The sequence below is a fragment of the Pseudomonas sp. PDM24 genome, from assembly GCF_019218905.1.
Classification (GTDB): Bacteria; Pseudomonadota; Gammaproteobacteria; order Pseudomonadales; family Pseudomonadaceae; genus Aquipseudomonas.
On the sequence record NZ_JAHUWR010000006.1, the window covers coordinates 113,754 to 226,996 of the forward strand.

The 113,243-nt window shown below is 58.5% G+C and carries 110 protein-coding genes, 2 tRNA genes, 3 pseudogenes and 1 riboswitch (1 of these 116 only partly in view); of the genes and pseudogenes, 50 read left to right on the forward strand and 65 right to left on the reverse strand.

Annotated elements, in window-relative coordinates:
* Window positions 1-64: 64 nt before the first annotated feature.
* From KW837_RS20020 to KW837_RS20040, 5 genes are all read right to left on the reverse strand, one after another.
* Complete coding sequence (locus KW837_RS20020) at window positions 65-358, reverse strand: YcgL domain-containing protein (RefSeq protein WP_007898694.1); 294 nt, start codon at window positions 356-358, stop codon at window positions 65-67.
* Window positions 355-1,488, reverse strand: a complete 1,134-nt coding sequence (rnd, locus tag KW837_RS20025) for a ribonuclease D (protein ID WP_123499040.1) — start codon at window positions 1,486-1,488, stop codon at window positions 355-357. The genes KW837_RS20020 and rnd overlap by 4 nt, the downstream gene beginning before the upstream one ends.
* 123 nt (window positions 1,489-1,611) lie before the next feature.
* Window positions 1,612-2,274, reverse strand: coding sequence for a class I SAM-dependent methyltransferase (locus KW837_RS20030; RefSeq protein ID WP_218398155.1), 663 nt, complete (start codon window positions 2,272-2,274; stop codon window positions 1,612-1,614).
* Window positions 2,275-2,347: 73 nt separating this feature from the next.
* Complete coding sequence (locus KW837_RS20035) at window positions 2,348-3,997, reverse strand: phosphoethanolamine transferase (RefSeq protein ID WP_218398157.1); 1,650 nt, start codon at window positions 3,995-3,997, stop codon at window positions 2,348-2,350.
* 326 nt (window positions 3,998-4,323) lie between these two features.
* The gene (locus tag KW837_RS20040; protein ID WP_218398159.1) at window positions 4,324-5,706 is read right to left on the reverse strand and encodes a glutamine synthetase family protein; all 1,383 of its coding nucleotides are present in this window, start codon (window positions 5,704-5,706) and stop codon (window positions 4,324-4,326) included.
* Window positions 5,707-6,183: 477 nt separating this feature from the next.
* Here KW837_RS20040 and KW837_RS20045 point away from each other — a divergent pair, with 477 nt between their 5' ends.
* The gene (locus KW837_RS20045) at window positions 6,184-7,371 is read left to right on the forward strand and encodes a cyanate transporter (RefSeq protein WP_218398161.1); all 1,188 of its coding nucleotides are present in this window, start codon (window positions 6,184-6,186) and stop codon (window positions 7,369-7,371) included.
* An 86-nt stretch (window positions 7,372-7,457) separates the two neighbouring features.
* Window positions 7,458-8,369, forward strand: a complete 912-nt coding sequence (locus KW837_RS20050) for a DMT family transporter (protein WP_218398164.1) — start codon at window positions 7,458-7,460, stop codon at window positions 8,367-8,369.
* Here KW837_RS20050 and KW837_RS20055 read toward each other — a convergent pair.
* From KW837_RS20055 to KW837_RS20080, 6 genes are read right to left on the reverse strand one after another with little or no spacing between them, the layout of a single operon-like run.
* Window positions 8,359-9,792: an amidase gene (locus KW837_RS20055; RefSeq protein ID WP_218398166.1), complete on the reverse strand. Its 1,434-nt coding sequence runs from the start codon at window positions 9,790-9,792 to the stop codon at window positions 8,359-8,361. The genes KW837_RS20050 and KW837_RS20055 overlap by 11 nt on opposite strands.
* A gap of 2 nt (window positions 9,793-9,794) precedes the next feature.
* Window positions 9,795-11,135, reverse strand: a complete 1,341-nt coding sequence (locus tag KW837_RS20060; protein ID WP_218398168.1) for an aspartate aminotransferase family protein — start codon at window positions 11,133-11,135, stop codon at window positions 9,795-9,797.
* On the reverse strand, window positions 11,113-12,240 hold the full coding sequence (locus KW837_RS20065) for an aminotransferase class III-fold pyridoxal phosphate-dependent enzyme (protein ID WP_218398170.1): 1,128 nt from the start codon (window positions 12,238-12,240) through the stop codon (window positions 11,113-11,115). Before KW837_RS20065 ends, KW837_RS20060 begins: the two co-directional genes overlap by 23 nt.
* Window positions 12,241-12,249: 9 nt before the next feature.
* Window positions 12,250-13,131, reverse strand: a complete 882-nt coding sequence (locus KW837_RS20070; RefSeq protein ID WP_218398172.1) for a TauD/TfdA family dioxygenase — start codon at window positions 13,129-13,131, stop codon at window positions 12,250-12,252.
* Window positions 13,106-14,674 (reverse strand): AMP-binding protein, encoded by a 1,569-nt coding sequence (locus KW837_RS20075; protein WP_218398173.1) that lies wholly within the window; start codon window positions 14,672-14,674, stop codon window positions 13,106-13,108. Before KW837_RS20075 ends, KW837_RS20070 begins: the two co-directional genes overlap by 26 nt.
* Complete coding sequence (locus tag KW837_RS20080) at window positions 14,671-15,288, reverse strand: thermostable hemolysin (RefSeq protein ID WP_123499065.1); 618 nt, start codon at window positions 15,286-15,288, stop codon at window positions 14,671-14,673. Before KW837_RS20080 ends, KW837_RS20075 begins: the two co-directional genes overlap by 4 nt.
* 174 nt (window positions 15,289-15,462) lie before the next feature.
* Here KW837_RS20080 and KW837_RS20085 point away from each other — a divergent pair, with 174 nt between their 5' ends.
* Both KW837_RS20085 and KW837_RS20090 read left to right on the forward strand, forming a co-directional pair.
* The gene (locus KW837_RS20085) at window positions 15,463-16,398 is read left to right on the forward strand and encodes a LysR family transcriptional regulator (RefSeq protein ID WP_218398175.1); all 936 of its coding nucleotides are present in this window, start codon (window positions 15,463-15,465) and stop codon (window positions 16,396-16,398) included.
* A gap of 291 nt (window positions 16,399-16,689) precedes the next feature.
* On the forward strand, window positions 16,690-17,646 hold the full coding sequence (locus KW837_RS20090) for a LysR family transcriptional regulator (RefSeq protein WP_218398572.1): 957 nt from the start codon (window positions 16,690-16,692) through the stop codon (window positions 17,644-17,646).
* On the opposite strand, the gene KW837_RS20095 is transcribed toward KW837_RS20090, so the two are convergent.
* From KW837_RS20095 to dapA, 8 genes are all read right to left on the reverse strand, one after another.
* A complete protein-coding gene (locus KW837_RS20095) occupies window positions 17,619-17,984 on the reverse strand; it encodes a 5-carboxymethyl-2-hydroxymuconate Delta-isomerase (RefSeq protein ID WP_218398177.1) in 366 nt (121 codons plus the stop codon). The genes KW837_RS20090 and KW837_RS20095 overlap by 28 nt on opposite strands.
* A gap of 57 nt (window positions 17,985-18,041) precedes the next feature.
* Entirely contained in the window at window positions 18,042-18,968 is a 927-nt protein-coding gene (locus KW837_RS20100) for a LysR family transcriptional regulator (protein ID WP_218398179.1), read from the reverse strand.
* Window positions 18,969-19,131: 163 nt separating this feature from the next.
* Window positions 19,132-19,323, reverse strand: a complete 192-nt coding sequence (locus tag KW837_RS20105) for a DUF1508 domain-containing protein (RefSeq protein WP_008074435.1) — start codon at window positions 19,321-19,323, stop codon at window positions 19,132-19,134.
* 334 nt (window positions 19,324-19,657) lie between these two features.
* Window positions 19,658-19,747, reverse strand: a tRNA-Ser gene (locus KW837_RS20110).
* A gap of 83 nt (window positions 19,748-19,830) precedes the next feature.
* Window positions 19,831-20,544: a phosphoribosylaminoimidazolesuccinocarboxamide synthase gene (gene purC, locus KW837_RS20115; protein WP_007898671.1), complete on the reverse strand. Its 714-nt coding sequence runs from the start codon at window positions 20,542-20,544 to the stop codon at window positions 19,831-19,833.
* Between the two features lie 28 nt (window positions 20,545-20,572).
* On the reverse strand, window positions 20,573-21,331 hold the full coding sequence (locus KW837_RS20120; protein ID WP_007898669.1) for an MBL fold metallo-hydrolase: 759 nt from the start codon (window positions 21,329-21,331) through the stop codon (window positions 20,573-20,575).
* Between the two features lie 4 nt (window positions 21,332-21,335).
* Window positions 21,336-22,451 carry an outer membrane protein assembly factor BamC gene (bamC, locus tag KW837_RS20125; protein ID WP_218398181.1) on the reverse strand — a complete coding sequence of 372 codons (1,116 nt, stop codon included), beginning with the start codon at window positions 22,449-22,451 and terminating at the stop codon, window positions 21,336-21,338.
* Between the two features lie 17 nt (window positions 22,452-22,468).
* On the reverse strand, window positions 22,469-23,347 hold the full coding sequence (gene dapA, locus KW837_RS20130; protein WP_030132650.1) for a 4-hydroxy-tetrahydrodipicolinate synthase: 879 nt from the start codon (window positions 23,345-23,347) through the stop codon (window positions 22,469-22,471).
* Between the two features lie 326 nt (window positions 23,348-23,673).
* Here dapA and KW837_RS20135 point away from each other — a divergent pair, with 326 nt between their 5' ends.
* Together KW837_RS20135 and KW837_RS20140 are read left to right on the forward strand one after the other, a co-directional pair.
* The gene (locus KW837_RS20135; RefSeq protein WP_007898662.1) at window positions 23,674-24,234 is read left to right on the forward strand and encodes a glycine cleavage system protein R; all 561 of its coding nucleotides are present in this window, start codon (window positions 23,674-23,676) and stop codon (window positions 24,232-24,234) included.
* A 10-nt stretch (window positions 24,235-24,244) separates the two neighbouring features.
* Window positions 24,245-24,718: a peroxiredoxin gene (locus KW837_RS20140; protein WP_218398183.1), complete on the forward strand. Its 474-nt coding sequence runs from the start codon at window positions 24,245-24,247 to the stop codon at window positions 24,716-24,718.
* A 143-nt stretch (window positions 24,719-24,861) separates the two neighbouring features.
* Here the strand turns inward: KW837_RS20140 and KW837_RS20145 are convergent, their stop codons facing one another.
* Both KW837_RS20145 and KW837_RS20150 read right to left on the reverse strand, forming a co-directional pair.
* Window positions 24,862-25,932 (reverse strand): AI-2E family transporter, encoded by a 1,071-nt coding sequence (locus KW837_RS20145; RefSeq protein WP_218398185.1) that lies wholly within the window; start codon window positions 25,930-25,932, stop codon window positions 24,862-24,864.
* Window positions 25,933-25,963: 31 nt separating this feature from the next.
* Entirely contained in the window at window positions 25,964-26,203 is a 240-nt protein-coding gene (locus tag KW837_RS20150) for a sulfurtransferase TusA family protein (protein WP_007898654.1), read from the reverse strand.
* Window positions 26,204-26,300: 97 nt separating this feature from the next.
* Between KW837_RS20150 and KW837_RS20155 the strand changes: the two genes are divergently transcribed.
* A complete protein-coding gene (locus KW837_RS20155; protein ID WP_218398187.1) occupies window positions 26,301-27,734 on the forward strand; it encodes a M48 family metalloprotease in 1,434 nt (477 codons plus the stop codon).
* Window positions 27,735-27,811: 77 nt separating this feature from the next.
* On the opposite strand, the gene KW837_RS20160 is transcribed toward KW837_RS20155, so the two are convergent.
* Window positions 27,812-29,242, reverse strand: a complete 1,431-nt coding sequence (locus tag KW837_RS20160; RefSeq protein ID WP_218398189.1) for a DegQ family serine endoprotease — start codon at window positions 29,240-29,242, stop codon at window positions 27,812-27,814.
* Between the two features lie 34 nt (window positions 29,243-29,276).
* On the opposite strand from KW837_RS20160, the gene KW837_RS20165 reads away from it, so the two are divergent.
* Window positions 29,277-29,483, forward strand: a complete 207-nt coding sequence (locus KW837_RS20165) for a hypothetical protein (protein WP_123499080.1) — start codon at window positions 29,277-29,279, stop codon at window positions 29,481-29,483.
* Window positions 29,484-29,489: 6 nt separating this feature from the next.
* Here the strand turns inward: KW837_RS20165 and KW837_RS20170 are convergent, their stop codons facing one another.
* From KW837_RS20170 to rpoE, 3 genes are read right to left on the reverse strand one after another with little or no spacing between them, the layout of a single operon-like run.
* On the reverse strand, window positions 29,490-30,452 hold the full coding sequence (locus KW837_RS20170; RefSeq protein ID WP_123499083.1) for a MucB/RseB C-terminal domain-containing protein: 963 nt from the start codon (window positions 30,450-30,452) through the stop codon (window positions 29,490-29,492).
* An 8-nt stretch (window positions 30,453-30,460) separates the two neighbouring features.
* On the reverse strand, window positions 30,461-31,048 hold the full coding sequence (locus KW837_RS20175) for a sigma-E factor negative regulatory protein (protein ID WP_007898648.1): 588 nt from the start codon (window positions 31,046-31,048) through the stop codon (window positions 30,461-30,463).
* 30 nt (window positions 31,049-31,078) lie between these two features.
* Window positions 31,079-31,660, reverse strand: coding sequence for an RNA polymerase sigma factor RpoE (rpoE, locus tag KW837_RS20180; protein ID WP_003172477.1), 582 nt, complete (start codon window positions 31,658-31,660; stop codon window positions 31,079-31,081).
* A 557-nt stretch (window positions 31,661-32,217) separates the two neighbouring features.
* On the opposite strand from rpoE, the gene nadB reads away from it, so the two are divergent.
* Window positions 32,218-33,834: an L-aspartate oxidase gene (gene nadB, locus KW837_RS20185; RefSeq protein WP_008074472.1), complete on the forward strand. Its 1,617-nt coding sequence runs from the start codon at window positions 32,218-32,220 to the stop codon at window positions 33,832-33,834.
* Here nadB and KW837_RS20190 read toward each other — a convergent pair.
* Together KW837_RS20190 and KW837_RS20195 are read right to left on the reverse strand one after the other, a co-directional pair.
* Complete coding sequence (locus KW837_RS20190; RefSeq protein ID WP_192344359.1) at window positions 33,803-34,255, reverse strand: protein YgfX; 453 nt, start codon at window positions 34,253-34,255, stop codon at window positions 33,803-33,805. The genes nadB and KW837_RS20190 overlap by 32 nt on opposite strands.
* Window positions 34,239-34,493, reverse strand: a complete 255-nt coding sequence (locus KW837_RS20195; RefSeq protein ID WP_007898624.1) for a succinate dehydrogenase assembly factor 2 — start codon at window positions 34,491-34,493, stop codon at window positions 34,239-34,241. Before KW837_RS20195 ends, KW837_RS20190 begins: the two co-directional genes overlap by 17 nt.
* Window positions 34,494-34,641: 148 nt before the next feature.
* Here KW837_RS20195 and KW837_RS20200 point away from each other — a divergent pair, with 148 nt between their 5' ends.
* Both KW837_RS20200 and KW837_RS20205 read left to right on the forward strand, forming a co-directional pair.
* Window positions 34,642-35,583 (forward strand): folate-binding protein YgfZ, encoded by a 942-nt coding sequence (locus KW837_RS20200; protein WP_218398191.1) that lies wholly within the window; start codon window positions 34,642-34,644, stop codon window positions 35,581-35,583.
* Between the two features lie 35 nt (window positions 35,584-35,618).
* Window positions 35,619-36,440 carry an HDOD domain-containing protein gene (locus KW837_RS20205; protein WP_218398193.1) on the forward strand — a complete coding sequence of 274 codons (822 nt, stop codon included), beginning with the start codon at window positions 35,619-35,621 and terminating at the stop codon, window positions 36,438-36,440.
* Between the two features lie 90 nt (window positions 36,441-36,530).
* Here KW837_RS20205 and KW837_RS20210 read toward each other — a convergent pair whose 3' ends face one another.
* Both KW837_RS20210 and KW837_RS20215 read right to left on the reverse strand, forming a co-directional pair.
* Window positions 36,531-37,919 carry a sensor histidine kinase gene (locus KW837_RS20210; protein ID WP_218398195.1) on the reverse strand — a complete coding sequence of 463 codons (1,389 nt, stop codon included), beginning with the start codon at window positions 37,917-37,919 and terminating at the stop codon, window positions 36,531-36,533.
* Entirely contained in the window at window positions 37,912-38,583 is a 672-nt protein-coding gene (locus tag KW837_RS20215; protein WP_007898613.1) for a response regulator, read from the reverse strand. Before KW837_RS20215 ends, KW837_RS20210 begins: the two co-directional genes overlap by 8 nt.
* 234 nt (window positions 38,584-38,817) lie before the next feature.
* Here KW837_RS20215 and KW837_RS20220 point away from each other — a divergent pair, with 234 nt between their 5' ends.
* Genes KW837_RS20220 through KW837_RS20240 form a run of 5 tightly spaced genes read left to right on the forward strand, consistent with a single transcriptional unit; the run spans window position 38,818 to window position 44,193 of the window.
* Complete coding sequence (locus tag KW837_RS20220; RefSeq protein WP_218398197.1) at window positions 38,818-40,110, forward strand: OprD family porin; 1,293 nt, start codon at window positions 38,818-38,820, stop codon at window positions 40,108-40,110.
* A gap of 39 nt (window positions 40,111-40,149) precedes the next feature.
* Window positions 40,150-41,127: a tripartite tricarboxylate transporter substrate binding protein gene (locus KW837_RS20225; protein WP_218398200.1), complete on the forward strand. Its 978-nt coding sequence runs from the start codon at window positions 40,150-40,152 to the stop codon at window positions 41,125-41,127.
* Between the two features lie 58 nt (window positions 41,128-41,185).
* Entirely contained in the window at window positions 41,186-41,644 is a 459-nt protein-coding gene (locus tag KW837_RS20230) for a tripartite tricarboxylate transporter TctB family protein (protein ID WP_123499096.1), read from the forward strand.
* A gap of 1 nt (window position 41,645) precedes the next feature.
* Window positions 41,646-43,160: a tripartite tricarboxylate transporter permease gene (locus tag KW837_RS20235; protein ID WP_192344354.1), complete on the forward strand. Its 1,515-nt coding sequence runs from the start codon at window positions 41,646-41,648 to the stop codon at window positions 43,158-43,160.
* Complete coding sequence (locus KW837_RS20240) at window positions 43,153-44,193, forward strand: AbrB family transcriptional regulator (protein ID WP_218398202.1); 1,041 nt, start codon at window positions 43,153-43,155, stop codon at window positions 44,191-44,193. The genes KW837_RS20235 and KW837_RS20240 overlap by 8 nt, the downstream gene beginning before the upstream one ends.
* A gap of 115 nt (window positions 44,194-44,308) precedes the next feature.
* Here the strand turns inward: KW837_RS20240 and ung are convergent, their stop codons facing one another.
* Window positions 44,309-45,001 carry a uracil-DNA glycosylase gene (gene ung, locus KW837_RS20245; RefSeq protein WP_008074486.1) on the reverse strand — a complete coding sequence of 231 codons (693 nt, stop codon included), beginning with the start codon at window positions 44,999-45,001 and terminating at the stop codon, window positions 44,309-44,311.
* Between the two features lie 132 nt (window positions 45,002-45,133).
* On the opposite strand from ung, the gene KW837_RS20250 reads away from it, so the two are divergent.
* Window positions 45,134-46,246, forward strand: coding sequence for an enoyl-CoA hydratase/isomerase family protein (locus KW837_RS20250; RefSeq protein ID WP_218398205.1), 1,113 nt, complete (start codon window positions 45,134-45,136; stop codon window positions 46,244-46,246).
* Window positions 46,247-46,299: 53 nt separating this feature from the next.
* On the opposite strand, the gene KW837_RS28850 is transcribed toward KW837_RS20250, so the two are convergent.
* Window positions 46,300-46,752: a hypothetical protein gene (locus tag KW837_RS28850; RefSeq protein WP_225603452.1), complete on the reverse strand. Its 453-nt coding sequence runs from the start codon at window positions 46,750-46,752 to the stop codon at window positions 46,300-46,302.
* A gap of 214 nt (window positions 46,753-46,966) precedes the next feature.
* Window positions 46,967-47,206 carry a hypothetical protein gene (locus KW837_RS20260; RefSeq protein ID WP_218398207.1) on the reverse strand — a complete coding sequence of 80 codons (240 nt, stop codon included), beginning with the start codon at window positions 47,204-47,206 and terminating at the stop codon, window positions 46,967-46,969.
* Window positions 47,207-47,489: 283 nt separating this feature from the next.
* Window positions 47,490-47,590: riboswitch (guanidine-I (ykkC/yxkD leader) on the forward strand.
* A gap of 62 nt (window positions 47,591-47,652) precedes the next feature.
* Between KW837_RS20260 and KW837_RS20265 the strand changes: the two genes are divergently transcribed.
* From KW837_RS20265 to KW837_RS20325, 13 genes and pseudogenes are all read left to right on the forward strand, one after another.
* Window positions 47,653-48,720, forward strand: a complete 1,068-nt coding sequence (locus tag KW837_RS20265) for a putative urea ABC transporter substrate-binding protein (protein ID WP_218398211.1) — start codon at window positions 47,653-47,655, stop codon at window positions 48,718-48,720.
* 17 nt (window positions 48,721-48,737) lie between these two features.
* Window positions 48,738-49,553 (forward strand): ABC transporter permease, encoded by an 816-nt coding sequence (locus KW837_RS20270; protein WP_218398213.1) that lies wholly within the window; start codon window positions 48,738-48,740, stop codon window positions 49,551-49,553.
* On the forward strand, window positions 49,550-50,338 hold the full coding sequence (locus tag KW837_RS20275) for an ABC transporter ATP-binding protein (protein WP_218398215.1): 789 nt from the start codon (window positions 49,550-49,552) through the stop codon (window positions 50,336-50,338). The genes KW837_RS20270 and KW837_RS20275 overlap by 4 nt, the downstream gene beginning before the upstream one ends.
* Before the next feature lie 12 nt (window positions 50,339-50,350).
* Window positions 50,351-51,076 carry an urea amidolyase associated protein UAAP1 gene (locus tag KW837_RS20280; protein ID WP_218398219.1) on the forward strand — a complete coding sequence of 242 codons (726 nt, stop codon included), beginning with the start codon at window positions 50,351-50,353 and terminating at the stop codon, window positions 51,074-51,076.
* A gap of 11 nt (window positions 51,077-51,087) precedes the next feature.
* Window positions 51,088-51,741, forward strand: a complete 654-nt coding sequence (locus tag KW837_RS20285) for an urea amidolyase associated protein UAAP2 (RefSeq protein WP_218398222.1) — start codon at window positions 51,088-51,090, stop codon at window positions 51,739-51,741.
* Between the two features lie 307 nt (window positions 51,742-52,048).
* Window positions 52,049-55,690 carry an urea carboxylase gene (gene uca, locus KW837_RS20290; protein ID WP_218398224.1) on the forward strand — a complete coding sequence of 1,214 codons (3,642 nt, stop codon included), beginning with the start codon at window positions 52,049-52,051 and terminating at the stop codon, window positions 55,688-55,690.
* 15 nt (window positions 55,691-55,705) lie between these two features.
* Window positions 55,706-57,484 (forward strand): allophanate hydrolase, encoded by a 1,779-nt coding sequence (gene atzF / locus KW837_RS20295; protein WP_218398226.1) that lies wholly within the window; start codon window positions 55,706-55,708, stop codon window positions 57,482-57,484.
* 93 nt (window positions 57,485-57,577) lie between these two features.
* Complete coding sequence (locus KW837_RS20300; RefSeq protein ID WP_218398228.1) at window positions 57,578-57,796, forward strand: cysteine-rich CWC family protein; 219 nt, start codon at window positions 57,578-57,580, stop codon at window positions 57,794-57,796.
* A 45-nt stretch (window positions 57,797-57,841) separates the two neighbouring features.
* Window positions 57,842-58,534, forward strand: a complete 693-nt coding sequence (locus KW837_RS20305; RefSeq protein ID WP_218398230.1) for a pseudouridine synthase — start codon at window positions 57,842-57,844, stop codon at window positions 58,532-58,534.
* Between the two features lie 315 nt (window positions 58,535-58,849).
* A complete protein-coding gene (locus KW837_RS20310) occupies window positions 58,850-59,734 on the forward strand; it encodes an alpha/beta fold hydrolase (protein WP_218398232.1) in 885 nt (294 codons plus the stop codon).
* 180 nt (window positions 59,735-59,914) lie between these two features.
* A tRNA-Gly gene (locus KW837_RS20315) sits at window positions 59,915-59,988 on the forward strand.
* Between the two features lie 145 nt (window positions 59,989-60,133).
* Window positions 60,134-60,361: pseudogene (locus tag KW837_RS20320) on the forward strand (Arm DNA-binding domain-containing protein); the annotation flags it as partial.
* 109 nt (window positions 60,362-60,470) lie between these two features.
* Window positions 60,471-60,838: pseudogene (locus KW837_RS20325) on the forward strand (transposase); the annotation flags it as partial.
* 151 nt (window positions 60,839-60,989) lie between these two features.
* Here KW837_RS20325 and KW837_RS20330 read toward each other — a convergent pair.
* On the reverse strand, window positions 60,990-62,222 hold the full coding sequence (locus tag KW837_RS20330) for a multidrug effflux MFS transporter (protein ID WP_218398233.1): 1,233 nt from the start codon (window positions 62,220-62,222) through the stop codon (window positions 60,990-60,992).
* A 711-nt stretch (window positions 62,223-62,933) separates the two neighbouring features.
* The gene (locus KW837_RS20335) at window positions 62,934-63,353 is read right to left on the reverse strand and encodes a DUF1330 domain-containing protein (RefSeq protein ID WP_192344340.1); all 420 of its coding nucleotides are present in this window, start codon (window positions 63,351-63,353) and stop codon (window positions 62,934-62,936) included.
* 106 nt (window positions 63,354-63,459) lie between these two features.
* Here KW837_RS20335 and KW837_RS20340 point away from each other — a divergent pair, with 106 nt between their 5' ends.
* Entirely contained in the window at window positions 63,460-64,335 is an 876-nt protein-coding gene (locus KW837_RS20340) for a LysR family transcriptional regulator (protein ID WP_192344339.1), read from the forward strand.
* Window positions 64,336-64,752: 417 nt separating this feature from the next.
* Complete coding sequence (locus KW837_RS20345) at window positions 64,753-65,313, forward strand: magnesium transporter (RefSeq protein ID WP_192344338.1); 561 nt, start codon at window positions 64,753-64,755, stop codon at window positions 65,311-65,313.
* A 30-nt stretch (window positions 65,314-65,343) separates the two neighbouring features.
* Here KW837_RS20345 and KW837_RS20350 read toward each other — a convergent pair whose 3' ends face one another.
* The 5 genes from KW837_RS20350 to KW837_RS20370 are packed head-to-tail and all read right to left on the reverse strand — an operon-like array spanning window position 65,344 to window position 70,373.
* Window positions 65,344-65,661: a cytochrome C oxidase subunit IV family protein gene (locus KW837_RS20350; RefSeq protein ID WP_123499130.1), complete on the reverse strand. Its 318-nt coding sequence runs from the start codon at window positions 65,659-65,661 to the stop codon at window positions 65,344-65,346.
* A 13-nt stretch (window positions 65,662-65,674) separates the two neighbouring features.
* The gene (locus KW837_RS20355; RefSeq protein WP_192344337.1) at window positions 65,675-66,388 is read right to left on the reverse strand and encodes a heme-copper oxidase subunit III family protein; all 714 of its coding nucleotides are present in this window, start codon (window positions 66,386-66,388) and stop codon (window positions 65,675-65,677) included.
* 6 nt (window positions 66,389-66,394) lie between these two features.
* Window positions 66,395-67,084 (reverse strand): cytochrome c oxidase subunit 3, encoded by a 690-nt coding sequence (locus KW837_RS20360; RefSeq protein ID WP_192344336.1) that lies wholly within the window; start codon window positions 67,082-67,084, stop codon window positions 66,395-66,397.
* Window positions 67,081-68,856: a cytochrome c oxidase subunit I gene (gene ctaD / locus KW837_RS20365; protein WP_218398574.1), complete on the reverse strand. Its 1,776-nt coding sequence runs from the start codon at window positions 68,854-68,856 to the stop codon at window positions 67,081-67,083. Before ctaD ends, KW837_RS20360 begins: the two co-directional genes overlap by 4 nt.
* A 50-nt stretch (window positions 68,857-68,906) precedes the next feature.
* The gene (locus KW837_RS20370) at window positions 68,907-70,373 is read right to left on the reverse strand and encodes a cytochrome c oxidase subunit II (protein WP_218398235.1); all 1,467 of its coding nucleotides are present in this window, start codon (window positions 70,371-70,373) and stop codon (window positions 68,907-68,909) included.
* A gap of 386 nt (window positions 70,374-70,759) precedes the next feature.
* Between KW837_RS20370 and KW837_RS20375 the strand changes: the two genes are divergently transcribed.
* The 3 genes and pseudogenes from KW837_RS20375 (at window position 70,760) to KW837_RS20385 (ending at window position 72,078) form a co-directional block, all read left to right on the forward strand.
* Window positions 70,760-71,095: a hypothetical protein gene (locus KW837_RS20375; protein WP_192344334.1), complete on the forward strand. Its 336-nt coding sequence runs from the start codon at window positions 70,760-70,762 to the stop codon at window positions 71,093-71,095.
* A gap of 372 nt (window positions 71,096-71,467) precedes the next feature.
* A pseudogene (locus KW837_RS20380) lies at window positions 71,468-71,646 on the forward strand (type II toxin-antitoxin system HicA family toxin).
* 24 nt (window positions 71,647-71,670) lie between these two features.
* Entirely contained in the window at window positions 71,671-72,078 is a 408-nt protein-coding gene (locus tag KW837_RS20385; protein WP_008074516.1) for a type II toxin-antitoxin system HicB family antitoxin, read from the forward strand.
* 56 nt (window positions 72,079-72,134) lie between these two features.
* Here the strand turns inward: KW837_RS20385 and tam are convergent, their stop codons facing one another.
* On the reverse strand, window positions 72,135-72,905 hold the full coding sequence (gene tam, locus KW837_RS20390; protein WP_218398237.1) for a trans-aconitate 2-methyltransferase: 771 nt from the start codon (window positions 72,903-72,905) through the stop codon (window positions 72,135-72,137).
* A gap of 386 nt (window positions 72,906-73,291) precedes the next feature.
* On the opposite strand from tam, the gene KW837_RS20395 reads away from it, so the two are divergent.
* The 3 genes from KW837_RS20395 (at window position 73,292) to KW837_RS20405 (ending at window position 75,374) form a co-directional block, all read left to right on the forward strand.
* Window positions 73,292-73,795: an inclusion body family protein gene (locus KW837_RS20395; protein ID WP_218398239.1), complete on the forward strand. Its 504-nt coding sequence runs from the start codon at window positions 73,292-73,294 to the stop codon at window positions 73,793-73,795.
* 124 nt (window positions 73,796-73,919) lie between these two features.
* Window positions 73,920-74,456 (forward strand): AidA/PixA family protein, encoded by a 537-nt coding sequence (locus KW837_RS20400; protein WP_218398576.1) that lies wholly within the window; start codon window positions 73,920-73,922, stop codon window positions 74,454-74,456.
* A gap of 519 nt (window positions 74,457-74,975) precedes the next feature.
* Complete coding sequence (locus KW837_RS20405; RefSeq protein WP_218398241.1) at window positions 74,976-75,374, forward strand: low affinity iron permease family protein; 399 nt, start codon at window positions 74,976-74,978, stop codon at window positions 75,372-75,374.
* Window positions 75,375-75,430: 56 nt separating this feature from the next.
* On the opposite strand, the gene KW837_RS20410 is transcribed toward KW837_RS20405, so the two are convergent.
* From KW837_RS20410 to yiaY, 6 genes are all read right to left on the reverse strand, one after another.
* Window positions 75,431-75,934, reverse strand: coding sequence for a DUF4142 domain-containing protein (locus KW837_RS20410; RefSeq protein ID WP_123499151.1), 504 nt, complete (start codon window positions 75,932-75,934; stop codon window positions 75,431-75,433).
* Between the two features lie 73 nt (window positions 75,935-76,007).
* Window positions 76,008-76,163 (reverse strand): KGG domain-containing protein, encoded by a 156-nt coding sequence (locus KW837_RS29140; RefSeq protein ID WP_008014777.1) that lies wholly within the window; start codon window positions 76,161-76,163, stop codon window positions 76,008-76,010.
* A gap of 116 nt (window positions 76,164-76,279) precedes the next feature.
* Complete coding sequence (locus KW837_RS20420) at window positions 76,280-77,629, reverse strand: diguanylate cyclase domain-containing protein (RefSeq protein ID WP_218398243.1); 1,350 nt, start codon at window positions 77,627-77,629, stop codon at window positions 76,280-76,282.
* A 103-nt stretch (window positions 77,630-77,732) separates the two neighbouring features.
* Window positions 77,733-78,371, reverse strand: a complete 639-nt coding sequence (locus KW837_RS20425; RefSeq protein ID WP_123499156.1) for a LysE family translocator — start codon at window positions 78,369-78,371, stop codon at window positions 77,733-77,735.
* A 64-nt stretch (window positions 78,372-78,435) separates the two neighbouring features.
* Complete coding sequence (fos, locus tag KW837_RS20430) at window positions 78,436-78,852, reverse strand: fosfomycin resistance glutathione transferase (RefSeq protein ID WP_192344329.1); 417 nt, start codon at window positions 78,850-78,852, stop codon at window positions 78,436-78,438.
* Window positions 78,853-79,211: 359 nt separating this feature from the next.
* A complete protein-coding gene (yiaY, locus tag KW837_RS20435) occupies window positions 79,212-80,360 on the reverse strand; it encodes an L-threonine dehydrogenase (protein ID WP_192344328.1) in 1,149 nt (382 codons plus the stop codon).
* A 156-nt stretch (window positions 80,361-80,516) separates the two neighbouring features.
* Here yiaY and KW837_RS20440 point away from each other — a divergent pair, with 156 nt between their 5' ends.
* On the forward strand, window positions 80,517-81,536 hold the full coding sequence (locus tag KW837_RS20440) for a DUF4917 family protein (protein WP_218398245.1): 1,020 nt from the start codon (window positions 80,517-80,519) through the stop codon (window positions 81,534-81,536).
* A gap of 194 nt (window positions 81,537-81,730) precedes the next feature.
* Here KW837_RS20440 and KW837_RS20445 read toward each other — a convergent pair whose 3' ends face one another.
* From KW837_RS20445 to KW837_RS20455, 3 genes are all read right to left on the reverse strand, one after another.
* Window positions 81,731-82,075 carry a YegP family protein gene (locus KW837_RS20445; protein ID WP_218398247.1) on the reverse strand — a complete coding sequence of 115 codons (345 nt, stop codon included), beginning with the start codon at window positions 82,073-82,075 and terminating at the stop codon, window positions 81,731-81,733.
* Window positions 82,076-82,275: 200 nt separating this feature from the next.
* Window positions 82,276-82,581: a ribbon-helix-helix domain-containing protein gene (locus KW837_RS20450; RefSeq protein ID WP_007903755.1), complete on the reverse strand. Its 306-nt coding sequence runs from the start codon at window positions 82,579-82,581 to the stop codon at window positions 82,276-82,278.
* A 14-nt stretch (window positions 82,582-82,595) separates the two neighbouring features.
* Entirely contained in the window at window positions 82,596-83,177 is a 582-nt protein-coding gene (locus KW837_RS20455) for a DJ-1/PfpI family protein (RefSeq protein WP_218398248.1), read from the reverse strand.
* Between the two features lie 305 nt (window positions 83,178-83,482).
* Here KW837_RS20455 and KW837_RS20460 point away from each other — a divergent pair, with 305 nt between their 5' ends.
* Window positions 83,483-84,373: a DMT family transporter gene (locus tag KW837_RS20460; protein ID WP_123499372.1), complete on the forward strand. Its 891-nt coding sequence runs from the start codon at window positions 83,483-83,485 to the stop codon at window positions 84,371-84,373.
* A 118-nt stretch (window positions 84,374-84,491) separates the two neighbouring features.
* On the opposite strand, the gene KW837_RS20465 is transcribed toward KW837_RS20460, so the two are convergent.
* The 4 genes from KW837_RS20465 to KW837_RS20480 all read right to left on the reverse strand — a co-directional run bounded on the left by KW837_RS20465 (window position 84,492) and on the right by KW837_RS20480 (window position 88,037).
* Entirely contained in the window at window positions 84,492-85,706 is a 1,215-nt protein-coding gene (locus KW837_RS20465) for an SAM-dependent methyltransferase (protein WP_218398250.1), read from the reverse strand.
* A 262-nt stretch (window positions 85,707-85,968) separates the two neighbouring features.
* Entirely contained in the window at window positions 85,969-86,586 is a 618-nt protein-coding gene (locus tag KW837_RS20470; protein WP_218398252.1) for a TPM domain-containing protein, read from the reverse strand.
* Between the two features lie 46 nt (window positions 86,587-86,632).
* A complete protein-coding gene (locus KW837_RS20475) occupies window positions 86,633-87,382 on the reverse strand; it encodes a YgcG family protein (RefSeq protein ID WP_218398254.1) in 750 nt (249 codons plus the stop codon).
* A gap of 43 nt (window positions 87,383-87,425) precedes the next feature.
* Window positions 87,426-88,037, reverse strand: coding sequence for a LemA family protein (locus KW837_RS20480; protein WP_218398256.1), 612 nt, complete (start codon window positions 88,035-88,037; stop codon window positions 87,426-87,428).
* Window positions 88,038-88,269: 232 nt separating this feature from the next.
* On the opposite strand from KW837_RS20480, the gene bglX reads away from it, so the two are divergent.
* Entirely contained in the window at window positions 88,270-90,561 is a 2,292-nt protein-coding gene (bglX, locus tag KW837_RS20485) for a beta-glucosidase BglX (RefSeq protein WP_218398258.1), read from the forward strand.
* Window positions 90,562-90,703: 142 nt separating this feature from the next.
* Here bglX and KW837_RS20490 read toward each other — a convergent pair whose 3' ends face one another.
* From KW837_RS20490 to KW837_RS20510, 5 genes are all read right to left on the reverse strand, one after another.
* Complete coding sequence (locus KW837_RS20490; protein WP_218398260.1) at window positions 90,704-91,861, reverse strand: phosphatidylserine/phosphatidylglycerophosphate/cardiolipin synthase family protein; 1,158 nt, start codon at window positions 91,859-91,861, stop codon at window positions 90,704-90,706.
* Between the two features lies 1 nt (window position 91,862).
* On the reverse strand, window positions 91,863-92,453 hold the full coding sequence (locus KW837_RS20495) for a YceI family protein (RefSeq protein ID WP_008074532.1): 591 nt from the start codon (window positions 92,451-92,453) through the stop codon (window positions 91,863-91,865).
* Window positions 92,454-92,686: 233 nt separating this feature from the next.
* Window positions 92,687-93,016, reverse strand: coding sequence for an amidase (locus tag KW837_RS20500; protein WP_218398263.1), 330 nt, complete (start codon window positions 93,014-93,016; stop codon window positions 92,687-92,689).
* Window positions 93,013-94,104, reverse strand: coding sequence for a serine hydrolase (locus tag KW837_RS20505; protein WP_218398265.1), 1,092 nt, complete (start codon window positions 94,102-94,104; stop codon window positions 93,013-93,015). Before KW837_RS20505 ends, KW837_RS20500 begins: the two co-directional genes overlap by 4 nt.
* A 190-nt stretch (window positions 94,105-94,294) precedes the next feature.
* The gene (locus tag KW837_RS20510) at window positions 94,295-95,176 is read right to left on the reverse strand and encodes an acyl-CoA dehydrogenase family protein (RefSeq protein WP_218398266.1); all 882 of its coding nucleotides are present in this window, start codon (window positions 95,174-95,176) and stop codon (window positions 94,295-94,297) included.
* A 154-nt stretch (window positions 95,177-95,330) separates the two neighbouring features.
* Here KW837_RS20510 and olsB point away from each other — a divergent pair, with 154 nt between their 5' ends.
* The gene (olsB, locus tag KW837_RS20515; RefSeq protein ID WP_218398268.1) at window positions 95,331-96,086 is read left to right on the forward strand and encodes an L-ornithine N(alpha)-acyltransferase; all 756 of its coding nucleotides are present in this window, start codon (window positions 95,331-95,333) and stop codon (window positions 96,084-96,086) included.
* On the forward strand, window positions 96,086-96,880 hold the full coding sequence (locus tag KW837_RS20520; protein WP_218398270.1) for a 1-acyl-sn-glycerol-3-phosphate acyltransferase: 795 nt from the start codon (window positions 96,086-96,088) through the stop codon (window positions 96,878-96,880). Before olsB ends, KW837_RS20520 begins: the two co-directional genes overlap by 1 nt.
* Window positions 96,881-96,972: 92 nt before the next feature.
* On the opposite strand, the gene KW837_RS20525 is transcribed toward KW837_RS20520, so the two are convergent.
* On the reverse strand, window positions 96,973-97,557 hold the full coding sequence (locus tag KW837_RS20525; RefSeq protein WP_218398273.1) for an ACP phosphodiesterase: 585 nt from the start codon (window positions 97,555-97,557) through the stop codon (window positions 96,973-96,975).
* A 154-nt stretch (window positions 97,558-97,711) separates the two neighbouring features.
* Between KW837_RS20525 and KW837_RS20530 the strand changes: the two genes are divergently transcribed.
* Genes KW837_RS20530 through KW837_RS20540 form a run of 3 tightly spaced genes read left to right on the forward strand, consistent with a single transcriptional unit; the run spans window position 97,712 to window position 100,273 of the window.
* Window positions 97,712-98,032: a helix-turn-helix transcriptional regulator gene (locus tag KW837_RS20530; RefSeq protein ID WP_007903797.1), complete on the forward strand. Its 321-nt coding sequence runs from the start codon at window positions 97,712-97,714 to the stop codon at window positions 98,030-98,032.
* A gap of 2 nt (window positions 98,033-98,034) precedes the next feature.
* Window positions 98,035-99,201 carry an MFS transporter gene (locus KW837_RS20535; protein ID WP_008010859.1) on the forward strand — a complete coding sequence of 389 codons (1,167 nt, stop codon included), beginning with the start codon at window positions 98,035-98,037 and terminating at the stop codon, window positions 99,199-99,201.
* A 22-nt stretch (window positions 99,202-99,223) separates the two neighbouring features.
* Window positions 99,224-100,273 carry an alkene reductase gene (locus tag KW837_RS20540; RefSeq protein WP_192344313.1) on the forward strand — a complete coding sequence of 350 codons (1,050 nt, stop codon included), beginning with the start codon at window positions 99,224-99,226 and terminating at the stop codon, window positions 100,271-100,273.
* Window positions 100,274-100,382: 109 nt separating this feature from the next.
* On the opposite strand, the gene KW837_RS20545 is transcribed toward KW837_RS20540, so the two are convergent.
* Entirely contained in the window at window positions 100,383-101,267 is an 885-nt protein-coding gene (locus KW837_RS20545; RefSeq protein ID WP_218398275.1) for a DMT family transporter, read from the reverse strand.
* Between the two features lie 162 nt (window positions 101,268-101,429).
* Entirely contained in the window at window positions 101,430-102,062 is a 633-nt protein-coding gene (gene emhR, locus KW837_RS20550; protein WP_192344311.1) for an efflux system transcriptional repressor EmhR, read from the reverse strand.
* Between the two features lie 265 nt (window positions 102,063-102,327).
* Here emhR and emhA point away from each other — a divergent pair, with 265 nt between their 5' ends.
* From emhA to KW837_RS20570, 4 genes are all read left to right on the forward strand, one after another.
* Window positions 102,328-103,485 (forward strand): efflux RND transporter periplasmic adaptor subunit EmhA, encoded by a 1,158-nt coding sequence (gene emhA, locus KW837_RS20555; RefSeq protein ID WP_192344310.1) that lies wholly within the window; start codon window positions 102,328-102,330, stop codon window positions 103,483-103,485.
* A gap of 3 nt (window positions 103,486-103,488) precedes the next feature.
* Entirely contained in the window at window positions 103,489-106,650 is a 3,162-nt protein-coding gene (gene emhB / locus KW837_RS20560; RefSeq protein ID WP_218398277.1) for an efflux RND transporter permease subunit EmhB, read from the forward strand.
* Window positions 106,650-108,110: an efflux RND transporter outer membrane subunit EmhC gene (gene emhC, locus KW837_RS20565; RefSeq protein WP_218398279.1), complete on the forward strand. Its 1,461-nt coding sequence runs from the start codon at window positions 106,650-106,652 to the stop codon at window positions 108,108-108,110. Before emhB ends, emhC begins: the two co-directional genes overlap by 1 nt.
* Before the next feature lie 310 nt (window positions 108,111-108,420).
* Window positions 108,421-109,680 carry an OprD family porin gene (locus KW837_RS20570; RefSeq protein WP_218398281.1) on the forward strand — a complete coding sequence of 420 codons (1,260 nt, stop codon included), beginning with the start codon at window positions 108,421-108,423 and terminating at the stop codon, window positions 109,678-109,680.
* Between the two features lie 111 nt (window positions 109,681-109,791).
* Here KW837_RS20570 and pcaC read toward each other — a convergent pair whose 3' ends face one another.
* The 4 genes in view from pcaC to KW837_RS20590 are tightly spaced (at most 45 nt apart) and all read right to left on the reverse strand, a layout consistent with a single transcriptional unit that may run on beyond the window.
* Window positions 109,792-110,184, reverse strand: coding sequence for a 4-carboxymuconolactone decarboxylase (gene pcaC, locus KW837_RS20575; protein ID WP_008005892.1), 393 nt, complete (start codon window positions 110,182-110,184; stop codon window positions 109,792-109,794).
* Between the two features lie 10 nt (window positions 110,185-110,194).
* Entirely contained in the window at window positions 110,195-110,986 is a 792-nt protein-coding gene (gene pcaD / locus KW837_RS20580) for a 3-oxoadipate enol-lactonase (protein ID WP_218398283.1), read from the reverse strand.
* Between the two features lie 11 nt (window positions 110,987-110,997).
* Window positions 110,998-112,362, reverse strand: a complete 1,365-nt coding sequence (locus KW837_RS20585; RefSeq protein WP_218398285.1) for a 3-carboxy-cis,cis-muconate cycloisomerase — start codon at window positions 112,360-112,362, stop codon at window positions 110,998-111,000.
* Between the two features lie 45 nt (window positions 112,363-112,407).
* On the reverse strand, window positions 112,408-113,243 hold the 3' portion of the coding sequence (locus KW837_RS20590) for an MFS family transporter (protein WP_218398287.1). It continues 460 nt past the right edge of the window; 836 of the gene's 1,296 nt are visible here — the last part of the coding sequence; the start codon falls outside the window, past its right edge; it ends in the stop codon at window positions 112,408-112,410.

Sequence of the window (113,243 nt, forward strand, 5' to 3'; positions counted from 1 at the left end):
CGCCCTGGCCATCGCCAAAATCATTCCAGTGTTTCATAAAGGCTCTGAACAGAGCCTGTCTCGATTACATCGGGTCGTTGCGTCGCAGCAATTCTTCCGGAAGGTGTTCGATGTATTCGTCTTCGGCCGGCGGCATTTGCAGGTGGTAGCCCTGCTTTTCGAGGTTTTCCAGCACCACGGTGATGTCTTCGCGCGACAGCTTGCGCTCGGGCGTCAGCACCAGATCGAAAGCGTGGTGCGGTTTGCCGAAGGCCGCCATCAGACTTTCCGGAACGCGCTCCAGTGCATCGCTTTTGAGCACATAGAGGTACATCTCGTTTTTCTTCAGGCTTCGATAGATGGAGCAAATACGTTTCAAGGCTGTTCTCCGGCGGTGGCCAGGCTGTCGAGCAGCGCCTGGCCCATCAATTCGCGGCGCCAGCCACGCAGCGAATCAGGCAATTGGTAAGGACCATTGGGGAAACCGCTCTTGAGCAGCGCTTCCAGGGTTTTCTTGCGCAGCATCAGTTCTGGGGCGATGTTCAGTCGCTCGGCTTCGGCCTGGCCGATGGCGCGCAGCTGTTTGACCAGCGCGGCGGCTTCCACCGGCAACGGCTCCGGCACTGCTGGCGGCCATTGATCAGGCGACACACTGCCAGAGCGCTTGATCAGATCAAGCAGAAATTCGCCGTCCTGACGCACGGTACGCGGGTGCATGTCTTCAATTTTCGCCAGCGCGCCGAGGTTGTCCGGTTGCGTGCGCGCCAACGGCCACAGGGAGTGTTCACGGATGATGCGGTTGCGCGGCAGATCACGGGCGCGGGCTTCGCGCTCGCGCCAGGCACAGAGCTCACGCAATACGGCGAGTTGGGCGCGGGACAGCTTCCAGGCCAGTTTGGCATCGCGATAGACCTCATACGGGTCGACCTCGCGACGCAGGTTGGCCACCAGCTCGGCACCGTCTTCCAGGACCCAGGCGTATTTATCGTCAGAAAGCTTCGGACGCAGTTGTACGAAAACTTCCGCCAGATGCAAGGCATCTTCGGCGGCGTAGCTGATCTGGGTATCGGACAGTGGACGTTGCAGCCAGTCGGAACGGGTCTCGCCCTTGGGCAGATCGATGCCGAGCACTTCCTGCACCAGCCGCGAATAGCCCATGGAAAAACCCAGGTTCAGGTAAGCGGCGGCCAGTTGGGTATCGAACAACGGCGCCGGCAGGCTGCCGGTCAGACGCAGCAGCACTTCGAGGTCTTCGCTGCACGCATGCACGACTTTGACCACGGCCGGGTTTTCCAGCAGCGCCGCCAGAGGCTGCCAGTTGTCGATGGTCAGCGGGTCAATCAGGTAAGCGCGTACGCCATCGCCGATCTGCAGCAGGCCTGCGATCGGGTAAAAGGTGTCGACCCGCATGAATTCGGTGTCGAGGGCAACGAATGGCAGCTGCTGCCACTCGGCGCAAAACTGACCGAGGCTATCGTTGTCGCGAATCCAGTGAATATCGATGGCCACACGGCTCTCCCTTGAAGAATGGCGCGCAGTATATATCGCCCCCGGCAATTTCCGCGCCTCCACTGAACAAGAGCTTTAGCGAAAATACCTGCTGGATCGCAAGAATTGTCTGACAGGAGGGAGCTAGCTGGTCTTACGCAGCACGTAGACCCGCATCCGCGCGCAACCCGGCAAGAAGTCCTGATGGCTGAGCAAGCGGAAACCCGCCTGCTTGAACTCGGCCTCAAGCTCGGCCTTGCTCGCCTGTGGCTGGGCCTGTGCGCCTTCCACACCCGATCGGCGCAGTTTGAAATGCGCATTGACTCGCACCGCCACAATCACCGTATCGCGACTGACCCGATGGAACTCGCCCAGCAGGGCCAACCGATGCTCAGGACTGGCGATATGTTGAAACAATTGCATGCAAAAAATGCAGTCCACCGCGTTCGCCGACAAACCGATGGTGAAGGCCGAACTCTGAAAGGTCTTGACCCGTTCCAGCAGGGGTTGCGGATGGTGGGTACGGGCATGATCGAGCATGTCCTGAGACGGATCGGTCGCAAGAATCACTCGATTCGCATGCTCGGCCAGTATCGACCAGAAGCGCCCGACACCGCAGGCTACATCAAGAATCAATCCCGGTTCGCCAGCAACCTGAAGCGCGTTACGCACCAGTTGCTCGTCGCGCCAGAACGTCAAACGCCCCGCCAGGCCACGCGGTCGCGACTGAAGACAGACGCGGGCGTGTTCCTGGTCATAGCGCCGGGCGAACTCAAGTTCGATGGCGGATGGGGGCAGCGCGGACATGTGCAAGGGCTCTTGTTGGAATATTGACTGGCGGCAGGTTAACGACTGGCGCGTGAAAAAAAGGTCGACGGACTCATTTTTTGGCCAGCACACCGTCAATCACTGCGCCGCGGCAGCCGGCAAACATGTCCAGCCCCGGGTCGTAGACCTTGCTGTTGACCTCCAGCAGGCCAAGCATGGAATGGAACAGGTTGTCCTGGCTCAAGGGTTTTTCGCGACTCAATTGCAGGCAATGAGTGTCCACCGAGAACGATTTTTGATAGCTGTCGGAGAACCACGCCAGCATCGCTACATGCTTCTGTTGTTCCGGCGCCAGCATGTAAGGCGTGCCATGAAGGAACAGGTTGTATTCGCCCAGCGATTCGCCGTGGTCCGACAGATAGAGCATGGCGGTATCGACTTTGTCCTGATTACTGCGCAACAGATCGATCAGGGTCGACAGCACATGGTCGGTGTACACCAACGTGTTGTCGTAGCCATTGACGATACTTTCGCGGCTGCAATTGTTCAGTGCATTGCTTTCACACACCGGGGTGAAGTGTTCGTACTCTTTCGGGTAGCGCTTGAAGTATTCCGGACCGTGACTGCCCATTTGGTGCAGTACCAGCACGGTGTCTTTATCCAGGGTGTCGATGAAGTGCTGCAAACCTTGCAGGAGAATTTCATCGCGGCACTCGCTATTGGCACACAACGCCGGGTCTTTCAGGTTACTCACGTCGTCGACAGTGACCCGATCGCAAGTACCTTTGCAGCCCGACTGATTATCCCGCCAGATCACCTCGAGACCGGCGTGCTTGAGCACGTCCAGCAGACCTTCCTCATTCTTTGCCTTGCTGGCGTTGTAATCCTTGCGGCCCATGTTGGAGAACATGCAGGGCACCGACACGGCCGTTTCCGTGCCGCAAGAATGCACATCGGTGAAGGCAATCAGGCCGGCTTCCTTATCCAGTTGGGGGGTGGTGTCGCGGTCATAACCCAGGATGCCGAAGTTCTCGGCCCGAGCACTTTCACCCACCACCAGTACCGTCAGGGATTTACGGCCATGGGTTTGCCAGATCAGGTTTTTCTCGGCATCTTCACCGAGTTTGACAAAGGGTTGCCGGGCAGAAACGACTTGCTCGCGCAGATAACCGAGCGAGGCACCGATGTAGTTGCTTGGCACCACCATCAGGCGCAATTCATGGTGATTGCGAAACAACGACGACAAGCCTTGATAGTTGACCATGGCGACACCGCCGATCACCGCAACCGATGCGACATTCACCAGCACTTTACTTAATAACTCACGGTGCCAACGACGATAATTAACCGGCGTCTTCCACAACAACCACGACGGTAAAACTCCGAGAAGCGCAATATAAACAAACAACTTCACGGACAATAAGTCACGTACTTCTGTGGCATTGGTTTCTGCGAAGTTACGAAACATACCGGCGTCGATCAACACACCGTATTGGCTCATGAAATAGGCCACGCCGGCACTGACCAAAAAGATCAGCGTCAACACGGGTTTCATCACAGATCGAAACGCCAGCAAGGTCAGCACAATGTTGAAGGCCGCCAGGATCATTACCCCGAATGCAACACGCATGACGATGCCTTGACCGTCTGCCACGGTGATAACGAACAAGTGTTGCCAGAGCACTGAATTGAACCCAGCCAATAAAAAGGCGCTGGCAATCAACGTCACCCATTCGGGGCGCACGGCTTTGAACTTCAACATGATGATTGGTTGTTCCTGAAAGAAGTGCCCGCGTCAAATGTGAAAATTTCATTTACCGCGACAACACAAATCTTAAGCAGCCAAGCATCAATTTTTCGTGAAAAAGAAGCCAACGATTAGTTGGCTCATGGCATTAGGCCCAAACTTTCAACAATGAAGGCTGGTGTCCTGTCTCACCAATACGTTCCTCTTTTGACGAGTGGCTGTTGCCGTCAGGCAAGGCGCCGCGACGAGTCATAGCCCGCTATGGCGAGGAGCGGCAACGCAGCATGACGGCAACAGACGCCGTCAAAAAGGAACAGTATTGGCGAGACAGGACACTAAATTCAGGCTTGATGCAGATACCAGCGCCAGTCCTGCTCACCGACTTCGCCCATGAACTGCCGGTATTCGGCACGTTTCACTGCCAGATACACGCCAAGAAACTCACTGCCAAATGCTTCCCGCGCCCAGTTCGATGCCTCCAGCGCTCGCAACGTGGTCAACCAGTCGGTGGGCAGCAATTCCGTAGCCTGGGCGTACCCATTGCCCTCCACGGGTGCTCCAGGGTCAAGCTGCTCGCGGATGCCGCGATGAATCCCGGCCAGGATCGCCGCAGCCGCCAGGTACGGGTTGGCGTCGGCACCACAGATGCGGTGCTCGATATGCCGGGAGAATGCCGGCCCGCCGGGCACTCGCAAACTCACGGTGCGGTTGTCCACCCCCCAAGTGGCCGCCAGTGGTGCGTAGCTGTTGGCCTGGAAACGACGGTACGAGTTGGCGTTCGGACAGAACAGCAGCAACGAATCGAGCAACGTGCTGAGCATTCCGCCGACCGCTTGTTTAAGCAGCGGCGTGCCGTCCGGGGCTTCGCTGGCGAACAGGTTATTGCCCTCCTTGTCCGCCAGGCTGATATGCATGTGCATGCCGGTGCCGGCCAGATCATCAAAAGGCTTGGCCATGAAACAGGCCGCCATCCCATGCTTGTGGGCCACGCCCTTGACCAATCGTTTGTAGCGCACCGCTTCGTCCATCGCCTGCAAAGCATCGGCGCGGTGTTCGAGGGTGATTTCCACCTGCCCCGGCGCGTATTCGGAAATCGCCGTGCGCGCCGGAATGCCCTGCAGCTTGCAGGCGCTGTAGAGGTCGGCCAGAAACGGCTCGATCTGCTCCAGCTCACGTAAGCCATAAACCTGCGTGGAGCGTGGCCGCCCACCATCGACATCCCGCGCCGGCTGCGGCCGACCGTTGCTGTCGCGCTGCTGATCCAGCAAATAGAACTCCAGCTCCGCCGCCATCACCGGGTAATAACCGTCGGCCTGCAAGCCTTCGATGACCTTGGCCAGCAGGTGCCGTGGGTCGGCGATGGTTGCGGGCATGCCCTCTTTTGGATGCATGCTGACTTGCACCGCCGCCGTAGGAATCAATCGCCACGGCATGCGCTGCAAACTGCCGCTGATCGGGTAGGCGCGGCAATCGATATCACCGACGTCCCAGACCAGACCGGAATTTTCCACATCGTCGCCATTGATGGTCAGGCCCAGAATGGTACTCGGCAGCGGCCGCCCGCTTTCGTACACCGCCAGCAGTTCATCGCGATGCAGCAACTTGCCCCGTGGCACACCGTTGTTGTCGAGGATGAACAGCTCGAACATCTCGATATCCGGATTGTGTTCAAGGAAGGACAGGGCTTCTTCTTTCGTGGCGAAGGATGTCGTGGCACAGCTCATGGGAATTCTCGTCTATCCGCGTCAGGCAAACGCACAGGCGCCGCCGGTTTGATCCCGGCGCACAGCGCGGGATCTGTTAGAACAATCAGCGGGACAGGCAGGAATCCGGCGGGCGGGCGTGGCGGCAGTGCCACAATGCCCAGAAGGCCAGTTCGGAAGGGAGTGCAGACAGGCTTGGCGCGCTGGCAGGCCTGAATGGACGACGTGGCTGAAGGCTTGAAGTGGCACCAGACGCCCCCTCGTGTTTGATGCTGATCAGCCAGACGTCCATGGAAAAGACCGCAGTAAACAGATGCAAAGCAGCGTCACACGGGCAGATAAGCCGTTAAATCCAGACTTGATGAACCTTGGTTGCAGATTGGCTAAACATTCCTCCCGCTAACCAACCTAATTTCTCGATAGTGCCAGCGACTTTTCAGTTTGCCCCTGCAGGCTTGGAGCGGCCTAATCACAACCTTGTAAATCTGGGGTTCCGTTATGGAAAACGTTCGTACTACAAGCGCCTATGCCGGATGGCTGATGGTCAGCGTGGTATTGGTGGCACTGAACCTGAGGCCTTCGATGGCCGCTGTCGGGCCGTTGTTGTCGGCCATTCGCGGGGATGTTCCATTAAGTTTCAGTACCGCGTCGCTGCTGACCATGCTGCCCGTCATGGCGATGGGCCTGGCGATGTTCCTGGGAATGCGCATTGCGCAACGGGTTGGCGAACACCGCACCATCATCCTGTCCTTGTTGATCATCGGTGTGGCCACGGTCTCGCGGCTGTATCTGGACAGCACCCTTGAGTTGATCCTGAGCGCAGTATTGGCCGGGCTGGGGATCGCCCTCATTCAGGCGGTGATGCCTGCGCTGATCAAGTCACGCTTCAGCGACAACGTTTCGCTGTTCATGGGTTTGTATGTCACTTCGATCATGGGCGGCGCAGCGATTGCGGCATCGTTCTCGCCTTTCGTCCTGGCGCAAACCGGTAGTTGGCGGATGGGCCTGGCCATCTGGGCGCTACTGACGCTGGTCGCCCTGGCCTTCTGGCTTGCCCAGCGTTCGGCAATCGCGCCATTGCCGGCGGCGCCGATGGGACGCCAGGAGTCCTTCGTCGGTAACTCTCGGGCCTGGCTGCTGGCGATTTTCTTCGGTTTGGGCACCGCCTCCTACACCTGTGTGCTGGCCTGGCTAGCCCCGTATTACATGGAAAAAGGCTGGAGTGAACAGAATGCCGGCTTATTGCTGGGGTTTCTCACGGCCATGGAAGTCGTGTCCGGGCTGATAACACCCGCGATTGCCAACCGCAGCCAGGACAAACGCCTGGTACTGGTCGTTCTGCTGGCCTTGATCATGGCCGGCTTCTGCGGCCTGATCCTCAGCCCGGAAGGCTTTAGCCTGCTATGGCCGTGCCTGTTGGGCCTGGGCATCGGCGGTCTGTTCCCGATGAGCCTGATCGTGTCCCTTGATCACCTGGATAACCCGCGTCGTGCCGGCGGCCTGACGGCCTTTGTGCAAGGCATCGGTTACCTGATCGCGGGCCTCTCACCGCTGATTGCCGGGATGATTCGCGACCAATTGGGTAGCTTCGAATGGGCCTGGTGGTCACTCACAGCGGTGATGGCGGTGATGATTGTAATGGTACTGCGCTTCAACCCTAGGCAATACGCGCAGCATATTCAATAGTCTTCGAAGGTTCTGCTTTTCGTAGGAGCCAGCGGTGCGGCACCGTTGGCTCTTACAGGTTCGATCAAACGCAGGAAAAGGAACTCATGAAACAAGTCGGTTTTGCAGAAGCTCATTGGGGCATGCTGATCTGGGCAATGCTGATCTCATCGTCGTTCTTTGCGGCGGCAGAGGTCAGCCAATCGATAGATCCAATATTGTTGACCGGGCTGCGTTTGCTGTTTTCAGCCTTGATGTTCTTGCCACTGCTGTTATTGAAAAATACGTCACCGATCTCGGCCAGAGGCTTGCTGGCGCATGCGGTTCTTGGGCTGCTGCTGGCAACGTATTTCGGTTCGCTGTTTGAAGCGCTACGCCATACCACCGCGGTCAATACCGCGACGCTGTACACGCTGGTGCCACTGATGACGTTATTTTTTGAGGTATTGCTGCTGCCGAGCCCAAGCCTGAAGAGCCGCTTGTTGCCGATGTCGATTGCAGCGATCGGTGCCCTGCTGCTGACGCTCAAAGGGGCAGCTCCAGGCGAACTGCCTGCACTGTATCCGGTACTGGTCTTCGGCGTTGGCTGCCTGGCGATGGCGCTTTATTCGCCTCTGAGCCAGCGATTCAAGGTCAAGGCCTTGAAGGGGCGTGACCCGGTGGCGATGACCTTCTGGAACATGCTTTTCGGTTCGCTGTTTCTGTTTGTGTTCTGTCTGTTTAACGGCGGTTGGCGCAGCGGCGCGCAGTTGTCGTCGAGCGATATGTTCTGGCTTGTATACCTGGCGCTGTTTGGCACCCTCGGGACATTCTGGCTGCTGCATCGGGCAATCGGGGTGATTTCACCGTCAACGGTGGTTTCCTACGTCTACCTGAACACCTTGTTTGTCACATTATTTCACTGGTTCTGGCTCAGACAGCAACCGGTGCTGATAGAAGTCACCGGTGCCGTGCTGGTGGGTGTCGGCATGCTGGCATTGGTGATCACCAGCCGTACCGCCAAAACCGTTACAGCTTGAGATCCTTCAAAGAAGTGACTGTGTCCAACGGGGCCACTGGACTCCAGCGCTCCAGTTCGCGCTCCAGGAAATTGGCCACGGCCAACAGCCGCTCTTCCTGCCAGTGCGGGCCGACTATCTGGATGCCGATCGGCATCCCGCTGACCGGATCATGCCCGGCGCGAATGACCACCGCCGGTGAACCGGAGAGGCTGAACGGAAACACAAAGGCATAGCGATCACGATCCTGCAAAGACTCGCCATGAGCGAACGCCACGTCCGGGAATACCGGGCAGATGAACAGATCGTGCTGATTGAAAAACTTCGCCAGGTGATAGCGAAACGTATCGATCAGAATCCAGTCGCGCTTCATTTCATCCACGCTCAATTCGACCTCTTCGCTCAAGCGAATCAACCCTGAGGTGGCGGACGTACAGGTCTGTTTGTTCATGGACTGGAACAGACGCTTCCAGCCACGCCCGGCATCCGCGCCCGTGATGAAAATCCGCCAGAGCACATCGCAGGCCTCGTCGAGCATCAGCGGAGCCGTCGGTGTAACCTGCGCCACCACATTGCTCAGGCAACTCTCGACCCGTTGCAGAACCTGCTTCACCGCCGGGCTCACCCGGGTCCTGGTGGACTCCCAGGACAGTGCGACACGCAATTGGGCCAGCGGCTGGCTGACTGCGAACGGCACATCGACGGTGTCCGGATCGTGACCGTCAGCGCCGCTGATCAGTTGCCCGAGTAACGCCAGATCGTCGACATAACGCCCCATCACGCCAAACGCCGACGTCAGATGAAACAGCCCGGAGCGATCATAGGGAAACTGGCCGGTCAACGGCACGCGCCCCTGAGTCAGTTTCATGCCGCAGATACCGTTGAAATGCGCCGGGATCCGCACACTGCCGCAAGCATCCGAAGCCAGCCCGGCCGGCGAGCAACCGGCCGCGATGGCCACCGCTTCCCCGCCACTGCTGCCACCGGCCGAGCGCTGCCCGTCATAGGGATTGAGTGTGCGGCCGTACAGCAGATTGTCGGTTTCAAACGCCATGCACAGCTCGGGAACATTACTGATCCCAAGGATGATCGCACCCGCCTGGCGAAGCCGGGCAACGACCGTGGCATCCTCCTGACTGGCCTCGCCCAGCAACTCCTTCAGGCCTCGCGACATTCGGAAGCCGCGCACATGGCAGACGTCCTTGATGGTCAGGGGGATGCCGTGTAAGGGGCCACGGATCTTTCCGATGCGGGCCATATCATCGGCCTCCCGGGCCTGTCGACGCAGTTCGTCGACAGACTCCAGTTGAATCAGGGCGTTGATCTGCGGATTGCGTTCATCGATACGCTGCAGGTAGAACTCCAGCAAGTTGACACTGGTCAGCACACCGCGGCGCAGCAGACCGGCCATTTCGCGCAGGGTCAGAGTATCGGGATTGAACATACTCAGCGCTTCCCGTTGCTGCGCAGTAGCTTGTTGGGGATGTGGTACATGTTTCTGACCACCAGCGAAAACGCCTTGACCGCCAGCTTCGGACGCCGGGCGATCGCCTCAAGGGCTTCTTCGGTCATCGTCAGGACATGCCGAAGCGCTTCAGGCGTGATGTTCAGCGGCGGGTAAAACCGCAGAACCGGGTGCGCGGCTTTTTCATTCATTGAATGCCCGGCATGCACGCCACGCTTGCCTAATTCCATGCTCATCAGCGCTTCGTAGACCGAACCGCGCAAGCGCAGGCCGGTCATCAGGCCGACACCGGGCACATCCTCGACAATCTGCGGATAACGCTGAGCCAGCCGTTGCAGGCCATGGCGCAGCAAACCGCCATTGATCCGTGATTGCTCGACCAGGTTGTGCTGCTCGATGTAATCGATGGCGGCCAGTGCCGCGGCGCACGCCACCGGATGCCCGCCATTGGTCCGCTGGTCAGGCTCGATCTCGCTCAGCGGGTATTGCGTGGCCAGTCGCTGGCTGTACATCGCGCAGGCAAACGAGGTGTAACCGCCCGTCAGGCCTTTGGAGAGGATCATGATGTCCGGCACGACGTCGTCATACTGCACGGCGAACCACTTGCCACAGCGGCCGAAACCGGTCTGGATTTCGTCGGCCACCAGCAAGGTCTCAGTGGCATCGCACAGGGCGCGGATGTTCGCCATGTAACCCACAGGCGGAACCTGTAAGTGGGCGCCCCCCAGAATCGGCTCGACATACACCGCACGCACCCCCTCGCCGACCGCTCTCTGCAAGGCGGCGAAGTCACCGTACGCCACATAAGTCACTTCCGAGGCCGCGGTGCCGTAGCTGCGATGGTGCTGTTTCTGCCCAAGAATGCTCATCGCTGCGAGCGTCTTGCCATGATAGGAATCACTCATTACCACGATTCCACGCCGGTGCGGCTTCACCTTGAGCACATAACGCATGCTCTGTTCGATGGCTTCGGCACCCGAGACCATAAACTGCACATCCCCCCAATTCCCCGGTACCAGATTCCGAAGGCGCTCGGACAATGCGCCTTGCAGCGGATGCACCCGCCCCTCCGGAATCCAGGCCATCTGGTTCAACTGGGTCTGCACCTGCTCACGCACCATCGGATTACGATGGCCGACGATGAACACCCCATAGCTGCAGGCGCAATCGATAAAGCGCTTGCCGGCATGGTCGGTGACATAGATGCCATCGGCGTCCTTTTCGACGCTGGTTTTACCCAGACGATAGAGCTTGGCCGCCGAGGCACTCCAATGCCGCTGGCAATCATCCAGCAGTTGTTCATGCGATAGAGTTAAGGACATGGCTTAAAGTCTCCTTGAGGATCCGGGATGCGCGCTGGATGTGTTCGGCTCGTGCAGTGATCGGACAACGCAGAATCAACTCGCGGCCACGGGGTGCACTGACATAGATGCCACGCTGATAAAGCTCCTCGCACAATTCGGCGGGTTTGAGATCGTCTGGCAGCGGCAGACTGACCCAGGCACCGCAGGCGACAGCGCCGAATGAGGCGAGCGCTTGCGCCAGGATCTGCCCGTTATTGAGGCATTCCCTGGGCAAGTCGTGTGCCTGCACGTAATCCAGTGCCGCCATGGCGGCCACGCAGGCCATCGGATTGCCGGCCGTGGTGCTGCCATGTTTCGCCGGGCTGCTGCGACCATAGACTTGATAGGCCATCTGTTCGCTGCAGGTATAGGTGCCGACAGGAATCGCACTGCCGCCCAGTGGGCCGCCCAACACCACAATGTCCGGGGTGTTGCGATAACGCTGAAACCCAAACAGCGTGCCCAGGCTCCCCAGACAACTTTGCACGTCGACCGCGATGACCGGCACCGACGCATTGGCCGCCGCGACATACAAGTGATCGAGTAGCACCTGCTCTATCAGGCGCAAGCGACCGTTTTCATCAATCACGGTGCTGGTGTGGCAAACCGCGAAGCAATCGTTCCAGTCCACTTTATCCAGGTCGCGGACATGCCTGATCGCCACGAGTTCGAAGCCCAGGAAACGCTGCATCTGCAGATAGTTTTGCGGCGTGCTCAGGCAACGTCCGTAACTCAGCGAGCCATAGTCACCGCCCTGGACAACAACAATGGTGTTGCCCTTGGGCTTGAGGCCTTTGCACAGTTTCAAGGCGCCTTCGAATGCTTCATCGCCGGAGCTGCACACATAAGAGCTGACCAGCGGTTGCGGTAGCAGCTCGGCCAGGCGCCGGCACAAAGCGATCAATGGGTCGGACATCAGCACTCGATTGGACAGCCCCATGTTCTGCGCCTGAAGGCTGACCGCGTCGATTACCGCCGGTACCTGAAAGCCAAACCCGCCGGCCAGATCGACGATCTGGCGACCGTCACCGTCGATATACGTCTCGTACTGACCTGAAATGATTTGCCTGTTATTGGTCTTCATGAATAGGTCTCAGCGGTAGCTCAGGGCGTTGAAGATACGGCGGCGCTCATCAACGATGGCCTCACGACCGTGCATTACCCGACGGTTGTCGATCATCACCATGTCGTGGTCACGCCAGCCGACCGGGTAGGTGTATTGCGCGGAAACCTCGGCGATTTCGTGCAGGAATTCGCCGGGAATGGGCAGCCCGGACAAGGTATCGATCACTGGCACTTCATAGTTGAAGGACGGCCCGAGAATACTGTTGGCAAACGCCGGACGCTGGCTGAATTCGGAGACCAGAATCGCCGGGGTACTGAAGGCGTAATGAATCGAATCATCAAACGGATCGAAGGAGATCTGTGTCTGCGGATCGTCGCCTATGATCTGCATCAGATCTTCGATCCTGACCGCCGCCGGGTCCGAGAGCGCTGGCGAATAATGGCAAACCAGCCGACGCCATTTGTCGCCGGCAACGGTGCGGCTGTAGCGAATCGGGTTGTCCTCGAAAAATGTGCGGCAGGCGGATGACAGCTTTGCCAGTACTTTCTCACCGTCGCACAAGGTGGTTTGCGAACCGGTGCGCGGCGCTTCCTGGCAATAAAACCAGGTGATGTCCGGCCAGAACGGTGAGTTACCATTTTCGCAATGCAGACCGATCGCCTGGCGGCCCGCATCCACCAACTGCGCGGCTCCACCGACCATGACACGAGCCGGGTCGAGGCTCAGTCGCGAGCTGTTCTGCTTCACATAGGCGCTGAAATCCTCAGGGTTGTGGATGCAGTTACGTAACAGGACGACGCCGTAATGCCCCAGCAAGTCGTACAGCTCGGCCTTGCCCAGGCTTGCAAAATGGCGCGGCTCAATAATGGATACATCGGGGCTTTCACAATGATAGGCAGGCGTGTTCATCAGATGCATTCCCTTGCAGATTGGCGAAAACAGTAGCGATATCGGCGCGTTTTGGACGGCCGGTGACGGTGTAGAGTTGCTCGAGCAATGGATCGTCCTTGGTCAGCAACCACAGGCGGCTCGGTCGCTCGATGTCGGAAAAGCGCCGGGCTGACCAGCTAGCCAGCTCATCGCGATCCGGTACCGACTCAACACACAACAGCGCCACCAACCCATGGGTTTCATCGAAAAACACAGCGGCATCGCGCACACCGGGGTATTCGCGGTATTCCAGCTCGACCTGTTCCGGGCTGACGTTGCGGCCATTGGGCAGGCAGATCACATTTTTCTTGCGGCCGCGAACATAAAGAAAGCCATCAGCATCCAGCTCCCCCAGATCCCCGGTGTCCATCCAGCCATCGTCGGACATCGAACAGGCGCTGGGATCTTTGCCCGAGTAGCCGCTGAACAACGAACTGCTCTTGACCTCAATGGTCTGGTCGGCGCCGATGCGCACCTGAACATGCGGCAACGGCCTGCCCACACTGCCCAGACGTTGATGCTGCAAGGTATTCATACTGACGACCGAGGCGTTCTCGGAGAGCCCGTAACCCTGGAACACCGCAATGCCATCCTCGGCGAGGGCATGCAGGATATCGATGCTGACGGCCGCGCCGCCGCACGTGATATGCACCCCCGCATGCAGGTAACGAGACAGGCGTTCACCCTGCACGCCGCCTTCGGTCAATAACTCATGAAAGTGATTGAGCATCACCGGTGGTACCGTCAAGGCCGTCGGTTCGACCCGCAGGATCCATTCGATCAAACGCTGCGGTGACGTTCCTGGCTCCCCTAGCAGCGCCTGGCCTTCAGGCAGGAAATACACGGTCCCGCCGGCCAGCAGCGGTAAATACGCGGCGGTCACTTGTTCCAGCAGCAGGCTCAATGGCACCAGTGACAGATAGCTGCGATGGGCATCGACCGGCATCCACTGGCGCAGGGAAGTCAATACCGCCCCCACGGCCGCCGTGCTCAGGCGCACACCCTTGGGCCGACTGGTAGTCCCCGAGGTATGAATGATTTTGCAGATCCATGCACTATCGCCGTCCGGTTCTCGCAACAACGGCTGCTCCAGGGCAGGTTCACTGATACGCCTGAGACGGCTGTCGGGAAAGTCCAGCCTCCACCGCTCAGCCAGCGTCCGCTCGCCTGCGGCATCCACCAGAAACCCGTCACAACGCTCGGCAAGGTGTTCGGCCTGGGACTGACTGAATGCCAGCGGCAAAGGCAATGCGGTAATGCCGGCAAACAGGCAAGCCAGATCGGCAATCAACCAGTCACTGCTATTACGCGTCGCAATCCCCAGCACAACGTGATCGCCATGAGCGGCCGAGTCGAAGCGCCGCTGCAGTTCTGCCGCCAGATTCAGCGCCCGGGATTCCAGCTCGCCATAGGTCATGACAGCGGCGTGTTCCAGGCCGGTCGGAGCACAATCGATAGCGCAGACCTTCTGACGATTGACCTGCAATGCAAGCCGCAAGTCAGCAATGAAATGACCGCTCATGGTTGCGCCCTCGCCGGCAAATCGGTCGACAGCTGGGTAAACAAAGTACCGAGGGTCATAGCGGCGAATCGCGAACGTTTCGGGTCCACGCGGATAAAACCGGTGACAGGTAATTTCGAGTAGTAGGTACCCCAGTTCTTGCCACCATCGTCGGCCAGACGCTGAGGGTCCGCTGTGAGCAGCGGTTCGAAATCGATCTGACAGCTCTCCATCATTTGCCGGACCCGAGGTGTGACGGTGCAAAGCAAATATTGAGCCCCCATGCACCAGGCCAACAACGGAACCATGTTGACCATGATCATCCCGGCTGTCCGATGATGAGAAATCAAACTCCCTATTTCAGCAATAACTGATCGATCGATCATTTTTTCATAACGCTGGGACAGAATCGCTTCTATCGGTTGCGACAGGTATTGCTCCGAAAACAGTGTGCGATGATCCGCAAAAGTTATACCGGCGCAAGAAAGAATGCGCTCCTCACTGTCTTGGGTGACCGCAAAATACTGCGGGCTCGGCTCTACGGATGCCTTATAAGAGCTGCGAAACTTTTCTTTCACAACTTCAGTCGCCTGCATCCATAACGGCGTTTGACTTTCCGTGACGCGTACCAACACTTCGCCCTCCTATCCCTGGTCAGGGTTCTCTCTAAGTGGAACGAGAATATATTGAGGAAATCTCCTACAGACTATTTAAAAAACCAATTGCTTCCACTAATATATAAATAAACAACCTTGTCACAAAACACGACGTAACGTGACACACATGGATTTTCACCGAGATGGACCTTTATGCTTAATAGCAATCTGCTACGAAAACTGGATATGCAGGACCTTATGGTTTTCGTGGCTGTGTATGAACAAAGAAGCGTCACCGAGGTCTCCGAAACCCTCTGCGTCAGCCAGTCCACGGTAAGCTACTGCTTGAAAAAGCTTCGCACGAGTTTCGAGGACGAGCTCTTCATCAATACCCGCAATGGCATGTGGCCAACACACAAAGCCGCCACAATGTACAGCCATGTTCTCAAAATTCTGAAGAGCATAAATATATGCCATTCCGGACTGCACTCATTCGACCCGGCGCAAAAAGAGATCACTTTTAATATTTGCGCACCTGAATATTTTGAACTTCTTATACTTCCAAACTTATTGAAACGCTTTATCGGTAGTAGTTTTCCGGTCATAGTAAATATCCAGAAACTCCACATAGACATCCCTAACGACGAACTTATGGATGGCCGTTTCGATCTGGCAATTTGTTTCGGGCCCAACTTTCATCACAGTGCTAAAAATTTGAAATCACAAGTGCTGCTGGAAGATGACCTGGTCTGCGTCGTCGATAAAGACTATGCGCCTCCAGAGGGTGAGTTCAGCCTGGACACCTTTGTCGCACGCCAGCATATCTTCCCGACTCCTTGGACTTCAGACACCAACATGGTGGATGGCTGGCTCAGCAAATTGGGCTACACCCGCCAAATTGTCGCACGAGCTAATAGTTACGTTGCGGCACTCAACATGATCCCCGGAACCGATTTTGTTCTCACTCTGCCTCGACGCATCCAGATGCTGATCAGCAATGAAGCCAGATTCAGCCATTGCAAACCACCGATGGGTTTACCGAACTTCACACTGGACATGTTGTGGAACGAGAAACCAGGTCAAGACAGCGCCAATAACTGGTTTCGCGAACAAATTGTCAGCGTGTGTGCGCAGGACGGACTACTGTAATAAGACTTCACTTTACTGACCGACCGCAGCCAAGTGTCTGGGCGTAACTTCAGCGCTTGGCCGGTGAGATACAGCATCTGGCACTCGATACAGGTCACCTTCGAGCAATCTGCGCTGATACAGAAAATCCCGCCCCCCCTCAGGCCAGTGATGTGTAGGTCGTGTTACCTACACGTTGTGTCCCACATCTGACAATGAAGCTTCCTACAAGCCATTCTCCTGGCACTATCGTTCCGTTATCCTGTTGAATCGTATTCAAAACAGGACAGGGAGTTCATAGACATGGGTCAGATGCTTAACAGCAATTTACTTAGAAAGCTCGATATGCAGGACCTCATGGTGTTCGTCGCCGTGTATGCACAAAGCAGCGTCACCGCCGTCTCCGAAACCCTTGGGGTCAGCCAGTCCACCGTCAGCTATTCGCTGAAAAAGCTGCGCACCGGCTTCGAAGATGATTTGTTCATCAACACCCGATCAGGAATGCGTCCAACCTACAAAGCCACCACTATGCACGAGCATGTGCTGAAGATTCTGGAAGGCATCAACCTCTGCCATTCCGGGGCTCAAGCCTTTGATCCGACTCTAAAAGCCGTCACCTTCAATATTTGCGCGCCGGAATACTTCGAACTGCTGGTACTGCCGCGGCTGTTGAGGAACTTCGACTTCGCTAACCTGCCGGTGATCGTCAATGTGCAAAAACTCGATACCGCTCCGCCCATCGATGAACGGCGTGACGACAGTCTCGATCTGGTGATCTGCTTCGGCCACGACTTTCAACACAGCCACACTGACTTCAAATCCCGGAGGCTGGTTGAAGACGAGCTGGTTTACGTCTTCGATAAACGCGTAACTCCGCCGCAATTACGCCCAAATTTGCGATCCATTGAACATCGTCACGTGCTCTCTCCACACAAGACCTTCGACACCCACAGTGTCGATCACAAACGACAGCATATCGCGCAACCCGCCAGCTACAGGGCAGCCCTCAAAATGATCACCGGCACCGATCTCATCCTGACGCTACCGCGGCGCATTCAAACGCTGCTGGCCAATGACGCGGTATTCAGTCATTGCGAAGCATCAAAGGGCTTGCCAGGATTTATCCTCGACATGCAATGGAGCGAAGCCAGCGATCAGGACAGCGCCAATACGTGGCTTCGCGAGCAAGTGATCAAAGCCTGCGCAGAACAGGGTTTGCTCTGCACCCCTGACCTGATCTGTCAGAGTCCGACGGCCGTCTTGGTGTAGGACTCGCGATCAATATCCAGAATTTCCGCACACAACTGCACATCTACGTTGGCCGGCCATTCGCACAAGTCCTGCAACACTGCCAACAGGCTTTGTGACAACTGCTTCTTGATCTCCGCCGAACGCCCGCTCAACAGTGCCAGCTTGATATGCACAAAAGCCCGCTCGCCCAGTGCGGTGCCAACCTTGAAGCTCTCGACCTTTACTGCACGGCTCTTGATATCGAACTCGGCCGCAAACTGACCGGAAGCCATCAACGCATTGTTGAGTCGCATCAACGCCAGATCGGCATTCAACTCGGGCAAGTTGGCGGTGTATTCCATGTGCAGGTGGGGCATAACGGGGCTCCTGAAGATTGGCAGAAAGGTCGTACATATAACACAGAGCCGCCCTGTTCACTGGGACGGCGCAAGAGTCGCACGCTCACTCATGAACGCCTCCAGACGCGAGCGCAGCCAGCGCTCGGCCGGATCGCTGTCGACATGACTGAGCCAGACCATGGACAGGTCCAGGGTCGGCGTCTTGAACGGAAACGGCTCCTTGAATAGTTGGCCGGACGCGGCCATCGCTTCAGCCGTGTAATCCGGCAGGCTGGCGATCAGATCGGTGCCGGCGAGCAAGGCCGGCAACGAGCTGTACTGCGGAACGGACAGCACTACCTGGCGTGTACGACCGATCTCCGCCAGCCATTCATCGGCGTAGCCACTGACATTCGCGGTATGGGACACCAGCACGTGCGGCCGCGAGCAATATTCATCAAGGGTCAGCGGTGTGTCCGATGCGTCTGCACGCAAAATACTGGGCTGGATGTGTCGCAGCAATTTGCGTTTGGCGTTGGCTGGCAGGCCGCGGGTCTGGCTGATACCAACGGTGATATCACCAGACGCCAGCAGGTCGGGAATGCGCCAGTAGTCGACATGCTGAACCACGAACACCACCTTCGGCGCTTCCTGGCGCAAAGCACGCAGCAGCGGCGGTAACAGGCCAAACTCGACATCGTCCGACAGCCCGATGCGAAACGTCATGGTGCTGCTGAGCGGATCAAAATCATGGGTCAGGCTCAAGGCCACCGACAGGGAATCCAGCGCCGGGGACAGGTGCAGAATAATTTCCTCGGCCCGCGCCGTCGGCTCCATGCGATGGCCGACCCGAATGAACAGCGGATCATTGAACATCGTCCGCAATCGGTTCAGCGCCGCACTGATGGTCGGCTGACCGAGGAACAGCTTCTCCGCCACCCGTGTGACGTTGCGTTCGAGCATCAATGTCTCGAACACCACCATCAGATTGATGTCGGCCTTGCGCAGTTCGTTGCGATTCATCTGTTGCACCCCGATCCCAGACGGCGGACAGTTTAGGGAGGTGTTGCGATCGGCGTCTATGCAGGTTGGCAAATGACCCGATCCCTAAAAATCCAGGGCACTTATACGAGCGTTCGGAAAATAAAGAAGCTGCTCTGACTGAGCAGCTTCACCACCCTGGAGTCTATATCTCCTTGACCGGGGTCTGATCATGAGTCCCTTTGATCAAACTGATGGCATGCACGCAATCAGACTTGTTGACGTAAGCCTCCCCACTGGCAATCGTTTCATGATTCCCCGCCCGCAAACGCCAGCGCCATTGGCCCTTGCCAGTTTGTGCGATACCACGGGTTTGCCTGTAAATCTCAAAATACATTGATCGCTCCTTGCGACTGCTGATTACGACAGGTCAGTGACCTGCAGAACCAGAGTAGATGAGGAATTTTTGCGGCAATGTCTTTCAATGTGAGGGGATATTTCGAAGATAACCTCTTGATTCACGAAGTGATCAACAAATACAGGGGATGGTAATTAAAGCGACTCAGTGGAGGTACTTTTCTCGGGAACAGGCATATTTTTCTTACGCTGTTGAGCTGATTTATCCGACGCGGAAAAACTGAGGTAAATGCAGTGAAAGTGGCCGGTCGGAAAAATCCGCACAAACGAAAAAGCCCCGTAGCTTATTCAGCTACGGGGCTTTTTCTATGTAATGGCGGAGAGATAGGGATTCGAACCCTAGGTACCGGTGAAGGTACAACGGATTTCGAATCCGTCCCATTCGGCCACTCTGGCATCTCTCCAACGGCGCGCATCATAACAACACTTTTGCCGGAAGCGAACCCCCTAAGCGAAATTTTTCCGTGCTATCAGATGCTTGCGTCGATTAAAGCGGTACGCCCAGACGATTGGCGACTTCTTCGTAAGCTTCGATGACGTCACCGAGGCCCTGACGGAAGCGGTCCTTGTCCATTTTCTTGCCGGTGGCCTTGTCCCACAGACGGCAGCCGTCCGGGCTGAACTCGTCGCCCAAGACGATGGAGCCGTCGGAGAACACGCCGAATTCCAGTTTGAAGTCGACCAGCAGCAGGCCGGCGTCGTCGAACAGTTTGCTCAGGACTTCGTTGACCTTGAGCGACAGTTCTTTCATGCGAACCAGTTGCTCGGCGGTGCCCCAACCGAATGCCACGACGTGGGATTCGTTGATGAACGGGTCGCCCTTGGCGTCGTCCTTCAGGAACAGTTCGAAGGTGTAAGGGTTGAGCTTCATGCCCTCTTCAACGCCCAGGCGCTTGACCAGGCTGCCGGCGGCATAGTTACGCACGACGCATTCGACCGGGATCATGTCGAGCTTCTTCACCAGGCATTCGTTGTCGCCCAGCAGTTTGTCGAATTGAGTCGGCACGCCGGCTGCTTCGAGTTTCTGCATGATGAAGGCGTTGAACTTGTTGTTCACCATGCCTTTGCGGTCGAGCTGCTCGATGCGCTTGCCGTCGAACGCCGAAGTGTCGTTGCGAAACAGCAGGATCAAGCGGTCAGCGTCATCGGTCTTGTAAACCGATTTGGCTTTGCCGCGGTAGAGTTCTTCACGTTTTTCCATGATGGGCTCCGCTTGCTAAGTAGGTGGGCTAGGCGATATGTCGCCAGTCGAGCCCTGAATCTTGATCGGCCAGTTGCAGCCAGTCCGGGTCGCACCCGAGGGTGTCGACAAAACATTGCCGGGCCAGCTGCGGCAGGTTGTTCTTGCTGCTCAGATGGGCCAGGACCAGGTGTTGCAGGCCTTGCCAGCCCAACTCGGCCACCAGGAATGCCGCCTGATGGTTGTTCAAATGTCCCAATTCACCGCCCACCCGCTGCTTGAGAAAGTACGGGTAGTGACCGCGAGCCAGCATGTCACGGCAATGATTGGACTCGATCATCAATGCATCGAGGTCCCGGTAGCCGTCCAGCACCTTGTTGCAATATGAGCCCAGGTCGGTCAACAGGCCGAAACGCCGCTGACCGTCGCTGAAGACATACTGCGTCGGCTCCTGTGCATCATGGGCCACGGCAATGACGCCGATGCTCAGGTTACCGATTTGCAATTGCTCGCCGCCAGCCAGAAAGCCTGCGGGTTCAATCGGTTTGCGCATCCCGCGCAGGGTCCCGCGACTGAGGTAGACAGGCAGATTGTAACGCCGAGACAGCAAACCCACGCCATGCACGTGATCGGCATGTTCGTGGGTCACGAGTATCGCGCTCAGCTGCGAAGGGTTCACACCCAGTCGCAGCAGGCGTTTTTCGGTTTCTCGCAGGGAGAAACCACAATCCACCAGTACATACGTGTCGTCGCTGGCTATCAGCGTGCCGTTCCCTTGGCTACCGCTGCCGAGAACGGCAAAACGCATGTGATCAGCCCAGGTTGTCCTGAATCACGCTCAACACTTTACGCGCCACATCTGCTGGCGCCACGGTGTTGATGTTTTTCTCGACGGTGACTTGGACGTTCTCGCCAACCTTGCTCAGGCGAACCTGATAACGCTCGGCGCGGGCTTCAACTTCTTCCTTGTCCGGCTTACTGCCGAACAGACCGCTGAAGAAACCTGGTTTCTCGTCCTTTTTCTCGGCTTTTTCGGCGAGGTTGATGTAGTACAGGCCCAGGCTTCGGTTGATGTCTTCAACACGCCATTCGCCCTGTTCCAGCGCACGACCGACACTCGACCAGGCACGATCCAGGTCGGAACCGACGTTGAGCACCGGGTTGCCGCTGCCATCTTCGGTCAGGCTGACACGACTTGGCGTATCGAAATCACGAGAGGCCAGCATGGAGACCGAACCGCCCTTCTCCGAGGTGCGGCTCATGCTCGCGAGCATGTCGTCGACCAGTGCTGCGTCCAGGCCGGTGTTAACCGAACGATTGGTAAAATCCACATTGGCGGTGCTGCCGGCAGGCCGCTCGGCGCTGACCACGTAGACTTCACTGGTGTTGCGCTGCACGCCTGGTTCGATACGCACCCGCACACGGCTTTCACTGTCGGCGCCGACCCCGGCTGCGCTCAGGCGCTTGGCCATTGCTGCGGACAGTTCGTCGGAATGCTGCCAGGTGGTGGTGAATTCGCCAGTTTGCGGGCGTTGCTCGTCCAGACGGAATCCGTTGTCCTGGAAGAACTGCACGGCCACGGGCCAGACTTCGGCCGGTGGGTGCTGGGCCATGACCCAACGCGAATCGCCGCTCTTCTGCAGGGTGTAGTCGCTGGCATCAGCCGCGGCCGACAGCGGCTGCGGACGAGGCACGATGTATTCGCCCTTGGCGGTATCGTCAGCCACGTTGCGCGGGATCGGCAACAGCGGATCCAGACGCTTGGCGGTGCTGACGTCCGGTGGCAGTTGCATCGGTGCAGTCTGTTGCGCTTCCAGGTAGTCGCTACCGCGGTCACGGAAATAACCTTCCGGGCCCCAGACCCATCCGCAGCCACTGGTGCTGGAGATGATCAAGGCAAGTGCGGAAAGTCCGGCCAATCGCTTCATGCGTAGTACTTCCTCAATTAAACCAGGACGCCGGACTGGCGCATGGCCTGCCGCAGCGGTTCGTGACAGGCAGCGCTGAGCCAGGTGAGCGGCAGACGGATACCGTCCGGCATCAAGCCCATTTCATGCAGTGCCCATTTCACGGGGATAGGGTTGGATTCGATAAACAGGGTTTTATTGAGCGGCATCAGCTTTTCGTGGATCGCCCGGGCCTTGACGGCATCACCGGCCATGGCCGCGGCACACAACTCGCTCATGGCACGCGGTGCGACGTTGGCGGTCACCGAAATATTGCCCTTGCCGCCGAGCAGCATCAGCTCGACCGCGGTCGCGTCGTCACCGGAATACACCAGGAAGTCGCTGCTCACGCCGGCCAGGATGTCCTTGGCGCGCTGCAGGTCGCCCGTGGCTTCCTTGATGCCGATGATGTTCTTCACGGTCGACAGGCGGATCACCGTCTCGGCCTGCATGTCGCATGCGGTACGGCCCGGCACGTTGTAGAGAATCTGCGGGATGTCGACGGCTTCGGCGATTGCTTTGAAGTGCAAGTACAGGCCTTCTTGCGTCGGCTTGTTGTAATAAGGGGTTACCAGCAGGCACGCGTCGGCGCCGGCGTTCTTCGCGTTGGTGGTCAGTTCGATCGCTTCGCGCGTCGAATTGGCGCCCGTACCGGCGATCACCGGAATACGCCCTGCAACCTGGGCAACCACGCGACGAATCACTTCGATGTGTTCGTTCACGTCAAGCGTGGCCGACTCACCTGTAGTGCCGACCGCCACGATGGCGTTGGTGCCCTCTTGCAGGTGGAAGTCCACCAGTTTGCTCAGGCTGTCCCAGTCGAGACGACCCTGTGCATCCATGGGTGTGACCAGTGCCACCATACTGCCCGCAATCATGCAACCGCTCCTGCCGGAAAAAGAGAGCGGTAATGGTACTGGCGCCAAGATGCTTGTACAAGCGAAGTACTGCGCTGCTGCCATTCCCCTTGGCGCTGCTTTTCGCTACCCTTCAGACTTTGATCGGTACTGATAAGCTCGTACGCCGTGTTCCAGCCTCCATTTTCGGCATCACAAGCCCCGATCCAGCGTTGCCACCCCTCGCTCTCGCCACTCTGGAGCACGTCGCAACCTTCGGCCGGGTTTTCTGAATTCGCATCCGCAGGCTCGTCCCGGTAAAAAAAGCCCTTAAAAGTATCGACCGCTCATCGCTTTAGGAATGCTGCATGTCCACCCCCACAGTTCGCGAACAATTCCTTGTCATCAGTGCCCTCGGCGCCAACCCCATGGAGCTGACTAACGTCCTGTGCCGTGCCAGCCATGAAAACCGCTGCGCCGTGGTCACCTCTCGTCTGACCCGCCATGGCGAATGCAGTGCGCTGATCCTCGAGATCTCCGGCAGTTGGGACGCCCTGGCGCGCCTCGAGGGCAGCCTGCCAGTGCTGGCCAAACGGCACGCCTTCACCGTTAACGTGGTCCGCAGCGCGGCCCTGGAGAACCGTCCCCAGGCCCTGCCATACGTTGCCTACGTCAGCTCGGCCTACCGTCCGGACATCATCAACGAGCTGTGCCAGTTCTTCATGGATCACAACGTCGAACTGGAGAACCTGACCTGCGACACCTATCAGGCTCCGCAGACCGGCGGCACCATGCTTAACGCCACGTTCACCGTGACCTTGCCGGCCGGCACCCAGATCAGCTGGTTGCGTGACCAGTTCCTGGATTTTGCCGACGCCATGAACCTGGACGCACTGATTGAACCGTGGCGCCCACAAAACCCAATGTAAGGAAGCTTTCATGGCCGTAGCCATCGACCAACCGGTTGCCGACTTCGAAGCACCCGCCACCAGCGGGCAATCCGTCAGCCTCGCGGGCCTCAAAGGCAAGCAAGTGGTGATTTACTTCTATCCGAAGGACAGCACGCCGGGCTGCACCACCCAGGGTCAGGGTTTTCGTGATCAGCTTGAAGCTTTTAAAGCCGCCAATACCGAAGTTTTCGGCGTGTCTCGCGACAGCCTGAAATCCCATGAAAACTTCAAGGCCAAGCAGGCGTTCACCTTCGAGCTGATCAGCGACAAGGAAGAAGCGCTGTGCCAGCAATTCGACGTGATCAAGCTGAAAAAGCTCTACGGCAAGGAATACATGGGCGTTGATCGCAGCACATTCCTGATCGACAAGAACGGAGTACTGCGTCAGGAATGGCGCGGCGTGAAGGTGCCAGGGCATGTGGATGCGGTTTTGGCTGCGGCTCAGGCGCTGAACAAGGCCTGATCATTTGGGCGTCTGTCCGGACGCCTTCGCGAGCAAGCCCGCTCCCACAGTTGACCGAGTTACCCGGGCAAGCACGGTCTAATGTGGGAGCGGGCTTGCTCGCGAAGAGGCCCTCTGCCCCACCGCATAACCCGCACCGACAATTAAAGCAGCGGCGCCACCATCGGTTCCTTGCGCGGCCAGGCATCCAGCACAGCCTTGAACAGCGTTGCCAGGGGAATCGCAAAGAACACCCCCCAAAAGCCCCACAACCCACCAAACAACAGCACCGCGCAAATGATCGCCACCGGGTGCAGGTTGACCGCTTCCGAGAACAGCAGCGGCACCAGCACGTTGCCGTCCAGTGTCTGGATGATCCCGTAGACCGCCATCAAATAGATGAACTGATCGCTCCAGCCCCACTGGAACAGTGCAATCAGCAGCACTGGCACGGTCACCACCACCGCCCCGACGTAAGGCACCACCACCGACACACCCACCAGCAACGCCAGCAGCGCCGAATAGTTGAGCCCCAGCGCCACGAACGCGATGTAAGTCACCCCACCGCAAATGAAGATTTCGATGACCTTGCCGCGAATGTAATTGGCGATCTGCCGGTTCATTTCCTGGGCGACCCGGGTAATCAGCGCCCGCTCGCGCGGCAGATAACCTCGGACCCACTGGCCGATCATCTCCCGGTCCTTGAGAAAGAAGAACACCAGGATCGGCACCAGCACCAGGTAGATCATGATGTTCACCAGCAGCGGCAGGCTCGACAGTGAGAATGTCAGCGCCCACTGGCCGAACTTGCCGATCTCGCCCCGTGCCACCTCGATCGCCTGCAGCACTTGCTCATCCGATACCAGATGCGGATAGCGCTCGGGCAGCAGCAACAGCAGCGACTGCCACTTGGCGAGCATGCCGGGCAATTCGTTGAACAGCGTGATCAGTTGGTGCCAGAGCAGCGGTACCACGACGATGATAAAGACCAGCAACACCCCCATGAACAACGCGAAAACCAGCCCCACCGCCACGCCACCCGGCACGCGCAGGCGCTCGAGGGTCACTACCAGCCCCTGCATCAGATACGCCAGCACCATACCGGCCAGTACGGGCGCGAGCATTCCACCCAGGGTGAGCACCGCGGTAAATGCCAGAAACAGCAGCACCGCCAGCACCACGGCTTCTTCATCCGAGAAGTAGCGCTGAATCCAGTCGCGTAACACCTTGAACATCAATAATCCTTAGAAACGAACGCAGCAGGTTTCAGGCTTTTTTCAACCAATAGCGGTAAACGCCCGCCTCATCTTCTTCACGAAGCAGCGTATGACCGGCCAATCGGGCAAAGGTGCGAAAGTCGCGCTGGGAACCTGCATCGGTGGCGATCACCTTGAGTACCGCACCGCTGGCCAGTCGGTTGAGCTCCAGTTTGGCTTTGAGCAACGGCAGCGGACAATTCAGACCGCTGGCGTCCAGTTCGGCGTCGTGGGTTACTGCGTCAGTCATCGAATCACTCCGGGGCGGGGGTTAGGACGCTTAGAATATCTGGTCCCAAGCGTAGTGTCCGGCTACAGTAAGGTCTTTGTCGACTAAGGCTTTGTGCATGACTTTTTTGCGCCCTACCCTGCTGACGCTCGCTTGCCTGCTCGCCTCACCGGGCTTCGCCGACGACTTGCCGTCACTTGGTGACGCCAGTTCTGCCATCGTCTCGCCGCAACAGGAACACCAATTGGGCCGTGCCTGGCTGGCGCTGTTGCGCAGTCAGGTGTCGCAGCTCAACGATCCGCAGCTCAAGGATTACGTCGAATCCAGCGTCTACCGTTTGGTAGAAACCAGCCAGGTCAATGACCGGCGTCTGGAGTTCATCCTGATCAACAGCCCACAGCTCAACGCTTTTGCCGCGCCGGGCGGAATCGTCGGCGTCAACGGTGGCTTGTTCCTCAATGCCCAGACCGAGGGTGAATATGCTTCGGTAATGGCCCACGAACTGGCTCACTTGTCGCAGCGTCATTTCGCCCGCGGTGTCGAAGCGTCGCAACGCATGCAAGTGCCCATGATGGCTGCGCTGCTGGCTGGCATCGTGATTGCCGCGGCCGGTGCAGGCGATGCAGGGATCGCGGCCATTGCCGGTACCCAGGCAGCGGCGATTCAGGAACAACGACGCTTCTCGCGCCAGAACGAACAGGAAGCCGACCGTATCGGCATCATGAATCTGGAAAAGGCCGGCTACGACCCGCGCTCGATGCCGACCATGTTCGAACGGCTGATGCGCCAATACCGCTTCGACGCCAAGCCACCAGAATTCCTGCTGACTCACCCGGTAACCGAATCGCGGATCGCCGACACCCGCAACCGTGCCGAACAGGCCAAACCGGGCGGTATCGAAGACAGCATGCGTTATCAGCTGATTCGGGCGCGCGTGCAGCTGATCTATGAAGAAACCCCAGGCCTGGGCGCCAAGCGCTTCCGGGCCCAACTCGATGAAAACCCGAAAAATGACGTGGCGCGCTATGGCCTGGCGATCGCCGAGATCAAGGGCGGCCAGCTAAATGAGGCTCGGGAGAACCTCAAGCTGCTGCTGGCCAAATCGCCGAACGAGATCATCTACAATCTGGCGCAGGTCGATCTCGACATCACCAATAATCGTCTGCCCGATGCTCAATCTCGGGTCGACCGGATGCTCACTCAATACCCCGGCAACTACCCGCTGAATCAGGTGCGCGTCGACCTGTTGCTCAAGCAGAATCGAGCGGCCGATGCGGAAAAAGCACTGGAAACCCTGCTCAAGAGCCGACCCGATGATCCGGACGTCTGGTACATGGTGGCCGAGACTCGTGGCCTGTCGGGCAACATCATCGGCCTGCATCAGGCTCGTGCGGAGTACTTTGCGCTGGTCGGCGACTATCGCCAGGCAATCCAGCAACTGGACTTCGCCAAGCGCAAGGCTGGTAGCAACTTCCCGCTGTCATCGCGGATCGACGCACGCCAACGTGAGTTGATGGAGCAGGAACGCATGGTCAAGGACATGATGGGCTGACCGCTTCAGAAACAAAAAATCCAGGTACAAAAAAACCGCCTCTCTCGAGGCGGTTTTTTATTCAGCCGACAACCGGTTTATTCAGCCAGTTTGAAGGTGATGAAGCTGGCGCGTCCTTGACGCAGAACTCGCATCGACACCGAGCGGTTCTTCGGCAGCGCCTTGGCAATGTCCGTGAACTCCTTGGAGGAGCCAATCGCCTGGTTGTTCAGGTGAGTGATCACGTCGCCCGGCTGCAAGCCGATCAGGGCAGCAGGACCGTCCTGAACTTCCTTGATCACCACTCCACCCTTGAGGTCGAGGGTTTTCTTCTGCTCTTCGGTCAACTCGACCACGGAAACACCCAGGCGATTGCTGCTGCGCTCGACGCTGGATTTAGGCAGGGCGTCCAGCTCTTTGCCTTCCTCAGGGATAGCGCCGACGGTCAACTCGACGTTCTTGCGCTTGCCTTCGCGGATCACTTCAAGATCAGCTTTCGAGCCAGCCTTCAGCGCGCCCACCAGATGCGGAAGATCGGCAGACATGACGATCGGTTGACCATTCATGCTGAGGATCACGTCGCCCACTTGCAGACCACCCTTGGCAGCCGGACCGTCATCCTGGATCTGAGCCACCAGCGCACCGGCCGGCTTCTCGAGACCGAACGACTCGGCCAGATCCTTGTTCACTTCCTGGATGACTACGCCCAACCAGCCACGACTGACTTTACCGCCGCTTTTCAGCTGATTGGAAACGTCCATCGCCACATCGATAGGGATCGCGAACGACACGCCCATGAAGCCGCCGGAACGGGTGTAGATCTGCGAGTTGATGCCGACCACTTCACCGGCCAGGTTGAACAGCGGACCACCGGAGTTACCCGGGTTGATCGGCACGTCGGTCTGGATGAACGGCACATAGTTTTCGTTCGGCAGGCTACGGCCGATGGCGCTGACGATACCTTGGGTCACCGTGTGATCAAAACCGAACGGCGAACCGATGGCCACGACCCACTGACCGGCTTTCAGGTCCTGGGACTTGCCAAGCTTCAGAACCGGCAGGTCCTTGCCTTCGATTTTCAGCAAAGCAACGTCGGAGCGCGGATCGGTACCGATCAGCTTGGCCTTCAACTCACTGCGATCGGCGAGGCGCACGAGAATCTCGTCGGCATCGGCAATCACATGGTTGTTGGTCAGGATGTAACCGTCGGACGAAATAATAAAGCCCGAGCCCAGGGATTGCGCTTCACGCTGACGATCGCCACGGGGGGAACGCGGCTGCTGCGGCATGCCCCGTTCAAAGAACTCGCGCAGCATCGGCGGCAAGCCTTCAAGGTCAGGCATTTGTTCGCTGGACACCTTACGGTCCGGCAACTTCTGGGTAGTACTGATGTTAACCACCGCGGGCGAGGCTTGCTCGACCAACTGCGTGAAGTCAGGCAACTCGACCGCTTGCGCAGCGACCGCCTGACCGAGCACCAGCACGGTGGCAAAAATGGAGAGATAAGACTTCAAGCGTGGTATCGACATACGGCTCCCGTTACGACGAGCATGGTTAAGCGATATGGAGCAAGGAACACCGGAAACGATACGCCGGTATTTTTGTTCCGGGAACAACAAACAAGGCCAGAGCCGAGGGGTTCTGACCTATAAAAAAAATTCGGGATATTTGCAAATGAAAATGCTCGGCAAAACATTTCGAGACATTAATGGCGCGACAGCCATTACCGATCCCCGCTCCAACCAGCCCCAGATAGGCGAGCACGGCTGACTCAACTCACTGCTTGCTGGTAGCCGCGGCATCGTTGCGCATGGACAGCGCAATCCGTTCGGCGGTGCCAATCGGTATTTCACCGACAACGGTCACCATCATCTCGCCTTGCGGTGTAGTCAATCGCCGGGAGACAGCAACGGTTGGCCCCAGCTGGGTGCGCGTATCAGTGACTGTTGCGCCATTCAACGGCTCAAGGAATACCGAGAATCGGGCCAGACCGTCGTCGAACATCAGACTGTTGACCTGGGCTTTGGTCTCCGGGTCCTTGTGAGAGGTACTGCTGGTCAACTCGAAACCTGGCGGTAACCAGTCCGAATGCCAGACCTGCGCAGTTTTGACGGCGGAAGCCTTGTCACTGTCGAGGGTAATAGGTTTGCAATCAGAACCTGCCTGCAAATCGCTGTCGGAAGGCATCTGGGCAGTGTCCAGTCGGGTGAACTGGAACCGTTCGAGCAGTTGCCCTTTGTCATTGAGCAGCAATGACTTCAACGGCAATCCGGTTTCCTTGTCCAGATGCAGCTCAAAACCGTAACGATGCTGATCGCGAGGCTTTAACGACACGATCACCGCCGCACGCCCGGCCACACGCGACTTGCCAATGACGGCAAGGTCATACCAATTCTTTAGCTTTTGTGGATCGAGTGCCCGAGCGGTGGAGTTGGGTGTGTCCCCCAGCCCTGCTATCAGGGTGCCGCTCACGCATTGAGTATGCCCATCAATGCGCACGACTTCCTGTGCCGAGCCGTCGAGCTGGAGTAAACGCTCGCGGACCTTGCCATCCTGGACGCGATGCCAGATGTTATGGGTAGAGAAACTACCGTTACGCTCGTAGACGAAAGTACCGTGGAAGCTCTGCGTTTGCTCCGCCTGCCCCAGACGCTTCAGCCAGTCCTGGGCTTCATCGGCGTGGGCTGGAACAACAAACCAGCCGCTGAGCAGAAGCGTAAGTAGAGGTATGGCGCGCATGATCCTCCTTAACGGTTTTCCAGACTTGCTGCACGAGCGTAAGGCAGAGCGCTCTCAGTACCTTTCAATGCAGCCTGTTGAGCATGTTGGCGCAAGTAACCTGGCAGACGCTGATCGTGCCAGCCTGGCTGACCTTGCAATACGCCGTTGGCCATAGGGCCAGTGGCTTCCGAGCTCTCATTGTAGCCTGCCAATACAGCGGGGCCCTTGACCTGAGGAGCGGTCAGACCCGGTTGACTGGATTGCTGGGCCAACTCGACACCGGCGATCTCGTCCTGGTTATACAGACGAACACCTGCCAGCACGGCAACCGTCACCGAAGCAGCAACTGCCAGACGACCCAGGCTGCGCCATGGACCGCGAGAAGCTTTTGCCGGTACGGCTTCGTCAGCCAGCGCAGCAGAGACTGCCGCAGCGATGTCCAGACGAGGAAGCAACAAATCCTTGTGCATAACTGCCCGAGCGATCTGGTAACGAGCCCAGGTATCGCGGGTTTCAACATCGTCGAAGGCATTCAACACCCGACGCAATTCCAATTCGTCCGCTTCGTTATCCATCACTGCGGACAGCGATTCCTGCAGGGCTTCACGACTCATGGCGTTCCTCTCTTGGCTGTCGCCGCTGTCTCAGTTTTCCTGCAACAACGGCTGCAGGGCTTTATCGATGGCCTCCCGGGCGCGGAAAATCCGGGAGCGCACGGTACCCACCGGACACTGCATGACGCTGGCAATGTCCTCGTAACTCAGACCATCGAATTCACGTAAAGTTAAAGCCGTACGCAAATCTTCTGGCAGTTGCTGAATGGTTCGATGGACGGTGCCTTCGATCTCATCCCGCAGCAATGCACGTTCTGGCGACTCGAGATCCTTGAGGCCATGGTCGCCGTCGTAGAACTCTGCATCCTCGGAACTGACATCGCTATCCGGCGGCCGGCGGCCGCGTGAAACCAGATAGTTTTTCGCCGTGTTGATGGCGATGCGGTAAAGCCACGTATAAAACGCGCTGTCTCCGCGAAAATTACCAAGTGCACGGTATGCCTTGATAAAGGCTTCCTGTGCGACATCCTGGGCTTCATGGGTGTCGTGCACGAACCGCACGATCAACCCGAGAATTTTGTGCTGGTATTTCAGCACTAGCAGATCGAAAGCTCGCTTGTCGCCGCGTTGAACGCGCTCGACCAGCTGCTGATCCTCTTCCTGGGTTAGCATGAACACTCCTCGATAAGCTCGAAGGAGGCTTGCATTACTGAACGACCAGACTTGCAAACATAGACTCGGGCTTTTCGCAAAAGTTCTCCCCCTCCAAGCAAGTTTCCTGCGGGCTCTGATTTGGCACGCACGAAAAGCGCAGCGCGGGATAACCCGGCTGCGCGAATAATCTTGTCATCGGATTCATCAGCAAGGACCCAATCGCAAGTCCTGCACCGAAGCCGACGCTGTCCCTTGTTTCAGGCAACCGTCTATTGATCTTGGGCCTTTGGCAAAAGTTCCATATTTATAGCTGCCCGAAACCGACATTGTGCAACCGTGAAGAGAAAAAGACTGTTAAATCCGCGATACAGTCCTCTTGTCGCCGAAGCCATCAAAAAAACTTCCGACGAAGTGTCCAGCCTTTTCCGTCACAGTAGTTTCACAATGCCATGCTGGCCCGGCTATTGTGCCGCTCCCCCCCTCTATATACTAGTGGGCTGTGTGGCTGTCTTGACTCGCCGATCCAGCTGTCTTGCGCCAACCCCGTCCCGGGTCGCTTTGAGCGGAATCCTGAAATGAGCCAACAGTTTCAACACGATGTTCTGGTAATTGGCAGCGGTGCTGCCGGCTTGAGCCTTGCGCTGACCTTGCCCGGTCATTTGCGCATCGCCGTATTGAGCAAAGGCGACCTCGCCAATGGCTCAACCTTCTGGGCTCAGGGTGGTGTCGCTGCCGTTCTGGATGACACCGACACTGTCGAGTCCCATGTCGATGACACCCTCAACGCCGGTGGTGGCCTGTGCCATGAAGATGCCGTGCGCTTTACGGTCGAGCACAGCAGAGAGGCGATTCAATGGCTTATCGACCAAGGCGTGCCCTTTACCCGCGATGAACAGTCCGGCACCGAAGACGGTGGTTTCGAGTTTCACCTGACCCGCGAAGGCGGTCACAGCCATCGGCGCATCATCCACGCAGCTGACGCAACGGGCGCAGCGATCTTCAGAACCCTGCTCGATCAGGCCAAGCAGCGTCCCAACATCGAACTGCTGGAGCAGCGGGTCGCGGTCGACCTGATCACCGAAAAGCGCCTGGGCCTTGAAGGCGACCGTTGCCTCGGCGCCTATGTGCTTAACCGCGGCACCGGTGAAGTCGACACCTACGGCGCACGCTTCGTGATCCTTGCCTCGGGCGGCGCGGCAAAAGTCTACCTCTATACCAGCAACCCCGACGGTGCTTGCGGTGATGGCATCGCCATGGCCTGGCGTTCGGGCTGTCGGGTGGCGAACCTGGAATTCAACCAGTTCCACCCCACCTGCCTTTATCATCCACAAGCCAAGAGTTTCCTGATCACCGAAGCCCTGCGCGGCGAAGGCGGCCACCTGAAGCTGCCCAATGGTGAACGCTTCATGCAGCGTTTCGACCCACGGGCCGAGCTGGCACCACGGGACATCGTTGCCCGCGCCATCGACCATGAGATGAAGCGCTTGGGTATTGACTGCGTCTATCTGGATATCAGCCATAAACCCGAAGATTTCATCAAGACGCACTTCCCGACGGTTTATGAACGCTGCCTGGAATTTTCCATCGACATCACCAAGCAACCGATCCCGGTGGTACCGGCGGCGCACTACACTTGCGGCGGCGTGATGGTCGATCAGCGGGGCCGCACCGATGTGCCGGGCCTGTATGCGATTGGCGAAACCAGCTTCACCGGCCTGCATGGCGCCAACCGCATGGCCAGCAACTCGCTGCTGGAGTGTTTCGTTTATGCTCGTTCGGCGGCGGCGGATATTCTTGAGCAGTTGCCAGAAGTATCGATTCCAACCGCCCTGCCCGTTTGGGATGCGAGCCAGGTCACCGATTCGGACGAAGACGTGATCATTGCGCACAACTGGGATGAACTGCGGCGATTCATGTGGGACTACGTCGGCATCGTGCGCACCAACAAGCGCCTGCAACGGGCCCAGCACCGAGTGCAACTGTTGCTGGACGAAATCGACGAGTTCTACAGCAACTATAAGGTCAGCCGGGATTTGATCGAGCTGCGCAACCTTGCTCAAGTAGCAGACCTGATGATCCGGTCAGCCATGGAGCGCAAGGAAAGTCGCGGTCTGCATTACACCCTCGACTATCCGAACATGTTGCCGGTCGCCCTGGACACTATTCTGGTGCCGCCCACCTACGCCGACTGAACTTGAGCCGAACCCGCAGGCGTCGGTGCACATCCGCCGCCTGCGAATCGCGAGGCACACAGATCGCCCTGATCCGTCGCTCATCGCGCAGGCGAAAACGCAGCACCACAATCAATGGCAACGCCAGACTGTCCGGCCGCAGCTGCACGGGCTGCCAACCTACCGCCTGATTCCACAACTGCCAACCATCGGCATCGCGACGCAAGCCGCGAAACGCCTGAGGGTGTGTCAGCAAAATCTGTCGCGGCAATGCCCAAACGCCATGAGCCAGGCAGCAAAAAGCGCCGAGCAAACTGGCCCAGACCGGCATGGAAAGAAGAAACAACGAACCCAGCGCGAAAAGCTGGGCCAGAAGATACGCCGCCAGCAACTGCCGTGAGGCATGCCAGCGGCATTCGAACGCGTTACTTGGGCTGGACACGATCCAGGATCATGCGAACCATGCGCTGAAGCTCCGGATCTTCCGATTCGGCACGTTCCATGAACCAGCCGAACATGTCCTGATCTTCGCATTCGAGCAGCCTGACGTAGCACGCGCGATCGACCTCGTTGAGGTGCGGGTAAACTTCCTTCACAAACGGCACCAGCAACACGTCAAGCTCAAGCATGCCACGGCGGCTGTGCCAGTAGAGGCGATTCAGTTCAACATCTTCGACCATGGAGCGCTCCTCAAATAGGCGGCAAGTATACAGCCCCGGGCCCGCTCGAACAGTCGGCGTTGGTCGCCCCTATCGATCCTTTGTGAACTACCCATTTCATGGGCGCCCCCTTATGATGTCCCTCGGACTCTTTACCCTGCGATGACCCATGGCCGATTCTGCTTTTTTCTGCACCCTGTCTCACGAAGGCGTTCTCGCGGTACGCGGCGCGGATGCCGGCAAATTCCTGCAAGGCCAATTGACTTGCAACCTTAATTACCTGAGCGACACCCAGGCCAGCCTTGGCGCGCGTTGCACGCAGAAAGGCCGGATGCAGTCGAGTTTCCGCATTCTGCTCGAAGGCGACGGTGTGCTCATGGCGATGGCCAGCGAACTGCTGGAGCCGCAACTGGCGGACCTGAAAAAGTACGCGGTGTTCTCCAAATCGAAACTGACTGATGAAAGTGCCCATTGGATTCGCTTTGGCCTTGAGCATGGCGATGCAGCACTGGCCAGCCTGGGCCTGGAACTGCCGGCAGAAACCGACAGCGTCGTGCGCAATGACGGCCTGATCGCCCTTCGCGTCTCGCCGGATCGCGCTGAACTCTGGGTTCACGCCGATCAGGCCGACGCCATCAAGGGCAAGCTGTCCGCTCTGTTGGCCGAAGGTGAATTGAACCAATGGCTGCTGGGCCAGATCCGCGCCGGGATCGGCCAGGTCATGCCGAGCACCCGCGAGCTGTTTATCCCGCAGATGCTCAATCTGCAAGCCGTCGGTGGCGTGAGTTTCAAGAAAGGTTGCTACACCGGCCAGGAGATCGTCGCGCGCATGCAATACCTGGGCAAGCTCAAGCGCCGTCTGTATCGCCTGCAGCTGGAAGCCAGCGAATTACCGGAGCCCGGTACCCAACTGTTCTCCCCGACCCACGGCAGTTCGATCGGTGAAGTGGTGCTGGCCGCCAGCACCGGGCAAAACATTGAACTCCTTGCCGTGCTGCAAGCCGAAGCGGCAGAAGATGGCAACCTGCACCTTGGCGCACTCGAAGGTCCTGGCCTGCATCTGCTCGACTTGCCTTACCAACTGGATCGCGATCGCGAAATCCAGCGTTAATAGCAGCACTTGTCGCAATACCCTAGAGAAAAGAAATGAGCGAGCTGGCGGATAAGGTCCAACAGGATTTGGTTGAGGCCATCGATAACGATGACCTGGTTCTGCCAACGTTACCGGAAGTGGCCCTGCAGATTCGCAAGGCCGCCGAAGACCCGGAAATCAGTGTCAGCACATTGAGCAAAGTGATTGGCCGCGATACCGCGCTGTCGGCGCGCCTGATCAAAGTGGTCAATAGCCCGTTGCTGCGCGCAACCCAGGAAGTGACTGATCTGCACACGGCCATCACCCGGCTGGGCGTCAATTACAGCAGCAACCTGGCCATCGGCCTGGTGATGGAACAGATCTTCAATGCCCGTTCCGAAGTGGTGGAACAGAAAATGCGCGAAGTCTGGCGCAAGAGCCTGGAGATCGCCGGCGTCAGCTATGCGCTGTGCCGCAGTTACACACAGCTCAAGCCTGATCAGGCCGCGCTCGGCGGGCTCGTGCATCAGATTGGTGTACTGCCGATCCTGACCTACGCCGAAGATCACTATGAATTGCTGTCTGACCCGGTCAGCCTCAACCATGTGATCGACCGGATTCACCCGCTGCTCGGCGATAAATTGCTCAGGGTCTGGGAGTTTCCTGAAATGCTGGTGCAATTGCCGGGGCTGTATCTGGATTTCAAACGGCAATCGGAGCGGGTCGACTATGTCGATCTGGTGCAAGTGGCCAGCCTGTATTGCCACAAGGACACCGATCATCCACTGGCCCGTATCGATCCCTTCAGCGTGCCAGCCTTCAAGAAGCTGGGGATCGACCCGGAGAACGAGGCGATGTGCAGGGATCTGGAAGAGTCGCGTTCGATGTTTTACTAAGAGCTTCGCGGCAAGCCTCGCTCCTACAAAAGCATCGTATATATTTTGTAGGAGCGAGGCTTGCCCGCGAAGAGGCCATAAAAAACACCATCACTCTCCAGCAATAAAACTCACCCGCACCTTCAACCCCGCCTGCTCGCCATCGTGCAGGCTGATCTGTGCCAGGTGGGCGCGGCAGATCTCGCCAACGATGGCCAATCCAAGTCCCGATCCGGCCACCTGCTCGTTACGCCGATAAAAACGCTCGAACACCCGATCCCGCTCTTCAAGGGGAATTCCCGGGCCATCGTCCTCAACCTCCAGCACCGCCGGTGCCATGACCCGCAAGATCACATTGCCGCCCGGTGGCGTGTGGGCCAGTGCGTTGTCCACCAGGTTGCTCAACAATTCATTCAACAGCGTCGGCTCGCCGCGCAGCCACACCGGCTCGTCGGCTTCCAGCGCCAGCGCCACGCCACGTGCATGGGCCAACGGCGCCATGGCCATGCCCAGCTCACGGGCCAACTGACTGAGGTCGAGTAACTGCGCACCGCCCTCGGCGATTGCCCGGGCGCCATTCTCGACCCGAGCCAGCGAGAGTAATTGATTGGCCAGATGGGTCAGGCGATCCGTGCCCTGGGCGGCGGTTTCCAGGGTGCTGCGCCAGGTTTCGGGTTCGTTCGACCGCAAGCCCAGTTCGAGCCGTGCCTTGAGCGCCGCCAACGGGGTACGCAATTCATGAGCGGCATCGGCGATGAACTGCGCCTGACGCTCGAACTGTCCGCGCAAACGCTCGGTAAAGTGATTGAGCGCACGCACCAGCGGCCCCAACTCGTGCTGCACTTCCACCAACGGCAAGGGCCGCAAGTCATCGGGCTGACGCTCTTCCACCGCCGTGCGCAAGCGCTCCAGCGGGCGTAGCGCCGCACTGACCGCAAACCACACCAGCAGCAGCGCACCGATCGCCAGCATACCCAGACGCAACAACGTGTCGGCCATCAGGCTGCGGGCCATGCGAACCCGCGCCTCATCGGTTTCCGCCACGCGAATTTCCGCCATGCCGTTCATGTTCGGCTCGCTGACCGCTTTGAGCAGGCTGACCACTCGCACGTTCTGCCCTTGATAAGTGGCGTTATAGAAACGTGCCAGCGCCGGATAATCATCGGTACGTGGCGTTCCCGGCGGCGGTGGTGGCAGGTTTTCGTAGCCCGAGATCAGCTTCTGATTGATGTCATTGACCAGGTAAAAAATTCGTCCGGCGCTGTCGTAGGCGAACGTATCGAGGGCCACGTAAGGCACGTTGGCGCTGAGGCTGCCGTCGCGCTGGGACAGGCCGGCGGCGATGGTCCGCGCCGAGGCCAGCAGGGTCCGGTCATAAGCGGTGTCGGCGGCTTCGCGACCGTTCCAGTACGCGCTCAAACCACTGGCGAGCATCAACACCACCAACAGCAGCGCGAGGTTCCACAGCAACCGCCAACGCAGGCTGCTGAGCCTATGCATCGCGGCTTTCCAGCAGATAGCCAAGGCCGCGGAAGGTCACGATGGCCACCGGTTGGCCGTCGAGTTTCTTGCGCAAGCGGTGGACATAGATTTCGATGGCATCGGGACTGGCCTCCTCGTCCAGACCGAACACCTGGGCGGCCAGTTGTTCCTTGCTCATCACCCGACCGGGACGGGCGATCAGGGCTTCTAGCACCGCCTGCTCACGAGAGGTCAGGGTCAGCAATTCTTCGCCAAGGGTAAAGCGCCGGGTGTCCAGGTCATAGGCCAGCACGCCACAACGCTGCTGACGTTCACCGCCAAGCACACTGCGGCGCAGCAAGGCTTTGACCCGGGCTTCGAGCTCTGTCAGTTCGAAGGGTTTGGCCAGGTAATCGTCAGCCCCAAGGTTCAGGCCATGGACCCGATCCTTGACATCGCTGCGGGCGGTCAGCATCAGCACCGGCAGGTTCTTGCCCCGGGCCCGCAAGCGCGCCAACACTTCGAAGCCATCCATGCGCGGCAGGCCGACATCGAGGATCGCCACCGCGTATTCCTCGCTGCTCAAGGCCAGGTCGGCCGCCACACCGTCGTGCAACACATCCACGGTCAGCCCGGTGCTCTTGAGCGCCTGGGCGACACTTTCGGCAAGCTGCAGATGGTCTTCAACGAGCAGAACACGCATGGATCTTTACCTCATTCAGGGATGGTCGACGCCATTCTTTGGCGCGGAGTTTACAGCCGCATCCGTCGCTGTGAAGCCCGAAAACCGTGAAAGTCAGCTGAAAGGTTAGCGAAAGGTTGGCCGGTTAGAGTCCAGCCACGGACAGTTTCGACTGCCGTTGCTAGTGCCCATAGCAGTACGAGAAACGCCTCGAAGCGTTTTCGCCAATAAGAACAATAAACGGAGTACGTCACCATGCTGTCCATGCAGCTTCAGGCTCGCCCGCCTGTTCGTTTTTCCCGCCTCAGCCACACCGCCCTTGCCAGTGCCGCCGCCCTCGCCGGCTTTTCGCCGTTGAGCCAGGCTGCCTTCTTCGAAGACAGTACGGCAACCTTCGAAACCCGCAACATGTATTTCAACCGCGACTTTCGCGACGGTACCAGCGCCCAGCAATCCAAGCGTGACGAATGGGCCCAGGGGTTCATGCTCAATCTGCAATCGGGTTACACCGACGGCACCGTGGGGTTCGGTGTCGATGCACTGGGCATGCTCGGAGTAAAACTCGATTCGAGTCCGGATCGCACCGGCACCGGCCTGTTGCCGACCCATGACGACGGTCGCGCGGCTGACGAGTATTCCAAGCTCGGCCTGACCGGCAAAATGAAAATCTCCGCCACGGAACTGAAAATCGGCAGCCTGATTCCGGAACTGCCGATCCTCAAACCCAACGACGGGCGCATTCTGCCGCAGACCTTTGAAGGCGGCCTGCTGACCTCCAAAGAGATCAAGAATCTGACCTTCACCGGCGGGCGTCTGGAGAAAGCCAAGGACCGCGACAGCACCGACTTCGAGGACATCGCCCTCAACAACAAGAACAGCCGCTTCGCCGGCACCGTGGCCGGCAAGCACTTTGATTTTGGCGGCGTGGACTACAAGTTCACCGACAAGATCACCGGCAGCTACCACTTCGCTCAGCTCGATGAAGTCTACAACCAGCACTTCGTCGGTGTTGTTGCGTCGCAACCGTTCGGCCCTGGCACGTTTGGCACTGATCTGCGATTGGCCATCAGTGACGACGAGGGCGCGGCCCGGGGCGGCAAAATCGACAACAAATCCCTGAACGGTCTGGTGAGCTACGCCTTGAACGGGCATAAACTCAGCGCCGGCTATCAGCACATGTCCGGTGACAGCGCTTTCCCTTACGTCGATGGCAGCGATCCGTACCTGGTCAACTTCGTGCAGATCAACGACTTTGCCGGCGCCGAAGAACGTTCCTGGCAGGCACGTTACGACTATGACTTCGCCAAACTCGGCATTCCCGGCCTGAGCTTCATGAGCCGTTACCTGAGCGGCGACAACATCAAGCTCAAGAACGGCGACGAAGGCAAAGAGTGGGAACGCAACACCGAGATCAAATACGTCGTACAAAGCGGTGCCCTGAAGGATGTCGCCGTACGCCTGCGCAATGCCACCTACCGTTCCAACTACTCCGCTCGCGATGCCGATGAAGTGCGTCTGCTGGTGAGCTATAGCGTTGCCCTTTGGTAAACATCACGTCCAATAACAATAATGCCCGTGGAGACTCAAATGAACTTATCACTGCGTAAAGTTGCTCTCGCCGCCAGCTGTGTGCTGTTTGCCAGCCAATTGATGGCCGAACCGAAACGTCCGGAATGCATCGCCCCGGCCTCGCCAGGCGGCGGTTTCGACCTCACCTGCAAACTGGCGCAAAGCGCGCTGGTGAATGAAAAACTGCTGACCAAACCGATGCGCGTGACCTACATGCCCGGCGGTGTCGGCGCGGTAGCGTACAACGCGGTGGTCGCTCAACGCCCTGCCGATGCCGGCACGCTGGTGGCGTGGTCCAGCGGTTCGCTGCTGAACCTGGCCCAAGGCAAGTTCGGTCGTTTCGATGAAAGCGCGGTGCGCTGGCTGGCCGCCGTTGGCACAAGCTATGGCGCCATCGCGGTAAAAAGCGATTCGCCTTACAAGACCCTGGACGATCTGGTCAAAGCCCTGAAGAAAGATCCGGGTTCCGTAGTGATCGGTTCTGGCGGCACCGTCGGCAGCCAGGACTGGATGCAAACCGCACTGATCGCCAAGGCGGCCGGGATCAATCCGCGCGACCTGCGTTATGTCGCCCTCGAAGGCGGCGGTGAAATCGCCACCGCCCTGCTCGGTGGCCACATCCAGGTCGGCAGTACCGACATCTCCGACTCCATGCCACACATTCAGAGTGGCGACATGCGCCTGCTGGCGGTGTTCTCCGAGAAGCGTCTGGACGAGCCGGAAATGAAAGACATTCCAACCGCTAAAGAGCAAGGCTACGACATCGTCTGGCCGGTGGTTCGCGGCTTCTACCTCGGGCCAAAAGTCAGCGACGAAGACTATGCCTGGTGGAAAGACGCCTTCGACAAACTGCTGGCCTCCGAGGACTTCGCCAAGCTGCGCGATCAGCGTGAACTGTTCCCGTTCGCCATGACCGGCCCGGAGCTGGACACCTACGTGAAGAAGCAGGTCGCGGACTACAAAGTGCTGGCCAAAGAGTTCGGCCTGATCCAGTGATCGCCTCTGTCTAGCGGCCACGACCCCGGTTCTCGGGGTCGTGACCCAGGAGTTCCTCATGCTCATACAACGCATTTTCGCTTCGGTGCTGTTGCTGGCCTGTATCGGCCTGGCCCTGATGGCGTGGCCGTATCAAGCGGCTTTTTCCTACGAACCGGTCGGGCCTCGGGCCTTCCCTCTGTTGATGCTCGGCCTGATGGGCCTGGCTTTGCTGTACATGGTGTTTCGACCGGCGCCGATCGTGCACAGCGACGATGACCCGAAACTGGACCGCGAAACCCTGATCAAAATCGGCATTTGCGTGCTGCTGTTGCTGGTGTTCGCCGGGACCTTCGAACCCCTTGGTTTTATCGTCGCCAGCATTCTGATCGGTGTCCCGATGGCACGCCTGTATGGCGGCCGCTGGCTGCCCAGTGCGGTGATCATCAGCCTGATGGCCATCGGTCTTTATCTGCTGTTCGACAAGTTGATGGACGTGCCACTGCCGCTGGGCGTGCTCGACGTTCTGGAGAACTGATATGGATACTCTAGGCTATTTGGGTCAGGGCTTCGGCGTCGCGCTGACCCCATACAATCTCGTGACCGCGCTGTGCGGCACCCTGATCGGTACCGTCGTCGGTCTGTTGCCAGGGCTGGGCCCGATCAACGGCGTGGCGCTGCTGATTCCGATCGCATTCGCCCTCGGCCTGCCACCGGAGTCGGCGTTGATCCTGTTGGCGGCGGTATACCTGGGTTGCGAGTATGGCGGCCGGATCAGCTCGATCCTGCTGAACATTCCGGGCGAAGCCTCCACCGTGATGACCACCCTCGACGGTTATCCGATGGCCCGCAAAGGCCTGGCCGGTGTAGCGCTGTCGCTGTCGGCGTGGAGCTCGTTCATCGGTGCATTCATTGCGACGTGCGGCATGGTGCTGTTCGCCCCGCTGCTGGCGAAATGGGCGATTGCCTTCGGACCGGCGGAGTATTTCGTGCTGATGGTATTTGCGATTGTCTGTCTCGGCGGCATGGCCGGCGACCGACCGCTCAAGACCTTCATTGCGGCACTGATCGGTCTGTTTCTGTCGAGCGTCGGGATCGATGCCAACAGCGGCGTATACCGTTTCACCGGGGATAACATTCACCTGACGGACGGCATTCAGTTCGTCGTGCTGGTATTGGGCCTGTTCTCCATCAGCGAAATCCTCCTGCTGCTGGAAAAAACCCACCGCGGCCAGGAAGCGGTGAAAGCCACCGGGCGCATGATGTTCAACTTCAAGGAAGCCTCGGCGGTGTTCGTGGTGAACATCCGTTGCGGTTTGCTGGGCTTCATCATGGGTGTGTTGCCGGGTGCCGGTGCGACATTGGCCAGCGCTGTGGCCTACATGACCGAGAAACGTATTGCCGGCGCCAAGGGCACGTTCGGACAAGGCGATATGCGCGGTCTCGCGGCTCCGGAAACCGCCATCGGCGGCGCCGCCTGCGGTGCACTGGTGCCGATGCTGACCCTCGGCGTTCCGGGTTCGGGCACCACGGCGGTGATGATCGGCGCGCTGTCGCTGTACAACATCACCCCTGGCCCGCTGTTGTTCCAGCAGCAACCGGACATCGTCTGGGGGCTGATCGCGTCGTTGTTCGTCGCCAACGTGATGCTGGTGATCCTCAACATTCCGATGATCCGCATCTTTACCCGCATCCTCGCCGTGCCAAACTGGGCGCTGGTGCCGGTGATCGCGATCATCACCGGGATCGGTGTCTACGCGGTGCATGCCACCACGTTCGACCTGTTCCTGATGATCGGCATCGGCATCTTCGGCTACATCCTGCGCAAGCTGGACTTCCCGTTGTCGCCGGTACTGCTGGGTTTCATTCTTGGAGGTCTGATGGAGCAAAACCTGCGTCGTGCCCTGTCGATTTCCAACGGTGCGCTGGAAATCCTCTGGTCGAGCCCGATCACATTCGGTTGCTGGGTGTTGACTGCAATCATGTTGCTGATGCCGCTGCTGCGTATCTGGCGCAAACGTTCGGTCGCCCGGCGCGCTATCGCCGATGTCTGACCGCACCCCGTTCAAAAGCTGGTGGGGAACACCGCTGGTCGGTCTGCTGGGCGGTTACCTCGCCAGCCAGATCGGCTGGCCGCTGCCGTGGATGGTCGGCTCGTTGCTGGCGATCATCCTGGTGCGCTGCCTGACTCCCTGGCAATTGGCGGAAATCCCGGGCGGGCGCAAGTGCGGCCAGTGGATCGTCGGCATCGGCATCGGCCTGCACTTCACCCCGGTGGTGATGGAGCAGGTGTTGAGCCACTTTGGTCTGATCTTCTTCGGTGCGTTGGTCACCAGCCTGTCCGCGGTGGTCGGGGTCTGGTTGATGCGGCGTACCGGAGAAGACCGCGCCACCGCATTCTTTTCCAGCATGCCCGGCGGCTCCGGGGAGATGGTCAACCTTGGCGCCCGCAACGGCGCGGTGCTCAGCCGGGTTGCGGCGGGGCAGAGTTTGCGGGTGTTGGTGGTGGTGCTGTGTGTGCCGGCGGCCTTCAAGTATCTGTTGGGCGACGGTGCGCCGATCTTGCATCCAACGACCGTCAATTGGTGGTGGCTGGCCATTCTGTTTCCGGCGGGCGCCCTTGCCGCCTGGATCTGGGAGCGGCTGCGACAACCCAATCCCTGGCTGTTCGGACCGTTGCTGGTGACTGCGACGGTGAGCATTGCCTGGGACCTGCACATCGGTCTGCCCAATGGCGGCAGTCAGATTGGCCAGTGGCTGATTGGCAGCGGGTTGGGGTGTCACTTCAATCGGCAGTTCTTCCGGCGGGCGCCGTCCTTCATGGGCCGAACCCTGCTCGGCACGGTGTTGACCATGTTGATCGCGACCCTGGCGGCATTGGGTTTGAGTGCACTGACTCAGCTGGATCTGCGCTCACTGACCTTGGGCATGATGCCCGGCGGGATCGCCGAGATGAGTTTGACGGCAGAAACCCTGCAATTGTCGGTACCGTTGGTGACGGCGATGCAGGTGATGCGGTTGTTGTTTGTATTGTTTCTGGCGGAGCCGTTGTTTCGGTATTGGAACCGGGAGCCGGATTGTCCCTGATAGACCGAGTCGCCTTCTTCGCGGGCAAGCCTCGCTCCTACAGGATTTCGGCTAGTCGCGGGTTTGCGTCCGGCACAAAATCTGTAGGAGCGAGGCTTGCCCGCGAAGGCAATCTTCAGACCGACGGCAATCGCCACTCGATCGGCGTCTCGCCATTCTGTTCCAGAAACTTGTTCGCCCGGCTGAAGTGCCCGCAGCCGAGGAAACCGCGATAGGCGGACAACGGCGAGGGGTGGACCGAGGTCAGCACCAGGTGTTTGGTGGCGTCGATGAGTTTCTGCTTGCTCTGGGCATGCGCGCCCCACAGCAGGAATACCAGATGTGGCTGATGCTCGCTGACCACTTCAATAATCCGGTCGGTAAAATATTGCCAGCCCTTGCCCGCATGGGCGTTGGCATTCGCGCGTTCCACGGTCATGGTGGTGTTGAGCATCAACACGCCCTGCTCTGCCCAACTCTGCAGATAGCCGTGATTGGGAATGTCGATGTTCAGGTCGCGCTTCAACTCTTTATAGATGTTCACCAGCGATGGCGGCGCCGGTACGCCCGGTTGCACTGAGAAGCACAACCCATGGGCCTGACCCGGGCCGTGATAAGGGTCCTGACCGAGGATGACCACTTTGACCTTGTCCAGCGGCGTGGAATTGAGCGCGTTGAAGATCATTGGTCCGGGAGGATAGATCTCTTTGCCCGCCGCGCGCTCCTGTTGCAGGAATGTGCGCAACTCTGCCATGTAAGGCTGGTCGAATTCGGCACGCAGTGCCTCCTTCCAGCTCGGTTCGAGTTTGATACGGTCGTCAGCAGTCATGGTTACATCCGGCAAAAACAATGGGGCGAACCCTAGGAAAGCCCATCACGCTTGTCAATTGATCTGACGCAGATCCGGCACTTTCCTATAGAGCGATCATACTAAACGCTCAATTTACCGATCGAGGTCACGATGAATCTGCACTTCGAAGAACTCACCGGCACCGACGGCGCACGCATCGGCATCGCCAGCCTGGATGCCGAAAAATCCCTCAACGCCCTCTCCTTGCCGATGATCAACGCCCTGCGCGATCAACTGGACGCCTGGGCCAAGGAGCCACAGATCGTTTGCGTGCTGCTGCGCGGCAATGGCACTAAAGCTTTTTGCGCCGGCGGGGAAGTACGCAGTCTGGTGGAGGCGTGTCGCGCCCTTCCCGGCGAAGTGCCGCCCTTGGCTGCACACTTCTTTGCGGCAGAATATCGCCTCGACTTCAACCTGCACACCTACCCGAAACCGCTGATCTGTTGGGGGCATGGTTACGTGCTGGGCGGTGGCATGGGGCTGCTGCAAGGGGCGAGCATTCGGATCGTCACGCCAAGCAGCCGGCTGGCGATGCCGGAGATCGGCATCGGCTTGTACCCGGACGTCGGCGCCAGTTGGTTTCTGTCGCGGTTGCCCGGCAAGCTCGGATTGTTTCTCGGCCTGACCGGCGCCCAGATAAACGGTCGCGATGCGATCGATCTGGACCTCGCCGACCGCTTCCTGCGCGATGATCAACAGCATGAGTTGATCGAAGGTTTGCTGCAATTGAACTGGCAGGAACAGACAGCCATGCAGCTCAACAGCCTGCTCAAGGCCTTGCAGCAGGAAGCGATCACGCAGATGCCCGAGGCGCAGTGGTTGCCTCGACGCGAGCTGATCGACGAACTGCTGGATGTCAGCGACGTTCGTTGCGCCTGGAAGGCCATCAGTGCGCTGCGCGATCATTCCGACCCGCTGCTCGGTCGTGCCGCCAAAACCATGGCTGAAGGCTCGCCCCTGACCGCTCATCTGGTGTGGGAACAGATCGTTCGCGCCCGGCATCTTTCGTTGGCTCAAGTCTTTCAGATGGAATACACCATGAGCCTCAATTGCTGCCGTCATCCGGAGTTCAGCGAAGGTGTGCGGGCGCGGTTGATCGACAAGGACCAGAAACCTCATTGGCACTGGCCGGACATCAATACTGTGCCGGAGGCGGCGGTGGAGGCGCATTTCCATAAGGTCTGGGAAGGACGGCATCCTCTGGCGGATTTATCGGAATACTGAAAATTCAGGCACAAAAAAAGCGGCGCTTCATGCGCCGCTTTTTTATTGAGTGTTTACCAGCGATTGCCACGGCCATCCCGATCGCCATCACGGTGATCGCCCCTACCGCCACGATGATCCGACCTGCTGTGGCCTCGATAGTCATCACCCCGACCGCTGCGGTGACGGCCATCCCAGCCCCTACGGTCATGACGGTCCCATCCACGATTCTGATAGCCGCGGTAGTCGTAATAGCGCGGTGCCGATTGATAAACCCGCGGCTGGTGGTAATAACGCGGCGTTGGTTGGTAATACCGTGCAGGCGGTGAGTAATACCTGCTCGGGGCGGAATAGTAACGGCTATCGGAGTAGTAAGACCCGCCACCGGAGTAATACGGCGCTGGGGACGTGTAAACCTCGGAACGGTAGTAGCTGTCTCCTCCGTCGGAATAGGGTACGCACGCACCAAGAAACAATCCCAATAGAGCAATCAGCAGAATTTGGTGGAGCTTTTTTTGACAGAGCATGGCGGCCTCCTGGACCGCGAGTGAGCCATACCAGCGACGCTGGCAGGCGACAGTCAATTGTTCACAACTGTCGAAAGATCAGACAGTGAATTCGGAATCTGGTGCGTTCCTGTAACACGTTGAAACAAGTAGCCGATGAAAGGTTTTTCATCTTTCCCATAAGAAAAACGGCGCATCCGGAAACCCAGACGCGCCGCTGCATTCATGATGCTGATCAACGGTGCCCGCGATAGTGTCCGCCGCGATGGTAATGACGGGGACCACTGAAATAATAGTAACGATAGCCGCCGTAAAAACGCGGGCCGCCGTAGTAGTAAGGTGAGTAGTAATAGCCAGGATAGTAATAGGGTGTCGGATAAATATCGGCGCCACCTGCATAGTAGTAACAGCCGGACAGGCCCAAACCAAAAAACACGCTGAGCAACATTTGGCGGAGCTTTTTTTGACAGAACATGGAGGCCTCCTGAAAGACCTGCAACAGCAGTCGACTGACACCTGTTTGGACTTTCAAACTTGCACCGAGTGCCAGACGGTATCGGCCTTCAGATCAGCGGCCAGCGCGTCCACCTACGGTGCATGGGTGTGCGCCAACGCACCATGACAAGGCAAGGCGCATCACCCCTTTATCCGCCCTCTTCCCTGCATGCCCCCACCCAGAGGGCTCAAGCCGACTTGGCACGGCTCTCGCTTAACCAAAGGCGTGCAGGAGTCATCACAGGTTCGCGGCACCACAATTTGCAATGGCTGACTAGGGTTCCGGCTCGCTTAGGCGAGTGGCTGGTCCGAGAGTTGGCGACCTCCAGTTGAGGTTACACGGCGGGACAAAAGCCCGGGAGACAAGCCACCGTTCGCGGTGCCGCTGCCTTCCTGTCCGCCCTTGATCAACTGGAGAACCATCCCATGTCCCGACTTCGTTTACCCACCCTGCTTGCCGCTGCTTTTGCAGCCCTCGTGAGCGTCTCGTCCCAAGCCGCACAGAAAGACCATTTCAGCGTCTGCTGGACTATTTATGCCGGCTGGATGCCCTGGGAATATGCAGGCAGCCAAGGCATCGTCGACAAATGGGCGAAAAAGTACGGCATCAAAATCGATGTGGTGCAGCTCAACGATTACGTCGAATCCATCAACCAATACACCGCCGGCCAGTTTGACGGCTGCACCATGACCAACATGGATGCGCTGACCATTCCGGCTGCCGGTGGCGTCGACAGCACAGCACTGATCGTCAGCGACTTCTCCAATGGCAACGACGGCATCGTGCTCAAAGGCGAAGGCAAGAAAGTCGCCGACCTCAAGGGTATGGACGTCAATCTGGTTGAGCTCTCCGTCTCCCATTACCTGTTGGCCCGTGCTCTGGATTCGGTAGATCTCACCGAGAAAGACCTGAAAGTGGTCAACACCTCCGACGCCGACATCTCGGCCGCCTTCAACACCGCCCAGGTCAACGCCGTCACCACCTGGAACCCGATGCTCTCGGACATCAAGGCCAAGCCCGGCGTGACCGAAGTCTTCAACTCAAGCCAGGTTCCCGGCGAAATCATGGACATGATGGTGGTCAACAGCGCCACCCTCAAAGACAACCCGGCCTTGGGCAAAGCGCTGACCGGCGCCTGGTTTGAAGTGGTGGAATTGATGAACGCCAAAAACGCAGCCAGCAAAGCCGCTCTCGAACACATGGCCAAAGCTTCGGGCACCGATCTGGCCGGTTTCCAGGCGCAACTCGACACCACCAAGCTGTTCGCCACCCCCCAGGAAGCCTTGGCGTTTTCCACCAGCAAGCAACTGCCCGACACCATGCGCAAGGTCGCCGAGTTCTCCTTTCAACACGGCTTGCTGGGTGAAGGCGCCAAGGACACCAGTGCCATCGGCATGGCCTTCGCCAATGGCGTGACCAGCGGCGACAAGACCAACCTCAAGCTGCGCTTCGACCCGAGCTATGTGCAGATGGCTGCCGACTCCACGTTGTAACAACGGAGGACTAGGCCATGCGCCTGATCAATCGCCACCCGGATCGCCCGAGTCGCCTGCTGTTGGTGATCCTGCCGTTCGCCCTGGTGTTGTTTGCCTACTTCATGGGCTCGGCCGATCGGCTGATGGACAACCCCAACGACAAACTGCTGCCCAGTGCCGTGCAGATGACCGACGCGGTGAAACGCCTGGCCTTCACCGCCGACACCCGCACCGGTGAATACCTGCTCTGGCAAGACAGCGCCGCCAGCCTGCGACGGCTGGCCATCGGCCTCGGCATCAGTGCATTGGCCGGGCTGTGCCTGGGCATCGCCGCCGGAACCCTGCCGCTGTTCGGCGCACCTTTGTCGCCGGTACTCACCGTGCTGTCGATGGTGCCGCCACTGGCGATCCTGCCGATTCTGTTCATCGTGTTCGGGCTGGGGGAGTTGTCGAAAGTGATGCTGATCGTGATCGGTATCACCCCGTGCCTGGCCCGGGACCTGGAACAGCGCGCCCGGGAGATTCCGGTCGAACTGCTGATCAAGGCCCAGACCCTCGGCGCTTCGACCTGGACGCTGATACTGCGCGTGGTGCTGCCGCAATTGTTGCCGCGTCTGCTGATCTCGCTGCGACTGATGCTGGGTTCGGCGTGGTTGTTCCTGATCGCTGCCGAAGCCATCGCCTCCACCGATGGTCTCGGCTACAGGATTTTCCTGGTGCGCCGCTACCTGGCGATGGACGTGATCCTGCCTTATGTCGTGTGGATTACCCTGCTTGCCTGGCTGATGGACTGGGGCCTGAAACGCCTGACCCAGCGTGCTTTTCCTTGGTATGAAGGAGCGCGGGTATGAGCTTCATCACGGTGAAAAACGTCTGGCAGCAATACGCCGATCAGGTAGTGCTCGAAGGTCTGAACCTGAACGTCAACGAGGGCGAGTTCTGCACCTTGGTCGGTGCGTCAGGTTGCGGCAAATCGACTTTCCTGCGGCTACTGCTGGGCCAGGAACGGGCCAGTCGCGGCGAGATTCTGTTGGACGGCCAGGCCCTGGCCAGCGAACCGGATGCCAGCCGCGGCGTGGTGTTCCAGCGCTACTCGGTGTTCCCGCACTTGAGCGTGCTGGACAACGTCGCCATCGGCCTCGAACTGCCGCGCTCGCCCTTGCTGGGGCGGTTGTTCGGCAGCGCCAAACGCGAGGCGCGGGAACAGGCTTCGGTGCTGCTGCACAAAGTTGGCCTCGGTCACTCGCTGGACAAATACCCGGCGCAGCTCTCCGGCGGTATGCAGCAACGGCTGGCAATCGCCCAGGCGCTGATCATGAAGCCGCGCGTGCTGTTGCTCGACGAACCCTTCGGCGCGCTCGATCCGGGCATCCGCAAGGACATGCACGGCTTGCTGCTGGAACTGTGGCGCGAGACGCAGCTAACGGTGTTCATGGTCACCCATGACCTGTCCGAAGGTTTCAGCCTCGGCACCCGTTTGCTGGTGTTCGACAAGGTCCGCATCGACCCGCACGCCCCCGGCGCCTATGGCGCACGCATCACCTACGACATCCCTTTGAACAGCGACCGCCGCGCCAATCGCGCCGCCGTCGATGCCTTGCCGGCTCAGTTGGCAGGCACGCTTCGCACCGCTTAAGAGGATTTGCACATGACTGATTCGACCCAACTATTTCCGCCCTTCGCCGAAGAAATGCTCCCCGGCGGCGGCCATCGTTCCTTCGTTCTGAAACGCGGCCAATTACTGCGCCTGACCGATCTGCGCGGCGGTGCCAACGTCAGCCTGACGCTGCTCAATGCGCGTGAAAAAACCGAACGCCTGAACCTGCCCGACAGCCTCAAATGCCAACACACCGCCAAGCTCACCACTGGCCATTGCCTGTACTCGGACATGGGCCGCGTATTGGCGGCAATCACTGCCGACACCTGCGGCTGGAGCGACAGCCTCGGCGGCGTGCTGTGCGCTGAAGAGGTCGCGCAAAAGTACGGCGCGGGCCGCTATCAGGAACTGCGCAACGGCTTCTTCCGCAACGGCACCGACAACCTGTTGGTGGAACTGGGCAAATGGGGGTTGGGCCTGTCCGACCTGCTGATGACCCTCAACCTGTTCAGCCGTGTGAACGTCGATGAGACCGGGCATTTCCACTTCGTCGAAGGCCATTCCAAGGCCGGTGACTACATCGAGTTGTACGCGCCGATGGACACCCTGGTGGTGCTCACCGCGCTGCAACACCCGATGGATCCATCCCCCGAATACGCGCCGAAACCGCTGAAGCTCAGCTGGATGAACGCCGATCACAGTGTCGCCGAACACTGCCGCACCTCGCGCCCGGAAAACGAGCGCGGCTTCATCAACACCGACCGTCTGTTCGCCTGAGGATCGCTGCCATGTCACTCGCTATCGCCACCGCTGCCGTTACTACAAACAGACAACCAGAAACCGCGATCTACCGCGCCACCATCCCCGCCGGCGAACCCTGGTTGATGGAGGTCAAGGCCGGCCAGACCTTGCGCATCCTCGACCTGGAAGGCAATCAGGCCGTCGACACGTTGTTCTACAGCCTCGCCAATCCCAAGGAGCGCTATGACGTACAGCGCACGTTGCGTCGGCAGAACAGCGTCTACCTGAGCACTGGCAGCGTGCTCTATTCCAACCTCGGCAAACCGATGCTGACCATCGTCGCCGACACTTGCGGGCGTCACGACACCCTCGGCGGTGCCTGCGCCCAGGAGAGCAACACCGTGCGTTATGCGCTGGAGAAACGCTACATGCACAGCTGCCGCGACAACTACCTGCGCGCCTGTGCCCACGATGGTCGGCTGGGCAAGGGAGACATCGGGCCGAACATCAACTTCTTCATGAACGTGCCGGTGACGGCCGACGGTGGCCTGACCTTCGAAGACGGGATTTCGGCGCCGGGCAAATACGTCGACCTGCGGGCCGAGATGGACGTGATCGTGCTGATCTCCAACTGCCCGCAACTGAACAACCCATGCAACGCCTACAACCCGACGCCTGCGGAGCTGCTGGTATGGAACTGAAATTTTCGCGTTTGCGGCGGTGGTTGTTTGTCTTGTGCCAGGCCCGCTCCGGGCAGTGCCTAAAAAAGTAAAAACACCACAACCCAAATGTGGGAGCGGGCTTGCTCGCGAAGGGGCCGTCACATCCAGCATTGATGTCGACTGACACTCCGCTTTCGCGAGCAAGCCCGCTCCCACAGGGAGTCGGTGGTGTTTTTAAGTGAACTGATTCTGCCGCCGAGGACGACCTCAGCGCCTATCGAAAAACTGCGGGACGGCCCGCATCCCAGGTCGAGGCTGATGCTTTATCGCCTCCGGGGGTTATGCCATGTTCGAAAAAGTCCTCATTGCCAACCGCGGTGCCATTGCCTGTCGCATCTTGCGTACCTTGGGTGAATTGCAGATCAAGGGCGTTGCCGTTTACTCCGAAGCCGATGCCGCCAGCCTGCATATCCTGCAAGCCTTTGAATCCCACAGCCTCGGTGAAGGCGCGGCGGCTGGCACTTATCTGGCGGTCGACAAAATCCTCGCCATCGCTAAATCCAGTGGCGCCACGGCGATTCATCCCGGCTACGGTTTTCTCTCGGAAAACGCTGCATTCGCCCAAGCCTGCGAAGCGGCCGACATCGCCTTCATCGGCCCCACACCGGAGCAATTGCGGGTGTTCGGCCTCAAGCACACCGCCCGCGCACTGGCCAGGCAACACGGCGTGCCAATGCTCGAAGGCACCGAGCTGCTCGATAGCCTCGATGCAGCGTTGATAGCCGGCGAACAGGTCGGCTACCCGGTGATGCTCAAAAGCACCGCCGGCGGGGGCGGCATCGGTATGCGCGTGTGCCGCAGCGCCGGCGAATTGAGCGAATCATTCGAAGCCGTCAAACGCCTCGGTCAGAACAATTTCAGCGACGCCGGCGTGTTCATCGAGAAGTACATCCAGCGCGCCCGGCACCTGGAAGTGCAAGTCTTCGGCGACGGTCAGGGCGAGGTGCTTGCCCTCGGCGTGCGCGACTGCTCGGTGCAGCGGCGCAACCAGAAAGTCCTCGAAGAAACCCCGGCGCCGAACCTGCCCGAGGGCATGGCCGAGGAACTCTGTGCAGCGGCCATCAAACTGGCCAAAGCGGTGAATTACCGCAGCGCGGGCACTGTTGAGTTCGTCTTCGACAGCGATGCCCGGCGTTTCTATTTTCTTGAAGTGAATACCCGTTTGCAGGTGGAGCACGGCGTCACCGAACAAGTGTGGGGCGTGGATCTGGTGCGCTGGATGGTGGAACTGGCAGCCGGTGATTTGCCGCCGCTGCGCGAGTTGAGTCAGGGATTGAAAGCCGAAGGTCATGCGATTCAGGCACGACTCTATGCCGAAGATCCTGGCCGGGATTTCCAGCCGAGTCCCGGTCTGCTCACTGCCGTCAATTTCCCGGTTACCGATGGCAAACATCTGCGCATCGACACGTGGGTCGAGGCCGGTTGCGAGATCCCGCCGTACTTCGATCCGATGATCGCCAAGGTCATCAGCTGGGCACCGTCTCGCGAAGCAGCGCGCGTCGATCTGCATCAGGCTCTGGGCGACAGCCTGCTGTACGGGGTGGAAACCAACCGTGATTACTTGCGGCAGATTCTGCTCGATACGCCCTTTGCCAGCGGCCAGCCGTGGACCCGTTGCCTGGAAGATCTGGTCTATCAAGCCAACACCCTTGAAGTGCTCAGCGCCGGCACGCAGACCAGCGTTCAGGACTATCCGGGACGCCTCGGTTACTGGGCGGTGGGCGTGCCGCCGTCGGGGCCGATGGACAGCCGGGCACTGCGTCTGGGCAATCGCTTGCTGGGTAACGATGAAGGTGCAGCAGCGCTGGAAATCACCATGAGCGGGCCGCTGCTGCGTTTCAATTGTGAGGCAGTGGTGGCCGTCACGGGTGCGGTGATTCCGTTGATGCTGAACGGTGAGGCGGTGCCGATGAATACCGCACTGTTGATTCCCGCCGGTGCCACTTTGAGCCTCGGCACCATTGGCGGCGCAGGCGCGCGCAGCTATCTGTGCCTGCGCGGCGGCGTGCAAGTGCCGGATTATCTGGGTAGCAAAAGTACCTTCACCCTCGGCCAGTTTGGTGGCCATGCCGGTCGTGCATTGCGTGCTGGGGACGTATTGCATATTCCGGCCTTGAGCGACCACAGCGCCGGGCAACACCTGGCGATCCAGCACGTTACCGAGTTGCCCGCCGTGCGGCAGATTCGGGTGATCTACGGCCCTCACGGCGCCCCGGAATATTTCACCGAAAACTACATCGGCACCTTCTTCGCCACGCAATGGGAAGTGCATTTCAACTCCAGCCGCACCGGCGTGCGGCTGATCGGGCCGAAGCCGGAGTGGGTGCGGGCCGACGGTGGTGAAGCGGGATTACATCCGTCGAATATTCATGACAATCCGTACGCCATTGGCGCGGTGGATTTCACGGGGGACATGCCAGTGATTCTGGGGCCGGATGGCCCGAGCTTGGGCGGGTTTGTCTGCCCGGTGACGGTGATCGAGGCGGACCTTTGGCAGCTGGGGCAGCTCAAGGCTGGGGATAAGGTTCAGTTTTTGCCGGTCGATCTCAGGACCGCCCGCAACCTCGCCCTGAAATGGGATCAATGTGGGAGTGGGCTTGCTCACGAAGAAGTTGATGTGGTGCCTGATCTGGCCCCTTCGCGAGCAAGCCCGCTCCCACAGGGGATTGTGTCGCCTATGGTGTTGGATATTGGTCAGGGGGATACGCGGCTGGTTGCACGTCTGTCGGGCGACACTCATTTGCTATTGGAAATCGGTGCCCCCGAACTGGACCTGGTCCTGCGCTTCCGAGCCCACGCGCTGATGCAGGCGCTGGAAAGCAAAAACCTGCACGGCGTGATCGACCTGACGCCGGGCATTCGCTCACTGCAGGTGCACTACCAACCCGAACAGCTGCCGCTGGCCGATCTGCTGGGCATTGTCGCCGGTGAATGGGACGCGGTGTGTGCCGCCAAGGACCTGCAAGTGCCCTCGCGCATCGTCCATCTGCCCCTGTCCTGGGATGACCCGGCCTGCCAATTGGCGATCGAGAAGTACATGACCACCGTACGCAAGGACGCGCCCTGGTGCCCGAGCAATCTGGAGTTCATCCGCCGCATCAACGACCTGCCGAACCTCGACGAAGTGCAGCGCACCGTGTTCGACGCCAGCTATCTGGTGATGGGGCTGGGCGATGTCTACCTCGGCGCACCGGTCGCCACCCCGCTCGATCCTCGGCATCGCCTGGTGACGACCAAGTACAACCCGGCCCGCACCTGGACCGCGGAAAACTCGGTAGGCATCGGCGGCGCCTACATGTGCGTGTACGGCATGGAAGGCCCGGGTGGTTATCAGTTCGTCGGCCGCACCTTGCAGATGTGGAACCGCTACCGTGAGGTTGCGGCATTCGATGGCAAGCCGTGGCTGCTGCGCTTCTTCGACCAGATCCGGTTCTACCCGGTGCGCGCCGATGAACTGTTGCGCATTCGTCGGGATTTCCCGCTTGGGCGCTTTGATCTGAACATCGAACACAGTCAGCTGAATCTGGCGGATTACCAGGCGTTTTTGGCGAAAGAAGCCCAGAGCATCGCGGCATTTCGGGATCAGCAAAAAAGCGCGTTCAACGCCGAGCGAGAACGCTGGATCACCAGCGGCCAGGCGCATTTCGACAGCGAAGAGCTGGCCCCGGAAGTGACTGAAGAGGCACCGCTGGCCGACGGTCAACAGAGCGTCGATAGCCACATCGCCGGCAACCTCTGGCAGGTTCAGGTGCAGGCTGGCAGCCGGGTCGCGGCGGGGGATGTGCTGGTGATTCTGGAGTCGATGAAGATGGAAATCCCGCTGCTCGCGCCCATGGCGGGCGTGGTGCGCGAGATTCGCGTGCAACCGGGTTCGGCGGTGCGCGCCGGGCAGCGTGTGGTGGTGCTGGAACTCGACTCAAGCCATTGAACAAGGATTAACGCCATGAACATCAATCTGCAACTCGACGCCCTGTGCAACGCTTACCGTGACGGCAGCACTACGCCTCGCCAACTGCTGCTGAGCCTGCGGGAAAAAGCCGCGGCACTGAACCCGGACTATCATCTGTTCATCCATTTGCTCAGTGTCGAGGAGCTGGAACCGTACCTCGCCGCACTCGACGGTCGTGACCCAGGCAGCCTGCCGCTGTACGGCGTGCCGTTCGCGATCAAGGACAATATCGACCTAGCAGGCATTCCCACCACGGCAGCGTGCCCGGCGTTTGCCTATGCGCCGGAACGTTCGGCAACCATCGTCGAGCAACTGCTGGCGCTGGGTGCGATTCCGTTGGGCAAGACCAATCTCGACCAGTTCGCCACTGGCCTCAATGGCAGCCGCTCGCCGTATGGCGCTTGCCCGAACAGCGTGTTACCGGAGTATCCGTCGGGCGGTTCCAGCGCCGGATCTTCATTGGCGGTGGCACTCGGCGTGGCGAGTTTTTCCCTGGGCACAGACACGGCAGGTTCCGGCCGCGTACCGGCGGCACTGAATAATCTGGTTGGCTTGAAAGCCAGCAAAGGGCTGATCTCCACGGCTGGTGTGGTTGCGGCCTGTCGAACGCTCGATTGCGTCACGACCTTCACGGCCACGGCCCGGGAAGCCAGTCAGTTGCTGGCGCTCACCGCTCATCTCGATCCACGGGACGAATACAGCCGCAGTAATCCGCTGTGGAATGACGGCTCAGCCTTCGGCACACCGCGTCCATTTCGTTTCGGCGTACCCCGTGCACGGGATCTGGCGTTCTTCGGCTGCCCTGAAGGCCCGTTGCTGTTCGGCGACGCCATCGACCAGCTCAAAGCCTTGGGCGGCGAAGCGGTCGAACTGGATTTGTCGCCGTTTCTTGAAGCGGCGCGGTTGCTCTACGAAGGGCCGTGGGTGGCGGAGCGTTACAGCGTGGCCGGCGAGTTGATGGAGCAACATCCTCAAGCCGTGCTGCCGGTGATTCGCGCCGTATTGGCCAAGGCTCCAGCGGTGACCGGCGTGCAAACCTTCCGCGCCCAATACCGTCTGCAGGCTTTGAAAGCGTTGTGCGACAAAGCTCTGGAAGGCCTTGATTGCGTGGTCACGCCAACCATCGGCCGCCCGGTGACACTGGCGGAGCTTACGGCCGAACCGGTGCTGCGTAACTCGGAACTGGGCTACTACACCAACTTCATGAACCTGCTCGATTACGCCGCCGTCGCCGTGCCCAGCGGATTCATGGGCAATGGTTTGCCATGGGGCGTGACGTTGTTCGGACGGACGTTTACCGATCAGTATCTGTTGAGCGTGGCGGATGCCTTGCAACGTCAGCAAGGCTTGGCCGCGCCTGCGCCGACGAACATTGCACGCAATGATCGCGCACGGCTGGTGGTCTGCGGCGCGCACCTGGATGGGCTGGCGCTGAACTGGCAACTCCAGCTGCGTGGAGCCCGTTTGCTCGAAGCCACTCACAGTTCCCCCGACTATCGGCTGTATGCCCTGGCCGGCGGCCCACCCTATCGCCCGGGCATGGTCCGAGTGAAGGAAGGTGGCGCGGCGATTGCGGTGGAAGTGTGGGAGTTGCCGAGCAGTGAGTTGGGCTCGTTCCTGACCGCTATTCCGGCACCGCTGGGGTTGGGCAAGGTACAACTGGCGGATGGGCGTTGGGAGAGCGGGTTTATCTGTGAGCCCTATGGCTTGGAGGGGGCGGTGGATATCAGTCATTTGGGCGGGTGGCGTGCGTATCTGAACGATCGGCGTTGATTTCCAGGATCGCCGGCTTGCGCAGGAGTGCTTGCCGGCCGATCATGCGCGGTCTCTGGCCAGGCAAAACCGGCCGTAATCGAATGCCCCTTCATGAATAAACCTGACCTCTGCCCGGCTTGCGGCGCCTCCAACGACTGCAGCCTGGCTGACCCGCGAACCGTCGATCGTGCCTGCTGGTGCTACGGCGTCAGCATCGATCCGGCGGTGCTTCAGGCGTTGCCCAGGGAGTTGCGCGACAAGTCCTGCCTGTGCCCGGCCTGCGCCCAGGTCGAGATGCAGTTGCAAGCAGCCGCCGAGCCGATCACGTAAGATGCGCGGCGCTCTCCCACCGAATCCCCCCACCGAACCCTAGCCATGCGCGTTGACCGCTTCCTCAGCAACCTGCCCCGCTTCAACCGTAAGCAGGTACGCCTGTTGCTGGTGGAAAAGCGCGTCAGGGTCGACGGAGAAGTCGTCAGCGACCCCCACGCCGAGGTGCTCGAGTTCAGCCGAGTGGAAGTCGACGACGAGGTGCTGCAAGTTGGCAAGCCGGCCCGCTACTTCATGCTGCACAAACCACCCGGTTGCGTCAGTGCCACCCGCGACCCGCAACACCCGACCGTGCTAGACCTGTTCGATGAACCAGACAAGGAAGACCTGCACATCGCCGGTCGCCTGGACTTCAACACCACCGGCCTGATGCTGATCACCAACGATGGCAGCTGGTCGCGACGCCTGACCCAACCGCAGACCAAACTGCCCAAGGTCTACTACGTCGAGACCGAGCAGGACATCACTGCCGAATACGCGATCACCTTCGCCAAAGGGCTGTATTTCGCCTTCGAAGACCTCACCACTCAACCGGCCGAACTGGTCGTACTCGGGCCAAAATCTGCGCGCCTGAGCATCGTCGAGGGCCGCTATCATCAGGTTAAACGGATGTTCGGCCACTTCGATAACAAGGTGTTGCGCCTGCACCGTGAATGCATGGGTCCGCTGGTGCTCGACGACACATTGAAGCCCGGCGAATACCGGCCGTTGAGCAGCGATGAGATCCGAATGATCTAAGCAGGCGACCGCTCAGCAGAAGCCGCTGAAAATTTTACGAAAGATACTTGCGCGATGACGTGACCCCTGCTTGAATCAGGACGTCGGCGCGAAACGTGACCGACGAGTCACCAAAACTACTCTAAGAAACTTTTTGCCGGCAGAGAACCCTCAGGTTCCGCCTTCCCCCGGCAAACTGCCCGCTTATAACAATACCCGTCGACCGGCTTTCAATGGATCGACATGGGCCTTCAAAATTCCAGGCGTATGCCTACCTGTCACAAAGCTCGTGCAATCTGATTTGCGCGCATACCCGCTTGCCAGGAGTCTTATGTCATGAGGCCAGAAATCGCTGTGCTGGATATACAGGGTCAGTATCGGGTTTACACGGAGTTCTATCGCGCAGACGCCGCAGAAAAGACCATCATTCTGGTCAACGGCTCGATGTCCACGACTGCGTCGTTTGCCCAAACCGTGAAAAACCTTTATCCGCAGTTCAATGTGGTGTGCTACGACCAGCCCTACGCGGGCAAGTCCAAGGCTCACAACCTGCATGAGAAAATGCTGACCAAGGAAATCGAAGGGCAGATCCTCCTTGAGCTGATCGACCACTTCGCCGCCGAACACGTGCTGTCGTTTTCCTTTGGTGGCGCCGCCACGCTCGTCGCCTTGGCCCAACAGCCACGGCGCATCGAAAAGGCCGTGATCAGCTCGTTCTCGCCGGTGGTCAACGCGCACATGCTCGACTACCTTGAGCGCGGTGTCGATTATCTCGGCAGCCGGGACGGTAACCGGGTCGGTGACCTGGTGAACAGCACCATCGGCAAACACCTGCCCTCGCTGTTCAAGCGCTTCAACTACCGTCACGTCAGTTCGTTGGCCGAACATGAATACGGGCAGATGCATTTTCACATCAGCGACGTGCTCAACAGCGACCGCCAGTGCTACCTGAACGCGGCGAAGAAAATCAACGTGCCGGTGCTGTTCATGAACGGCGAATGGGACGAGTACACCGCCGCCGCCGATGCAAAGCTGTTCGCCGGTCACGTGCAGCACAGCACCTTCAGCACCCTGCAGGCCACCGGGCACTTTCTCGACATGGAGCACAAAGCCGCCTGCCGAGACAGCCGCAACGCACTGCTGGGCTTTCTGAAACCGACGCAACAAGAAAGCCGACCGCGTTACCACTACGTCCAGGACCACCATGCATTGGCAATCTGAAACAGAGTCATCGCGAGCAAGCTCAGCCCTGCAGCGTTAAGCGCATTCCTGCAGGAGCGAGGCTTGCCCGCGAATGACCGCACGCGGTCGATGCTTTCGTTTCACCCGTGCTAAAGCCATCGCGCGCAAAGAAAAACTTCATTTTCACGCGCACATCTGGTACAAAGTCAGCCGCTCTGAGCGGGTGTCGTATAATGGCATTACTCCAGCTTCCCAAGCTGATAACGAGGGTTCGATTCCCTTCACCCGCTCCACTTCCTTGTTCCAGCATGTTCCCGCATATCCCGGCGAGCAGCTGAAGCCCAGACAAACCGGCCTTCTGAGCCGGTTTTTTTGTGTCCGCATGATTTCCGTTGACGCCCCACACTAAAAAAAACACATAACTCTGATGTACAAAAAATGAAGCGTGCGGACATCAAAAAACGCCCTATTTCGGATACCGCACTCGCGAGCCTAGAGCCAGAGCCCCGGGAATATCGAGAGCTTGACGGTCACGGTTTGAACTTTCGAGTGAAACCGAATGGGCAGAAAGGCTGGTTACTTCGCCATAAAAAACCAGATGGTCGATGGGGCTGGCATGGTCTGGGGGCTTACCCTGACACTCCGGCCAAAATCGCACGTTCGCGCCCTTTGCTTTCCTTGGCGACATAGGCACGCCGAGCGATGCTCGCCCGACGAACTCGTTCCTCTGGATGTGGGCAATCAAGCGATGCGGGAAATTAGTCCCCCCGGATCAATCAAGCAGTTGCTTCATGACAAGGAAACTTACGTCTACGGCGATGCGGGTTACACCGGAGTGGACAAGCGCCGGAGCACCAGGGCCACAAAATGATCTTGTCGATTGCCGCCCGCCCAAGCAGCTATAAAAAGCATGCGAAGAAAAGTTTGATCGGTCGCATGCAACGCAAGATCGAATACGCGAAAGCATAGGTGCGGGTCAAGGTTGAGCATCCGTTTCGCGTGATCAAGCGCCAGTTCGGCTATACGAAAGTACGCTTTCGTGGCTTGTCGAAAAACATTGCTCAGCAAACGACGCTACTCCCGTTGTCGAACCTGCGGATGGTGAGAAACCGGTTGCTGGGTATGAGCGAGGTGCACCTGTAATGCGGACTAATCACCCCTGGAACAGCACGATTAGAGGAAAGATCTATGAGTTAACGGCAGGAAAGGTCTGTTTTTCGACCGACTCATGATTTTTTGAACCTCAACTAGCGAAAGCATGAAAAATCGGTGGGTACTTCAGACCTTCCTTAGGTCAATTTGTTTTTGGAAGAAACTCCTTCCGTACAGCTCGCGTTTTAACATGGTAAAAATACAATAAGCATGGGAAAAAGGCACATCCGATCAAAGCAGTGGCTATCATGAACAGACCAAGATGTTGCAGATCACTACCAAGCAAAGTTACTACGTAAATAGCCAGTGACCCGCAGGCTAATTGCAGTGCTCCCATCAGACCGGATGCTGCTCCAGCGCTTTTCGGAAAGTTTGTAATGCCACCAGCATAGGATAAAGGCATCAAAAAACCATTACCTAATGTCATAATCGCCATATTTATTAAGACAGGTAACGGGGAGGTCGTGTTATACAAACTACACAGGAATAAACTGCTAGCGCCGATGGTGAATAGAACATAGCCAACTGCTATCAAATGATTGATGGAATACTTTTGGATTAAATTGCGCGAAATAAGGTTCCCGACAATATAAGAAACTGCAACGCTGATGTAACAATAACTGATTACGGCAGGCGTCATCCCCATCGCGCTAAAAATAACTGGCGAAGCGGCCAAGTAGCCAAAGTAAGCAGCATAGGCAACACCTAAATTTACCGTGTAGGCTAAAAACAAAGTATTGATCAGCAACCCCGGATAATTTTTTATGGTTGCCAACAGCGCATGGTGCCGCTGGTATTTAGGGAAAGTTTCAGGGATTTTCGTAGCGACTAAAATCAGCGTTGCAATCCCGAGCGCAGCAGTAAATAGAAATGGCGCCCGCCAGGAAAAATGCAGGGTCAAATAACCACCAATAATTGGTGACAGCGCTGGCGAGGCGCCAACGATGGGCATAATCGTAGCAAAGACACGGCCAGCGGTTTTTTTGTCAAAGATGTCGGCGACAATCGCGCGGCCAATCACCACACCAGCACCAGCACCTAGAGCTTGCAATAGGCGGCCGATCGCGAATACCGTAACATTCTGCGCAGTCGCACAGGTAATTGATGCCGCCGTAAATAAAAACAGGCCACCAAGTACCAACGTACGACGACCATAAGCATCAGACAACGGGCCATAAATAACCTGCGCCACAGCTAAGCCAATCAAATAAATCCCAAAAGTCCGCTGTATCGCAGAAATTGGTGAATCTAATGCAATCGCAGCAACACCCATACCCGGTAGATTGATATCGGATGCAATCAAGCCACTAGCACTAAGTAATACTAGCGCCGTGAGTAAAATGCCATAAGGGATCTGAGTAGTTTGTTGACTCACCGCATTACCTCCGCATTAAGTAAAAAAGAATAATTTGTATTGCTTCCAGTAGGAGCAACTCAGATTTTTTTCAAAACCACCTCACTACATTTTTTTCTATATTTTTAGGATGTGCCATTACACATAGGCAAGGTTCCGACACGCTATCGCGCAAAGCGCTGATATAAGAACTCTCGGAAAGCCCAGTAATACCGATATCGGCTATGGTTTTAAAAGCCCCGTTCCTATATCCAATCTCAACCCAATCGACTCCACTTTTAACCATTTGCTGAATGTGTTATTGTGCATATTCAAGCGTGAAATTAAAATCATTCCGATAGCCGCCATCGCGTAACGTAACATCCAAATTCTGTATTTCAGCTTTCATATATATCCATATATAACTTCAAGACTCATTCAGCTCTAATAGTTAAAAGCAACTATACCATCAAGGGAGAATAAAAATTCAAGCGCAGCATCTTCCACTTGAAATCAAAATCTATTTCAAGGCTTTATAGGCGTTCTGCTGTCGCGAGTGCGTAGTCATAAACTATGATTTATTCATTCCACATCTGGGAACTTTATAAGTTTAAACATTAGTTGTATTTCGCTCACAATCTGCCCGATCCGTCGAATCAATTGAATTACCACTACAGGTATCTCGCTGGCAAGCCAGCGGTGACGGTCTTTGACCTACCCCTCAAATCGAAGTGTAATCGAGTTGCGCATACTTTAACGCCCACGCATCAGGACAACTTCGCTCACTCCAGCCTTGTTTCGAATAGCCGTCGCGCGCGTATAAGCGGAGGACTTGTACCATTCCTCCGCAATATCCAAGGACGGAAACTCAATAATCGCAGCTCTATCCAAGGACGCAACGCCCTCAATTTGGCGCATATCATTTCGACTAACCGCAGATATCACGCGACCTTGATATGGCTTTAGAGACGGAAGGACTAAGGATGCGTACTCCGTATACGCATCTGGATTGCTTACCTGAATAAAGAACACCGCATATCCAGGCTTGTTGGGGCTGGCCATTTCGGGTTGCGTCTGTCCCGACGCAATGTTAGCCGCGAGAGATGTCAAAGTGACAAACGCTAGAACTCCGCTGGCGATCATGCGACGGGGGCTCGACTTAGTCATTTTCATACTGACGTTCCTTTTCTGTTCAGTTGCAATCAACAGTCAGCATTGCAGAAAACGGTGATACAATCTAAGACTGATATGGACACATTTAAGACCATCCGAGCATCATATGGATTTTAAGTTACTTCGCGCCTTTGTCGTTGTTGCTGAGACCGAAAATGTCGGTCAGGCGGCTGAACGATTGCACATCTCACAGTCGCCGCTTAGTCGTCAGATTATGCAACTTGAAGCGCAACTTGGCCTCACCCTATTCGAACGATCACGCCAACGGGTCAGGCTGACAGACGAAGGTCGATTATTTCTTCTTGATGCACAAAATCTGTTGTCGCAAGCAGAGCGCGTCAAAGCTCACGCCCGTCGTCTCGCTCAGGGAGAATCCGGCACTCTTGCAGTCGGCTACGTCGAGGCCGTCATGCACGCTGAAGTTTTACCTCAAGCCCTCCGGCACCTGAGGGCGCAACGACCAATGTCTAACGTCACGCTTCATGCACTATCTTCCGCCGCACAGATCGAGGCCTTATACCGCCGAGTGATTGATGTAGGAATGCTTTATTCGCCACCCCATGATCCGGATATTCAGGTAGTAGAAGTCATGAGTGAGCCCGTGGTCCTTGCATTGGCGTCGGATCATCCATTGGCAGGTCAGCCCGATATTCGAGCTGATGATCTCGACAGTCTGCACTGGATCGCTCTAGCAGAAGCTCGGAATCCCGATGCCCGACGGCGCTTTATTGAAAACTGCCGATCCTCCGGCTTTGTACCGGACATCCAAATGGAGGCAGATGACCTACTAACCGCGCTCCGTCTTGTTGGCGCAGGGCTTGGAGTGACACTCGTTCAATCCAGCCTACGCGATGCTCTTCCAGGGCGGCTGACTTTCCGTGATCTCCCTTGGTTCCCCTCAGCGGTCAAGGTATACGCAATGTGGCGTAAAGACGATCCGAGACCACTCGTTGGAGCCTTCAAGAAGAGCCTTTCTGCATAGAGTGAGAGCCTGGGAGAGCAACGGAGTCACCCAGTTCCTGCGTTTTTTTGCACACCCACCTGTACACCGGAATATAAAAACACCCCAAACATCCCGTATTTTATGAATACTTCTGTTCCCTTCACCCGCTCCAATCGAATTTTTGTCTCACGTCAGTTTTTGACGGGGATGCAGGAACAGAAAAAACCGGCCTCGATGGCCGTTTTTTTTGTGTCTGGGGGTTTAGGGGCTTGCGCCAAGTCCTGCTGCCTCTCAGATCTTGACGTTGCCCGCCCCGCATGCTAGCGAATGCTATACTTCCTACGAATTGCATGAAGCGTACAACGTTCCCCACGGGTACAGATACCGACTGCAAATCTCAGTTAGCGGCTGCAGGACACAGGAGGTCTACAGCCAACACGAGATGGGAGGTGTGGCATGAATCGGCACTATTACATCAGTGACAATCTCGACGATCTCGAGGCCGTTGAAAATGAACTGGAAGCCAACGGCATCAATACCGAACAAATTCATGTGCTCAGTGAACAAGTTGCTGATGTTGAAGAACATCATCTCCACGAGGTTAACTCGTTAATGAAACAGGATGTTGTTCACTCTGGCGAGATTGGTGCTGTGGTCGGTTTACCACTCGCAGCGCTGATCCTTGGCGGCGCCTATTGGATGGGCTGGACCGACTCCGCCGCAGGGTGGGTGCCTTTTATCTTCCTGGCCATCGTTATATTTGGCTTCTGCATCTGGGAAGGCGGTTTTTTTGGTATCCAGGTGCCGAATGCTCACTTCCGCAATTTTAAACAGATGGTAGAAGAGGGAAAACATATCTTCTTCGTGGATGTTGAACCGAATCAGGAACCGATATTGGACCAGGTAATCGAACATCATCCAAAGCTGACGGTCGCCGGCACGGGAACGGCAGCCCCCCACTGGACAGTGGCCTGGCAGCACAAATGGCATCAGTTCAAGCGAGTGATATCGGGTTAGCCCTAGAGACTCAAGGCCACCGGAAGCCGCTTATTGGCCGAAGGAAATGACCCGGCTGAGGAAAACATAGTCTGCCTCGGTGGCCATCAGCCCGACGAGCACCAGTAAACATAAAGGTGGCAACAGTATGGCGTAGACCATGGCCAACCGCTCCCAGGCCATATGCATGAAGATGGAGACAATCAAACCTGCCTTCAACAACATGAAAGTGATAATCAGGGACCACCGAAGGTAGCCATGGAAGTGGAAATAGTCGACAAGGTACGACAGCGTGCTGAGGACGAATAACAGCCCCCAGATTTTAAGATACAAACTGATTGGATGTTGCTGACCCTGAGCATGTGCCATCACCCGTGCTCCTCTACCATAAATAGAAGAAAGCAAAAATAAACACCCACACCAAATCCACGAAGTGCCAGTAGAGCCCGGCTATCTCGACGTTCTGATAGTTTCCAGAGCGCTCATAATCTCCCCGCAGTACTTTCATCGCCACAATGCTGAGGTAGATGGCGCCGATTGACACATGCAGTCCGTGGAAACCGGTAATCATGAAAAAGCTGGCACCAAATTGCGCCGCTCCCATGGGGTTTCCCCAGGGACGCACCCCTTCTGCGATGAGCTTGCTCCATTCAAATGCCTGCATGCCGACGAAGGTCACACCCAAGGCAGCGGTCGCCAACATCAGGGCAGTGGTTTTCGCGCGGTCACGGCGATAGGCGAAATTAACGGCCATGGCCATAGTGCCGCTGCTGCTGATCAGCACAAAAGTCATGATCGCGATCAGAATAAGCGGGATTTCTCTACCGCCGATCGTCAATGCGAACACTTCACTGGGGTTCGGCCAGGCGGTGGTGATGGTCATGCGTACCGACATGTAGCCGGTTAAAAAACAGGTAAATATAAAAGTATCGCTGAGCAGGAATATCCACATCATCGCCTTGCCCCAAGGGACCTGCTTGAAGACCTCTCTATCCGAGGCCCAGTCGCTGGCGATGCCCTGCCATCCCGGTGCAGGCGGTGAGTCTGGTGGATTGGATGAACTGGATTCGCCTGGGGCAAGTGGATGCGATGCCATGGCTTTTCACCTCAGGCCGCAGAATCTGGCGATGGCTTCATAGGTTTGCGGCGTGCTGGCCAGCAAAGCGAACAGCACGAACCAAAGACCCAGTAAGTAGTGCCAATAGGTGGTACAGAGCTCTACGCTGACGCGCAGTTGCGCCAACGGCACGCGACGCAGGAATTTAGCGACGATTATGCCCCAGGCTATCAGCCCGCCCAGCAGGTGGAGCCCATGCAGACCGGTCAACAGGTAGAAGAAACTGTTGGCCGGATTGCTGGCGACAAAATAACCCCAGGCGACAAACTGCTGCCAGACCCAGAGTTGCCCCACCAGAAAGGCAATGGCAAATACGCCCCCCAATGCAAAACCAATGATCGTAGCGTCCAGCCGAGCCTGCCGGGCGGCCATACGCGACCACTGCAGTGCAATGCAGCTGAATACCAGAAAAGCCGAATTCAGCCATAGCTGCCAGAGATTGGCTAACGGCGCCAAGGGGTCTGTCAGGGGGAGCCAGTCGGCCATTTGTGAACGGGCAATAAAGGCGAGCAGGAAGAGAAAGAATAACGAACTCACCACGACCAGAAACAAACGCAGGCCCGTTCTTGCGATTTGGCTTCTATCAGCCTCGGTGGCCTGAATACCCCCAGGGTCGCGACTCCAACTGCCGCCGGGGTCAGCGCCGTCGGCGTTTCTCAATAGCAGCCTTTTCATGTTTTAACGTCCGCTATCTTGGTTCCGGCACTCAGTTGCCGCATCTGCTCCAGCTCCTCGGCGGAGACCGTCTGCGGAACGAAATCCTGCTCTATCCCCGGCACACTGTAGTCATAGGCCCAGCGATGCACGACCGGCAGCTTCGCTCCCCAGTTACCGTGTATCGGCGGGGTGTTCGGCGTTTGCCATTCCAGACTGGCCGCGCCCCACGGATTACTGCCTGCGGGCTTGCCCTTGAATGCACTCCAGGCCAGGTTGAACAGGAACAGCAGCTGTGAGACGCCGACGGTCAATGCGATCACCGTAATGAAGGCATTCAACTCTTGCGCCGACTGCGGGATGAACGCGTAGTTTTCATAGGCGTAGTAGCGGCGAGGCATGCCCTGGAAACCCAGGTAGTGCATGGGGAAGAAGATGGCGTAAGTGCCCAGAAAGGTAATCCAGAAATGCAGCTTGCCCAGGGTGTCGTTCAACATGCGCCCGGTGACTTTCGGGAACCAATGATAAATGCCGCCGAACACCACCAGTACCGGTGCGACCCCCATGACCATATGAAAATGGGCGACGACGAAATAGGTGTCCGAGAGCGGAATATCCACGATCACATTGCCGAGAAACAACCCGGTCAGACCGCCGACCAGGAAGGTGACGATAAAGGCCAGGGCAAACAGCATCGGCACGGTCAGATGAATGTCGCCGCGCCACAGGGTCAGCACCCAGTTGTAGACTTTCAGCGCGGTCGGCACCGCGATGATCAAGGTGGTGACGGCGAAGAAAAAGCCAAAATACGGGTTCATTCCGCTGACATACATATGGTGCGCCCAGACCACAAAGCTGAGTACGCCAATCGCAATAATGGCCCACACCATCATCCGGTAGCCGAAGATATTTTTCCGCGCATGCGTGCTGATCAAGTCGGAGACCAGACCAAACGCAGGGAGAGCCACGATGTAGACTTCCGGGTGGCCGAAGAACCAGAACAGGTGCTGGAATAATATCGGGCTGCCACCCTGGTGATCGATCTGCTGCCCCAGCGAGATCATCGCCGGCATAAAGAAGCTGGTGCCCAACAGCTTGTCAAACAGCATCATGACCGCACTGACGAACAACGCCGGGAAGGCCAGCAAGGCCATAATCGACGCCATGAAAATGCCCCATACGGAGAGCGGCATGCGAAACAATGTCATGCCGTGCGTGCGCGCCTGCAACACCGTGGTGACGTAGTTCAACCCGCCCATGGTGGCTGCAACAATAAAAATCGCCAGTGAGACGAGCATCAGAACGATGCCCCACTCGACCCCAGGTGTCCCCTGAGAAATGGACTGCGGCGGATAGAGCGTCCAGCCCGAACCGGTGGGACCGCCAGGAACAAAGAAACTGGAGAGCAACACCACTACCGCTACCAGGTAGAACCAGTAACTCAGCATGTTGACATAGGGGAAGACCATGTCGCGGGCGCCCACCATCAGCGGGATCAGATAGTTACCAAAGCCACCCAGAAACAAGGCCGTCAGCAAGTAAATGACCATGATCATGCCGTGCATGGTCATGGCCTGATAGTAAGCACTGGCATCCATGAACTCCAAACTGCCGGGGAAGCCAATCTGTATGCGCATCAAGCCGGACAACACCACGGCGATAACGCCCACGAATATAGCCGTCAAGGAATATTGAATGGCTATGACCTTGTGGTCCTGACTCCAGATATATTTGGTCAGGAAGCTTTTGGGCTCGTGTAGTGCTTCTGTTTCGGCTTGCTCCGCATAGGCCATCACGTCATCCTCCTGTTCGAAGTTTCGGCGCATTCCTGGCAGCTTTACGGCTACTTCCCTGGCTCCGCCTTGCTCGCATCAGCGTCGGCATTCGCTTTGGATTTGATAAAAGCGATCAGTGCGTTCAACTCCTGATCACTCGGGGTAAAGGCCGGCATGACGGCTGCATAGCCTTTGACGATTTTGGCGCCGGGATTAAGAATCGAATCCTTTATATAGCCCTCATCGGCCTTGATACTCGTGCCGTCGGCAAGGGTTACGGTCTCGCCATACAGACCCTGCCAGCTAGGGCCGACGCCCTTGCTGCCATCGACACTGTGGCAGGCCAGACAGCCGAGCGACTCGGCCAGCCGCTGCCCCTGCGTCGCCAAGTCGTCACCTCTGTCCAACTTTTCTCTGGCAGAAGGCTCTTGCTGCGCGGCACCCAGTGATTTGATCAGGGCGACGACAGCGCCCAGTTCATCTTCAGTGAGAGTATAGGCCACCATGACTGGCGGGTAGCCCTGTACCAGGCGGGCCTTCGGATCGAGAATCGACTCTTTCAGGTAAGCCTCATCGACCAGCGCACGGGTGCCATCGGCAAACTGTTCAGTGCGGCCGTACAGCCCCTTCCATCCCGGGCCGAGACTGCTACTGCCATCCTGGCTATGGCAGGCACCGCAGCCGTATTTTTCGACCAACAAGCGACCTTTTTCCAGCACGCTGTCCTGACTGGGTTTGGCAGCTGTCGTTAATGTCTGCGCAAAAGTCGGTTGGCTGTTCAGCCATTGATCGAAGGCGCCCTGCTCTTCCACGATCATCTGGCCGCGCATGTTGTAATGACCTACGCCACAATATTCAGCACAAAGGATTTCATATTTCCCGGTTTTAGTTGGTGTAAACCAAAAGTACGACACCATCCCCGGCACCATGTCCATCTTGCTGCGAATTTGCGGGATATAAAAATTGTGCAGCACATCTTTAGAGCGCAGTAAAACCTTCACAGGCTGATCGAGCGGAAGGCGAACTTCATTGTTTTTTATAAGCACATCGTCCTGCCCGACAGGATCCTTGGGATCAAGGCCGAGGGGATTGGTAAAATCAACAAACTTGATATCCGATTTACCCAGTTTCCCGTCCTGGCCGGCAAAACGAAAGGCCCACTGCCACTGCTGGGCGACCACTTCAAGTTCATAAGCATTTTTCGGCACATGGATGAAATCACTGTAAACCACCAGGCCTGGCGCCAACATCGCGGCAATCCCTATCGAGGTCACGATAATCAACCATGTTTCCAGTTTTTTACTTTCTGGCTGATAGTGCGCCCTGGCACCCTCCTTGTGACGATAACGCATCACGGCTACCGCCATAAATACCGTGATAGCAATGAAAAATATTCCACTGATGATCATTGTGATGAACAGGGTGGTGTCTATAGATCCCCAGTTGGAAGCTGCCGGTGTCGCCTGCCAAGGCGCTAGTAGATGGAACAACACGGATGCAATAACGATTAATATCAAGATAATTGCTATTGCCATTTTCTGTTCATCCTATTCCTGTTGTTCACTGGTTATGCAAACGCATCGCCACTGACGTCCAAGCAGGGCAGAAAATACCGTCCCATTCGGCGGTAAAGTCAGCAAGAAGTATAGTGCACGGACGGAACAAGTGCTTTTTTGAAAAACCTGATGCAGGGATGTTCCAACGAATATTAAGCTAATCGTTTAAAGCGATTCGCTACATACAACTATGGATATTCAGCATTACGTTTCTATGGACTAAACGGGCGTAGCGCACAGCAAGCGAGACCAGGTTGCCAGCTATACTCAATCCTGATGACGGGATGGCAGAACTGGCCAGAAGCGGATGGCTTGAGAAGACACGAGAGCTACAAAGTCCAGCAGTCCACGACGGAGGCTTCGTCATGAGTAACCTGACAATCGAAGGCTGGTGCAAACCCAGCGGCGCCCCAAAGTCCACCCCGGTGGGTGAGATCAGCTTTGATGTCGATGGCCCCCTCCATCTGAGTCTAGAGCAAGCTGAAGAACGCCTACAGAAGACTCATGAGCCGGAAGCCATGGTTGATGTCGACATGAGCTCAATGGATTTGGTCTTGCCAGAGGGATACGGTCCCTTGTCCGACTGCCAAATGCGCGTCTACTTGCAGCACGGGCGCGGTCAGTTCCATTTGGTCGGGCATCGAGCGAGCGATGGAAGCTTGATCTATACCAACGCGGTTTTGATTGATCAGCTGATTTAGAAGCTACTACTCAATCTCAGTCAGTTAAGCGAGCAACCGCTTTTCGTAGGAGCCAGGCTTGCCGGCGAAAGCGCTCTTAAGGACGCCTTCGCCGGCAAGCCTGGCTCCTACACTTCCGATTCGCCCAACTGACTGACATTGATCCGAAGTGGCCGGTTTTTTATGCATGAAATTTGATCTCCCACGCTCTCCAGCGCCTCGGCAAAATCCTGCAATACAGAAAGCCGACCTTCCCCAAGCCATCGCCAAATGCCCTCCTAGACTCATTTCATGCCGCTCTCCCATCAGTGCTCAGGATGCATTGGTGGTTATAGTGTTGATTAGTGAATTTCAGTAGGTATAGTAACCACAAGCACACCACAGGGAGGTGATGTGAATAGCCGTTTTTTGATAAGCCAAATCGTTGCAGATGGCTGGTATCTGGTACGAATCAAGGGGAGCCATCACCATTTCAAACATCCAACCAAGCCAGACTGGTAACGGTTCCTCATCCGAAAAAGGATCTGCTCAAAAAAACGGCCATCAGTATTTTGCAACAGGCGCTGCTATGACAGCGCCTTAGGAGAACGACGAACATGCTTTACCCAATTGCAATCTCCATGGGCGATGATGAACACGCCTGGGGCGTGGAAGTACCGGACATTCCGGGTTGTTTCTCCGCTGGGGAGGATCTGGATGACGCCATGGCCATGGCGCGCGAAGCCATCGAAGGCCATTTCGAAATATTGGCCGAAGACGGATCACCGATTCCGCCCGCCAACAAAGTAACCCTGCATGCGGCCAATCCGCAGTACGCAGGGTGTACGTGGGCCGTGGTGGACATCGATGTCACCAAATACCTGGGCAAGGCCCAGAAACTCAACATCACCTTGCCCGGCTACTTGCTCAACCGCATCGACGAATACGTACTGCATCATCCGGAAGAGAAAAGTCGCTCCGGGTTTCTGGCCTCGGCGGCGCTCAAGGTGTTGCAGCAGGGCTGATGGTTCGAAGGTTGGTCAACCAAAGGGACAAACGACCAGGCATGTCCCTTTGTACGTCAGCGCGTCGCCACCATGAACAACCGTGGAAACGGCAACAGCACAGAACCATCGCTCAGCGCCGGATAGGCCTGCTCGATCGCCGCCTGATACTGCTTGAGATACTGCACCCGCTCCGCTTCATTCAGCGGCTCAAGGAAAGGCCGCAAACCGCTGCCCTTGAACCACTCGACCACACCCGATGCGCCGTCCGCGAGGGGATGATAGTAGGTGGTGCGCCATACATCGACGCGGGTGCAGTGGGCACGCAGCATCGAGTAGTAACCACCCGCATCCTCCATTTCCGTTCGCAGGCCTGCGGCCCTTGCCAGTTTGTCAGCCCAAGGGCCGTTCGCTGCGACCTCGCGCATCAACCTGTGCGACGGTTCGTTGAGGTTATCGGGCATCTGAATCGCCAGGCTGCCGCCGGGCGCGAGCCTGGCCACCAATGACGGCAGCAACCGGGCGTGATCGGGCAGCCACTGCAATACCGCATTGGCGAAAATCACGTCGAACGGGCCGGCATCGTTCCAGACATCGATGTCTGCGGTGTCGAATTGCACCTGAGGCAAGCGCTGGCGGGCGGCCTCGATCATATCGGGCGAACTGTCCACCCCTCGCACCGCGGCATTGGGAAAGCGCTGCACCAGCAACTCGGTGGAATTACCCGGGCCGCAACCGATGTCGATTGCCGATTGGACGTCCATTGTGGGGATGGCGGCCAGCAAGTCACGCGCCGGGCGCGTTCGCTCATCTTCAAACGCTACGTATTGTTTGGCGGACCAACTCATATCGTTCTCCTGTCGGTGCAGGTTGTAGCCAGAGGCAGACAACCGGTTCGCTACGATACATCGACCGATGTGCTCTGCCCTATCCCGACTTTTGGAGGGCGTAGGATCTGAGTGAGCCTTTTCTTATCGCAAAATCATCGAAAGTCATAACCAAAAGGACCGTTCGTCGACCGAAGAGCGAAGCGATTTTGACAGTATAAAAATGACATCTATAGTCCTACTCGCGGCCTGTTGGAAGGAACCCAACCCGTCATTTCAAGGCAAGGAGCAAGGCCAGCTCGCACCCGTGATCGAGTGGGTTCCCCAGTAGTGTGTTCGCAACGGCCGCAAGGCAAAGCGTTGTGCCTGGTAGGTAGCCAGGTAATCACTATCAAAGGAGCTTTACTATGTCTCGAGTCACGGATGTACTTGTTTCGATCGACACCGAAACCATTCTGAAAAACTACCCGAACATCAGCAAAAACCCTGCTGCGCCGACGATGATCGACGTCAACCATGTATACATGGTGACCAATCAGAACAACGTGGTGAGTGGCCAGGCCGGTGGCGAGCTCAACCTGAAAGCGCAGGTAGGCGATCTGATTCGCTGGCGCGAAACCAGCCTGTCGCTAGGCTTCGAGCAAGCAGTGATTTTCTACAAGTTCGTTGGTAACGCAGGCAACGAGTTGATCTCTACGCCCACGCCACGCACGGCTACCGCCTCCTTTGCAGTCCCGAACAGCAGCAATCCGTCGGTGCCCAGCTGCCAGAAGGTCGAAAACCATTACTGGTCTTCGGAAACCCTTGCTTGCGGCAGCGTGACCTATCACTTCCAGTTCCTGATCGTGAATCGTGACTGCCAGATCATCGGCTGCTGCACATGGGATCCGTTCATTACCATCCATAACTGATGCTGGGCCGGGCCCCTTGGCAACGAGGGGCCTACCGAGCTCGTTGCCGCCTCGGCTGGAACAGGATGTCTCGCTTGAACCGAAGCGGTTACCGTTTTGCGTCAACATCATGAAAGGATCCATGATGACTTCCGAACCGATTACCTCCCCTAAGGCGAGCGCCGTGACAGCCAGTAGTATGCTGCTGATCGTCGATGCCGAATCGCTGCTTTCCCGTTATCCGCAACCCAGTCTTGAAGCGCAAAAACCGACGGTGATTGAAGACGGCTTCATCTTCGCCATCAGCGGTACAGAAACAACAAAAAACACCAAAAATGACAGCAAAGTGACGCTAACAGCCAGTAACGGCCAAGTCTTCCATCTCCGCGGCAGAACCGTCAGCTTGCTGGCCGAACACAGCGTTGTCTTTCACAACATTTCGGTGGTCGATACGGGGATCCTTTCGCCACCCAAACTGGTCGTCAACGGCGAGCAGACAGTCCCCGCGCCCGACCCCGCCAACCCGACCCAACCGGGTAGCCACAAGGCCGATGATCACTACTGGGAGTGCTCGCAACTGAGCACGGGCGTGACAGCCTGCGAACTGAACTTCATGCTGATCAACCAGCGCTGTGAAGCGGTGGGGTACTTCAGCTGGAAGACTGAGGTGACGTTGTTGTGAATAGATAGATACAAAAAAAACAACGCCAGTTCAGGCGCGGAACCTGTGGGAGCGGGCTTGCTCGCGAATGCGGTGTTTCAGGCGACATCAATATTGACTATGCCGCCGTCTTCGCGAGCAAGCCCGCTCCCACATGGATTCACACTTATTTCTTGGCATGCAACGATACAGCAGCCACTCACCGCTATTTACTATCCGCCCCCTTCTCCTGCATCTGCACCGATGACTTGGTGCCATCAGTATTGTCTTTAGTCTCGTTATCCGAGTTATCGAAGCAGCCCTGCAACGCAAGCAGGCAGCAACAAAGGTAAAACGTGCGAGCGAGGTTCATGCGGGTCTCCAGTTTCACAGGCTTGAAGTAGTGACCCCATGTCGGTGGAAATGGTTGCGACTTTTTCGGCCCCGACGATCAGCCTCTGACAGAGGGTTTACGCATCCATGCGCAGGCACTATTCAGCAGAATTTTCGTTATGCCCGTGCTGTCTGAAAATCAGGCGCATTCCTATAAGGAGCACGGCAATGAAATTCGCAAAAATTGCACAGAAACTCTCCCTGTGGGCCGGCCTGCCCCGTACATTTCTGGGGGCGATCGTTCTGATTATCCTGTGGGGTTTGAGCGGGCCGATTTTTCATTTCAACGATACCTGGCAATTGATCATCAACACCTCGACCACCATCATCACTTTCCTGATGGTGTTCCTTATCCAGAACACCCAGAACCGCGACACGGACATTTTGCACTTGAAGATCGATGAGTTATTGCGAGTAACGAAAGAAGCGCAGAACGCGATGCTGGGTCTCGAATCGCTGGATCTCAATCAGCTGGAAGAATTGAGAAAGAAATATCGCAACCTCGGCGAGGGCGAAACGATTCCTCTGGACGGCACTGTCGTCCCGGAAACAAAGAAACAGGATTGAATGAATGTTGACTCATGCCCCGCGGGTGACCGGTGACGTCACCCGCGCCATTGGTGCTAACGACTGGCTTGCAGCTCTCTGGCCATTTGCAGGTGGTTTTGCAGTTTGGGCAAGGTTTCTTCGGCGAACGCTTTGATTTGCGGCACGTCCGTGGTCTGCGCTTGTTGTTGAAGCTGCTCGATGGTCTCTTGGGTGGTTTTCACCTGACTGGCGGCGTACGCCTGATCGAAGGACGCATCGTCCTTCACCTCCGGAATCAGGGTTTTGGCCTTGTCCATCACCTCTTCGCGTGGTGCGACCGGTAAATCGAGTTGCTTGGCAATTTTCGCCAGATGCTGGTTGGCGGTGGTGAGGTCGTTGATCACCACGATGGTGTAGTCCTTGACCTCTTTGGATTCGGTTTTCTGGTGCGCCAGGCGGCTGGCTTCGATGTCGGCCATGCCTTTGGCCGACGCTTCGTTGATGAATTCAGCAGCTGACTGGGCAAAGGCACTGTTGGCAAACAGCCCCAGTAACGTGACAAAACTGGCATTGCGTAAACGGGTGGCCATCCGGCTCATGGTCGCGCCCTCCTTCTTTGAAAATTCAAACGGGAGCTTGCGCCCCCGTCTTTTAATAAAACCATCTTCACTATTACCGGGATTTCTGACCACCTTTGCGGCCCATGCCGCCTTTCGCGGAGTCTTTATCAACGGTCGTCGTGGTGGTTTTCCCACCTTTGCGACCGGCTTCAGACGCCTTCGTTCGATCATGGGCACTACCCGGACTCGGATTTTTTGAAGTAGGCATGGTTTTCATCCTCTTGATGATGAGAGCAGCGAGCAGCCGCCCGCATAGAATAAGAATTTCCATAGTCAAAAAGGTTTAGAAAAACTGGCAACGCTGCGACGAACGGTGACGGGCTTTCAGGCCCCGAGACGCAGGTGATGCTGGCGCTTGGCGCTGTACATCGCCTCGTCGGCATGCCTGAACAACTGATTTTCTTCAGTCCCGTGTTCGGGGTAGCGCGCAACGCCAATGCTCGGCTGGATGTTCAGGTTATGCCCGTCCAGGCGCAGGGGCTGAACCAGTACCTGACGGATCTTTCCCGCCACACGCTCGGCATCCTCTGCGGCATGGATGCTGTGCAACAACACCACAAATTCATCACCGCCGATGCGCGCCACGGTATCGGTTTCACGCACGCAGCCCTTGAGCCGATTGGCGACCGCTTGCAGCAGCATGTCGCCAACCGTATGACCGTGGGTGTCGTTGACATGCTTGAAGCGGTCGAGGTCGACGTAGAGCAAAGCCATTCGACCGGAGTCTGTTCGGGCCAGCTCCAGTGAGGCTTTGAGGCGTTCGCGCAGCAACTCGCGATTGGGCAACTGAGTCAGTTGGTCGTACTGGGCCATGCGCTGGAGCCGGGCATGCAATTGCTTGCGCTCGATAGCGGTCGCGACCTGGGCGCAAACATACTGCAGCAGCTCTTTGTCTTGCTCGGTATAACGCTCGCCGCCCGGTACGCTTTTAACGATCAACGCGCCAATGGTGCCGTTCTTCGAACTCAATGGCACGCCCAGCCAGCAGGGCGAATCCTGGCCCGCGACCAGTGCCGCAAACCCCGCCGGCGGATTGTCCTGATCCGGAGTCAGCAGGATCGGCAAGCCGCTGCGAATCACTTCACTGCAAAGACGCCCGGTCACAGTCCCGGGCTCCTCGGGTTGCGGTTCACGGTCGTCGACGTGATAGGGAAAATTCAGCTGCGCGCAGTGCTCGTCATACAGCGCCACGGAGAAATTCAACGCCGGGAGCCATTCGCCGATGATCGAATGGACGCGTTTGAACAGCGCCAGCAAATCTTCCGCCGCATGGGCCGCCTCGGAGATTGCGTACAGCGCCGCTTGTCGGGACTCGGCCTGTTTGCGCTCGGTGATGTCGCGCGCCACGGCAATGCGCAACTGATCGACCTCCGACCAGCGCGCCGACCAGAGAATGTGCACCACCCGGCCGTCCTTGCGCAGGTAACGATTTTCAAAATTGAGCTTGGGTTCGCCGCCCATGATCTCCCGCGCGGCGTCGAGGGTGCGCTGCCGGTCGGCGGGATGCACCAGGTCGATCATCGGCTGGCCGACCAACTCGTCGGGGGTGTAACCGAAAATGCGCTCGCAGGCCGCGCTGACAAATACGAAGCGACCTTGTTTATCCACCGCACAGACGGCGTCCAGCAAGAGGTCAATGTAGCTCGCCAGTGGGGCGGAATTTCTGGTTTCCATAATGCCGAGAGCGTGTCCGGACAATGCAACATTGAACAACCCTCCCTGACCGGTCATACGCCCGAGCGATGACTGTGCAGCCGACGCTTCCCTGCGATCAGCCTCAAGCCTTGTTCGTCACCAGCCCCGGCAGCGCATGCGCCAAGGCATTGATGGCAAAACCGATGAACATTACCCCGCACAACCGGGTGATCGCCAGTTCATGACGCTGATACAACGTGCGCACCTGACGCGCCCCGACGATGCCTATGAGAATAGCGTAGGCCAAAAGGCCACCAACGAAGCTCAGGATGATCAACCAGGGCAACATCGACCAATGCAGCAACTCTGCACGGCTGGACAACAGCGCAGTAAAGGTCGCCACTGCCACCGGATAAGCCTTGGGGTTGGTCAAACCGAACAGGATGCCGTGCCAGAATGGCTGCCGCGCCGGCCCCTGAGGCGCCTCGGCGCTGCCGCGACGAGCCCGCACCGCGCGCAGACCCAGCCAGAACAGGTAGAGCCCGCTGAGTACGCCCAACACATCGAACGCGGTGCTGCCGATTTCCCGCGCACCGACAATCGCGATCAGCGCCGTGCTGCACCAGACCACGTCGCCCAGCAAATGCCCGCACAGAAACCCCGCTCCGGCCCGCCGCCCGCGCGCCGCGCCGATGCCGAACACCGCCAGCACACCCGGGCCCGGCGTGATGCCATAAATGAAGCCCGAGGCGAGAACGGCCATTAGCAGCGATGGAGTCATGGGAATTCCTGTTGAAACGCCGGATGAATGGACGCAAGTCTATCTCAGGCCCCCAAGCATCGACTCACTGATCGTCGAAGAACTTCATCCCCGCATACGGCCGTTGCCGACACGCCGCCAGCCGCGACGCCAGATCCCCGACATGCGCCTCAAGCTTGTGCCCGTCCGGGTCGAGAAAATAGAACGACGCACCTTCGCTGCGGTTGTCCCGCCATTCCCGCACGTTGGCCGATCGCAGGCGTTCGACGAACAACGGGAAGTCCACTGAATCGATACCGAAGGCGTAATGGGTGTAGTCAGCGGTGGCCGTAGGTTCGCGTAGCGGATCGAGAGAAAGGCACAGCCACAGACCGGGTAATGAGAGATAGGCGCCGGCATCCCACGTGGCTTCAAGCTGAAGTTGTAGCAGATCGCGATAGAACGCCACGCTGCGGTTCAGGTCGGTGACGGCGAGGGTCAGGTGGTTGAGGCCGGTTAGCATGGGTTTAGTAACCTATAGGCTGGGTCCGACCGGAGCGTACAACTTAAACGTCCTTGAGCGTATAGCCGCTGGGGGTTTGTTGGCTGTGAGTCAGTCTTCACGAGCAAGCCTGCTCCCCCATTTTGATCTGTGGAGAATCGAATATCGCGTCCGACACAAATCCCTTGTGGGAGCGGGCTTGCTCGCGAAGAGGCCCGCCCAATCCGACAAATGACTATCAGACCACCCCCGCGCCACTGCTCAAACAACATCCGCCTCACCGGCGACAGGGTCGCTTCATCGCGCACCACCAGAATCTAATGCGCGATCCAACCAGTCATCCGTCAGCGGTACCGCGTGCAAACCGAACCGTGCCCTGGTCAAAACGCGCTGCGGAAAATCTCCTCGATCTGCCGCTGATCCGCCTTCCGTGGATTGGTCAGTCCACAGGCGTCTTTCAAGGCGTTGCTGGCCAGCACCGGGATGTCGTTGAGCCTGGCACCGAGCTCACGTAAGCCGGCGGGGATTTCCACGTCCTTGGCCAGAGTGCGAATGGCCGCGATCGCTGCCTGAGCGCCCTCTTCAGGGCTGAACCCGCGAACGTCGGCGTCCATCGCACGAGCAACATCGGTCAGGCGCTCGGCGCAGACCAGCGCGTTGAAACTCTGCACGTGAGGTAGCAGCACCGCATTGCACACACCGTGGGGCAAGTCATAGAAACCGCCCAACTGGTGAGCCATCGCGTGAACGTAACCGAGGGACGCATTGTTGAACGCCATGCCGGCGAGGAACTGCGCGTAAGCCATGTTTTCCCGCGCGATCATGTCACTGCCGTCGCGTACGGCCAGGCGCAGATTATTGCTGATCAAGGTGATGGCTTTCAGCGCACAGGCATCGGTAATCGGGTTGGCCGCCGTGGAGACGTAGGCTTCGATGGCGTGGGTCAGTGCGTCCATGCCAGTGGCGGCAGTCAGACCCTTGGGCATGGCGACCATCAGCGCCGGGTCGTTGACCGACAGCAGCGGCGTGACGTTGCGATCGACGATGGCCATTTTCACGTGACGGGATTCGTCGGTGATGATGCAAAAACGGGTCATCTCGCTGGCAGTGCCGGCGGTGGTGTTGATCGCGATCAGCGGCAACTGCGGTTTGGTTGACTGATCGACGCCTTCGTAGTCACGAATCGTCCCACCGTTTGTGGCGCACAAGGCGATGCCCTTGGCGCAGTCGTGAGGCGAACCGCCGCCCAGCGACACCACGAAATCACAACGACTTTCCTTGAGCAGGCCCAGGCCAAGTTCGACGTTGGCGATGCTCGGATTCGGCTTGGCGCCGTCGAAGATCACCGAGTCGATGTCCTGGATCGCCAGTTTCTCGGCAATCATCGTCGCCACGCCAGCCTTGGCCAACCCGGTGTCGGTGACGATCAGCGCCTTGCGAAAACCATACTTGCGAATGGCGTCCATGGCTTCGTCGAGGCAACCGGTGCCCATGATGTTCACAGCGGGGATGAAAAACGTACTGCTCATGCGCGAGTCTCCTGGCTGAAGCCGAATCAACAGCACCGATCCGGCGGGTGCGCACAGGATCGACCCATTAGTCGTGCGGTAACTTGATCTGGCTCAAGTCCGGGTCGTGATAAAGTCGCCGTCCATCAGACCTTTTGCTTTGAGACAACGAACGCAATGACCGATTTCCAGGATGTCGATGCCCAACTTGAAGACTGGAACGCCTTGCGCACCACCGCCTCTTTCGGCGGCCTGCTGGTGGGTAACGGTGCCAGTCGTGCGGTATGGGACGACTTCGGCTACGACTCGCTGTTCGAAAACGCCCGCACTGTCGAAGAGAAGCCGCTGAGCCAATCCGAATTGAGCGTGTTCGAGGCGATGCAGACGCGCAGTTTCGAACAGGTGCTTGGGGCGCTGAAAACCACCAGCCGGGTCAACAAGGCCTTGGCCGTCAGCTCAGCGGCACCGCGCAATCGTTATTACGCGATCAAGGAAGCGCTGATCAATACCGTGCATGCGGTGCACATCCCTTGGCGGTTGGTGGTGCCCTCGACGCTGGCGACGATCAATCAGGAATTGGGCAGCTATCGAACGGTGTTCACCACCAATTACGATTTGCTCAACTACTGGGCGATCCAGCACCGGCCTGAGGCGATTACCGATCTGTTCCAGGGCACCGAGCCGCATTTTGACCTGAGCCTCACCACGACAGACAAAACCCGGCTGTTGTACCTGCACGGCGGCCTGCATCTGGTGCGCAATCAGGACGGCACCGCGCGTAAATTGATGTCGACCGAAGGTACGTTGCTGGGCAGTTTCGCCATCAACAATACGATCAAGACCCTCGACGATGTGCCGCTGTTCGTCAACGAAGGTCCGACCCAGGACAAGCTCAAGACCATTCGCAACTCCGATTACCTGTCGTTTTGCTACGACCAGTTACTGGGCCATGGCGATGGGCTGTGCATCTTCGGGCATGCCCTTGGCGAGCAGGACAGTCACATCATTCATGCATTGCGTCAGGCGAAGCCGAAGACAGCGGCGATCTCGATTTACCCGCGCAGCAAGGCGTTCATCCAGCATCAGAAGCGGCATTACACGAAGGTGTTTGAAGGGACGGGAGTGGAGCTGCGGTTTTTTGATTCGAAGACGCACGCGCTTGGTAGTCCGAAGCTGACTGTACCGGTCGAAGTTTAGCGGCGCCGCGGGGCCGGCCTCTTCGCGGGCAAGCCCGCTCCCACAGGGATTTGTGAACGCTGCCAAACCTATGTGGGAGCGGGCTTGCTCGCGAAGGGGGCTGAACATTCAACGAAGATGCTGAATGTCAGACCGCTTTCGCGAGCAAACCCGCTCCCACACTGGATGTGTATTGGACTTATCAAGCGGTGTGTTTAGAGCACCGGCAAGGTCTTGTCCTTGATCACCGTGGTCGGGCCGTTGGCCTTGACGCTGGCGATGCCTTTATCCCTCGCGGTATCGGATGAGTAGGACTCGCTGCTGCCGATGATCTCGTGATTACCGGCCTTCAGGTTGAAATAAGGGTGACCGTCCTTGGTGGTTTTTTTCTCGTAGCGTTCGTCCAGTGGACTGTTGGCCTGAACCGAGGCGATACCGCCATCGGCCGCGCCGCGCGTGGTGTACAGCTCACTGGTCAGAATGGTTTCGGCATTGGCCGCTTTCAATACAAACTTGAATTGACCGTTGACGGTTTTGCTCACTTCGTACCATCCAGACATGCTTCTACTCCTTGGCGATTGAGAGGTTTCGCGCTTCAGAGTAAAGACCAAGTCAGGATTTCTGTCGCCTGTACCGGCCCCTTCGCGGGCAAGCCTCGCTCCTACAGGTTTTGGGGCGGACGCAAAAATTCGCGGTCAACCGAAACCTGTGGGAGCGAGGCTTGCCCGCGAAGGCGTCCTCAAAATCGACACAAACCGCTCTATTTCACCGCAGCCCGTACCACCGACAACTCAGGTGTCTGCACCCGTCGCTGGCTCAAGTAGCGCATGCAGCTAACCCGCAAGAACGAGGCGAAATTCACCACTTCGCCGCGGTAGTCCATCACCTCTTCATACAGCTTGGCGATCAACTGATTGGTGGTCATGCCGTCGACCTCGGCGATTTCGCTGAGGATGTCCCAGAACTGATTCTCCAACCGCAGGGTGGTCACCACCCCGCAGATGCGCAGCGAGCGGGAGCGCGACTCGTAGAGAATCGGATCGGCCTTGACGTAGAGCTCGCACATGGAAACGTCCCTCGTTACAGCGTGATTTTGGTGCCCAGCAACCCAAGGAAACCGGCCAGCCAGCTCGGGTGCGCCGGCCAGGCCGGTGCAGTGGCCAGATTGCCTTGAACGTGACCTTCCGTCACCGGGATATCGATGAACGTGCCGCCAGCCAGGCGTACTTCCGGGGCGCACGTCGGGTAGGCGCTGCACTCGCGGCCTTCAAGAATGCCTGCCGCGGCCAACAGTTGCGCACCGTGACACACGGCGGCGATCGGTTTGCCAGCCTTGTCGAACGCTCGCACCAGGTCCAGGACTTTTTCGTTCAGGCGCAGGTACTCCGGCGCACGACCGCCCGGCACCAGCAGCGCGTCGTAGTTCGCTGCATCTACCTTGGCGAAATCGAAGTTCAGGGCAAACAGGTGACCGGGTTTTTCGCTGTAGGTCTGGTCGCCTTCGAAGTCATGAATTGCCGTGCGCACGGTCTGGCCGGCGGTTTTGTCCGGGCAAACGGCGTGTACCGTGTGGCCGACCATCAGCAGCGCCTGGAAGGGCACCATCACTTCGTAGTCTTCGACGTAATCGCCGACCAGCATCAGAATTTTTTTAGCCGCCATGGGGAGGACTCCTCTGGAAAATGCGTGGGCATGCAGGAGTATTCAAAGTAGTCCTTATCCAGCGGGGTGGGTAATAACCAGTTACTACCTGATGGACCGCGTTATCGTTCTTCGCGGGCAAGCCTCGCTCCTACAGGTCTTGTGCCGTTCTTGCGGCCGATGCAAAACCTGTAGGAGCGAGGCTTGCCCGCGAAGGCGTCCGCAAACTGTACGGATAACTCTGCGCCTATCTGTAACAGAGCAGCGCCTGCGGTTTATGGCTAGATAAAGAAACTTCCCCGCCATTCTTAATTCTGGTTGCCATCATGTCCTCGCGCGAAAACACCGGCATGGCCCTCGGCCTGCTCGGCGTCGTTATCTTCAGCCTGACCCTGCCCTTCACCCGGATCGTCGTGCAGGAACTTCATCCGCTGCTCAACGGCCTGGGCCGTGCGTTGTTCGCGGCGATTCCGGCAGCGCTGTTATTGCTGTGGCACCGGGAGAAGTGGCCCACCTGGAAACAAGTCAAAGGCCTGACGCTGGTGATCGCGGGGGTCATCCTTGGTTTCCCGGTGCTGTCGGCCTGGGCCATGCAGACCTTGCCCGCCTCCCATGGGGCACTGGTCAACGGCCTGCAACCGCTGTGCGTGGCGCTGTATGCCGCGTGGCTGTCCCATGAACGTCCGTCGAAAGCCTTCTGGGCCTGCGCCGCGTTGGGCAGTGCGTTGGTGCTCGGTTATGCGCTGATCAGCGGCGCGGGCAGTATTCAGGCCGGTGATTTGCTGATGCTCGGCGCGATTGCCGTGGGTGGGTTGGGTTATGCCGAAGGCGGCCGGTTGGCCAGGGAGATGGGTGGCTGGCAGGTGATCTGCTGGGCGCTGGTGCTGTCGACGCCGCTGCTGATCGGGCCGGTGGTGTATCTGGCGCTGCAACATCAGGGCGAGATCTCAGCCAAAACCTGGTGGGCGTTTGGTTACGTCTCGCTGTTTTCGCAGTTCATCGGGTTCTTTGCCTGGTACGCCGGCCTGGCCATGGGCGGCATTGCCCGGGTCAGTCAGATCCAGTTGCTGCAGATCTTCTTCACCATCGCGTTTTCGGCGCTGTTCTTCGGTGAACACGTCGAGCCGATTACCTGGCTGTTTGCCGCCGGGGTGATCGTGACGGTGATGTTGGGGCGCAAGACGGCGGTGCAACCCGCGCGTGTTGCCACGGCCTAACCCTGTAGGAGCCAGGCTTACCGGCGAAGGCGTCCTCGCAATCGCCTTCGCCGGCAAGCCTGGCTCCTACAGAATTAGCGGCGACCGTCATCCCGCAACTGCCGTCCCATAGCAGCGATCAGAGGTAACCATCAGCCCGCAGCAGGGTTTCCAGGCAATGTTCGCTGATGTGGTAGAAATCCTTCAGTTCCTGGATCTTCACCAACAGCTGAGCCGGGTCCACCGGTTCAGCGCGTTTGACCGCCAGGATCATCTTGTTCTTGTTGGTGTGGTCCAGTGAAATGAACTCAAAAACCTTGGTCTCATAACCGCAGGCTTCCAGGAACAGTGCACGCAAACTGTCGGTGACCATTTCCGCCTGCTGGCCCAGGTGCAGGCCGTATTGCAACATCGGCTTGAGCAGCGTCGGGCTCTGGATCTGCAGGCGGATCTGCTTGTGGCAGCACGGTGAGCACATGATGATCGAAGCGCCGGAACGAATACCGGTGTGAATCGCATAGTCGGTGGCGATGTCGCAGGCATGCAACGCGATCATCACGTCCAGCTCGCTCGGCGCGACGCTGCGCACGTCACCGCATTTGAACACCAGCCCCGGATGCTCCAGCTTCGCCGCCGCGCTGTTGCACAGGTTGACCATGTCTTCGCGCAGCTCGACGCCGGTCACCTCGCCCTCGGCCTTCAACGTGTTGCGCAGGTAGTCGTGGATCGCGAACGTCAGGTAGCCCTTGCCCGAACCGAAATCCGCCACCCGCACGGGTTTGTCCAGCGCCAGCGGCGACGAGGTCAGCGCATGGCTGAAGACTTCGATGAACTTGTTGATCTGCTTCCACTTGCGCGACATCGCCGGGATCAGCTCATGCTGCGCGTTGGTCACGCCGAGGTCTTTGAGAAACGGCCGGCTCAGGTCGAGGAAACGGTTCTTCTCGCGGTTGTGCTCGGCGGACGGCACTTCGCGCAATTGCTGAGGTTTGCTCTTGAACAGCGAAGATTTGCCCTTTTTGCTGTATTCGAGCTGGGCTTCGTCAGTCAATGACAGTAAATGCGCATTCTTGAACGATGCGGGCAACAGCGCAGCAATGGTCGCCACGCCCTCGGCAATTGGCAGGTTCTTGGTGATGTCGCGGGTTTTGTAGCGGTAGACGAAGGACAGGCACGGCTGATCCTTGACCGTCAGTTGCTTGATGATCAGCCGCTGCAAGTCCGCTTCGCCACCGACGTATTTGGCCAGCACCAGTTTGATGAAGGCGTTCTGGTCGAGGCTGGTTTGCAGCAAGTCGATGAACTGGGCGTGATGATCCGGCGCGAGGCTGGCGGGAGTGGCGGTGACAGACATGGGAAAAAACGGCCTCGGGCGGTGCGGATCGGGGAATGGTGGGTATTTTAGGGGGGATGGCCGTTCGGGACACGCAGTTATTTGCCGAACGGTGCGATCCGTAGCAGCTGGCGCAGCCTGCGTTCGGCTGCGCAGCAGTCATAAAATCAAAATACGCGGTGTATCAGATAGACCGTGCCAAGCAAATTTACGACTGCTTCGCAGCCGAACGCAGGCTGCGCCAGCTGCTACAAGGAATGAGTCGCAGCCAAAATGCTGGTTGTCAGCTCAACACCACCAACCGATTCGGCAACTCATTGCGCACATGGGTCACCGGCACATGCACCTTGAGCAACTCGCCGCATGCCTCGATGCATGTCACAAACCCCTGCAACGTCTGCCCCTGTTTCACCTGTTGCGTAAACGCCGCCACAATCGCGTCCCAGTTTTTGTTGTCCAGCCGTTTGGAAATACCTTCATCCACCAGAATCTCCACATAGCGCTCGGCCTCGGAGACGAAAATCAGCATGCCGGTGCTGCCGACGGTATGGTGCAGGTTTTGCTCAAGGAACTGCCGACGCGCCAGGTTCGACGCCCGCCAGTGACGCACCGAGCGCGGGATCAGGCGCGTGGTGACTTTCGGAATCCGGAACACCAGGCACAACACGATGAAACTGAACCATTGCACCAGCAACAGGCTGTGCATGGTCAGCCAGCCCGTCAGGTAATGCACGATACCCGGCACCACCAGCGCCAGCAGACTGGCCCAGAGCAGCGGGATATACGCGTAATCGTCGGCGCGGGCCGCAAGCACCGTCACCAGTTCGGCATCGGTATCGCGCTCGACCCGGGCAATTGCCTCGGCGACTTTGCGTTGTTCGTGTTCAGTCAGTAATGCCATGTTTATGAATGCCTGCTCGCTATTGTTGTTTTTACCTGCAGTGTTATCACCAGCCGCCCGACGAACCACCGCCCCCGAAACTGCCCCCGCCGCCGCTGAAGCCCCCGCCGCCACCGCCGCCAAAACCTCCGCCGCCGAAACCGCCTCCCGAGCCGCCACGGCCTCCTCCGCTTGGCAGAATACCGAACATCTGGCCGATGAAGATCGTCAGGATGAACAGCAACACCAGGAACACGAACAACCCCGGCGGCCGTTCAACGGAATCACTCTCCTGATCACCACGCGGTTCAAACACTGTCGACGGCTCGTCCAGTGGATTGCCGCCCAGCACCACCAGCATCGCCGCGACCCCGTCGCTGATGCCTTTGCTGAAGTTGCCGGCCTTGAACGCGGGCGTGATCACCTGATGGATGATCACCGAACTCTGCGCATCGGTCAGGCGCCCTTCCAGGCCATAACCGACTTCGATCCGCAACTTGCGCTCGTCACGCGCGACGATCAGCAGCGCGCCGTTGTTCTTGTCCTTCTGGCCGATGCCCCAATAGCGTCCCAGCTGATAACCGAAATCCGCGATGTCGGCGCCCTGCAAGTCCGGCAACGTGACCACCACCAACTGCTCGCCGGTGGTTTTTTCGTGGGCGTTGAGCTGTTGCGTCAGCTGCTCGCGCACCGCAGGCTCGATCATCTGGGCGTTGTCCACCACCCGCCCGGTCAATTCCGGGAACTTCAACTCGGCCTGGGCCGTCAGGGTAAACACCCAGAACACCAGCACCAGGCCCACTTTCAACACGCGCATTGGCAACCTCATCCTTGGTGACGCTTCAAGCCCGTTCCGGCGCTTACTGGAACTTCACTTCAGGCGCTTTCTCGGCATCGGGGCTGGTAGCCTCGAAGGTTTCGCGGATCGGCAGATCGCTATACAACACGGTGTGCCACAGGCGACCGGGAAAGGTGCGGATCTCGGTATTGTATTTCTGCACCGCCAGGATGAAGTCGCGACGCGCCACGGCGATGCGGTTCTCGGTGCCTTCAAGTTGCGATTGCAGCGCCAGGAAGTTCTGGTTGGCCTTGAGGTCCGGGTAGCGTTCGGACACCACCATCAACCGACTCAGGGCGCCAGTCAGCTGATTCTGCGCCTGCTCGTACTGTTTTAGCTTTTCCGGATTGTCCAGCGTGCTGGCATCCACCTGAATCGAGGTGGCCTTGGCGCGGGCTTCGATCACCGCGGTCAGGGTTTCTTGCTCATGTCGGGCATAACCCTTGACGGTTTCCACCAGGTTGGGAATCAGGTCGGCGCGACGCTGGTACTGGTTCTGCACCTGGCCCCAGGCGCCCTTGGCTTGTTCGTCGAGGGTCGGGATATTGTTGATGCCGCAGCCGGTCAGCAGTGTTGTCAGCCACATCAAGGCTGCAACCTGCAGGCTCGACCGATAGTGAAGTCGTACATTCATCTGGTTGATGCTCCCTTGCACATTCCGTTGATGAAACAACCTGCGAACTTTGAACCCGGCTCTTGGGGCATAATCTGCGCCGCTACTGGATTGCAACGAGCCAATGGGCTAAAAGATGCCCCGGCGCTAACACATAAGTGTGCTGCATTCACCTGAACAACAATAGTCGCTCCCAAAATTTTGGCTGACCGGCGTGTATTCACTGCCGTTTAGGCTTTTGAGAAAACCATTCATGAAGAAGCTGTGTTTGCTGGGCCTGTTCGTCAGCCTGGCCAGTCATACCGTATTGGCCGCCACGACGCCCGCACCTATAGAGAACAAGGACGCTTTCATCAGCCACCTGATGAAGCAAATGACCCTCGATGAAAAGATCGGCCAGTTGCGCCTGATCAGCATCGGCCCGGAAATGCCGCGGGAGATGATCCGCAAAGAGATCGCTGCCGGCAATATCGGCGGCACGTTCAACTCGATCACCCGCGCAGAAAACCGCCCGATGCAGGACGCGGCCATGCGCAGCCGGTTGAAGATCCCGATGTTCTTCGCCTATGACGTGATCCACGGCCATCGCACCATTTTCCCGATTCCGCTGGCCCTGGCCTCGAGCTGGGACATGGACGCCATTGGTCGCTCCGGGCGCATCGCCGCCCAGGAAGCGGCGGCTGACAGCCTCGACATCACCTTCGCGCCGATGGTCGACATCTCCCGCGACCCACGCTGGGGCCGCACGTCCGAAGGCTTCGGCGAAGACACCTACCTGGTTTCGCGGATCGCCGGCGTAATGGTCAAGGCGTTCCAGGGCTCAGGCGCGAACGCGGCCGACAGCATCATGGCCAGCGTCAAGCATTTTGCCTTGTACGGCGCGGTCGAGGGCGGTCGCGACTACAACGTCGTCGACATGAGCCCGGTCAAGATGTACCAGGACTACCTGCCGCCGTACCGCGCCGCCATCGACGCCGGTGCTGGCGGGGTGATGGTTGCGCTGAACTCGATCAACGGTGTACCGGCCACCGCCAACACCTGGCTGATGAACGACCTGCTGCGCAAGGAATGGGGCTTCAAGGGCTTGGCGGTCAGCGATCACGGGGCGATTTTCGAGCTGATCAAGCACGGCGTCGCCGCTGACGGTCGCGAAGCCGCGAAGCTGGCGATCAAGGCCGGCATCGACATGAGCATGAACGACACCCTCTATGGCAAGGAATTGCCAGGGCTGTTGAAGGCCGGTGAGATCGAACAGAAAGACATCGACAACGCCGTGCGTGAAGTGCTCGCCGCCAAGTACGACATGGGCCTGTTCAAAGACCCGTACCTGCGCATCGGCAAGGCCGAGGATGACCCGGCCGACACCTACGCCGAAAGCCGTCTTCACCGCGCCGAGGCCCGTGATGTGGCGCGTCGCAGCCTGGTGTTGCTGAAAAACCAGGGCGACACCCTGCCGCTGAAGAAAACCGCGAAAATCGCTCTGGTCGGTCCACTGGCCAAGGCGCCGATCGACATGATGGGCAGCTGGGCCGCTGCTGGCCGTCCCGAGCAATCGGTGACCTTGTTCGACGGCATGACCAATGCGCTTGGCGCGCAGTCGACGCTGATCTACGCCCGTGGCGCGAACATCACCAGCGACAAGAAAATCCTCGATTACCTGAACTTCCTCAACTTCGATGCGCCGGAAGTGGTGGATGATCCGCGTTCGGCCAATGTGTTGATCGATGAAGCGGTGAAAGCCGCGCAACAGGCCGATGTGGTGGTCGCAGCGGTGGGCGAATCCCGTGGCATGTCCCACGAATCGTCGAGCCGCACTGACCTGAACATCCCGGCCGCCCAACGCGAGTTGATCAAGGCGTTGAAAGCCACCGGAAAACCGCTGGTATTGGTGTTGATGAACGGCCGGCCGCTGTCGATTCTCGAAGAGAACGAGCAAGCTGACGCGATTCTGGAAACCTGGTTCAGCGGCACCGAAGGCGGTAACGCCATCGCTGACGTGCTGTTCGGCGACTACAACCCGTCGGGCAAACTGCCGATAACCATCCCCCGCTCGGTGGGTCAGATTCCGACCTACTACAACCACCTGAGCATTGGCCGGCCGTTCACTCCGGGCAAACCGGGCAACTACACCTCGCAGTATTTCGAAGACACCACCGGGCCGCTGTTCCCGTTCGGCTTCGGCCTGAGCTACACCCAGTTCAGCCTGACCGACATGGCGCTGTCGTCGACCACCCTGAACAAGACCGGCAAGCTCGACGCCAGCGTCGTGGTGAAGAACACCGGCAAGCGTGACGGCGAAACCGTGGTGCAGCTGTACATCCAGGACGTGACCGGTTCGATGATCCGCCCGGTCAAGGAGCTGAAGAACTTCCAGAAAGTATTGGTCAAGGCCGGCGAACAGAAAGTCGTGCACTTCACCATCACCGAGGATGACCTGAAGTTCTACAACGCCCAGCTCAAATACGCCGCGGAACCGGGCAAGTTCAACGTGCAGATCGGCCTGGACTCCCAGGACGTGACGCAGCAGAGCTTTGAGTTGTTGTAATTCCCGACACGCCGCAAAACAAATGTGGGAGCGGGCTTGCTCGCGAAGACGGCTTAACATTCAACGAAGATGCTGAATGTCAGACCGCTTTCGCGAGCAAGCCCGCTCCCACATTAGGTTTAGGGTGTTGCGAAAATTGGGCTCAGCCCCGCCGATCCAGCAGATTCACCACCAGCCGATCCACCCATCCCCACACCCTCTGCTTGACCCGCCGCCACAACGGTCGGCGCTTCCATGCTTCGAGGCTGACTTCCTGGCTCAGGGCAAAGTCATTTTCGAAACTCGCCGCCACCGCCCGGGTCAGTTTGGGGTCCAGGGCTTCGAGGTTGGCTTCCAGATTGAAACGCAGATTCCAGTGATCGAAGTTGCAGGAGCCGATGCTCACCCAGTCATCGATCAACACCATCTTCAGATGCAGGAAACACGGCTGGTATTCGAAGATCTTCACCCCGGCCCGGAGCAGACGCGGGTAGTAGCGATGCCCGGCGTAGCGCACCGACGGATGATCGGTGCGTGGCCCGGTCAGCAGCAGACATACATCGACGCCACGAGCCGCCGCCCGGCGCAGTGAGCGACGGACTTTCCAGGTCGGCAGGAAATACGGCGTGGCCAGCCAGATTCGGCGCTGGCCACTGTTCAGCGCGCGAGTCAGTGATTGCAGAATATCGCGGTGTTGGCGGGCGTCGGCATAAGCGACCCGGCCCATGCCCTCGCCCATGACTGGCACTCGCGGCAAGCGCGGCAAACCGAAGTGTGCAGTGGGTTTCCAGGCGCGCCGATAACGGTTGGCGATCCATTGGCGGTCGAACAGCAACTGCCAGTCGATGACCAAGGGACCGGTGATTTCCACCATCACTTCGTGCCATTCGCTGGTGTCTTCGCCCGGGGTCCAGAACTCATCGGTGACCCCGGTGCCGCCGACCACCGCCAGGCATTGATCCACCAGAAGCAGCTTGCGGTGATCGCGATAAAAGTTGCCCACCCAACGGCGCCAGCTCAGGCGATTGTAGAAACGCAACTCAACACCGGCGGCCATCAGGCGCTGACGCAAGGTCAGGGTAAAGGCCAGGCTGCCGTAGTCATCGAACAGGCAGCGCACCCGCACGCCGCGTTCGGCAGCCTGGACCAGCGCCTGAACCATGGCCTCGGCGCAGGCCCCCGCCTCCACCAGGTACAGTTCCAGTTCGACTTGTTCTTCGGCACGGGCAATCGCCACCAGCATTCGCGGAAAAAACTGCGGGCCATCGATCAGCAGTTCAAAGCGGTTGCCTTCGCGCCACGGGAAAATTGCGCCGCGCATCTCAGCGCGCCGTGAAAATCAGCACCGCACCCACCGGCACCGACAGACTGATGGCCGACAAACCGGCAACCTTGCGCAAGCTTTCCAGGCCCGGGGCCAGGTCGAAGTCTTCAGCGTTGATCACCAAAGGTTCAAGAGTCACCACTTGGAAGCGCCGGTCATCGAGACGGGTCGCCAGCAGTTCGGCGTTGTATTGGTGTTGTTTGCCATGCAGGTTGACGGTCAGCGGCAAGCGCAACTCCAGTTGCGCACCGGGCGCCAGGTCGTTGATCGGCCGTAGATCGATTTGCGTGCTGATCAGCGCTTCAGGGAACGTCTGGATATCGAACAGCTCCTTGCGCATGCGTTCGTCGCGCAACGGAATGCCGCTGTTGACCGACTCCAGCTCGACCTCCACCTGCGCGAGGCCCTTGGGATCGACCTTGCCGTGCAGCACCAGAAAGCGCTGCACTTCGGAGATGTTGGCGTTTTTAGTGCTGATGAACGACAGCCGCGAGGACTCGCCGTCCAGGTACCAATTGGCCTGGGCCGACACGGTGACACCGGCCAGCAACAGGGAAGCGAGGGTTTTGCAGACAAAGCGGTTGAACATAGAGACTCATGGGCAGATAAACCTGAGCGAACCTTAACTGGCCTGAGGCAGGTTGCAAACTTTCTGTTGCTCCGACCCAACCTTTGTGGCGAGGGAGCTTGCTCCCGCTGGAGTGCGAAGCGCTCCCAAAATCAGACAATGAGTTCTTCCAGTAAGACCTCGGCCGCTGGCATTACGACTGCTTCGCAGCCGAGCGGGAGCAAGCTCCCTCGCCACAAAAAAACTGACCGCTTTCACGGTTGCAGGCGACATCCCTGCCGTTCACCACCCCAAACAGCGCTATGGCTGCGCCCCATACCACCCACCGTCACGCGCTTGTTCGCGGCGTCATCGACGAACCCGCTGGTGGGCAAATACTGCTTCACATAGCCCTGGCAATACTCGGCCGGATTGTTCATCACATAGCGGCACGAGCAGTATTCCTTGGCGGTGTAGGCGCTGATGATGTCCGGGAAAGCCCATAGCGCCACCCGCTCCTGCCAGCCCCAGCCAAGCAAGGCGATCAGCAGCACCAGCAACAGCGTGCTGAACGGCCGACGGCGAATAAAGCTGCGGCGGCTCATGGCTGCACCTGCATGGCAAATGCCTTGAGCGCGAGTCTGAGCAATTCGTTGTGCCGATAACTCCCATCGCGATCATCGCCGTAGCGCACGATCACCAGGTTTTCGCTGGGAATCACGTACATCGCCTGACCCCAATGGCCCAGCGCGGCGAAGGTGTCGACAGGGGCGTCGGGCCAGGGTTGTGTCGCGCCATCCACGGCGCGATTGAGCCACCAATGCCCGCCGGGCACGGCTTCATCCTGGTTGGCCTGATAGCGGGCGAAAGGCTCACGACTGAAGTCGACCCAATCCTTGGGCAGCAATTGCCGCTCACGCCAACGACCGTCGCGCGCCATCAACAGGCCGACCCGCGCCAGGTCCCGGGCAGTGAGATAGGCGTAGGACGATGCGACAAACGTGCCTGTGGCATCCGCTTCCCACACCGCACTGCGAATCCCCAAGGGTTCGAACAGCGCAGTCCATGGATAATCAGGATAACGGGCCGGGCCGACGATGGTTTTCAGCGCGGCGGACAGCAGGTTGCTGTCGCCACTGGAATAGCGGAATGCCTGACCGGGTTTGGCGTACTCGTCGTGCTCAACAGTGAACGCGGCCATGTCGCGGTGTCCACGGGTGTAGAGCATGGCCACCACCGAGGACTTCAATGGGGCATATTCGTAGTCTTCCTGCCAGTCCAGGCCCGAGGCCCAGTGCAACAGATCGGCCATGGTCATGGCCGAGTGTTTTTCCAGCGCAGGATAGAATTTCTGCACCGGATCCTGGAGTTTGAACAGCCCTTCGCCATAGGCCACACCGAGCACCGCGCCCATCAGGCTTTTGCTGATCGACCAGGTCAGGTGCGGCGTTTGCGCAGTGGTCGGGCCGGCGTAGCGTTCGTAGATCAGTTGGCCGTCGCGGATCACCAGCAAGGCATCGGTGCGAATGCCTTGGTGAGTGGCATCGTCGCGGGATGGGAAAGCGTAGTTTTCCAGAACCTGAAGTGCCGGGCCGGTGACTTTCGGGCCGGGCGACCATTGCTCGGCCGGCCAGTTTTCGGCCTGGGCTGTGAGGCTGAGCAGCATGAGAATCAGGGACAAGCCTTTGAACATGAGGGGCGCTCGGAGGGATGAACCTGCAGAGCCTAGTCGAGCTTGATGACAGTTTTGGAATTTGCGTCGTCCAAGAGATCGCCTTCGCGAGCAAGCCCGCTCCCACAGTTGATCTGCGGTGTTCACACATTTTGTGCTCACCACAAATCCCCTGTGGGAGCGGGCTTGCTCGCGAAGGGTCCCTTCAGCCTTACAACAATCCCGCCAACGCCTTGGCCAACCGCTTGCCCCGCGCCCCTGCCGCCAAATCCATCACGGTCTGATCGCGCTGCCACATCGCCGCCCATTGTGGCGGGCCATCGGCCAGGGCCTGATTCACTTCAGCCTTGAGCCCGTCGAACTGCGCAAACAACCCGCCCAGCAACACATGCCCGGCCGGATTGTTCGGCGCCTGGCGGCTGACTTCCGCGCACCCGGCCAGCAGCGCCAGCAAGCGCAGTTGCAAGGTTTGCGGCCAGTCGCTGTCTTGGCCAACGCCAAACAGCCACGCAATCATGGCGCTCAGCACATAGATGTCTTCCAGGGTTCGGAACGGTTTGACGTAAGCGTCCCAGCCATCCCCTGCGAGCAATTCACACAGCGCGTTGTCGAGAAACAAGCGGCCGTGGCTGATGTCCGGCATCAGCGGCATGGGCGCGAGCTTTTCCAGACGCACACCCGGCTCGCCGGGGTAAACCACCGCAAGGTTCAAGCGCGGCACTTCGCCGGGTTCTTCACTGCGAGCAGCGACCAATAGCCAGTCGGCGGCATCGCCAGCGGTGACGAAATCCTTGCGCCCGCTCAGACGTAAATCGCGCAGCCGAGTCTGCATGTCCGCCACCCGCAAACTGCGCTGTTCGGTCGCGCACAACGCGCCGAGGCTCAGTGGCGCGCTCGGCCAGAGCATGCGCAACGCCGCCTGATAGCCCACCAGAAACGCCAGCCCCGGCGTCGCCATCAGCCGTCCGCCGGCCACCGCCAATTCGAACGGCGACACCGCGCCCAACTGTTGCAACAAGGTTGCAAAGCCTTCACCCAGGTCAGGGTCGGCGGGCAGGCGATCGCGGCGTTTCAACAGGGTTTGCCAGGGCATAAGAGGCTCCTCATGGGCTGTCATATAAGCATCACCAAAGCTTCATGGCGATGACACCGGGGCTACATAGCCTGACTTTGCACAACACGGCTGCATAAAGAAAGTCGATCGGCTGCAACCCAAGACGGGTGGCCAGCCCGCACGGAGACTCACAATGACTCAGATCGCCCGCATCAGCGACACCGGCAATGAACGCCGCCTGCAAGCCGAACGCCTGGTGGGCGCCGAGGCCTTGCAGGAAGCCCAGGCCTTGCGCTTCAACGTGTTCAGCGGCGAATTCAACGCCAAGCTGAAAGGCGCGGAGCTGGGTCTGGACATGGATGACTATGATGTTCACTGCGCCCACATCGGCGTGCGTGACTTGAACACCGGGCGCCTGGTGGCGACCACCCGCTTGCTCGACCACACAGCGGCCAGCAGCCTGGGCAAGTTCTACAGCGAAGAAGAATTCCGCCTGCACGGTCTGGTCCATTTGAAAGGCCCGATCCTGGAAATCGGTCGCACCTGCGTCGACCCGGCCTACCGCAACGGCGGCACTATCGCCGTGCTTTGGGGTGAACTGGCCGAAGTGCTGAACCAGGGCGGCTACAGCTATTTGATGGGTTGCGCGAGCATTCCAATGCAGGACGGTGGCATCCAGGCCCACGCGATCATGCAGCGCCTGCGCGAACGCTACCTGTGCACCGAACACCTGCGAGCCGAGCCGAAGAAGCCATTGCCGACGCTCGATATTCCGTCCAACGTCATCGCCGAAATGCCGCCGCTGCTCAAGGCCTACATGCGCCTGGGCGCGAAAATCTGCGGCGAGCCGTGCTGGGACGAAGACTTCCAGGTGGCCGACGTGTTCATCCTGCTCAAGCGCGACGAGCTCTGCCCGCGCTACGCCAAGCACTTCAAGGCGGCTGTGTAATGAGCCGCTTGCGGGTGTACGCGCGAATTGCGCGAGTGCTTTTGGTGGTGGCGCTGGGTTTGAGCATGGCCAGTGTGTTCGGGTTGTTCGAGCGACTGGGAATTGCCCACTCGATGGTCCGTCGCCAGCGCTGGTCGCGGTTTTTCATGGCGCGGCTGAGCAATGCCCTGCCCTTTCGCGTCACCGTCCATGGTGAATTACCAAAGGTGCCAATGCTCTGGGTGAGCAATCACGTGTCCTGGACCGACATTCCGTTGCTGGGCATGCTCACGCCGCTGTCGTTCCTGTCCAAGGCCGAAGTGCGCACCTGGCCGGTGGCGGGCTGGTTGGCAGCCAAGGCCGGCAGCCTGTTCATTCGCCGTGGTTCAGGTGACAGTCAGTTGATCCGCAAACAGATGACCCGCCATCTGGAGCAGGAACATCCACTGCTGATGTTCCCGGAAGGCACCACCACCGATGGCCGCTCGCTGCGCACGTTTCATGGCCGCTTGCTGTCCGCGGCGATCGATTCCGAAGTGGCGTTGCAACCGGTGGCGATTCGTTATCTGCGCGATGGCGAGCTCGATACCCTGGCACCGTTCATTGGCGATGATGATTTGCTCTCGCACCTGATGCGCTTGTTCGCCAATGATCGGGGTGAGGTGGAGATTCATCTGCTCAAACCGATCGAGTGCCAGGACCGGGAACGTGCGGCGCTGGCGTTCGAGGCGCAGCAGGCGGTGCAGAAGGCGTTGTTCGGTGAAGTCGCAAAACCTGCCGAGCCACGGCGTGCCGGCGAACTGATCGCTGCCTGAATCTGCTTCTGTAAATCTGCCTCTGTAGGAGCGAGGCTTGCCCGCGAAGCTTTTGGCGCCCTCAAGGGCCTCTTCGCGGGCAAGCCTCGCTCCTACGGGGATTTGTGTGACCGATTCTGGGCGAAATGCTGAAGTTGTGGATAGAACAACCGAAAATCCTCGCTCAACGGTTCATACAACCGTCGCAACTCCTGCATAGCCCCGGCTAACTCCTCCGGCCGGGTCAACCTGCGCGAAATCCCCCGTAGCACCTGCTCCAGCACCGCGAATTCCCGGTAAGAACCCAACCAGTCATTGGCCACCATGTGCGGCGCAATCATCGCCAGGCGCTCCGGTAACTGCGGCTCGGCGGACAACACCCGGTAAACGTCAGAAGTGAACTGCGCCAGCGGACGGTCGGCATACAACTCCCAGTCCCGCGCCAGGCAGTGGTCGAAAAACACATCGAGCACAATCCCGGCGTAACGCCGGCGCGTGATGGAAAACCGCGACAAGGCGATGTCCACCCGCGGATGGCGATCGGTAAACACGTCGATGCTGCGGTGCAACTGAATGGCCGCTTCGATCTCCGGATCGAACTGCCCTTGCAGCCGTCCTTTGACGAAATCGCCATACAGACTGCCGAGCATTTGACCGGGGCGCTGGCCACCGAGGTGCAGATGTGCGAGATAGTTCATGCGCGCAGCTTAACACTGCGCCATCCATATCGTTATAACCCGATATACCGATTCACGCGGTCATCAGACCAAAATCATATTGGTATATCGCGAAGTACCGATTTAAAGTTCGCCTCATCGCGATATAGCGTTTTACTCATCACGAGCCCAAACCATGACCATCGACCTCGACGAAATAATAAAAGCGCTGGCACACCCAGTACGCCGAGACATCCTCATCTGGCTGAAAGACCCCAAGGTCCAGTTCCCGGAACAGCTCCACAACCACGAGTACGGCATTTGCGCCGGACAGATCGATCAACGCTGCGGCCTGTCGCAGTCGACCGTGTCCGCCCATTTGGCGACCTTGCAACGGGCGGGACTGATCAGCAGCCAGAAAGCCGGTCAATGGCACTTCTTCAAACGCAACGAGGACGTGATTCAGGCGTTCCTCGACGCCATCGACAAGGAGCTCCGCGCTCCGACAAGGAACTGACAATGCCCCTCTCGCTACTCATTCTGGCCTTGAGCGCCTTCGCCATCGGCACCACCGAGTTCGTCATCATGGGCCTGTTGCCCGAGGTGGCGGCCGATCTCGGTGTGTCGATCCCCGGCGCCGGCTGGCTGGTGACCGGTTACGCCTTGGGCGTGGCCATCGGTGCACCGTTCATGGCACTGGCCACCGCCAGGCTGCCGCGCAAGGCCGCTTTGGTAGCGTTGATGGGCATTTTCATTATCGGCAACCTGCTCTGCGCCCTGGCCAGTGACTACAACGTTTTGATGTTTGCCCGTGTGGTCACCGCGCTGTGTCACGGTGCCTTCTTCGGCATCGGTTCGGTGGTGGCGGCAGGTCTGGTGCCGGCCAACAAACGTGCATCGGCCGTGGCCCTGATGTTCACCGGCCTGACTCTGGCCAACGTTCTCGGCGTGCCGCTGGGCACCGCGCTCGGTCAGGAAGCCGGCTGGCGTTCGACCTTCTGGGCGGTGACCGTGATCGGTGTGATTGCACTGATCGGCCTGATCCGCTTCCTGCCGGCCAAGCGCGATGAAGAGAAACTCGACATGCGCGCCGAACTGCGCGCCCTCAAGGGCGCCGGCATCTGGCTGTCCTTGAGCATGACTGCGCTATTCGCTGCCTCGGTCTTCACCTTGTTCACCTATGTCGCCCCGCTGTTGGGCGAGGTCACCGGAGTCTCGCCACGCGGCGTGACCTGGACCTTGATGCTCATCGGCCTGGGCCTGACGGTCGGCAACATCATCGGCGGCAAGTTGGCTGACAAAAGCCTGGCCGCGACGCTGATCGGTGTGTTCATCACCATGGCGGTCGTGTCCACCGTGCTGACCTGGACCAGCATTGCCGTGATCCCGACCGAAATCACTCTATTCCTCTGGGCCACCGCGTGCTTCGCCGCCGTACCCGCGCTGCAAGTGAATGTTGTGACCTACGGCAAGGCGGCACCGAATCTGGTGTCGACCCTGAACATCGGCGCTTTCAACGTCGGCAACGCACTCGGTGCCTGGGTCGGCGGCAGCGTCATCGCCCACGGCTTCGGTCTCACCCGCGTGCCGCTCGCGGCAGCCGCACTGGCTGTACTTGCCCTGCTGGTGACCCTGATTACTTTCCGTCAGAGCGGCAATGCCGAACTGGCCCCTGTTACTAACTGATCTTTAACGAGGGTTGTATTAAATGACGACTATTTTCGATCCGATCAAACTGGGCGACCTCGAGTTGGCCAACCGCATCATCATGGCACCGCTGACCCGCTGCCGCGCCGACGAAGGCCGTGTGCCGAATGCGCTGATGGCCGAGTACTACGTGCAGCGCGCCTCTGCCGGTCTGATCCTCAGCGAAGCCACGTCGGTCACGCCAATCGGCGTGGGCTACCCGGACACTCCCGGTATCTGGTCCAACGACCAGGTGCGCGGCTGGAGCAACGTGACCAAAGCGATCCACGGCGCTGGCGGCAAAATCTTCCTGCAACTGTGGCACGTGGGCCGGATTTCCCACCCCTTGTACCTGAACGGCGAAGCACCGGTCGCGCCGAGTGCCATCCAGCCCAAGGGTCATGTCAGCCTGGTGCGTCCATTGGCCGACTTCCCTACCCCGCGCGCCCTGGAAACCGCGGAAATCGCCGACATCATCGACGCTTACCGCGTGGGTGCCGAGAACGCCAAGGCGGCCGGTTTCGACGGTGTGGAAATCCACGGCGCCAACGGTTACCTGCTCGACCAATTCCTGCAAAGCAGCACCAACCAGCGCACCGACAACTATGGCGGCTCCCTGGAAAACCGTGCGCGCCTGTTGCTGGAAGTGACCGATGCCGCCATCGAAATCTGGGGCGCGGGCCGCGTGGGTGTGCACCTTTCACCACGTGCCGATCTCCATGACATGGGCGACGACAACCTGTCCGAGACCTTCACTTATGTCGCTCGCGAATTGGGCAAGCGTGGCATCGCCTTCATTTGCTCGCGCGAAAAAGAAGCCGGCGACAGCCTCGGCCCACAACTGAAAGAAGCCTTCGGCGGCCCGTACATCGCCAACGAACGCTTCACCAAGGACAGCGCCAACGAGTGGCTGGCCAGTGGCAAGGCCGATGCGGTGGCGTTCGGTGTACCGTTTATCGCCAACCCGGACCTGCCGGCGCGTTTGAAGGCCGATGCGCCGTTGAATGAAGCACGTCCGGAACTGTTCTATGCGAAGGGGCCGGTCGGTTACATCGACTACCCGGTGCTGTAAACATCCGCCGTTGAAATGCAAAAGCCCCGACTCGAAAGAGCCGGGGCTTTTGCATTTTGCATAGAGAAGATCAAAAGATCGCAGCCTTCGGCAGCTCCTACAGATCTTGTCAGCGCTTGCGCTGTCCCCAGGCGACCGCAAGACCGCTGAGGCAAATCACCGTGATCCCGATCACGCCGAAGCTGTCCGGGGTATGGTCGAAGATCAAATACCCGTACATCCCCGCAAACAGGATCTGCCCATAACTGAACGGTGCCAACATCGCCGGCGCTGCATGGCGGAAGGCCTGGGTCAACAACATGTGACCGAGCATGCCGCAAGTGCCCAGCCCGATCATGAACAGGCCGTGCAGCAACGTTGGCGTGCTCCAGAAAAACGGCAACAACGCAGTCATGATCAGGCTGTTGAGAATACCGGTCAGAAAGTTGCTGGTGGTCGGGCTGTCGATACCGCTGAGCATGCGGGTGAGCAATTGATAGAAGCCAAAACACAGCGCCGAACACAGCGGCAGCAGAATCGCCGGGGTGAACAGCGCCCCACCAGGCCGCACGACGATCAACACGCCAACAAACCCACCCAGCACCGCCAGCCATTGGTTACGCGTCACCCGCTCATGCAGCAACGGCACAGACAGCGCCGTCACTAATAGTGGAGCAAGGAAGTTAACGGCCGTGGCTTCGGCCAAGGGGATGTAACGCAGGCCGGTGGTAAAAAACAGGCTGGTGCCGATCAGGCACAGGGCCCGCAGAAACTGCAACCCGGGCCGTTTGGTACGCACCACCGCTGAAAAACCAGTGCGCGGCACGAAAATCACCAGCATCAACAAGGTGTGCACCACGTAGCGTGCCCACACCACCATCACGATCGGGTAAAACCCGGACAGGTATTTGGACAACGTATCGTGACTGGCGAATAACAACACCGCCAGGCAAATCAGTGCGATACCCTTTATCGGCTGCTCGGCGCCCTTGTAGCCCGGGTTGTTAACATTCATTCACAGACTCGACACAAAATTCCTACAAAATACGTAGCTCGCTACCTATCAACTCGGCGAACGTACCTATATAAAAGCACCCCATTACAAAAAGGCGAGTGAAGCGAGGGCGTCTTCTCGCTTCAAGTCTTGACACAAATGGATCCAATTACGCATTTTGTTTCATTTGCGCAGACTGGGACTCAAGCGCAGCATATCCAACCCTGTATCGACACAGCGCTCGGCTTCGGTGTGCAGTTGAAAACTGTCGGGAGCCAATAGCCACTGATACAGAATGCCATCGACGTACGCATGCAGGCTGATGGCCGCGCGAGCAGTGTCAAGGTCTTCCGGCAACTGCCCGCGATTCACCGCATTACTCAGGGCCAGCGCGATTCGCACATTGCAATCGAGACTGACCGTTCGGCGCTGCTGGCGCAGGTCGCACATTTCATCAGTGAATTCGCACTTATGAAACAGAATCTCATTGATGCGTCGGGTTTTCGGGTCCAGGGCAACTTGATGAAACAAATGAATCAGCAGCTTGCGCATGCAGCCCAGCGGATCGAGTTCATCTTCGCTTTCACTGGCCTTGGCCATTTCATCCAGCGGCTCATGCAAGGTATCGAGCATCGCCTGCACCAGATCCGCCTTATTACTGAAATGCCAGTAGATGGCCCCGCGAGTCACGCCGGCCAGGGTAGCGATATCCGCCAGCGTCGTGCGGGCCACGCCCCGCTCGTAGAAGGCTTTTTCTGCCGCTTCGAGTATCTGGCTTCGGGTTTCTTGAGCTTCCTCTTTGGTACGACGGACCATGGCAGTAAAACCTCAATCAGGGGTGCTTCAGCGATGTCTGAATATCAGCTGAAGAAAAGTGGGGCGAGCGCTCTCAGGCTTCGTCTGCGGCCTGCAATTCAAACCTTTGGATGGCTTTTGTAACCGTGTGGATACATCGCCAAGGCCTTTACAAACAACCATGAACGTAAGTATATTCCTTAGCAAGCTACTTATCCACCCGGCAAAAAATTTTTAACCTTCCACATTTCTTGTGCGCAATTGCGCGCCTGACCCGAGGATCTTCATGCAATTCAAGCCAGCTGTTACCGCTCTGGTTACTGCCGTCGCCCTGGCATCGCTGCTCAGCGGATGTAAAAAGGAAGAGGCGGCACCTGCCGCACCAGCCCCTCAGGTCGGCGTCGTAACCCTGCAACCTCAAGCCTTCACCCTGACGTCCGAACTTCCGGGGCGCACCAGCGCGTTCCGCATCGCCGAAGTTCGCCCACAGGTCAACGGCATCATTCTCAAGCGACTGTTCAAGGAAGGCGGCGACGTCAAGGCCGGTCAGCAGCTTTATCAGATCGACCCATCGGTCTATGACGCGACCCTGAAAAGCGCCGAAGCCAACCTGCGTTCGACCAAGTCGATCTCCGACCGCTACAAGCAACTGGTCGACGAACAGGCTGTCAGCCGTCAGGAATACGACACCGCGCTGGCCAACCGCCTGCAATCGGAAGCGTCCCTGCAAAGCGCCCAGATCAACGTGCGCTACACCAAGGTTTACGCACCGATCTCCGGTCGCATCGGCCGTTCGTCGGTGACTGAAGGCGCGCTGGTCAGCAATGGCCAAACCGACGCCATGGCCGTCATCCAGCAACTGGACCCGATCTATGTCGACGTCACCCAGTCTTCGGTGGAGCTGCTTGAGCTGCGTCGCGAACTGGAAAGCGGTCGCCTGCAAAAGGCTGGCGATAATGCCGCCGCGGTCAAGCTGACGCTCGAAGACGGCAGCCAGTACCAGCTGGACGGCAAACTCGAGTTCTCCGAAGTGTCGGTTGACCAGACTACCGGCTCCGTAACTCTGCGTGCCGTGTTCCCGAACCCTGATCACACCCTGCTGCCTGGCATGTTCGTTCACGCTCAGTTGCAGGCTGGTGTGGACAGCGCGGCGATTCTGGCCCCGCAACAAGGCGTGACCCGCGACCTCAAAGGCTCTCCGACCGCGCTGGTCGTCGGTCCGGACAACAAGGTCGAACTGCGTCAGCTCAAGGCCAGCCGCACCGTCGGTAACCAATGGCTGATTGAAGACGGGCTGAAGGCAGGCGATCGCGTGATCACCGAAGGGCTGCAATTCGTCAGACCTGGCGTTGAAGTGAAAGCCACTGAAGCCACTAACGTTGGCGCAAAGAGCCCGGCCACCGCACAGGCAGCTAACACTGCTGCCGGCGGCAAAGGGGAGTAAACCATGTCGAAATTTTTTATCGACCGTCCGATTTTCGCCTGGGTAATTGCCCTGGTGATTATGCTGGTCGGGGCTCTATCGATTCTCAAACTGCCGATCAACCAATACCCGAGCATTGCGCCTCCAGCTATTGCGATCTCGGTGACCTACCCGGGCGCATCTGCACAAACCGTGCAGGACACCGTGGTGCAAGTGATCGAGCAACAGCTCAACGGTATCGATAACCTGCGTTATGTCTCCTCGGAAAGTAACTCCGACGGCAACATGACCATTACCGCGACCTTCGAGCAGGGCACCAACTCCGATACCGCGCAGGTTCAGGTCCAGAACAAGCTGAACCTGGCCACCCCACTGCTGCCGCAAGAAGTGCAGCAACAGGGCATCCGCGTGACCAAGTCGGTGAAAAACTTCCTGATGGTCATCGGCGTGGTATCGCGCGACGGCAGCATGACCAAGGACGACCTGTCCAACTACATCGTGTCGAACATGCAAGACCCGATTTCGCGCACCGCCGGTGTCGGTGACTTCCAGGTCTTCGGTGCCCAGTACGCGATGCGGATCTGGCTGGACCCGGCCAAGCTGAACAACTACAACCTGACCCCGGTGGACGTGAAAACCGCCATCGCGGCGCAGAACGTCCAGGTCTCGTCCGGTCAACTCGGCGGCTTGCCTGCCTTGCCCGGCCAACAGCTGAACGCGACGATCATCGGCAAGACCCGTCTGCAGACCGCCGAGCAGTTCAAGGCGATCCTGCTGAAGGTCAACAAGGACGGCTCGCAAGTACGTGTCGGCGACGTTGCGGAAGTCGGTCTGGGTGGCGAAAACTACTCGATCAGCGCCCAGTTCAACGGCGCCCCGGCTTCCGGTCTGGCGGTGAAACTGGCCAACGGCGCCAACGCCCTCGACACCGCAAAAGCCCTGCGCAATACCATCGACACCCTCAAGCCTTTCTTCCCGGAAGGGATGGAAGTGGTGTTCCCGTACGACACCACCCCGGTGGTGACCGAGTCGATCAAGGGCGTGGTTGAAACCCTGGTCGAAGCGATCGTGCTGGTGTTCCTGGTGATGTTCCTGTTCCTGCAAAACTTCCGCGCCACCGTCATCACCACGATGACCGTGCCGGTGGTATTGCTGGGTACGTTCGGGATCCTCGCGGCGTTCGGCTTCAGCATCAACACCCTGACCATGTTCGGTATGGTATTGGCCATCGGCTTGCTGGTGGACGATGCCATCGTCGTGGTGGAAAACGTCGAACGGGTCATGAGCGAAGAAGGCCTGTCACCCAAGGAGGCCACGAAGAAATCCATGGGGCAGATCCAGGGTGCCCTGGTCGGTATCGCCCTGGTGCTGTCGGCGGTACTGCTGCCGATGGCGTTCTTCAGTGGCTCCACCGGTGTGATCTACAAGCAGTTCTCGATCACCATCGTTTCGGCCATGGCCTTGTCGGTATTGGTGGCATTGATCTTCACCCCGGCGCTCTGCGCAACCATGCTCAAGGCGATTCCGAAAGGTGAGCACGGCACGCCGAAACGCGGCTTCTTCGGCTGGTTCAACCGCAGCTTCGACCGTGGCGTCAAAAGCTACGAGCGCGGCGTGGGCAACATGCTCGCGCACAAGGCTCCGTACCTGCTGGCGTACCTGATCATTGTGGTCGGCATGATCTGGCTGTTCACCCGTATTCCAACGGCGTTCCTGCCGGAAGAAGACCAGGGCGTACTGTTTGCGCAAGTGCAGACACCGGCCGGTTCCAGCTCCCAGCGTACGCAAGTGGTCGTGGACGAAATGCGCGAATTCCTGCTGCGTCCGAGCTCGGAGGGCGGTGAAGGCGATGCAGTGGCCTCGGTGTTTACCGTGACCGGCTTCAACTTCGCTGGCCGTGGTCAGAGTTCGGGTATGGCGTTCATCATGCTCAAACCGTGGGAAGAACGTAACGCCGACAACAGCGTGTTCAAACTCGCGGCCCGTGCCCAACAGCACTTCTTTACCTTCCGCGACGCCATGGTGTTTGCCTTCGCACCACCGGCTGTACTGGAACTGGGTAACGCCACCGGTTTCGACGTGTTCCTCCAGGACCGCGCCGGTATCGGTCACGCAAAGCTGATGGAAGCCCGTAACCAGTTCCTCGGCATGGCGGCGCAAAGCAAGGTCCTGTCGCAAGTCCGTCCTAACGGCCTGAACGACGAGCCGCAATACCAGCTGGAAATCGACGATGAGAAGGCCAGCGCTCTGGGCGTGACCCTCACCGACATCAACAACACCCTGTCGATTGCCCTGGGCAGTAGCTATGTGAACGACTTCATCGACCGCGGTCGCGTGAAAAAGGTTTACATCCAAGGCCTGCCTGGTGCTCGCATGAGCCCCGAAGACCTGAAGAAGTGGTACGTTCGCAACAGCGCCGGCACCATGGTTCCGTTCTCGTCGTTCGCCAAGGGTGAGTGGATCTACGGTTCGCCGAAACTGGCCCGTTACAACGGCGTAGAAGCGATGGAAATCCTCGGTGCCCCGGCGCCAGGCCATTCCACTGGTGAAGCGATGGCCGAAGTCGAAGCCCTGGCCAAGAAGCTGCCGGCCGGTGTCGGTATTTCCTGGACGGGCCTGTCGTACGAGGAACGTCTGTCCGGCTCGCAAGCGCCAGCGTTGTACGCCTTGTCGCTGCTGATGGTGTTCCTGTGTCTGGCGGCGCTGTATGAAAGCTGGTCGATCCCGATCGCGGTGATGCTGGTGGTACCGCTGGGGATTATCGGTGCGCTGATGGCCACCAGCATGCGTGGCCTGTCCAACGACGTGTACTTCCAGGTGGGGCTGTTGACCACGATCGGTCTGGCGGCGAAAAACGCCATTCTGATCGTCGAGTTCGCCAAGGAACTGCATGAGCAAGGACGTAGCTTGCGCGATGCCGCGATCGAAGCCTGCCGGATGCGTCTGCGACCGATCATCATGACCTCGCTCGCGTTCGTGCTCGGTGTAGTTCCGCTGGCCATTTCCACGGGCGCAGGTTCGGGTAGCCAGCATGCGATCGGTACCGGGGTGATTGGCGGTATGATCACAGCCACTGTGCTGGCGATCTTCTGGGTCCCCTTGTTCTTTGTCACCGTGTCGTCCATGGGCCAGCGCAAAGTCGCCGATCAGGATGACGCCATTGAACCTTCTAAAGAGGCTGGCTAATGAGCAAGTCGCTACTCTCCATCGCAGTCGCCGCCTTCGTGCTGAGCGGCTGCTCGCTGATACCCGATTATCAGCAGCCTGAAGCACCGGTGGCGGGCCAATACCCGCAAGGCCCGGCGTATTCGCCGGCCCAGGCGCCTAACCAGGCCGCTGCCGAACAAGGCTGGAAGCAGTTTTTCCACGACCCGGCGCTGCAACAGCTGATTCAGACCGCGCTGGAGAACAACCGTGACCTGCGCGTCGCGGCGCTGAACATCGATGCTTATGCGGCTCAGTACCGCATTCAGCGTGCCGATCTGTTCCCGGCGGTTTCGGCCACCGGCAGCGGCAGCCGTCAGCGAGTTCCGGCACGGGCCTCGCAGACCGGTGAAGCAGCCATCTCCAGTTCCTACTCGGCCACCGTCGGCATCAGCGCCTATGAACTCGACCTGTTCGGTCGGGTTCGCAGCCTGAGCGAAGAAGCCTTGCAGAAGTACTTCGCCACAGAAGAAGCGCGCCGCAGCACGCAGATCAGCCTGGTGGCCAGTGTGGCCAATGCCTACCTGACCTGGCAGGCTGATAAAGAGCTGCTGAAACTGACCCAGGAAACCCTCGGTGCGTTCGAGGAGAGCTACAAGCTCACCTCGCGCAGCAACGAAGTGGGTGTAGCCTCGGCGCTGGATCTGGCCCAGTCGCGTACCTCGGTGGAAAACGCCCGTGCACAACAGGCCAAATACACCCGTCAGGTCGCACAGGATGAAAACAGCCTGGTGTTGCTGCTCGGCACCGGTATCCCGGCCAATCTGCAAGCGGCCAAGCCACTGTCGGACGACGTGCTGAGCGAAGTGCCGGCCGGCCTGCCATCGGACTTGCTGCAACGTCGTCCGGACATCCTTCAGGCCGAGTACAACCTCAAGGCTGCCAACGCCAACATCGGCGCGGCACGGGCTGCGTTCTTCCCGAGCATCAGCCTGACCGCCAATGCCGGCTCCCTGAGCCCGGACCTGTCCGGTCTGTTCAAGGGCGGTTCGGGCACCTGGTTGTTCCAGCCGCAGATCAACTTGCCGATCTTCAACGCCGGCTCCCTGCGCGCCAGTCTGGATTACTCCAAAATCCAGAAAGACATCGGCGTGGCGAACTACGAGAAGTCCATTCAAACGGCCTTCCAGGAAGTCGCCGATGGCCTGGCCGCACGCCAGACCTACACCGAGCAGTTGCAGGCTCAGCGTGATTTCGTCAGCGCCAACCAGGACTACTACCGTCTGGCCGAGCGTCGCTACCGCATCGGTGTCGACAGCAACCTGACCTTCCTCGATGCCCAGCGCCAGTTGTTCAGTGCCCAACAGGCGCTGATCACCGACCGTCTGGCGCAGCTGACCAGCGCAGTCAATCTGTACAAGGCGTTGGGTGGTGGCTGGAATGAACAGACGGCGAAGAACGAGCCGTTGAAAGAAGAAGCGCCGAAGATGAAGTTGTTCTGATAGCGCGGTAAAAACACGAAGCCCACCGATTGGTGGGCTTTTTGTTGGCGGTGGGAAAAGCCAGATAAAAAGATCTTTTGCCGTTCGATAATCGCCCAGAACCCGCCCTCGCCGATTGAACCGTTTAGTCCCTTTCCCTCACCATCTGTCGCACAAAACCAATAACAACAGGTTCGACACCATGTCCCCGCGCCCTGCCCTGTCCGGCTGACTTCGCCCCCACTTTTCTGAATTCGAAATCTTATGTCTGCAACCCAAACGTTGCGGCACCGCCCCGTTTCATCCCCAAGAATTAGAGAGACCCGAGCCCATGACCCCTTCCACCGCGCAGTATTTCTTTCCCAGCCTCATCGCCGTTGCGCTGGCCAATACGGCCCTGCCCGCCATGGCCGAGGAAGCCGGTTTTGTCGAAGGCGCCAAGGTCAACCTGAACCTGCGCAATTTCTACATCAATCGTAACTTCACCAACCCGACCAAAAGCCAGGGCAAGGCTGAAGAGTGGACGCAAAGCTTCATCCTCGACGCCAAGTCCGGGTTCACCCAGGGCACCGTCGGGTTTGGCATGGACGTGCTGGGTTTGTACTCGGTCAAGCTCGACGGCGGCAAAGGCACCGGCGGTACGCAGTTGTTGCCGCTGGATCACGATGGTCGCCCGGCGGATAACTTCGGTCGCACCAACGTGGCGTTCAAGGCCAAGCTGTCCCAGACCGAAGTGAAGGTCGGCGAGTGGATGCCGGTGCTGCCGATCCTGCGTTCGGACGACGGTCGCTCGCTGCCGCAAACCTTCCGTGGCGGCCAGATCACCTCGAAGGAAATTGACGGCCTGACCCTCTACGGCGGCCAGTTCCGCGCCAACAGCCCGCGCGACGACAGCAGCATGAATGACATGTCGATGACCGGCAAAACGGCGTTCACCTCAGACCGCTTCAACTTCCAGGGCGGTGAATATGCCTTCAACGGCAAGCGCACCCAGATCGGCCTGTGGAACGCTGAACTCAAGGACATCTACAGCCAGCAATACGTCAACCTGGTCCACACCCAACCGCTAGGGGACTGGACGCTGGGCGCCAATCTTGGGTTTTTCTATGGCAAGGATGACGGCAGCGCCCGGGCCGGCGAGCTGGACAACAAGACCTGGTCGGGCCTGTTCTCGGCCAAATATGGCGGCAACACCTTCTACGTCGGCCTGCAAAAACTGACCGGTGACAGCGCCTGGATGCGGGTCAACGGCACCAGCGGCGGCACCTTGGCCAACGACAGCTACAACGCCAGCTATGACAATGCGAAGGAAAGATCCTGGCAATTGCGCCACGACTACAACTTCGCCGCCCTCGGCGTGCCGGGCCTGACCTTGATGAACCGCTACATCAGCGGCGACAACGTACACACTGCAACCACCAGCGACGGCAAGGAATGGGGCCGTGAAAGCGAACTGGGCTATACGGTGCAGAGCGGTACACTCAAAGACCTCAACGTCAAATGGCGCAACTCCACCATCCGCCGCGACTTCAGCAACAACGAGTTCGACGAGAACCGGTTGATCGTCAGCTATCCGATCAGTTTGTTGTGAGACTCCAGGACGCCTTCGCGGGCAAGCCTCGCTCCTACAAGGTCATGGTTAACCTGTAGGAGCGAGGCTTGCCCGCGAAGGCGTCAGCTCAGACAACACAACTTTCGCGAATCACTCCCGCGATTCAACCCCCAACTCATCCCACACCGATTCAGCCAAGTGGAAGGTCGCGTTGGCCGCCGGGATGCCGCAGTAGATCGCGCTCTGCATGATCACTTCCTTGATCTCGCCGCGGGTCACGCCGTTGTTGGCGGCGGCGCGCAGGTGCAGTTTGAGTTCTTCGTTGCGGTTCATGCCGATCAGCATCGCGATGGTGATCAGGCTACGGGTGTGGCGCGGCAGGCCCGGGCGGGTCCAGATGTCGCCCCAGGCGTGGCGGGTGATCATCTCCTGGAACTCCGAGTTGAACTCGGTCAGCGCATTCAGGCTGCGGTCGACATGGGCGTCGCCCAGTACTGCGCGGCGAACGTTCAGGCCCTCGTCGTAACGTTGTTTCTCGTCCACAACAATCCCCTCAATGAGCTGACAAAAACGCCAGTACTCGGTCGCTGAATACAGCGCCGGCCTGGACGTTGGACAGGTGCGCGGCGTAGAACTCGGCGTACTCCGCGCCCCGCACATGTGCCTGAATGAAATGCCCGCCGGACGGTGGCGTCACCGCATCTTCGCTGCCGGAAATCACCAGCAACGGCACCTGAATCGACGACAGCTGATCACGGAAATCGGCATCGCGCACCGCCGCGCAATTGGCCGCGTAACCTTCAGGCGACGTGGCCGCGAGCATGTCGGTAATCCGCTTCACCGCTGCCGGATTGGCCTCGGCAAAATCCGCAGTGAACCAACGCGCAATCGACGCATCACGCAGGGCAACCATCGCCGCCGAGCCGTCACGCAGCACGGTTTCGATCCGTGGATTCCACACCGACGGATCACCGATTTTCGCCGCGGTGTTGCACACGATCAGTTTGTTCAAACGCTGGCCGGCATTGATCCCCAGCCACTGGCCGATCAACCCGCCCATGGACAAACCACAGAAATGCGCGCGCTCGATGTGCAGCGCATCCAGCAGCGCCAGCACGTCGCGGCCCAGTTGCTCGATGCTGTACGGCCCCGGCGTCACCAATGATTGGCCGTGACCACGGGTATCGAAACGCAGCACGCGAAAATGCTCGGTGAACGCAGGAATTTGCGCGTCCCACATGTGCAGGTCGGTGCCTAGCGAGTTGGACAGCACCAACACCGGCGCCTCGTTAGGGCCCTCGATTTGGTAATGCAGTTCGCCCTCGGCGAGTTGTACGAATGCCACGGCAGTCTCCTTCAAGCTATCAACGCAAAATGTTCAGCCACCGCTCGCTCGACCCAGGTATGGGCCTGACCGAGGTAATGGGCAGGGTCCAGCAGATGATCGAGTTCAGCGTCCGACAGTTCGGCAGTCACCTGCGGTTCGTCGCCGAGCACCGCGCGCAAATGACGTTGCTCGGCCACTGCGCGTTTGCAGCACTGCTCCAATAGATGGTGCGCAGTGTCGCGACCAACCCGTTGTGCCAGCACAATGCTCACGGCTTCGGCCAGCACCAGGCCTTGGGTCAGGTCGAGGTTGCGTGTCATGCGGTCGGCATCCACTTCCAGTCCGTCGGCCACCAACAGCGCTTGCTGCAGGCTGCCTGACACCAAACAGCAAATCTCCGGCAGGGTTTCCCATTCGGCATGCCACAGGCCCAGGCTGCGTTCGTGTTCCTGCGGCATCGCGCTGAACAAGGTCGAGAGCAAACCCGGCACCCGCGTCGCCGCACCGATCAGCACCGCCGCGCCCACCGGGTTGCGTTTGTGCGGCATGGTCGAAGAACCGCCCTTGCCCGGCGCCGACGGTTCAAACACTTCGCCGGCCTCGGTCTGCATCAACAGGCTGATGTCACGACCGAGTTTGCCGAGGCTGCCAGCGATCAGTCCGAGCACCGCGCCAAACTCCACCAGACGATCACGCTGGGTGTGCCACGGTTGTTCCGGCAAGGTCAGTTGCAGGTCTGCGGCCAAGGCTTCGGCAATCGGCATCGCCTGCTCGCCGAGGGCCGCGAGGGTGCCGGAGGCACCACCGAATTGCAGCACCAACAGGCGCGGTTTGAGTTCCAGCAGACGCTGACGGCTACGCGTCACCGCCCCCAGCCAACCGGCGATTTTCATGCCGAGGGTGACCGGCGTCGCATGCTGCAGCCAAGTGCGTCCGGCCATTGGCGTGGCGACGTAACGCCTGGCCTGGGTCGCGAGGGTTTCCCCCAGTTGCGCCAGATCAGCTTCGATCAATTCCAGCGCGCGGCGCAGTTGCAACACCAGGCCGGTGTCCATTACATCCTGGCTGGTCGCGCCCAGATGCACGTAACGCTCGGCTTCGGCATTGTTCTTTGCGATCTGTTTGCCCAACGCCTTGACCAGCGGAATCGCCGAATTGCCCGCCGTGGCAATCGCCTCACCCAGCGCGGCGAAGTCGTAATGCTCGGCCCGACATGCCGCGTCGATAGATGCGACAGCCGCCTGCGGAATCAGCCCGACCCGCGCCTCGGCCCGGGCCAGTGCCGCTTCGAAATCAAGCATGGCCTGAACCCGGCCCTGATCGCAGAACACCTCACGCATGTCGCGTGCCGTGAAGTAGGCATCGAACAATTGATTGCCCGGTCGCTGATTCATAAACAGTCCTTGCAGGCGAGGGCCGGTCAGGCCCTCGCGTAAAGATCAAAGGTCGTTTTGCAAATACTTCGCCTGTTTTGGCAGACGCAGGCTGAACAGGAACGCGACCGCCATCATCACCGTCACGTACCAGTAGAACGAGTTTTCCATGCCGCCGGCTTTAAGGCTCAGCGCCACATACTCCGCCGAACCGCCGAAGATTGCATTGGCCACCGCATACGCCAGGCCGACGCCCAAGGCGCGTACCTCTGGCGGGAACATTTCGGCTTTCACCAGACCGCTGATCGAGGTGTAGAAACTCACGACTGCCAGCGCCAGGGTAATCAGGACAAAGGCCAGGAACGGACTGCTGACACTTTTCAGGCTCAACAGAATCGGTACGGTGCACAACGTCCCGAGGGCGCCGAACCACAGCATCGAATTGCGCCGGCCGATCTTGTCGGCGAGCATGCCGAAGAACGGTTGCATGCACATATAAAGGAACAGCGCGCCGGTCATGATGTAGCTCGCGGTCTTGGCGTGCATGCCGGCGGTATTCACCAGGTACTTCTGCATGTACGTGGTGAAGGTGTAGAAAATCAGCGAACCGCCGGCGGTGTAACCCAGCACGGTGATGAACGCAGCCTTGTGATCGCGGAACAGTGCACGGATGCTGCCGGCGTCCTTGTTTTCGCGCATTTCCTTGCTGGTGGTTTCCTTGAGCGCACGACGCAGGAACAACGAAATCAATGCCGCAGCCGCACCGACCACGAACGGAATTCGCCAGCCATAGGCACGCAATTCATCCTCGCTGAGGAACTGCTGCAGGACCACTACCAGCGACACCGCCAGCAACTGCCCGCCAATCAGCGTCACATACTGGAATGAGGCAAAGAAACCGC

Coding starts and splice junctions, on each gene's coding strand:
- KW837_RS20030 (WP_218398155.1), bottom strand. CDS start 2,274: ATGTCCGCGCTGCCCCCATCCGCCATCGAACTTGAGTTCGCCCGGCGC.
- KW837_RS20035 (WP_218398157.1), bottom strand. CDS start 3,997: ATGTTGAAGTTCAAAGCCGTGCGCCCCGAATGGGTGACGTTGATTGCC.
- KW837_RS20040 (WP_218398159.1), bottom strand. CDS start 5,706: ATGAGCTGTGCCACGACATCCTTCGCCACGAAAGAAGAAGCCCTGTCC.
- KW837_RS20045 (WP_218398161.1), top strand. CDS start 6,184: ATGGAAAACGTTCGTACTACAAGCGCCTATGCCGGATGGCTGATGGTC.
- KW837_RS20050 (WP_218398164.1), top strand. CDS start 7,458: ATGAAACAAGTCGGTTTTGCAGAAGCTCATTGGGGCATGCTGATCTGG.
- KW837_RS20055 (WP_218398166.1), bottom strand. CDS start 9,792: ATGTTCAATCCCGATACTCTGACCCTGCGCGAAATGGCCGGTCTGCTG.
- KW837_RS20060 (WP_218398168.1), bottom strand. CDS start 11,135: ATGTCCTTAACTCTATCGCATGAACAACTGCTGGATGATTGCCAGCGG.
- KW837_RS20065 (WP_218398170.1), bottom strand. CDS start 12,240: ATGAAGACCAATAACAGGCAAATCATTTCAGGTCAGTACGAGACGTAT.
- KW837_RS20070 (WP_218398172.1), bottom strand. CDS start 13,131: ATGAACACGCCTGCCTATCATTGTGAAAGCCCCGATGTATCCATTATT.
- KW837_RS20075 (WP_218398173.1), bottom strand. CDS start 14,674: ATGAGCGGTCATTTCATTGCTGACTTGCGGCTTGCATTGCAGGTCAAT.
- KW837_RS20085 (WP_218398175.1), top strand. CDS start 15,463: ATGCTTAATAGCAATCTGCTACGAAAACTGGATATGCAGGACCTTATG.
- KW837_RS20090 (WP_218398572.1), top strand. CDS start 16,690: ATGCTTAACAGCAATTTACTTAGAAAGCTCGATATGCAGGACCTCATG.
- KW837_RS20095 (WP_218398177.1), bottom strand. CDS start 17,984: ATGCCCCACCTGCACATGGAATACACCGCCAACTTGCCCGAGTTGAAT.
- KW837_RS20100 (WP_218398179.1), bottom strand. CDS start 18,968: ATGAATCGCAACGAACTGCGCAAGGCCGACATCAATCTGATGGTGGTG.
- KW837_RS20105 (WP_008074435.1), bottom strand. CDS start 19,323: ATGTATTTTGAGATTTACAGGCAAACCCGTGGTATCGCACAAACTGGC.
- purC (WP_007898671.1), bottom strand. CDS start 20,544: ATGGAAAAACGTGAAGAACTCTACCGCGGCAAAGCCAAATCGGTTTAC.
- KW837_RS20120 (WP_007898669.1), bottom strand. CDS start 21,331: ATGCGTTTTGCCGTTCTCGGCAGCGGTAGCCAAGGGAACGGCACGCTG.
- bamC (WP_218398181.1), bottom strand. CDS start 22,451: ATGAAGCGATTGGCCGGACTTTCCGCACTTGCCTTGATCATCTCCAGC.
- dapA (WP_030132650.1), bottom strand. CDS start 23,347: ATGATTGCGGGCAGTATGGTGGCACTGGTCACACCCATGGATGCACAG.
- KW837_RS20135 (WP_007898662.1), top strand. CDS start 23,674: ATGTCCACCCCCACAGTTCGCGAACAATTCCTTGTCATCAGTGCCCTC.
- KW837_RS20140 (WP_218398183.1), top strand. CDS start 24,245: ATGGCCGTAGCCATCGACCAACCGGTTGCCGACTTCGAAGCACCCGCC.
- KW837_RS20145 (WP_218398185.1), bottom strand. CDS start 25,932: ATGTTCAAGGTGTTACGCGACTGGATTCAGCGCTACTTCTCGGATGAA.
- KW837_RS20150 (WP_007898654.1), bottom strand. CDS start 26,203: ATGACTGACGCAGTAACCCACGACGCCGAACTGGACGCCAGCGGTCTG.
- KW837_RS20155 (WP_218398187.1), top strand. CDS start 26,301: ATGACTTTTTTGCGCCCTACCCTGCTGACGCTCGCTTGCCTGCTCGCC.
- KW837_RS20160 (WP_218398189.1), bottom strand. CDS start 29,242: ATGTCGATACCACGCTTGAAGTCTTATCTCTCCATTTTTGCCACCGTG.
- KW837_RS20165 (WP_123499080.1), top strand. CDS start 29,277: ATGGAGCAAGGAACACCGGAAACGATACGCCGGTATTTTTGTTCCGGG.
- KW837_RS20170 (WP_123499083.1), bottom strand. CDS start 30,452: ATGCGCGCCATACCTCTACTTACGCTTCTGCTCAGCGGCTGGTTTGTT.
- KW837_RS20175 (WP_007898648.1), bottom strand. CDS start 31,048: ATGAGTCGTGAAGCCCTGCAGGAATCGCTGTCCGCAGTGATGGATAAC.
- rpoE (WP_003172477.1), bottom strand. CDS start 31,660: ATGCTAACCCAGGAAGAGGATCAGCAGCTGGTCGAGCGCGTTCAACGC.
- nadB (WP_008074472.1), top strand. CDS start 32,218: ATGAGCCAACAGTTTCAACACGATGTTCTGGTAATTGGCAGCGGTGCT.
- KW837_RS20195 (WP_007898624.1), bottom strand. CDS start 34,493: ATGGTCGAAGATGTTGAACTGAATCGCCTCTACTGGCACAGCCGCCGT.
- KW837_RS20200 (WP_218398191.1), top strand. CDS start 34,642: ATGGCCGATTCTGCTTTTTTCTGCACCCTGTCTCACGAAGGCGTTCTC.
- KW837_RS20205 (WP_218398193.1), top strand. CDS start 35,619: ATGAGCGAGCTGGCGGATAAGGTCCAACAGGATTTGGTTGAGGCCATC.
- KW837_RS20210 (WP_218398195.1), bottom strand. CDS start 37,919: ATGCATAGGCTCAGCAGCCTGCGTTGGCGGTTGCTGTGGAACCTCGCG.
- KW837_RS20215 (WP_007898613.1), bottom strand. CDS start 38,583: ATGCGTGTTCTGCTCGTTGAAGACCATCTGCAGCTTGCCGAAAGTGTC.
- KW837_RS20220 (WP_218398197.1), top strand. CDS start 38,818: ATGCTGTCCATGCAGCTTCAGGCTCGCCCGCCTGTTCGTTTTTCCCGC.
- KW837_RS20225 (WP_218398200.1), top strand. CDS start 40,150: ATGAACTTATCACTGCGTAAAGTTGCTCTCGCCGCCAGCTGTGTGCTG.
- KW837_RS20230 (WP_123499096.1), top strand. CDS start 41,186: ATGCTCATACAACGCATTTTCGCTTCGGTGCTGTTGCTGGCCTGTATC.
- KW837_RS20235 (WP_192344354.1), top strand. CDS start 41,646: ATGGATACTCTAGGCTATTTGGGTCAGGGCTTCGGCGTCGCGCTGACC.
- KW837_RS20240 (WP_218398202.1), top strand. CDS start 43,153: ATGTCTGACCGCACCCCGTTCAAAAGCTGGTGGGGAACACCGCTGGTC.
- ung (WP_008074486.1), bottom strand. CDS start 45,001: ATGACTGCTGACGACCGTATCAAACTCGAACCGAGCTGGAAGGAGGCA.
- KW837_RS20250 (WP_218398205.1), top strand. CDS start 45,134: ATGAATCTGCACTTCGAAGAACTCACCGGCACCGACGGCGCACGCATC.
- KW837_RS28850 (WP_225603452.1), bottom strand. CDS start 46,752: ATGCTCTGTCAAAAAAAGCTCCACCAAATTCTGCTGATTGCTCTATTG.
- KW837_RS20260 (WP_218398207.1), bottom strand. CDS start 47,206: ATGTTCTGTCAAAAAAAGCTCCGCCAAATGTTGCTCAGCGTGTTTTTT.
- KW837_RS20265 (WP_218398211.1), top strand. CDS start 47,653: ATGTCCCGACTTCGTTTACCCACCCTGCTTGCCGCTGCTTTTGCAGCC.
- KW837_RS20270 (WP_218398213.1), top strand. CDS start 48,738: ATGCGCCTGATCAATCGCCACCCGGATCGCCCGAGTCGCCTGCTGTTG.
- KW837_RS20275 (WP_218398215.1), top strand. CDS start 49,550: ATGAGCTTCATCACGGTGAAAAACGTCTGGCAGCAATACGCCGATCAG.
- KW837_RS20280 (WP_218398219.1), top strand. CDS start 50,351: ATGACTGATTCGACCCAACTATTTCCGCCCTTCGCCGAAGAAATGCTC.
- KW837_RS20285 (WP_218398222.1), top strand. CDS start 51,088: ATGTCACTCGCTATCGCCACCGCTGCCGTTACTACAAACAGACAACCA.
- uca (WP_218398224.1), top strand. CDS start 52,049: ATGTTCGAAAAAGTCCTCATTGCCAACCGCGGTGCCATTGCCTGTCGC.
- atzF (WP_218398226.1), top strand. CDS start 55,706: ATGAACATCAATCTGCAACTCGACGCCCTGTGCAACGCTTACCGTGAC.
- KW837_RS20300 (WP_218398228.1), top strand. CDS start 57,578: ATGAATAAACCTGACCTCTGCCCGGCTTGCGGCGCCTCCAACGACTGC.
- KW837_RS20305 (WP_218398230.1), top strand. CDS start 57,842: ATGCGCGTTGACCGCTTCCTCAGCAACCTGCCCCGCTTCAACCGTAAG.
- KW837_RS20310 (WP_218398232.1), top strand. CDS start 58,850: ATGAGGCCAGAAATCGCTGTGCTGGATATACAGGGTCAGTATCGGGTT.
- KW837_RS20335 (WP_192344340.1), bottom strand. CDS start 63,353: ATGAAAATGACTAAGTCGAGCCCCCGTCGCATGATCGCCAGCGGAGTT.
- KW837_RS20340 (WP_192344339.1), top strand. CDS start 63,460: ATGGATTTTAAGTTACTTCGCGCCTTTGTCGTTGTTGCTGAGACCGAA.
- KW837_RS20345 (WP_192344338.1), top strand. CDS start 64,753: ATGAATCGGCACTATTACATCAGTGACAATCTCGACGATCTCGAGGCC.
- KW837_RS20350 (WP_123499130.1), bottom strand. CDS start 65,661: ATGGCACATGCTCAGGGTCAGCAACATCCAATCAGTTTGTATCTTAAA.
- KW837_RS20355 (WP_192344337.1), bottom strand. CDS start 66,388: ATGGCATCGCATCCACTTGCCCCAGGCGAATCCAGTTCATCCAATCCA.
- KW837_RS20360 (WP_192344336.1), bottom strand. CDS start 67,084: ATGAAAAGGCTGCTATTGAGAAACGCCGACGGCGCTGACCCCGGCGGC.
- ctaD (WP_218398574.1), bottom strand. CDS start 68,856: ATGGCCTATGCGGAGCAAGCCGAAACAGAAGCACTACACGAGCCCAAA.
- KW837_RS20370 (WP_218398235.1), bottom strand. CDS start 70,373: ATGGCAATAGCAATTATCTTGATATTAATCGTTATTGCATCCGTGTTG.
- KW837_RS20375 (WP_192344334.1), top strand. CDS start 70,760: ATGAGTAACCTGACAATCGAAGGCTGGTGCAAACCCAGCGGCGCCCCA.
- KW837_RS20385 (WP_008074516.1), top strand. CDS start 71,671: ATGCTTTACCCAATTGCAATCTCCATGGGCGATGATGAACACGCCTGG.
- tam (WP_218398237.1), bottom strand. CDS start 72,905: ATGAGTTGGTCCGCCAAACAATACGTAGCGTTTGAAGATGAGCGAACG.
- KW837_RS20395 (WP_218398239.1), top strand. CDS start 73,292: ATGTCTCGAGTCACGGATGTACTTGTTTCGATCGACACCGAAACCATT.
- KW837_RS20400 (WP_218398576.1), top strand. CDS start 73,920: ATGACTTCCGAACCGATTACCTCCCCTAAGGCGAGCGCCGTGACAGCC.
- KW837_RS20405 (WP_218398241.1), top strand. CDS start 74,976: ATGAAATTCGCAAAAATTGCACAGAAACTCTCCCTGTGGGCCGGCCTG.
- KW837_RS20410 (WP_123499151.1), bottom strand. CDS start 75,934: ATGAGCCGGATGGCCACCCGTTTACGCAATGCCAGTTTTGTCACGTTA.
- KW837_RS29140 (WP_008014777.1), bottom strand. CDS start 76,163: ATGCCTACTTCAAAAAATCCGAGTCCGGGTAGTGCCCATGATCGAACG.
- KW837_RS20420 (WP_218398243.1), bottom strand. CDS start 77,629: ATGGAAACCAGAAATTCCGCCCCACTGGCGAGCTACATTGACCTCTTG.
- KW837_RS20425 (WP_123499156.1), bottom strand. CDS start 78,371: ATGACTCCATCGCTGCTAATGGCCGTTCTCGCCTCGGGCTTCATTTAT.
- fos (WP_192344329.1), bottom strand. CDS start 78,852: ATGCTAACCGGCCTCAACCACCTGACCCTCGCCGTCACCGACCTGAAC.
- yiaY (WP_192344328.1), bottom strand. CDS start 80,360: ATGAGCAGTACGTTTTTCATCCCCGCTGTGAACATCATGGGCACCGGT.
- KW837_RS20440 (WP_218398245.1), top strand. CDS start 80,517: ATGACCGATTTCCAGGATGTCGATGCCCAACTTGAAGACTGGAACGCC.
- KW837_RS20445 (WP_218398247.1), bottom strand. CDS start 82,075: ATGTCTGGATGGTACGAAGTGAGCAAAACCGTCAACGGTCAATTCAAG.
- KW837_RS20450 (WP_007903755.1), bottom strand. CDS start 82,581: ATGTGCGAGCTCTACGTCAAGGCCGATCCGATTCTCTACGAGTCGCGC.
- KW837_RS20455 (WP_218398248.1), bottom strand. CDS start 83,177: ATGGCGGCTAAAAAAATTCTGATGCTGGTCGGCGATTACGTCGAAGAC.
- KW837_RS20460 (WP_123499372.1), top strand. CDS start 83,483: ATGTCCTCGCGCGAAAACACCGGCATGGCCCTCGGCCTGCTCGGCGTC.
- KW837_RS20465 (WP_218398250.1), bottom strand. CDS start 85,706: ATGTCTGTCACCGCCACTCCCGCCAGCCTCGCGCCGGATCATCACGCC.
- KW837_RS20470 (WP_218398252.1), bottom strand. CDS start 86,586: ATGGCATTACTGACTGAACACGAACAACGCAAAGTCGCCGAGGCAATT.
- KW837_RS20475 (WP_218398254.1), bottom strand. CDS start 87,382: ATGCGCGTGTTGAAAGTGGGCCTGGTGCTGGTGTTCTGGGTGTTTACC.
- KW837_RS20480 (WP_218398256.1), bottom strand. CDS start 88,037: ATGAATGTACGACTTCACTATCGGTCGAGCCTGCAGGTTGCAGCCTTG.
- bglX (WP_218398258.1), top strand. CDS start 88,270: ATGAAGAAGCTGTGTTTGCTGGGCCTGTTCGTCAGCCTGGCCAGTCAT.
- KW837_RS20490 (WP_218398260.1), bottom strand. CDS start 91,861: ATGCGCGGCGCAATTTTCCCGTGGCGCGAAGGCAACCGCTTTGAACTG.
- KW837_RS20495 (WP_008074532.1), bottom strand. CDS start 92,453: ATGTTCAACCGCTTTGTCTGCAAAACCCTCGCTTCCCTGTTGCTGGCC.
- KW837_RS20500 (WP_218398263.1), bottom strand. CDS start 93,016: ATGAGCCGCCGCAGCTTTATTCGCCGTCGGCCGTTCAGCACGCTGTTG.
- KW837_RS20505 (WP_218398265.1), bottom strand. CDS start 94,104: ATGTTCAAAGGCTTGTCCCTGATTCTCATGCTGCTCAGCCTCACAGCC.
- KW837_RS20510 (WP_218398266.1), bottom strand. CDS start 95,176: ATGCCCTGGCAAACCCTGTTGAAACGCCGCGATCGCCTGCCCGCCGAC.
- olsB (WP_218398268.1), top strand. CDS start 95,331: ATGACTCAGATCGCCCGCATCAGCGACACCGGCAATGAACGCCGCCTG.
- KW837_RS20520 (WP_218398270.1), top strand. CDS start 96,086: ATGAGCCGCTTGCGGGTGTACGCGCGAATTGCGCGAGTGCTTTTGGTG.
- KW837_RS20525 (WP_218398273.1), bottom strand. CDS start 97,557: ATGAACTATCTCGCACATCTGCACCTCGGTGGCCAGCGCCCCGGTCAA.
- KW837_RS20530 (WP_007903797.1), top strand. CDS start 97,712: ATGACCATCGACCTCGACGAAATAATAAAAGCGCTGGCACACCCAGTA.
- KW837_RS20535 (WP_008010859.1), top strand. CDS start 98,035: ATGCCCCTCTCGCTACTCATTCTGGCCTTGAGCGCCTTCGCCATCGGC.
- KW837_RS20540 (WP_192344313.1), top strand. CDS start 99,224: ATGACGACTATTTTCGATCCGATCAAACTGGGCGACCTCGAGTTGGCC.
- KW837_RS20545 (WP_218398275.1), bottom strand. CDS start 101,267: ATGAATGTTAACAACCCGGGCTACAAGGGCGCCGAGCAGCCGATAAAG.
- emhR (WP_192344311.1), bottom strand. CDS start 102,062: ATGGTCCGTCGTACCAAAGAGGAAGCTCAAGAAACCCGAAGCCAGATA.
- emhA (WP_192344310.1), top strand. CDS start 102,328: ATGCAATTCAAGCCAGCTGTTACCGCTCTGGTTACTGCCGTCGCCCTG.
- emhB (WP_218398277.1), top strand. CDS start 103,489: ATGTCGAAATTTTTTATCGACCGTCCGATTTTCGCCTGGGTAATTGCC.
- emhC (WP_218398279.1), top strand. CDS start 106,650: ATGAGCAAGTCGCTACTCTCCATCGCAGTCGCCGCCTTCGTGCTGAGC.
- KW837_RS20570 (WP_218398281.1), top strand. CDS start 108,421: ATGACCCCTTCCACCGCGCAGTATTTCTTTCCCAGCCTCATCGCCGTT.
- KW837_RS20585 (WP_218398285.1), bottom strand. CDS start 112,362: ATGAATCAGCGACCGGGCAATCAATTGTTCGATGCCTACTTCACGGCA.